At 70.0% G+C, this 115,343-nt stretch carries 91 protein-coding genes, 1 pseudogene and 1 riboswitch (2 of these 93 running past the window's edge); of the genes and pseudogenes, 56 read left to right on the top strand and 36 right to left on the bottom strand.

Annotation, left to right across the window (positions count from 1 at the left end):
- The 6 genes from ACLJQE_RS22545 to metG all read right to left on the bottom strand — a co-directional run.
- Window positions 1-831: the 5' portion of a 4-(cytidine 5'-diphospho)-2-C-methyl-D-erythritol kinase gene (locus ACLJQE_RS22545; RefSeq protein WP_410641294.1), read on the bottom strand. It extends 132 nt beyond the left edge of the window; only the first 831 of its 963 coding nucleotides appear in the window; the start codon lies at window positions 829-831; its stop codon lies off the left edge, out of view.
- A 181-nt stretch (window positions 832-1,012) separates the two neighbouring features.
- On the bottom strand, window positions 1,013-2,026 hold the full coding sequence (locus ACLJQE_RS22540; protein WP_410641293.1) for a methionine ABC transporter ATP-binding protein: 1,014 nt from the start codon (window positions 2,024-2,026) through the stop codon (window positions 1,013-1,015).
- A 210-nt stretch (window positions 2,027-2,236) separates the two neighbouring features.
- Window positions 2,237-2,327: riboswitch (SAM riboswitch) on the bottom strand.
- Between the two features lie 126 nt (window positions 2,328-2,453).
- Window positions 2,454-3,290 (bottom strand): 16S rRNA (adenine(1518)-N(6)/adenine(1519)-N(6))-dimethyltransferase RsmA, encoded by an 837-nt coding sequence (rsmA, locus tag ACLJQE_RS22535; RefSeq protein ID WP_410641292.1) that lies wholly within the window; start codon window positions 3,288-3,290, stop codon window positions 2,454-2,456.
- Window positions 3,291-3,415: 125 nt separating this feature from the next.
- Window positions 3,416-4,840, bottom strand: coding sequence for a transglycosylase family protein (locus ACLJQE_RS22530; protein WP_410641291.1), 1,425 nt, complete (start codon window positions 4,838-4,840; stop codon window positions 3,416-3,418).
- Window positions 4,841-5,128: 288 nt separating this feature from the next.
- Window positions 5,129-5,965 carry a TatD family hydrolase gene (locus ACLJQE_RS22525; RefSeq protein ID WP_410641290.1) on the bottom strand — a complete coding sequence of 279 codons (837 nt, stop codon included), beginning with the start codon at window positions 5,963-5,965 and terminating at the stop codon, window positions 5,129-5,131.
- A 9-nt stretch (window positions 5,966-5,974) separates the two neighbouring features.
- Entirely contained in the window at window positions 5,975-7,771 is a 1,797-nt protein-coding gene (metG, locus tag ACLJQE_RS22520) for a methionine--tRNA ligase (protein ID WP_410641289.1), read from the bottom strand.
- Window positions 7,772-7,823: 52 nt separating this feature from the next.
- Between metG and ACLJQE_RS22515 the strand changes: the two genes are divergently transcribed.
- The 5 genes from ACLJQE_RS22515 to ACLJQE_RS22495 all read left to right on the top strand — a co-directional run bounded on the left by ACLJQE_RS22515 (window position 7,824) and on the right by ACLJQE_RS22495 (window position 12,200).
- Entirely contained in the window at window positions 7,824-8,411 is a 588-nt protein-coding gene (locus ACLJQE_RS22515; protein WP_410641288.1) for a PadR family transcriptional regulator, read from the top strand.
- Between the two features lie 81 nt (window positions 8,412-8,492).
- On the top strand, window positions 8,493-9,470 hold the full coding sequence (locus ACLJQE_RS22510) for an ATP-binding cassette domain-containing protein (protein ID WP_410641287.1): 978 nt from the start codon (window positions 8,493-8,495) through the stop codon (window positions 9,468-9,470).
- The gene (locus ACLJQE_RS22505; protein ID WP_410641286.1) at window positions 9,460-10,224 is read left to right on the top strand and encodes an ABC transporter permease; all 765 of its coding nucleotides are present in this window, start codon (window positions 9,460-9,462) and stop codon (window positions 10,222-10,224) included. The genes ACLJQE_RS22510 and ACLJQE_RS22505 overlap by 11 nt, the downstream gene beginning before the upstream one ends.
- Before the next feature lie 94 nt (window positions 10,225-10,318).
- The gene (locus ACLJQE_RS22500) at window positions 10,319-10,933 is read left to right on the top strand and encodes a glycoside hydrolase family 25 protein (RefSeq protein ID WP_410641285.1); all 615 of its coding nucleotides are present in this window, start codon (window positions 10,319-10,321) and stop codon (window positions 10,931-10,933) included.
- 19 nt (window positions 10,934-10,952) lie between these two features.
- Window positions 10,953-12,200 (top strand): aminodeoxychorismate synthase component I, encoded by a 1,248-nt coding sequence (locus tag ACLJQE_RS22495; RefSeq protein WP_410641284.1) that lies wholly within the window; start codon window positions 10,953-10,955, stop codon window positions 12,198-12,200.
- Window positions 12,201-12,239: 39 nt separating this feature from the next.
- Here the strand turns inward: ACLJQE_RS22495 and ACLJQE_RS22490 are convergent, their stop codons facing one another.
- Window positions 12,240-13,196, bottom strand: a complete 957-nt coding sequence (locus ACLJQE_RS22490) for a quinone oxidoreductase family protein (RefSeq protein WP_410641283.1) — start codon at window positions 13,194-13,196, stop codon at window positions 12,240-12,242.
- Between the two features lie 49 nt (window positions 13,197-13,245).
- Here ACLJQE_RS22490 and ACLJQE_RS22485 point away from each other — a divergent pair, with 49 nt between their 5' ends.
- Window positions 13,246-13,785: a QsdR family transcriptional regulator gene (locus tag ACLJQE_RS22485; protein ID WP_410641282.1), complete on the top strand. Its 540-nt coding sequence runs from the start codon at window positions 13,246-13,248 to the stop codon at window positions 13,783-13,785.
- Here ACLJQE_RS22485 and rsmI read toward each other — a convergent pair.
- Window positions 13,778-14,614: a 16S rRNA (cytidine(1402)-2'-O)-methyltransferase gene (rsmI, locus tag ACLJQE_RS22480; RefSeq protein ID WP_410641281.1), complete on the bottom strand. Its 837-nt coding sequence runs from the start codon at window positions 14,612-14,614 to the stop codon at window positions 13,778-13,780. The two genes, ACLJQE_RS22485 and rsmI, sit on opposite strands and share 8 nt — an antisense overlap.
- 67 nt (window positions 14,615-14,681) lie before the next feature.
- Here rsmI and ACLJQE_RS22475 point away from each other — a divergent pair, with 67 nt between their 5' ends.
- Together ACLJQE_RS22475 and ACLJQE_RS22470 are read left to right on the top strand one after the other, a co-directional pair.
- Window positions 14,682-16,250 (top strand): dolichyl-phosphate-mannose--protein mannosyltransferase, encoded by a 1,569-nt coding sequence (locus ACLJQE_RS22475; RefSeq protein ID WP_410641280.1) that lies wholly within the window; start codon window positions 14,682-14,684, stop codon window positions 16,248-16,250.
- Window positions 16,251-16,273: 23 nt separating this feature from the next.
- Window positions 16,274-16,540, top strand: coding sequence for a hypothetical protein (locus ACLJQE_RS22470; RefSeq protein ID WP_410641279.1), 267 nt, complete (start codon window positions 16,274-16,276; stop codon window positions 16,538-16,540).
- On the opposite strand, the gene ACLJQE_RS22465 is transcribed toward ACLJQE_RS22470, so the two are convergent.
- Window positions 16,525-17,238 carry an AraC family transcriptional regulator gene (locus ACLJQE_RS22465; RefSeq protein ID WP_410641520.1) on the bottom strand — a complete coding sequence of 238 codons (714 nt, stop codon included), beginning with the start codon at window positions 17,236-17,238 and terminating at the stop codon, window positions 16,525-16,527. The genes ACLJQE_RS22470 and ACLJQE_RS22465 overlap by 16 nt on opposite strands.
- Before the next feature lie 76 nt (window positions 17,239-17,314).
- On the opposite strand from ACLJQE_RS22465, the gene ACLJQE_RS22460 reads away from it, so the two are divergent.
- Window positions 17,315-17,884: a class I SAM-dependent methyltransferase gene (locus ACLJQE_RS22460; protein WP_410641278.1), complete on the top strand. Its 570-nt coding sequence runs from the start codon at window positions 17,315-17,317 to the stop codon at window positions 17,882-17,884.
- Here ACLJQE_RS22460 and ACLJQE_RS22455 read toward each other — a convergent pair.
- Window positions 17,881-19,638, bottom strand: coding sequence for a serine/threonine-protein kinase (locus ACLJQE_RS22455; RefSeq protein WP_410641277.1), 1,758 nt, complete (start codon window positions 19,636-19,638; stop codon window positions 17,881-17,883). The two genes, ACLJQE_RS22460 and ACLJQE_RS22455, sit on opposite strands and share 4 nt — an antisense overlap.
- A 184-nt stretch (window positions 19,639-19,822) precedes the next feature.
- Here ACLJQE_RS22455 and ACLJQE_RS22450 point away from each other — a divergent pair, with 184 nt between their 5' ends.
- Window positions 19,823-21,694 carry a propionyl-CoA synthetase gene (locus ACLJQE_RS22450; RefSeq protein ID WP_410641519.1) on the top strand — a complete coding sequence of 624 codons (1,872 nt, stop codon included), beginning with the start codon at window positions 19,823-19,825 and terminating at the stop codon, window positions 21,692-21,694.
- Between the two features lie 65 nt (window positions 21,695-21,759).
- Window positions 21,760-23,325 carry a beta-N-acetylhexosaminidase gene (locus ACLJQE_RS22445; protein WP_410641276.1) on the top strand — a complete coding sequence of 522 codons (1,566 nt, stop codon included), beginning with the start codon at window positions 21,760-21,762 and terminating at the stop codon, window positions 23,323-23,325.
- Between the two features lie 65 nt (window positions 23,326-23,390).
- Here the strand turns inward: ACLJQE_RS22445 and ACLJQE_RS22440 are convergent, their stop codons facing one another.
- Window positions 23,391-23,987 carry a TetR/AcrR family transcriptional regulator gene (locus ACLJQE_RS22440; RefSeq protein ID WP_410641275.1) on the bottom strand — a complete coding sequence of 199 codons (597 nt, stop codon included), beginning with the start codon at window positions 23,985-23,987 and terminating at the stop codon, window positions 23,391-23,393.
- On the bottom strand, window positions 23,977-24,660 hold the full coding sequence (locus ACLJQE_RS22435; protein WP_410641274.1) for an MOSC domain-containing protein: 684 nt from the start codon (window positions 24,658-24,660) through the stop codon (window positions 23,977-23,979). Before ACLJQE_RS22435 ends, ACLJQE_RS22440 begins: the two co-directional genes overlap by 11 nt.
- A 54-nt stretch (window positions 24,661-24,714) precedes the next feature.
- On the opposite strand from ACLJQE_RS22435, the gene ACLJQE_RS22430 reads away from it, so the two are divergent.
- The gene (locus ACLJQE_RS22430; RefSeq protein WP_410641273.1) at window positions 24,715-26,103 is read left to right on the top strand and encodes a M20 family metallopeptidase; all 1,389 of its coding nucleotides are present in this window, start codon (window positions 24,715-24,717) and stop codon (window positions 26,101-26,103) included.
- Window positions 26,104-26,107: 4 nt separating this feature from the next.
- Here ACLJQE_RS22430 and ACLJQE_RS22425 read toward each other — a convergent pair whose 3' ends face one another.
- Window positions 26,108-27,082 carry an NAD(P)H-dependent oxidoreductase gene (locus ACLJQE_RS22425; protein WP_410641272.1) on the bottom strand — a complete coding sequence of 325 codons (975 nt, stop codon included), beginning with the start codon at window positions 27,080-27,082 and terminating at the stop codon, window positions 26,108-26,110.
- 101 nt (window positions 27,083-27,183) lie between these two features.
- Between ACLJQE_RS22425 and sigJ the strand changes: the two genes are divergently transcribed.
- The 9 genes from sigJ to ACLJQE_RS22380 all read left to right on the top strand — a co-directional run bounded on the left by sigJ (window position 27,184) and on the right by ACLJQE_RS22380 (window position 35,018).
- Entirely contained in the window at window positions 27,184-28,041 is an 858-nt protein-coding gene (gene sigJ, locus ACLJQE_RS22420) for an RNA polymerase sigma factor SigJ (protein ID WP_410641271.1), read from the top strand.
- Window positions 28,042-28,117: 76 nt separating this feature from the next.
- A complete protein-coding gene (locus ACLJQE_RS22415) occupies window positions 28,118-28,915 on the top strand; it encodes an SGNH/GDSL hydrolase family protein (protein ID WP_410641270.1) in 798 nt (265 codons plus the stop codon).
- Window positions 28,894-29,439, top strand: a complete 546-nt coding sequence (locus ACLJQE_RS22410) for a TetR/AcrR family transcriptional regulator (RefSeq protein ID WP_410641269.1) — start codon at window positions 28,894-28,896, stop codon at window positions 29,437-29,439. The genes ACLJQE_RS22415 and ACLJQE_RS22410 overlap by 22 nt, the downstream gene beginning before the upstream one ends.
- Before the next feature lie 183 nt (window positions 29,440-29,622).
- Window positions 29,623-30,342, top strand: coding sequence for a DUF2786 domain-containing protein (locus ACLJQE_RS22405; protein WP_410641268.1), 720 nt, complete (start codon window positions 29,623-29,625; stop codon window positions 30,340-30,342).
- Window positions 30,343-30,394: 52 nt separating this feature from the next.
- The gene (locus ACLJQE_RS22400) at window positions 30,395-31,132 is read left to right on the top strand and encodes a Long-chain-fatty-acid--CoA ligase (protein ID WP_410641267.1); all 738 of its coding nucleotides are present in this window, start codon (window positions 30,395-30,397) and stop codon (window positions 31,130-31,132) included.
- A 55-nt stretch (window positions 31,133-31,187) separates the two neighbouring features.
- On the top strand, window positions 31,188-31,529 hold the full coding sequence (locus ACLJQE_RS22395) for an ArsR/SmtB family transcription factor (protein ID WP_410641266.1): 342 nt from the start codon (window positions 31,188-31,190) through the stop codon (window positions 31,527-31,529).
- Window positions 31,526-31,774, top strand: coding sequence for a hypothetical protein (locus tag ACLJQE_RS22390; RefSeq protein WP_410641265.1), 249 nt, complete (start codon window positions 31,526-31,528; stop codon window positions 31,772-31,774). Before ACLJQE_RS22395 ends, ACLJQE_RS22390 begins: the two co-directional genes overlap by 4 nt.
- A gap of 175 nt (window positions 31,775-31,949) precedes the next feature.
- A complete protein-coding gene (locus ACLJQE_RS22385; RefSeq protein ID WP_410641264.1) occupies window positions 31,950-34,070 on the top strand; it encodes an MMPL family transporter in 2,121 nt (706 codons plus the stop codon).
- 27 nt (window positions 34,071-34,097) lie between these two features.
- Window positions 34,098-35,018: a DMT family transporter gene (locus ACLJQE_RS22380; RefSeq protein ID WP_410641263.1), complete on the top strand. Its 921-nt coding sequence runs from the start codon at window positions 34,098-34,100 to the stop codon at window positions 35,016-35,018.
- Here the strand turns inward: ACLJQE_RS22380 and ACLJQE_RS22375 are convergent.
- Both ACLJQE_RS22375 and ACLJQE_RS22370 read right to left on the bottom strand, forming a co-directional pair.
- A complete protein-coding gene (locus tag ACLJQE_RS22375) occupies window positions 34,961-37,078 on the bottom strand; it encodes a putative bifunctional diguanylate cyclase/phosphodiesterase (RefSeq protein WP_410641262.1) in 2,118 nt (705 codons plus the stop codon). The genes ACLJQE_RS22380 and ACLJQE_RS22375 overlap by 58 nt on opposite strands.
- The gene (locus tag ACLJQE_RS22370) at window positions 37,075-37,332 is read right to left on the bottom strand and encodes a hypothetical protein (protein WP_410641261.1); all 258 of its coding nucleotides are present in this window, start codon (window positions 37,330-37,332) and stop codon (window positions 37,075-37,077) included. Before ACLJQE_RS22370 ends, ACLJQE_RS22375 begins: the two co-directional genes overlap by 4 nt.
- A gap of 225 nt (window positions 37,333-37,557) precedes the next feature.
- Between ACLJQE_RS22370 and ACLJQE_RS22365 the strand changes: the two genes are divergently transcribed.
- The 4 genes from ACLJQE_RS22365 (at window position 37,558) to ACLJQE_RS22350 (ending at window position 41,834) form a co-directional block, all read left to right on the top strand.
- Window positions 37,558-38,898: a cytochrome P450 gene (locus tag ACLJQE_RS22365; RefSeq protein WP_410641260.1), complete on the top strand. Its 1,341-nt coding sequence runs from the start codon at window positions 37,558-37,560 to the stop codon at window positions 38,896-38,898.
- Window positions 38,899-38,965: 67 nt separating this feature from the next.
- On the top strand, window positions 38,966-39,907 hold the full coding sequence (locus ACLJQE_RS22360) for a ParA family protein (protein WP_410641259.1): 942 nt from the start codon (window positions 38,966-38,968) through the stop codon (window positions 39,905-39,907).
- On the top strand, window positions 39,904-40,485 hold the full coding sequence (locus tag ACLJQE_RS22355; RefSeq protein WP_410641258.1) for a hypothetical protein: 582 nt from the start codon (window positions 39,904-39,906) through the stop codon (window positions 40,483-40,485). Before ACLJQE_RS22360 ends, ACLJQE_RS22355 begins: the two co-directional genes overlap by 4 nt.
- Window positions 40,482-41,834, top strand: a complete 1,353-nt coding sequence (locus ACLJQE_RS22350) for a CBS domain-containing protein (protein ID WP_410641518.1) — start codon at window positions 40,482-40,484, stop codon at window positions 41,832-41,834. The genes ACLJQE_RS22355 and ACLJQE_RS22350 overlap by 4 nt, the downstream gene beginning before the upstream one ends.
- On the opposite strand, the gene ACLJQE_RS22345 is transcribed toward ACLJQE_RS22350, so the two are convergent.
- A complete protein-coding gene (locus ACLJQE_RS22345) occupies window positions 41,835-42,320 on the bottom strand; it encodes a D-alanyl-D-alanine carboxypeptidase family protein (RefSeq protein ID WP_410641257.1) in 486 nt (161 codons plus the stop codon).
- Between the two features lie 88 nt (window positions 42,321-42,408).
- Between ACLJQE_RS22345 and ACLJQE_RS22340 the strand changes: the two genes are divergently transcribed.
- Together ACLJQE_RS22340 and ACLJQE_RS22335 are read left to right on the top strand one after the other, a co-directional pair.
- Entirely contained in the window at window positions 42,409-43,086 is a 678-nt protein-coding gene (locus tag ACLJQE_RS22340; protein WP_410641256.1) for a response regulator transcription factor, read from the top strand.
- A gap of 10 nt (window positions 43,087-43,096) precedes the next feature.
- Window positions 43,097-44,185 (top strand): sensor histidine kinase, encoded by a 1,089-nt coding sequence (locus ACLJQE_RS22335; RefSeq protein WP_410641255.1) that lies wholly within the window; start codon window positions 43,097-43,099, stop codon window positions 44,183-44,185.
- A gap of 17 nt (window positions 44,186-44,202) precedes the next feature.
- Here ACLJQE_RS22335 and vanX read toward each other — a convergent pair whose 3' ends face one another.
- The 12 genes and pseudogenes from vanX to ACLJQE_RS22275 form a co-directional block, all read right to left on the bottom strand.
- Complete coding sequence (gene vanX, locus ACLJQE_RS22330; RefSeq protein ID WP_410641254.1) at window positions 44,203-44,811, bottom strand: D-Ala-D-Ala dipeptidase VanX; 609 nt, start codon at window positions 44,809-44,811, stop codon at window positions 44,203-44,205.
- Window positions 44,808-45,836 carry a D-alanine--(R)-lactate ligase gene (gene vanA, locus ACLJQE_RS22325; protein WP_410641253.1) on the bottom strand — a complete coding sequence of 343 codons (1,029 nt, stop codon included), beginning with the start codon at window positions 45,834-45,836 and terminating at the stop codon, window positions 44,808-44,810. Before vanA ends, vanX begins: the two co-directional genes overlap by 4 nt.
- Window positions 45,829-46,803, bottom strand: coding sequence for a D-isomer specific 2-hydroxyacid dehydrogenase family protein (locus ACLJQE_RS22320; RefSeq protein ID WP_410641252.1), 975 nt, complete (start codon window positions 46,801-46,803; stop codon window positions 45,829-45,831). Before ACLJQE_RS22320 ends, vanA begins: the two co-directional genes overlap by 8 nt.
- A gap of 85 nt (window positions 46,804-46,888) precedes the next feature.
- Window positions 46,889-58,096: pseudogene (locus ACLJQE_RS22315) on the bottom strand (SDR family NAD(P)-dependent oxidoreductase); the annotation flags it as partial.
- A 5-nt stretch (window positions 58,097-58,101) separates the two neighbouring features.
- Window positions 58,102-76,560: an SDR family NAD(P)-dependent oxidoreductase gene (locus ACLJQE_RS22310; RefSeq protein ID WP_410641251.1), complete on the bottom strand. Its 18,459-nt coding sequence runs from the start codon at window positions 76,558-76,560 to the stop codon at window positions 58,102-58,104.
- A gap of 95 nt (window positions 76,561-76,655) precedes the next feature.
- Window positions 76,656-78,197 (bottom strand): long-chain-fatty-acid--CoA ligase, encoded by a 1,542-nt coding sequence (locus ACLJQE_RS22305; RefSeq protein WP_410641250.1) that lies wholly within the window; start codon window positions 78,195-78,197, stop codon window positions 76,656-76,658.
- Window positions 78,194-79,483 (bottom strand): 5-aminolevulinate synthase, encoded by a 1,290-nt coding sequence (gene hemA, locus ACLJQE_RS22300; RefSeq protein ID WP_410641249.1) that lies wholly within the window; start codon window positions 79,481-79,483, stop codon window positions 78,194-78,196. The genes ACLJQE_RS22305 and hemA overlap by 4 nt, the downstream gene beginning before the upstream one ends.
- A gap of 49 nt (window positions 79,484-79,532) precedes the next feature.
- Window positions 79,533-81,101 (bottom strand): class I adenylate-forming enzyme family protein, encoded by a 1,569-nt coding sequence (locus ACLJQE_RS22295; protein WP_410641248.1) that lies wholly within the window; start codon window positions 81,099-81,101, stop codon window positions 79,533-79,535.
- 216 nt (window positions 81,102-81,317) lie between these two features.
- The gene (locus ACLJQE_RS22290; RefSeq protein WP_410641247.1) at window positions 81,318-82,112 is read right to left on the bottom strand and encodes a response regulator transcription factor; all 795 of its coding nucleotides are present in this window, start codon (window positions 82,110-82,112) and stop codon (window positions 81,318-81,320) included.
- A 167-nt stretch (window positions 82,113-82,279) separates the two neighbouring features.
- The gene (locus ACLJQE_RS22285) at window positions 82,280-82,840 is read right to left on the bottom strand and encodes a hypothetical protein (protein WP_410641246.1); all 561 of its coding nucleotides are present in this window, start codon (window positions 82,838-82,840) and stop codon (window positions 82,280-82,282) included.
- A 1-nt stretch (window position 82,841) separates the two neighbouring features.
- Window positions 82,842-84,686 (bottom strand): DEAD/DEAH box helicase, encoded by a 1,845-nt coding sequence (locus tag ACLJQE_RS22280; protein ID WP_410641245.1) that lies wholly within the window; start codon window positions 84,684-84,686, stop codon window positions 82,842-82,844.
- Window positions 84,683-86,257: an MFS transporter gene (locus ACLJQE_RS22275; protein WP_410641517.1), complete on the bottom strand. Its 1,575-nt coding sequence runs from the start codon at window positions 86,255-86,257 to the stop codon at window positions 84,683-84,685. The genes ACLJQE_RS22280 and ACLJQE_RS22275 overlap by 4 nt, the downstream gene beginning before the upstream one ends.
- A gap of 911 nt (window positions 86,258-87,168) precedes the next feature.
- On the opposite strand from ACLJQE_RS22275, the gene ACLJQE_RS22270 reads away from it, so the two are divergent.
- From ACLJQE_RS22270 to ACLJQE_RS22250, 5 genes are all read left to right on the top strand, one after another.
- Complete coding sequence (locus ACLJQE_RS22270; RefSeq protein ID WP_410641244.1) at window positions 87,169-88,254, top strand: DNA-methyltransferase; 1,086 nt, start codon at window positions 87,169-87,171, stop codon at window positions 88,252-88,254.
- A 53-nt stretch (window positions 88,255-88,307) separates the two neighbouring features.
- Window positions 88,308-88,658: a hypothetical protein gene (locus ACLJQE_RS22265; RefSeq protein WP_410641243.1), complete on the top strand. Its 351-nt coding sequence runs from the start codon at window positions 88,308-88,310 to the stop codon at window positions 88,656-88,658.
- A gap of 128 nt (window positions 88,659-88,786) precedes the next feature.
- Window positions 88,787-89,680, top strand: a complete 894-nt coding sequence (locus ACLJQE_RS22260; protein ID WP_410641242.1) for a DUF3846 domain-containing protein — start codon at window positions 88,787-88,789, stop codon at window positions 89,678-89,680.
- A 347-nt stretch (window positions 89,681-90,027) separates the two neighbouring features.
- Window positions 90,028-91,605, top strand: coding sequence for an FG-GAP-like repeat-containing protein (locus ACLJQE_RS22255; RefSeq protein ID WP_410641241.1), 1,578 nt, complete (start codon window positions 90,028-90,030; stop codon window positions 91,603-91,605).
- A gap of 281 nt (window positions 91,606-91,886) precedes the next feature.
- Window positions 91,887-92,915, top strand: coding sequence for a hypothetical protein (locus ACLJQE_RS22250; RefSeq protein ID WP_410641240.1), 1,029 nt, complete (start codon window positions 91,887-91,889; stop codon window positions 92,913-92,915).
- A gap of 167 nt (window positions 92,916-93,082) precedes the next feature.
- On the opposite strand, the gene ACLJQE_RS22245 is transcribed toward ACLJQE_RS22250, so the two are convergent.
- From ACLJQE_RS22245 to ACLJQE_RS22220, 6 genes are all read right to left on the bottom strand, one after another.
- Window positions 93,083-93,850 (bottom strand): TatD family hydrolase, encoded by a 768-nt coding sequence (locus tag ACLJQE_RS22245; protein WP_410641239.1) that lies wholly within the window; start codon window positions 93,848-93,850, stop codon window positions 93,083-93,085.
- A complete protein-coding gene (locus ACLJQE_RS22240) occupies window positions 93,847-95,142 on the bottom strand; it encodes a hypothetical protein (protein WP_410641238.1) in 1,296 nt (431 codons plus the stop codon). Before ACLJQE_RS22240 ends, ACLJQE_RS22245 begins: the two co-directional genes overlap by 4 nt.
- The gene (locus ACLJQE_RS22235) at window positions 95,142-95,921 is read right to left on the bottom strand and encodes a hypothetical protein (protein WP_410641237.1); all 780 of its coding nucleotides are present in this window, start codon (window positions 95,919-95,921) and stop codon (window positions 95,142-95,144) included. The genes ACLJQE_RS22240 and ACLJQE_RS22235 overlap by 1 nt, the downstream gene beginning before the upstream one ends.
- Window positions 95,921-97,816: a P-loop NTPase fold protein gene (locus ACLJQE_RS22230; RefSeq protein WP_410641236.1), complete on the bottom strand. Its 1,896-nt coding sequence runs from the start codon at window positions 97,814-97,816 to the stop codon at window positions 95,921-95,923. Before ACLJQE_RS22230 ends, ACLJQE_RS22235 begins: the two co-directional genes overlap by 1 nt.
- A gap of 141 nt (window positions 97,817-97,957) precedes the next feature.
- The gene (locus ACLJQE_RS22225) at window positions 97,958-99,187 is read right to left on the bottom strand and encodes a helix-turn-helix domain-containing protein (RefSeq protein WP_410641235.1); all 1,230 of its coding nucleotides are present in this window, start codon (window positions 99,185-99,187) and stop codon (window positions 97,958-97,960) included.
- Entirely contained in the window at window positions 99,184-99,984 is an 801-nt protein-coding gene (locus tag ACLJQE_RS22220; protein ID WP_410641234.1) for a hypothetical protein, read from the bottom strand. The genes ACLJQE_RS22225 and ACLJQE_RS22220 overlap by 4 nt, the downstream gene beginning before the upstream one ends.
- A gap of 106 nt (window positions 99,985-100,090) precedes the next feature.
- Between ACLJQE_RS22220 and ACLJQE_RS22215 the strand changes: the two genes are divergently transcribed.
- From ACLJQE_RS22215 to ACLJQE_RS22155, 13 genes are all read left to right on the top strand, one after another.
- Window positions 100,091-100,987, top strand: a complete 897-nt coding sequence (locus ACLJQE_RS22215) for a hypothetical protein (protein ID WP_410641233.1) — start codon at window positions 100,091-100,093, stop codon at window positions 100,985-100,987.
- A 191-nt stretch (window positions 100,988-101,178) separates the two neighbouring features.
- The gene (locus ACLJQE_RS22210; protein ID WP_410641232.1) at window positions 101,179-101,415 is read left to right on the top strand and encodes a hypothetical protein; all 237 of its coding nucleotides are present in this window, start codon (window positions 101,179-101,181) and stop codon (window positions 101,413-101,415) included.
- On the top strand, window positions 101,412-101,933 hold the full coding sequence (locus ACLJQE_RS22205; RefSeq protein WP_410641516.1) for a DUF6879 family protein: 522 nt from the start codon (window positions 101,412-101,414) through the stop codon (window positions 101,931-101,933). The genes ACLJQE_RS22210 and ACLJQE_RS22205 overlap by 4 nt, the downstream gene beginning before the upstream one ends.
- Window positions 101,934-101,946: 13 nt before the next feature.
- Window positions 101,947-102,789: a helix-turn-helix domain-containing protein gene (locus ACLJQE_RS22200; RefSeq protein WP_410641231.1), complete on the top strand. Its 843-nt coding sequence runs from the start codon at window positions 101,947-101,949 to the stop codon at window positions 102,787-102,789.
- 227 nt (window positions 102,790-103,016) lie between these two features.
- Window positions 103,017-104,108, top strand: coding sequence for a radical SAM protein (locus tag ACLJQE_RS22195; RefSeq protein ID WP_410641230.1), 1,092 nt, complete (start codon window positions 103,017-103,019; stop codon window positions 104,106-104,108).
- Complete coding sequence (locus tag ACLJQE_RS22190) at window positions 104,101-104,676, top strand: exonuclease domain-containing protein (RefSeq protein WP_410641229.1); 576 nt, start codon at window positions 104,101-104,103, stop codon at window positions 104,674-104,676. Before ACLJQE_RS22195 ends, ACLJQE_RS22190 begins: the two co-directional genes overlap by 8 nt.
- On the top strand, window positions 104,663-105,556 hold the full coding sequence (locus ACLJQE_RS22185; RefSeq protein WP_410641515.1) for an aldo/keto reductase: 894 nt from the start codon (window positions 104,663-104,665) through the stop codon (window positions 105,554-105,556). The genes ACLJQE_RS22190 and ACLJQE_RS22185 overlap by 14 nt, the downstream gene beginning before the upstream one ends.
- A complete protein-coding gene (gene tmk, locus ACLJQE_RS22180; RefSeq protein ID WP_410641228.1) occupies window positions 105,534-106,175 on the top strand; it encodes a dTMP kinase in 642 nt (213 codons plus the stop codon). The genes ACLJQE_RS22185 and tmk overlap by 23 nt, the downstream gene beginning before the upstream one ends.
- Before the next feature lie 6 nt (window positions 106,176-106,181).
- Window positions 106,182-106,352 carry a hypothetical protein gene (locus ACLJQE_RS22175; RefSeq protein ID WP_410641227.1) on the top strand — a complete coding sequence of 57 codons (171 nt, stop codon included), beginning with the start codon at window positions 106,182-106,184 and terminating at the stop codon, window positions 106,350-106,352.
- A gap of 44 nt (window positions 106,353-106,396) precedes the next feature.
- A complete protein-coding gene (locus ACLJQE_RS22170) occupies window positions 106,397-106,753 on the top strand; it encodes a recombinase family protein (RefSeq protein ID WP_410641226.1) in 357 nt (118 codons plus the stop codon).
- A 20-nt stretch (window positions 106,754-106,773) separates the two neighbouring features.
- Complete coding sequence (locus ACLJQE_RS22165; RefSeq protein ID WP_410641225.1) at window positions 106,774-107,043, top strand: hypothetical protein; 270 nt, start codon at window positions 106,774-106,776, stop codon at window positions 107,041-107,043.
- Window positions 107,036-107,563 (top strand): hypothetical protein, encoded by a 528-nt coding sequence (locus ACLJQE_RS22160; RefSeq protein WP_410641224.1) that lies wholly within the window; start codon window positions 107,036-107,038, stop codon window positions 107,561-107,563. The genes ACLJQE_RS22165 and ACLJQE_RS22160 overlap by 8 nt, the downstream gene beginning before the upstream one ends.
- A gap of 411 nt (window positions 107,564-107,974) precedes the next feature.
- The gene (locus ACLJQE_RS22155; RefSeq protein WP_410641223.1) at window positions 107,975-108,439 is read left to right on the top strand and encodes a hypothetical protein; all 465 of its coding nucleotides are present in this window, start codon (window positions 107,975-107,977) and stop codon (window positions 108,437-108,439) included.
- A gap of 119 nt (window positions 108,440-108,558) precedes the next feature.
- On the opposite strand, the gene ACLJQE_RS22150 is transcribed toward ACLJQE_RS22155, so the two are convergent.
- The gene (locus ACLJQE_RS22150; RefSeq protein WP_410641222.1) at window positions 108,559-109,011 is read right to left on the bottom strand and encodes a TetR/AcrR family transcriptional regulator; all 453 of its coding nucleotides are present in this window, start codon (window positions 109,009-109,011) and stop codon (window positions 108,559-108,561) included.
- A gap of 138 nt (window positions 109,012-109,149) precedes the next feature.
- Window positions 109,150-109,776: a TetR/AcrR family transcriptional regulator gene (locus ACLJQE_RS22145; protein ID WP_410641221.1), complete on the bottom strand. Its 627-nt coding sequence runs from the start codon at window positions 109,774-109,776 to the stop codon at window positions 109,150-109,152.
- A gap of 124 nt (window positions 109,777-109,900) precedes the next feature.
- Here ACLJQE_RS22145 and ACLJQE_RS22140 point away from each other — a divergent pair, with 124 nt between their 5' ends.
- From ACLJQE_RS22140 to ACLJQE_RS22090, 11 genes are all read left to right on the top strand, one after another.
- A complete protein-coding gene (locus ACLJQE_RS22140; protein WP_175298397.1) occupies window positions 109,901-110,194 on the top strand; it encodes a hypothetical protein in 294 nt (97 codons plus the stop codon).
- A complete protein-coding gene (locus ACLJQE_RS22135) occupies window positions 110,195-110,353 on the top strand; it encodes a hypothetical protein (RefSeq protein WP_410641220.1) in 159 nt (52 codons plus the stop codon).
- Window positions 110,353-110,628, top strand: coding sequence for a hypothetical protein (locus ACLJQE_RS22130; RefSeq protein ID WP_410641219.1), 276 nt, complete (start codon window positions 110,353-110,355; stop codon window positions 110,626-110,628). Before ACLJQE_RS22135 ends, ACLJQE_RS22130 begins: the two co-directional genes overlap by 1 nt.
- Window positions 110,625-110,837: a hypothetical protein gene (locus ACLJQE_RS22125; protein WP_410641218.1), complete on the top strand. Its 213-nt coding sequence runs from the start codon at window positions 110,625-110,627 to the stop codon at window positions 110,835-110,837. The genes ACLJQE_RS22130 and ACLJQE_RS22125 overlap by 4 nt, the downstream gene beginning before the upstream one ends.
- Window positions 110,834-111,022: a hypothetical protein gene (locus ACLJQE_RS22120; protein WP_410641217.1), complete on the top strand. Its 189-nt coding sequence runs from the start codon at window positions 110,834-110,836 to the stop codon at window positions 111,020-111,022. Before ACLJQE_RS22125 ends, ACLJQE_RS22120 begins: the two co-directional genes overlap by 4 nt.
- On the top strand, window positions 111,019-111,195 hold the full coding sequence (locus tag ACLJQE_RS22115; RefSeq protein ID WP_410641216.1) for a hypothetical protein: 177 nt from the start codon (window positions 111,019-111,021) through the stop codon (window positions 111,193-111,195). Before ACLJQE_RS22120 ends, ACLJQE_RS22115 begins: the two co-directional genes overlap by 4 nt.
- A gap of 9 nt (window positions 111,196-111,204) precedes the next feature.
- Window positions 111,205-111,390: a hypothetical protein gene (locus ACLJQE_RS22110; RefSeq protein WP_410641215.1), complete on the top strand. Its 186-nt coding sequence runs from the start codon at window positions 111,205-111,207 to the stop codon at window positions 111,388-111,390.
- A 173-nt stretch (window positions 111,391-111,563) separates the two neighbouring features.
- Entirely contained in the window at window positions 111,564-111,734 is a 171-nt protein-coding gene (locus tag ACLJQE_RS22105; protein WP_410641214.1) for a hypothetical protein, read from the top strand.
- The gene (locus ACLJQE_RS22100; protein WP_410641213.1) at window positions 111,731-113,947 is read left to right on the top strand and encodes a type IV secretory system conjugative DNA transfer family protein; all 2,217 of its coding nucleotides are present in this window, start codon (window positions 111,731-111,733) and stop codon (window positions 113,945-113,947) included. The genes ACLJQE_RS22105 and ACLJQE_RS22100 overlap by 4 nt, the downstream gene beginning before the upstream one ends.
- Before the next feature lie 133 nt (window positions 113,948-114,080).
- Complete coding sequence (locus tag ACLJQE_RS22095) at window positions 114,081-114,929, top strand: replication-relaxation family protein (RefSeq protein WP_410641212.1); 849 nt, start codon at window positions 114,081-114,083, stop codon at window positions 114,927-114,929.
- A 31-nt stretch (window positions 114,930-114,960) separates the two neighbouring features.
- On the top strand, window positions 114,961-115,343 hold the 5' portion of the coding sequence (locus tag ACLJQE_RS22090) for a DUF2637 domain-containing protein (protein ID WP_410641211.1). It continues 193 nt past the right edge of the window; the window shows 383 of its 576 coding nt (coding positions 1-383); it begins with the start codon at window positions 114,961-114,963; its stop codon lies beyond the right edge, outside the window.

Below are 115,343 nucleotides of genomic sequence, written 5' to 3'. Positions count from 1 at the left end.
CACCGCCGAATGCGCGTCTTCGCAGAGGAACGCGCACGTCGGGCCGGAACCGGACACCGTGCCCGCGAGCGCGCCCGCGTTCACGCCCGCCCGGAGCGTGCGGCGCAGGTCCGGGCGCAGCGAGACCGCCGCCGCCTGCAGGTCGTTGCCCAGCAGCAGGGCCAGCTGGCGCGGGTCGCCGGAGGCCAGCGCCTCGACGACCGGCGTGTGCGAGCCGATCCGGGGCGGGTTGCCCGCCGCGCGCAGGCGGTCGAGTTCGCCGAACACCTTCGGCGTCGACAGCCCTTCGGTGTCGAAGGCCAGCACCCAGTGGAACGTGTGCCGCGACAGCACCGGGACCAGCTGCTCGCCGCGGCCGGTGCCCAGCGCGGTGCCGCCGTAGAGCGCGAACGGGACGTCGCTGCCCAGGCCGGCGGCGATCTCGGCCAGCTCGTCGCGGGTGACGTCGAGGTTCCACAGGCTCGCCAGCCCGACCAGCGTCGCCGCCGCGTCGGCGCTGCCGCCCGCCATGCCGCCGGCGACCGGGATGCCCTTGCGCAGCACCAGCCGGACCTTCGGCTCTTCGGTGCGCCCGACGTGCGCGGCCAGCGCTTCGACGGCCCGCCAGGCCAGGTTCTCGGGGCCGGTCGGGACCGAGCCCTCCCCCTCGCCGTAGACCTCGATGCCGGGTTCTTCGGTGACCGCGACGGTCACTTCGTCGGTCAGCGACAGCGCCTGGAACACGGTCACCAGCTCGTGGTAACCGTCTTCGCGCAGGTCGTCGACCGAAAGGTGCAGGTTGACCTTGGCCGGGACCCGGACGGTGACTGGGGGCGGAACTACGGCGAGCACCCGACCAGCCTACGTGCCCGCCCCAGCGCCCCAATGTGGCCTTCGGTGCTCCATCCATGCCCCCGCCACCACCCTCAACGGAGACGCTGCGCGCCGCAGTGCTGATTCAACGCACCGAAGGCCGCCTTGGGTGCGTTCAACGCAACCAAGGCCACATTGGGGCGCTTGGGGCGGGGGCGGGTCAGGCGGCCGCGACACCCTGGGGGCCGCGGGCGGTGTGCGTGACGTGGCCGCCGCGCTCGGCGACCCAGGCCAGCGCCGCGTCGGCCCGCTCGCCGCGGACGCCGAGGCGGAAGCGGCCGACCGGGGTGTCGCCGATGCGGGTCAGGCCGCCGCCGATGGTGGCGAACTCGACGTCGAAGCGGCCGGCGGCCTCGGGCAGCAGCGCACCCACCGAGGCGAAGCCGACCAGCACGACGTCGGCCGAGCGGTCGTAGCGGGCCGTCTGCGCGCGGGTGGTCTCGATGGACGGCAGCAGCGCCTGCGCGGTGCGGCTCGACGGGTCGGCGATCAGGTCGAGCACCGTGCCGCGCTCGACGATCGTGCCGTCCTCCAGCACCGCGACGTCGTCGCAGACCCGGCGGACCACGCCCGCGTCCGGCGTCGTGACGACGACGGTGACGCCCAGCTCGGAGCGCGCCCGGTCGAGGACGGCGAGCACCGCGCCGGCCTCCGCCGCGTCGACGCCGGCGGTCGGGTCGTCGGCGAGCAGCACGGCGGGAGCCGCCGCCAGCGCCTTCGCGACCGCGACGCGGCGGAGCTGACCGGCGGTCAGCTCGCCGGGACGCTGCGTGGCGCGCGGGGTCAGGCCGACGAGGTCGAGCAGCGAGCCGACCCGGCTGCGGCGCTGCGGGCCGTCGACGCCGAGCTGCTCGAGCGGCGAGGCGATGTTGCCGGCGATGGTGCGCTCGGCGATCAGCTCCGGCTTCGTGGAGACGACGCCGAGCTGACGGCGGATCTCGCGCAGGCGGCGGCCGTCGAGGGTGCCGGTGTTGAGGCCGTCGAGGCGGACGACGCCGCGGTCGGGACGCTCCTGCAGCGCGATGCAACGGGCGAGAACGGACTTGCCGGACCCGGCGGGACCGACCACGCCGAACAGCGAGCCCGCCTGGACGTCCACGCTCACGTCCCGCAGCGCGATGACGGAGTTTCCGTTGGTGGCAAAGGTTTTGGACAGATTTTCGACGGTGATCACGAAGGCTCCAGAAAACGGGGCGCCGCCACAGGAGGGCGCGCCCGGCCGCAAGCGAAGTCCGTCCGTTGTGGACGGTGCGTGAAGAAGGGTGGACCGGGTCGGACTAGCTCAGTTGGAGCGTCGACATGCGGTCACGGAGCGGCGGCCTTCGTCGACAACGCGACGCTTGGTCAGGAGCAGGGGGCGAGCTACCCTCTTCATCGAAAACGGCCTCCATCGGTCCTGGCGGTAGCACCTGCCCTGCGGAGGGTGGTTGCTGCGACTTCGGCGAGCCAGGTCTCTCAGTCGCTCGGGATGGACGTACTGAGTAAAACCGATCCCGAGGAGCGAAAGCAAGCCCATTGGCCCAGATCACACGAGTGGAGGTGTCCGAATCGCGGGATCACGGGTCGCGGGGCGTATTTTTCACCGCTTCCACTGTGGAGTACTACCGGGCGGCGGCGATCCGGGCGAAGGCGTGGACGTCCAGCTGCTCGCCCCGGGTCCGGGGGTCGATCCCGGCGGCCGTCAGCAGCTCGCCGGCCCGGTCGGCCGAGCCCGCCCAGCCCGCGAGCGCGGCCCGGAGCGTCTTCCTGCGTTGTGAGAAGGCGGCGTCCACCAGGCGGAAGAGCTGCTCGCGGTCGGCGGACGCCGTCGTCTCGCCGCGTTCGAAGGCGACCAGCGCGGAATCGACGTTCGGCACCGGCCAGAACACCGAGCGTGGCACGGCGGCGACCTTGCGTGCGGAGCCGTACCAGGCCAGCTTGACGCTGGGCACGCCGTAGGTCCGGCTGCCGGGGCCGGCGGCCATCCGGTCGGCGACCTCGGTCTGCACCATGACGAGGCCCTTTTGGAGCGAGGGCACCTCGGCCAGCAGGTGCAGCACGACGGGCACGGCGACGTTGTAGGGCAGGTTGGCGACGAGGGCGGTGGGCTCGCCCAGTTCGCCGCGGGTGACGCGCAGGGCGTCGGCTCCGACGACGGTCAGCCGCTCCGCGGCCTCGGGGCCCCGCTCGGCGACGGTCGCGGGCAGCCGCTCGGCCAGCTTGGGGTCGATCTCGACGGCGACGACCCGCGCCCCGGTGGCGAGCAGGCCAAGGGTCAGCGACCCGAGCCCGGGCCCGACCTCGAGGACGACGTCGTCCGGGCTGATCCCGGCGAGTTCGACGATCCGGCGGACGGTGTTGGGATCGTGCACGAAGTTCTGCCCGAGCTTCTTGGTCGGCCGCACGTCGAGTTCGGCCGCCAGCCCGCGGATTTCGGCCGGTCCCAGCAGTTCAACCACCGGACGAGCCTACCCAGGGGGTCGGTTCGCGTACCCGGACGGTCGGTTCACGTACCTGGAGGGTCGGTTCGGCCTCACGAAAACGGCCCCCGTCCGGGGTGGACGGGGGCCGCTCGAGGGAGCTGTCAGGCCTTCTTGCCGCAGACCGGCCAGGCGCCGTAGCCGCCGCGGGCGTCGCGGACCTTCTCGGCGACCGCGATCTGCTGCTCGCGGGAGGCCTGGTGCGGCAGGCTCGCGTACTCGTCGCCGCCGTAGGCGTCCCACGTGCGCTTGTCGAACTGGAGGCCGCCGTAGTAGCCGTTGCCGGTGTTGATGGCCCAGTTGCCGCCCGACTCGCACTGCGCGATGCGGTCCCACGAGGAGGCGTCGCCGATGGCCGGCGCCGGGGCTTCCTTGGTGCCGACGTGGATGATCTTCGGCTTCGGCTGGGTCAGGACCTTCTCGGAGATGCTCTCCCGGCCGACCTCTTTGCCGTTCTTCTGCGTGACCTTGTAGGTCACTTCCTTCTCGCCGGGCGTGCCGGGGTCCTCGACCTGCGTCTTGCCCTTGGCCAGGTTCGGGTCGTCGACGCGCTGCTCGGGCGGGTCGATGCTCTCCTTCTGGACGACCGTCGAGACGCCGGTGCGGCTGATGTGCACCTCGGCGCCGTCGGTCAGCTTGACGTCCAGACCGCCCTCGGCCTTGTCCTCCGGGCCCAGGGTGAGCTTGTACTCGCCCAGGAACTCCTGCGTCGTCACGGCGGTGGTCTTGACCTGCTTCGGCGCGTTCCCGCCGTCGTACAGGGTGATGTTCTTGAGCGTCTTGATCTCGACGGTCGCGCCCTCGAGCGGCAGCTCGCCGCTCTTCGGCATCGACATCCACGTGCCGTCCTTCTCGGCTTCGGTCATGCCGAGCTGGTTCAGCGCGTCGCCGAGGTGGGTCGCGCGGACCCAGGAGGTGCGCTCGGTGCCGTCGACGATCAGCTTCAGCTGGCGACCGCGCTCGAGCTTGATGACGCCGCCGTCGCCGACCTCCGCCTGCGGGGAGGGCGAGAGCGAGTCGTGCTCGCCGACGGACAGGCCCGCGTCTTCGAGCACCTCGCCGACGGTGTCGCCGAAGGAGTGCACGGTCTGCTGGTGGCCGTCGACGTCGACGGTGATGCTCTTGTTCATCGCCAGCGCGGCCGCGCCGCCGCCGGCGACGCTGATCATGACGCTGAGGACGGCGCCCTTGAGGAACCGGCGCTTCCAGACCTTGGTGGTCTGCCGGAGGCCCTCGTCCAGGGCCGCGCGACGCGCTTCGGGGGAAGCGGTGCGGTCCTCGTCGAGGCCGTCCGGGATGACGATCGGCGGCAGGTAGGTCGTCTCCGCGTTGATGAGGCGGATCAGTTCGTCGACGTCGACGTCGATCTCGGCCATCATCGCTTCGGCATCGGGGCCGAGAGCGGCGAGGATGTCCTGCTGCGTGATGTTCGGGTCGTCGGAGAAGTCGAGCTGGCCGTACGCAGTGTCCTCGAATTCGCGGTCGAGGACGGCCGCGGAGCGCGCTCCAGCCTGTCTGCTACGTGTCACCGGGTCGTTCCCTTTCCCAAGGCGCCGTTCGGGGCAGCACCTTTACGTCTGGGCCCTCAGCCGGCGCCATCGTCACGGTTCCGGCTCGTACCTGCTCCGGTTCCGCTTCCCCGACGTGCACTGACGTGACTGTGGGCGTAACAGCCGGCAACTGCATGGTGCAGTACCGACCGGCACGATCACGGGACAGTAACGGGTCGCGGCGGGTTGCGCAAACACCCCCCGGAGTGTCGTGATCCCCGTCACCCATCAGGTGGACGAGCCGGGAACCCTGTTGTCGCAATGCGTTCAACCCGTTGTGACGCTGGGGAGTCGGTACACCCGCTCGGCGGTGGTCCGGACCGCTTCGGCGACTTCGTGGACACCTTCGCCTCTGAGCGTCGCCAGGTGACGGACGGTGTAGGCGGCGCCGAACGGCTCGTTCGGCCGCCCACGGAACGGGTGGGGGGTCAGAAACGGCGCGTCCGTCTCGACGAGGTACTGCCCCGCCGGGCACAGCCGGGCCGCCGCGTGGAGGCCTTTCGCGTTTTTGAACGTGACGGTGCCCGCGAAGGAAAGGACATACCCCGCGTCGACGCACTTGCGGGCCATTTCCGCGTCCCCGGAAAAACAATGGAAAATTACGGCATTCGGCGCACCCTCTTCGGCCAGGATGCGCAACACGTCGTCGTGGGCCTCGCGGTCGTGGATCATCAGCGGCTTGCCGAGCCGCTTCGCGAGGTCGATGTGCCAGCGGAACGCCTCCTGCTGGGCGTCGTGCGGCGAGTAGTCCCAGTAGTAGTCGAGACCGGTCTCCCCCACGGCGACCACGCGGTCGTCCGCCGCCAGCCGCTCGACCTCGGCCCGCTCGGCCTCGCCGAACTCCTTGGTCCGGGTCGGGTGGATCGCGACCGCGGCGAACACGCGCCGGTCCCAGCCCGCCGCCTCGACGACCCAGCGGGCCGAGGCGAGGTCGTCGGCGACCGTGACGACGCGGGCGACGCCGGCGCGCTCGGCGCGGTCGACCATGGCCGTGACATCGGCCGCGGTGACCGCGCCGCACGCGTCGAGATGGGTGTGCGCGTCCACCACCGACACCGGGAGCCGGTCCGGGACCGGCGGCAGTTCGCGCTTCTCGTCACCCATGCACACCTCTTACTCCTTGACGATCGGCGCCCACTCCGGGCCGGTCTCGCCGAGCGCCGGGTCGAGCTTGGTGAACAGCGGCGACGGCTTCTGCAGGGGCTTGCCGACCTCGATCGGCTTCGACTCCCACTTCGCCCGCTCGCCCGCGTAGTCGCCGGTGAGGATCGGGTTGACCCGGCCGGCGATGTCGAGGTCGTCGACCTCCTTGAGCTCCGGCTGGGCCGCCCAGACGCCGGTGCCGCCGAGGGCCTCGTGCACCTTCTGGGCCGAGTGCGGCAGGAACGGCGTCAGCAGCGTGTTGGCGTCGGAGACGACCTGCAGCGCGGTGTGCAGCACGGTGTCGCGCCGCGTGGGGTCGTCCTTGAGCTTCCACGGCTCCTGGTCGGAGATGTACTTGTTCGCCGCGGTGACGACCTTCATCGCCTCGGCTGCGGCCAGCTTGAACCGGGACCGGGCCAGGTGCGCGCCCGCGGTGTCGAACGCCTTGCGCGACAACGCCTTCAGGTCTTCGTCGGCCGCCGTCGGGGCCTCCGGGCGCGGGATGGCGCCGACGTTCTTGTGCGCCATCGAGATGGACCGGTTGACCAGGTTGCCCCACTCGTTGGCCAGCTCGAAGTTGGTCCGGCGGACGAACTCGTCCCAGGTGAAGTCGGTGTCCTGGGTCTCCGGACCGGCGACCGAGATGAAGTACCGCAGCGTGTCCGGGCCGAAGTCGCGCAGGAAGTCCTCGACGTAGATCACGCGCCCGCGCGAGGTCGAGAACTTCGAGCCGCTCATGGTGAGGAACTCGCTGGAGACGATCTCGTCCGGCAGGTGCAGCTTGCCGTACTTGCCGGGCTCGCCACCCTTGTCGCCCTCGCCGTTGTGGCCGAACAGCAGCGCGGGCCAGATCTGGGCGTGGAAGGTGATGTTGTCCTTGCCCATGAAGTAGTAGGACCGCGCGTCGGCGTTGTTCCACCACTCCTGCCACGCGTCCGGGTTCCCGGAGCGGCGGGCCCACTCGACGCTGGCCGAGAAGTACCCGATCACGGCGTCGAACCAGACGTAGAACCGCTTCAGCGGCTGGTCGCGCCAGCCGTCGAGGGGGATCTTGACGCCCCAGTCGAGGTCGCGGGTGATCGGCCGGGGCCGCATGTCGTCGATCAGGTTCTTGGTGAAGTTGAGGACGTTCGGGCGCCAGTCGGTCTTGGTGCCCAGCCAGTCGCCGAGGGTCTTGGTGAACGCCGGCAGGTCGAGGAAGTAGTGCTCGGTCTCGACGAACTTCGGCGTCTCGCCGTTGATCCGCGACTTCGGGTTGATCAGCTCCGCGGCGTCGAGCTGGTTGCCGCAGTTGTCGCACTGGTCGCCGCGCGCGCCGTCGTACCCGCAGATCGGGCAGGTGCCCTCGACGTAGCGGTCGGGCAGCGTGCGGCCGGTGGACGGGCTGATCGCCCCGCGCGTGGTCTTCGGCACGACGTAGCCGTTGCGGTGCAGCGCGAGGAAGATCTGCTGCGTCACCTCGGCGTGGTTGCCGGTGGTGGTCCGGGTGAACAGGTCGTAGGACAGGCCGAGGCCCTGCAGGTCGTTGCCGATCTGGCGGGTGTACTTGTCCGCCGTCTGCTGCGGGGTCGAGTCTTCCTTGTCCGCCTGGACGGTGATCGGGGTGCCGTGTTCGTCGGTCCCGGAGACCATGAGCACCCGGTTGCCGGCCATTCGCTGGTAGCGGGAGAAGACGTCGGAGGGGACGCCGAATCCGGACACGTGGCCGATGTGGCGGGGGCCGTTGGCGTAGGGCCAGGCCACCGCGGTCAACACAGGGGTGCTCATACCTTATTAGCCTACGGAGGGCGTCACGCGCTTTGTCGAGAGGGAGGCCCGGTTGTCGGCGACACGGCTGCTCGTGCTCGGGGTGGTGCGGATGTACGGCCGCGCGCACGGCTACCAGGTGCGGCGCGAGCTGCTGACCTGGTCGGCGGACAAGTGGGCCAGCGTCCAGCCCGGGTCGATCTACCACGCGCTGAAGAAGATGACCGCCGAGGACCTGCTGGAACAGGTCGACGTCGAGCGGGGCGAAGGCGGCCCGGACCGGGTCGCCTACCGCATCACGCGAGAAGGCGACCAGGAGTTCCACCTGCTGCTGGCGAAGGCGCTGTCCGAACCCACCGCCGCGGCGGCCGAGGTGGCCGCCGGCGTCTCGTTCCTGACCGCCCTGCCCCGGCGGCGCGCGATCAGCCTGCTCGAACACCGGCTCGTCATCCTCGAGTCCGAGGAGCGCAGCGCGAGCCTGATGATGAAGGACACCGCGCACTGGGGCCAGGCCGGGCACGTCGCCGAGCTGTTCCGGCTGTGGTCGGCCCAGGCGCACACCGGTCTGGAGTGGACGCGGTCGCTGATCTCGCGACTGGAGGCGGGCGAGTACGAAATGGCCGACGACGCCGGCCGGGCCTTCGGCGATCCGCCCGCGTAATCAAATTTGACTAGTGAACGATGCATCGGGCAAGGTGTCGATCTCAACTAGTCAAGTTTGACTACAGGGAAAGGGGTGCTCATGATCACGGCACGCGGTCTCGAGCGGCGGTTCCGCCGCAAGGGCCGCACTGGGGGCGAAGTACACGCGGTGAAGGGCGTCGACCTCGACGTCGAAGCGGGCGAGCTGGTCGGCTTCCTCGGGCCCAACGGCGCCGGGAAGACGACCACGCTGCGCATGCTGACCACACTGCTGAAGCCGACCGCGGGCACCGCGACCGTCGGCGGCTGCGACCTGCTTTCCGACCCGCTCGGCGTGCGCAAGCGCATCGGCTACGTCGCACAGGGCGGCGGAAGCGCGCCGGAGACCAAGGTCGCCGACGAACTGGAGCTGCAGGGCAGGCTCTACCGGATGAGCAAGGCCGACGCGATCGCGCGCGGCGCCGAGCTCGCCGAACAGCTCGACCTGACCGGGCTCGGCCAGCGGCTGACCAAGACGCTGTCGGGCGGGCAGCGGCGGCGGCTCGACATCGCGCTCGGGCTGATCCACTCGCCGAGCCTGGTGTTCCTCGACGAGCCGTCGACCGGGCTCGACCCGCAGAGCCGCGCCAACCTGTGGGAGCACATCCGCCGGCTGCGCGCCGAACAGGGCGTCACGGTGTTCCTGACGACCCACTACCTCGACGAGGCGGACGCGCTGTCGGACCGGCTGATCGTGATCGACGACGGCCGGATCGTCGCCGAAGGGACGCCGGACGCGCTCAAGGCGCGGGTCAACGGCGACCGCGTCGAGGTCGGGGTCGATCCCGGGCAGGCCACGGACGCCGCGGAGATCGCGGGACGGCTCGAGGGCGCACAGGAGCTGTCCATCGACGGCGGGGAGGTCCGGTTCCGGGTGCCGCGCGGCGACGTCGCGCTGCCGGAGCTGCTGCGCGCCCTGGACGCCAAGGGCATCGCGATGCTGTCGGTCCAGGTCCACCGGCCGACGCTCGACGACGTTTTCCTGACCCTGACCGGGCGTTCGCTGCGGGAAGCGGAGGAGGCCGGCCGTGCTGCGTGACACCTGGCTGATCTTCCGCCGCGAAATGACGGCGGCACTGCGCAACCCGACCTGGGTGCTGATCGGGATCATGCAGCCGCTGCTGTACCTGTTCCTGTTCGGGCCGCTGATGGTCAAGGCCATGCAGGCGCAGGGCCTGTCCGAAGTGGACGGCTGGATGCTGCTGACCCCGGCCCTGATCGCCCAGCTGGCGTTGTTCGGCAGCTCGTTCGTCGGCTTCGGGCTGCTGGCCGAGTACCGCTCCGGCGTCGTCGAGCGGTTCCGGGTGACGCCGGTCAGCCGGGTCGCGCTGCTGCTGGGCAAGGTCCTGGCCAGCGCACTGCAGGCGGTGGTGCAGGCACTGCTGATCATCGCGCTGGCGTACCTGGCGTTCGACCTGGACGCCCCGGTCGGCGGCGTGCTGCTGAGCCTGCTGATCGTGTTCCTGCTGGCGGTGTCGCTGGCGTCGTGCTCCTACGCGCTGGCGCTGACGCTCAAGAGCGAGGAGACGTTCCCGGCCCTGCTCAACGCGGTGCTCATCCCGCTGCTGCTGCTCTCCGGGATCCTGCTGCCGATCACGTCCGGGACCGCGCCGGAGTGGCTGTACACGATTTCGCAGATCAACCCGTTCCGGCACGTGGTGGACGTCGAGCGGAACACCTTCCGCGGCGACTTCACGATGGACGCCCTGTTCACGGGCGGTGTCGTGGTGCTGGTGATGGCGGTGCTGTCCATCTGGTGGGGTACGCGCACCTTCCAGAAGGAAAGTGCCTGATCACAAAAGGCCTGATCAACGGCGCGTTTGTCACTGCGGGTCCGCCTCCGGCGACGTATGGTGTGCTCTCCACCGACGCGCCGGGGGCGGGACCGTGACAGAGCCGGAGAGTGAGCTCGGCATCTCGCTGTCGCACCGCGAGCACGTGGCCGACTGGCAGGCCGTGCGCGCCGCGCAGACGCGGTTCGTGTCGGTGACGATCAGCGAGAACGTCAACTGGAGCAACCCCGCCGCGGAGCGCAACCTGGCCGGCGCGCAGGAAGCCGGGCTGCACGCCGGCGGGCGGCACTACGCCCGGCCCGGCGCGGTGCACGACCAGGCGGACTTCTTCGTGCGGACGGCGAGCCGGCTCGGCGCGTTCGCCCCGGGGTCGCTGGCGCCGGCGCTGGAGGTGGCGGCACCGAGCGTCGACGACCGGTTCGTCAAGGCGTGGATCAAGCACGTCCGGCACGCGGCGCGCATCGAGCGGGTGCTGGTCTACGCCGACCACGACTGCTGGCAGCACCGCCTGCACCCGGACCGCTGGGCCGACAGCGAAGTCGTGCTGTGGCTGGTCCGGCACAACGGCATCCCCGGGCGGGCGGGCTGGTTCCACTCGCGGCTCGGGGTGCACCAGCACGCGTACGCCCCGGACGTCCCCGGCATCGCGGCGCCGGTGGAGCAGAACGCCGTCGTGTACCCGTTCACATTGGGCGACCTGCTGCTCTGACGTGTGGTGGTATGTCGCCATGCGCGTGACGAGCAGGCCACTCCGGACGGACGTGACGCCGGCCCGCGCGCTTTCGGTGCTGGCGCACCACGCCGCTTCGCGGGGGCTGCCGCCGCCCGCGATGCTGTCCGGTGAGTGGTTTTCCGCCCAGGCCGTGATCGCGCCATCGCTGCACGTGTCGCCGGGCGCCTTTCCGGCGCTCACCGCGCAGGCCGACGCCGAACCGGGCGTGATCGGCGGCGGCTGGTTCGGGTACCTGGCCTACGACCTGGCCGACCCCTCGCACCGGCGGGGTGCGCTGCCCGCGTCCGCGTGGGGCTGGGCGGACCACGTGCTGCGCTGGTCCGCCTCGGGCACCTGCTACCTGGAGTCCCTCGACGGTGCCGGTCCCTCGATGTCCACAATGGAATCGCTGCTGGCCGGTCCGCCTTCGCCGCTTTCGTGGACGGCGGGGCCGCTGCGGCGTCCGCTGCCGTCGGAGCACCGGGACGCGGTGAAGGCGTGCGTGCACGCGATCGAAGCGGGCGAGCTGTTCCAGGCCAACATCTGCGGCCGCTTCACCGGGTCGTTCACCGGCTCGCCCGAGGCCCTGTTCGCGGCGGGTGTGTCCCGCCTGGCGCCACGGCGCGCGGCCTTCCTGTCCGGCCCGTGGGGGTCGGTGGTGTCGTTCTCGCCGGAGCTGTTCCTCGCCCGCCACGGGCGTTCGGTGCGGTCGACGCCGATCAAGGGGACGCTCCCCCGCCGCGGGCCGGAGGACGACGGGAACGCCGCGCTGCTGCGTCAGTCCACGAAGGACGTCGCGGAGAACGTGATGATCACCGACCTGGTGCGCAACGACCTCGGCCGGGTGTGCGAAGTGGGCTCGGTGACGGTGCCGTCGCTGCTGGAGGTCCGCCCGGCGCCGGGGGTGTGGCACCTGGACTCGACGGTGACCGGGGTGTTGCGGCCTCGGGTGTCGGACGCGGACCTGCTGGCCGCGACGTTCCCGCCGGGGTCGGTGACGGGCGCGCCGAAGATCCGCGCGCTGGACCTGATCGCCGCGCTGGAGAGCCGCGGCCGCGGGGTGTACACCGGCGCGATCGGGCTGCTGTCGCCGGTGGCGGGGCTGGAGCTGAACGTCGCGATCCGGACGTTCGAGATCGACGGCGGCACGATCGCACTGGGCGTCGGCGGCGGCATCACGGCGGATTCGGACCCGGAGGCGGAGTGGCAGGAGTGCCTCCACAAGGCGGCACCCCTCGAACACCTCCTGGCCACCCCGTCGTGAGCGGCCAGGCGGGTCTTCCCTCCTGGCCACTCAGGAGCGCTACTTGCCGGGGTTGAGCAGCAGCTTGCCGACGGTCTTGCGGGAGCGCAGGGCTTCGTGCGCGCTGCGGGCGTCCGACAGCCCGTACTCGCCGCCCGGGACCGCCTTGAGCTCGCCCGCCAGTACCAGGTCGAACAGCTCGGTGAGGGCGGTCCCGAAGACGTTGCCCGGCAGCCGGAAGACGTGCGGCAGCCACATGCCGCTGATGGTGGTGCTGTGGCCGAGGACGTTGCGCAGCTCGACCGGCTTCGGGCTCTCCCGCCCGGCCATGCCGTAGAACGCCAGCCGCCCGAACGGCGCGAGCGCGGCGATGCTCTGGTCGGTGGTGGTCCCGCCGACCATGTCGAGCACGACGTCGACGCGCCGGCCGTTGTTCGCCTCGACGAGCGCGGCGGTCATGTCCTCGGCGCGGGAGTCGATGGCGACGTCGGCACCGAGCTCGAGGGCGAGCGCGCGCTTCTCGTCGCTGCTCGCGGTGGCGATGACGCGGCCCGCGCCCCACGCCTTGGCGAGCTGCACGGCAATGGTCCCGACCCCGCCGGCCGCGGCGTGCACGACGACCGACTCGCCCGGCTCGAGGTGGGCGTTCCGGCGGAGCAGCACCCAGGCGGTCGCGCCCTGGACCAGCATGGACAGCGCGGTGAGGTCGTCGATGCCGTCGGGAACGGGGAAGGTCGTGGCCGCCGGGGCGACGGCTTTCTCGGCGTACCCGCCGCCGCCGTTGAGCAAGGCGACGACGCGCTTGCCGTCGTGGGTGCCCACGACTTCACCGCCGGGGACGAGCGGCAGTTTGCTCGGCGCCAGGTAGGAGTTCTCCGCCTGGTGGGTATCGGCGTAGTTCACGCCCACGCGGTCGACGTCGATGAGGACCTCGCCGGGCCCGGCCACCGGATCGGGCAGCTCGACGGGGGTGAGCACCTCGGGCCCGCCGAACTCGGTCACCTGCACTGCGCGCATGTCGCTGTCCCTCTCGCTGTCGGCCACTCGATGTGAGACATTCTGGCATATGTCTCACACCGCTGCGTTCGACGTGGCCCGCGAGTGGTTCCTGGCCGGCCGCCGGGTGGACATGGGTGAACTGGCGGAGGCGCTGTCGATCAGCCGGGCGACGCTGCACCGCCGGGTCGGGTCCCGCGACCTGCTGCTGGGCGAGATCCTGTGGTCGCTGTCCTCGGCTTCGATCGCCCGGCTGTGGCCGTCCTGCGCCGGACGCGGGGCCGCCGGGATCGCGGACTTCGTGAGCGGGTACGTCCGGTTCGCGAACGAGTCGCCGCCGTTCCGGGACTTCTTGAGACGCGAGCCGGAGCGGGCCTTGCGCCTGCTGACCACGCGCGCAAGCGTTTGCCAGCAGCGGACGACGGCGAAGCTGGAGTCACTGCTGGCGGGCGAGGTTTCCGCCGGGCGGCTGGTGCCGCCGTTGCCGGTGCCGGACCTGGCCTACCTGCTGGTGCGGATCGGCGAGTCGTTCGTGTACACGGACGTGATCACCGGGGATGCGCCGGACGCGGCGAAGGCGCACGCCGCGGTGACCGCGTTGCTCACTTGACCCGCGCCGCCAGCACGGCGTCGTAAAGCTCCTTTTTGGACACGCCGGTCGCCTCGGCGACCTCCGCCGCCGCGGACTTCAGCCGCTCGCCGGCGGCCACGCGGTCCGCCACTTCGGCCACCAGGTCCGCCACCGAAACCTGCCTCGGCGACGCCCCGGACAGCACCACCGTGATCTCCCCGCGCACGCCCTCCGCAGCCCACGAAGCCAGCTCCGAAAGCGGACCCCGCTTCACCTCTTCGTACGTCTTCGTCAGCTCCCGGCACACCGCCGCCTGCCGGGAACCGCCCAGCACGGACACCGCGTCGGCCAGCAGTGCGCCGAGGCGGTGCGGGGACTCGAAGAACACCGCCGTCCGGGGCTCGTCGCGCAACGCCGTCAGCCAGCGCGTGCGCTCGCCCGGCTTGCGCGGGGCGAAGCCCTCGAAGCAGAACCGGTCACACGGCAGACCGGACAACGCGAGGGCCGTCGTCACCGCGGACGGGCCCGGCAGGCACGTCACCGGCAGGTCCTCCGCCACGCACGCCGCCACCAGGCGGAAGCCCGGGTCGGACACGCTCGGCATGCCGGCGTCGGTCACCAGGACCACCGTCTCGCCCGCGTGCAGCGCTTCGAGCAGCTTCGGCAGGCGCGCCGCCTCGACGTCTTCGTAGAAGCTCACCACCCGGCCGCGCGGGGTCACGCCCAGCGCCGTCGCCAGCGACCGGAACCGGCGCGTGTCCTCGGCCGCGACCACGTCCGCTTCGGCCAGCGCCGCCGCCAGGCGCGGGGAAGCGTCGCGGACGTCGCCGAGCGGGGTGGCGGCGAGGATGAGACGACCCTGAGTCACCCCGCCAGCCTAGGCTGATCAGCGGATCCGGACGACGCACGCCCCGTCCCGCCCGTAGGATCGCCCCGTGACCGCCGTGCTGACCCGTCCCGACGACGAAAGCGTCCGGCCGGACCCGGTCGAGGCGCTCCGGCCGCCCACCGACCGCGAGCTGACCCTGCTCGGCCGTGGCATGCCGGCGGACCGGCTCCGCGGCTGGGTCGTCACCCTGGTGCTGACCGTGATCGGCGGCATCGTCCGCCTGCAGAACCTCGGCGTGCCGACCGACAAGGGCAGCCCCGTCTTCGACGAGAAGCACTACGTGCCGCAGGCGTGGCAGGTGCTGCGCAACGGCGGTTACGAGGACAACTACGGCTACGAGCTGGTCGTCCACCCGCCGCTGGCGAAGCAGCTGATCGCGATCGGCGAATGGCTGCTGGGCTACAACGGCTGGGGCTGGCGCATCATGCCCGCGCTGGCCGGCACGCTGATGGTGCTGCTGACCATCCGCATCGCCCGCCGCCTGACCCGCTCGACGCTGCTCGGCGCCATCGCGGGCATCCTGGTGATCAGCGACGGCGTCCTGCACCTGCAGTCGCGCATGGGCATGCTCGACATCTTCATCGCGCTGTTCGTGCTCGCCGCGTTCGCCTGCGTGCTCGCCGACCGCGACCAGGTGCGCGAGCGGCTCGCGACGGCGGTCCGCGAAGGCTGGGTCAACGAGTCCGTCTGGGGCCCCAAGCTCGGCTTCCGCTGGTGGCGGTTCGCGGCCGGGCTGATGATCGGGCTCACCTTCGGCGTCAAGTGGTCGGCGCTGTACTACATCGTCGCGTTCGGGCTGCTGACCGTGTTCTTCGACGTCGCGGCGCGGCGCGCGGCCGGCGTCGAACGGCCCTGGCTGGGCACCATCCGCCGGGACGTGCTGCCCGCGCTGTGGGCCATCCTGATCATCCCGTTCCTGATGTACTTCGCCGCGTACTGGGCCTGGTTCGCCAGCGAAACCGCCACCGACCGGCACTACACCGAGATCAAGGACATCGACCCGGGCTCCTGGGCGTGGATGCCGCCGGCGCTGCGTTCGCTCGGCGACTACACGGCGAACGTCCTGCACTTCCACGAAACCCTGGTGACGCCCAAGGACAGCCCGCACCCGTGGGAGTCGAAGCCGTGGACGTGGCCGATGGGGCTGCGCCCGATGCTGTACAGCTACAACGGCGAAGTCACCGGCTGCGGCGAGGCCCGCTGCATCAGCGCGACGATGCTGATCGGCACCCCGGCCATGTGGTGGCTGGCGATCCCGATGCTCGGCTGGGCGGCGTGGCGCTCGATCTTCCGCGCGGACTGGCGCTACGCGGCCGTGCTGGTGGGCTACCTCGGCGGGTACGCCTTCTGGTTCACCAACCTCGACCGCCAGATGTACTTCTTCTACGCCACCCCGCTGGCGGCGTTCCTGGTGCTGGGGCTGACGTTGTGCCTGGGTCAGATCCTGGGCAGCGCCCGGCGTGGCTTCGAGAGACGCGGCACGGGCCTGCTGGTCGTGTCGCTGTACGTCGGGCTGGTGGTGGCGAACTTCGCCTGGCTGTGGCCGATCCTGAACGGCATCGCGATCACCAACGGCCAGTGGGAGGCCGAGCGCTGGCTGCCGTCCTGGCGATAGTCAGCCCGCGAAAGCGCCCCAAGGTGGCCTTCGGTGCGTCCAACGCACCCAATGTGGCCTTCGATGCGCTCAACGCACCCAATGTGGCCTTCGGTGCGCCCAACGCACCCAATGTGGCCTTCGGTGCGCCCAACGCACCCAATGTGGCCTTCGGTGCGCCCAACGCACCCAATGTGGCCTTCGGTGCGCCCAACGCACCCAATGTGGCCTTCGGTGCGTTGAACGCAACCAAGGCCACATTGGGGCGGTTGGGGTGGGGGCGGCCGGGCGGGGGTCAGCTCGAGAAGTAGGCGCGCGGCGTGATGCCGACCGCCCGGCGGAAGGCCGCCACGAACGCGCTCGCCGAGCTGTAGCCGATGCGGTAGGCCACCGTCTCCAGCGGTGTTGCCTGGGCCAGCAGGGGCAGGGCCGCCCGCAGCCGGACCTGGGTGCGCCAGGTCCCGAACGGCATGCGGCACTCGCGGACGAAGATCCGCGCGAGGGTGCGTTCCGCGGCCCCGACGTCCCTCCCGAACTCGGCGAGGGTGCGGGGGTCCGCCGGGTTCGCGAGCACCGCCGTCGCGACGTCGAGGGCGCGGGGGTCGGAGGGTGACGGCACCACGATCGGCACCACGTCCAGGGGTTCCAGCAGGTCGAAGGCCACGGCTTCGGCACGCAGCCGGGCCGCGGGCGCCACCCCGTCGCCGGTCAGGTACTCCAGGAGCTCCCGCAGCAGCGGCCGGACGGCGACCAGCCGCGGCTCCGGCCACGAAACCGGCGACCGCGCCGGGTCGGCGTAGATGCCCCGCAGTGCCGCCCGCCCGAGCGCGCCGGTGCGGTGCCGGACGCCGGCGGGCATCCACAGGGCCCGCGTCGGCGGCAGCACCCAGCCGGCGTCGCCCGCCTTGACCGCGACGACGCCGCGGGCCGACCAGACCAGCTGGTGCGCCGGGTGCTCGTGCCACGGGAACCAGGTGCCCGCGGGCAGGTCGAAGGCGCCGAGCAGCATGGCCTGTCCGTTTTGCGACATTGGTTGGCAGCGTATCGGCTACCGGTCACCCCCGCGTCGCCATAGCGTCGGACGCATGCCGATGAACCTCATCCACCGCAAGATCTGCAGCTCCGCCAAGTGGGCGGACACGGTCGAAGAGCGCCTGACGCCGTGGCTGGCCCGCCACGACCTCGGCGACGACGTCCTCGAGGTCGGCCCCGGCTTCGGCGCGACGACGAAGGTGCTGCTCGACGTGGTGCCGAAGCTGACGGTCCTGGAGATCGACCCGGCCTCGACCGAGCTGCTGCGCGCGAAGTTCGGCGACCGCGCCGACGTCGTGCAGGGCAGCGGCGCGGAGATGCCGTTCGAGGCCGGGCGCTTCTCGGCGGTGGTCTGCTTCACGATGCTGCACCACGTCCCGACGGCGGCGTTGCAGGACGCGATCTTCGCCGAGGCCGCCAGGGTGCTCCGCCCGGGCGGCCGGTTCTGCGGCACGGACAGCCAGCTCAGCTTCCGGTTCCGGCTGCTGCACATCGGCGACACGATGAACGTCGTCGACGCGTCGACACTGCCGGGCCGGCTGACGAAAGCCGGCTTCGAGCAGGTCGAGGTGAAGGCACGGCCCAAGGAGATCGTGACCTTCTCGGCGATCAAGCCCGGCTAGCGGCGGGGCAGCCCGGTCCCCGGCTGCCGCGGCACCACGCGCGTCACCGGGCCGTCCGCGGACTTGCCCGCCCGGGACAACCAGCCCTCCACCTCGCGCCGGACCGCGTTCAACGTCGGACGCCGCCGTGGTTCCGGGTCAAGGGAAGCCGCCAGCAGGCGGGCGTGGGCGCTGCGCTGCGGCAACCGCGAGACCGGCTCGGCCCGGGCCGCCGCCATCAACGCCGCCATCGGTGTCTCGCGGGTTCCGCGTGGCGGCTGGCCGGACAGCGCGTAACTGATCGTCGCCGCCAGCTGCCAGGCGTCCGACGCCGGGGAGGCGGCCGCGCCCATCGCCTGCTCCGGGGCCACGAAGTCGGGCGTGCCGATCATCATCCCCGTTGCCGTCATCTTCGAGTCGCCCTGGCTGCGGGCGATGCCGAAGTCGATCAGGTGGGCCAGGCCGCTCCGGTCGAGGACGATGTTCGACGGCTTGATGTCGCGGTGCAGGACGCCCTTCTCGTGGGCCGCCGCCAGCGCGCCCGCCATCGTCGCCCACAGGCGGCCCGCCGCGACGTCGTCGAGGGGACCCTGGCCGTCGACCAGCTCGGCCAGCGGACGGCCCTCGAGGTACTCCATCACCAGCGCCAGGCCGTCCGGCTCCTCGGCCAGGTCGTACACCTTGACGCAGTTCGGGTGGCTGACCACGGCCAGCGCACGGGCCTCGCGCTGCATGCGCTCGGCCGTGTCGCGGTCCGGCGCGTGCGCGATCTTCAGCGCGACCGTGCGGTTCAGCTGGGTGTCGACGGCCTGCCAGACCGTGCCGAAGCCACCCGCGCCGAGCTGCTTGACGCGGCGGTAGCGGCTGCCGCCGGCGTTGCGGGAACCGGGCGGCGGCGGGACCGGGCCCGGCGCCGCGGCCAGTGCGCCGCCCGGCGGGGACGGCGGCTCGGGCGCGGCGGCCAGCGCCGTCTTCGGGTACGGCCGGTTCGCCGGGGGCGGCGGCGGAGGCGGCGGGGTCGGGCGCGGCTGGACCTGCGACGGCGGCTCCTGCTGGCGGCGCGGCGGCTCGTCCGGCCGGTCGGGCCGGTTGATCACCGACCACGGCGGCGGGCCGACCATCGCGACCGGGATCAGGCCCAGCACGCTGAACGGCAGGAAGCCCAGCAAGAAGTGCAGCGCGGTGTTCGCCTCCATGCCGACGCTGAACACGAGCATCGCGGCGAACGGGATCCAGAAGAACCGCGACGGCCACTTCGGGCCGCGGCGGAAGGCCGTGCGGCCCTGCAGGATCACGAAGAACAGCGAGCCCGCGCCCAGCACGGCGAAGGCCAGCAGGTAGACGAAGAACGGGAGGTCACTGCCGTTCTTGGCGAACAGCACGTCGTAGACGGTCTGGCCGCCGCCCAGGTAGTCCTTCTGGCTGCCCACCCAGCAGCCGCCCTCGCTGCCGAGCGAGCTCAGTTCCTGCCCGCTCAGGCCGGTCTTCTCGCCCGCGAACGCCGCCCGGTAGACCCCCGACACGCCGTTCGACAGCAGCCACGGCATCACCAGGGCGCTGAACAGGCCGATCGCGCCGAACACCGACAGCGTCGTGGCGTCGTACCGGTTGCCCGTGCCCTTCCGGATGATCGACACGGCAACCGCGCCGATCGGCGGAAACAGCGCGACGAGCGCGCCGGCCGCACTCGTGGCCCAAACCCATTCGCCGGGGCAGAAACCCGGGCCGAACAAGGAATGGGCTAGCGAGAGCAACGCGCTCGCGAGTCCGTTCACCGCCGGGCTCCCCTCACTGTCCGTGTTCACTTCGTGGCCGTCACGCGGCGTTTTCCCGCGGTCCAGCTTAGGACGCTCCCGGGCTCCGTGAGGTTGCCGGGTCTTTCCGCGGGGAATCCGGCGCGCCCGCCGCTCCCGCGCCATGATGGGGATCGGCGGAATGTCCGACGCGAAGGAGCGGAGCATGGGCGCGTACTCCGAAGCCTACCGGCTCAGCCTGGCCGAGCGGGACGCGTTCTGGCTGGCCGCGGCCCAGTCGATCAGCTGGACCAGAGCGCCGGAGCGGGCGCTGGACGACGCGAACCCGCCCTTCTACCGGTGGTTCCCGGACGCCGAGCTGAACACCTCGTACAACGCGCTCGACCGCCACGTCGAGGCCGGCCGCGGCGGCCAGGCCGCGCTGATCTGGGACTCTCCCGTGACCGGACGGCAACGCAGTTACACGTACGAGGAGCTGCGGGACACGGTCGCGCGCTTCGCCGGCGCCTTGAGCTCGCTCGGCGTCACCAAGGGTGACCGGGTGATCGTCTACCTGCCGATGGTCCCGGAGGCCGCGATCGCCATGCTGGCCTGCGCGCGGATCGGGGCCGTGCACTCGGTGGTCTTCGGCGGGTTCGCGCCGAAGGAGCTGGCCGCGCGGATCGAGGACGCGAAACCCAAGCTCATCCTGGCCGCGTCCTGCGGCATCGAGCCGACGCGGGTGGTCGAGTACCAGCCGATCATCGAAGCCGCGCTCGCGATGACCGAGCACCAGCCCGACCACGTCGTCGTGCTGCAGCGCGAGCAGGCGCCGGCCGTGCTGACCGGACGCGACCTCGACTGGCGGGAGCTGGCGGTGGGCGCCGCCCCGGCCGATCCGGTGCCGGTCGCGGCGACCGATCCGCTGTACATCCTCTACACGTCCGGGACGACCGGGAAACCGAAGGGCGTCGTGCGCGACACCGGCGGCCACGCCGTCGCGCTCGCCTATTCGATGGAGGCCGTCTACGACGTCCACGCCGGTGACGTCTGGTGGACGGCGTCCGACGTCGGCTGGGTCGTCGGGCACTCCTACATCGTGTACGCGCCGCTGCTCGTCGGAGCGACGACAGTCATGTACGAAGGCAAGCCCGTCGGCACGCCCGACGCGGGCGCGTTCTGGCGGGTCATCGCCGAGCACGGCGTCCAGGCGCTGTTCACCGCGCCGACCGCGCTGCGGGCCGTCAAGAAGGCCGACCCGGAGGCCCGCGAGCTGGCGAAGTACGAGCTGAAGCAGTTCCGGACGTTGTTCATGGCCGGCGAGCGGCTCGACCCGGAGACCTACCACTGGGCGCACGGGAAGCTCGGGGTGCCGGTCGTCGACCACTGGTGGCAGACCGAGACCGGCTGGCCGATCGCCGCGAACCCGCGTGGCCTGGAGCCGATGGACGTCAAGCCGGGGTCCGCGACCAAGCCCGTCCCCGGCTGGGACGTCCGGATCCTCGACCAGGCGGGCGAGGAGCTGCCCGCCGGGCACGAAGGCGCCATCACGGTGAAGCTGCCGCTGCCGCCGGGCGCGCTGCCGACGCTCTGGGATGCCGACGAGCGGTACCGCGAGGCCTACCTCTCGCGCTACGAAGGCCACTACCTGACCGGCGACTCCGGTTACTTCGACGAAGACGGCTACCTGTTCGTCATGGGCCGGACCGACGACGTCATCAACGTCGCCGGGCACCGGCTGTCCACCGGGTCGATGGAGGCGGTACTGGCCGCGCACCCGGCGGTCGCCGAGTGCGCCGTGATCGGCGTGGCCGACCAGCTCAAGGGCCAGCTGCCGCGGGGGTTCGTGGTGCTGAAGGCGGGCGCGGACATCGACGCCACCCGGCTGCGGGACGAACTCGTGGCGATGGTCCGGCGGGACATCGGCCCGGTCGCCGCGTTCCGCGACGTGTCCATTGTGGACGCACTGCCGAAGACGCGGTCGGGGAAGATCCTCCGCAAGACGATGCGCGCGATCGCCGACGGCCGCGACGAGGCGGTGCCCTCCACCATCGAGGACCCGAGTGTCCTGGAGGCCATCCGGTCCGCTCTTCGTTAAGAGCTGTTCCAAATACTCCGGCTGGTCTGTACCTTTGCCAGGGAGTCCCCACCGGAGGTGCTTCGATGCGCTTGTCCAGAGCCGTCCTGACCGCAGCCGTCGTGAGTCTCACGGCCGCCGGCCTGCCCGCTTCCGCCGCGGCCGCCCCGGCCACCCCCGAACGGAGCGTGACCGACGTCGTCCCGGCGCCCGTCTCCGCGAAGGCCGAGCCTCGCGACGGCTTCCGGCTCACGCCGCGCACCGTGATCGCCGCCGGCCGCGGGGCCGGCCAGGTCGCGGGCTACCTGCGCGGCCTGCTCCGCCCGGCCACCGGCTACCCGCTGCCGGTCGTGCCGCACGCCGCCGGCCTGCCGTCGATCTCGCTGAAGCTGGGCCACGACCCGCGGATCGGCACCGAGGGTTACGAGCTGAAGGTCGCCCGCGACGGCGTCACGTTGAACGCCAACACCCCGGACGGGCTCTTCGAAGGCGTGCAGTCGCTGCGGCAGCTGCTGCCGTCGGCGATCGAGGCGAAGCGCGTCCAGCACCGGACGTGGACCGTCGCCGGCGGCACGATCCTCGACTACCCGCGCTTCGCCGAACGCAGCGCGATGCTCGACGTCGCCCGGCACTTCTTCACGCCCGACCAGGTGAAGCGGTACATCGACCAGATCGTCCAGTACAAGGTCAACACGCTGCACCTGCACCTGGCCGACGACCAGGGCTGGCGGATCGAGATCAAGAGCTGGCCGAAGCTGGCGACGGTCGGCGGGCGGACCGCGGTCGGCGGCGACCCGGGCGGCTACTACACGCAGGCGCAGTACCGGGACCTCGTCGCGTACGCGGCTTCCCGGCACATCACGGTGATCCCGGAGATCGACATGCCGGGCCACACGAACGCGGCGCAGTCGACGTACGCGGAACTGAACTGTGACGGGAAGGCCGTCCCGCCGCGCACGGACATCGAGGTCGGCTACAGCTCGCTGTGCATCTCCTCGCCGATCACCTACCGGTTCGTCGAGGACGTCGTGCGCGAACTGGCGGCCCTCACCCCCGGGGAGTACCTGCACATCGGCGGCGACGAAGCGCACTCGACGCCGCCCGCGGACTACCTCGCCTTCGAGCGGAAGGTGCAGCCGATCGTCGCCAAGTACGGCAAGAAGGTCACCGGCTGGCACGAGATCGCCAAGTCGGTCCCGCCGGTGTCGGCGGTCCCGCAGTACTGGGGCTTCGGCGGGGCCGACCCGGACGTCGCGGCGGCCGCGGCGCGCGGCAACAAGATCCTCATGTCGCCGGCGAACCACGCCTACCTGGACATGAAGTACAACCCGCAGACGCCGCTCGGCCAGGACTGGGCCGCGCTCATCGAGGTCAAGGACGGCTACGACTGGGACCCCGCGACGCTGGTCGACGGCGTCGGCGAAGACCGGATTGCGGGTGTCGAAGCGCCGTTGTGGACCGAGACGATCCGGACCAGCGACGACATCGAGTACATGGCGTTCCCGCGGCTGCCGGGCATCGCGGAGATCGGCTGGTCCCCGCGGTCGACGCACAACTGGGACGCCTACCGCGCACGGCTGGCGAAGCAGGCTCCGCGCTGGGTGGCGCAGGGCATCGGCTTCTACCGCTCCCCGCAGGTCGACTGGAAGTGAGCGCCCGGTCGTGAGTGATAAGGCGGGTTCTAACCCGCCTTATCACTCACGACCTCAGCCCAGGGTCACGCTGCGCCGAGCCGTGCCCGGATCGCCCGCCGGGCGAGTGCGTAGGGCCGGGTCCCGCCGTCGAGGACGGCGTCGGCGTTGGCCGCGCGGCCCAGCGCGTGGAGCTCGAACGCCAGCACCTCGGCGTCCGCGCCGAGGTGCCCGAGCGCGACCGCCTCCGCCGCGGTTTCCCGCAGGAAGGCGGCGAACGAGCCGCTCGCCGCCGCCACCGCGTCGTGCACCCGGCCCGGGCGCGCGTCGAACTCCGCGCCCACGTTGAAGAAGAAGCACCCGCCCGGGAACACCCGCCGTTCCGAGTAGTCCAGCCACTTCTCGCACACCGCACGCAGCCGCGGCAGGCCGGGCGCCACCGCCCGCGCCGGCGTCACGACGTGCGAACGGAAGATCTCCAACGCGGCGTCGATCGTCGCGAGCTGCAGTTCCTCCTTGGAGCCGAACAGCGCGAACACCCCGCTCTTGCTCAGCTCCAGCTCGCTGGCCAGCCGGCCGAGGGACAGACCCGCCAGTCCGTCGACCGAAGCGACGTCCACGGCCCGGCGCAGCACCAGGCGCCGGGTCGCGTCGCCGCGGGCGATCCGGCCGTCACCCGGCACGCCGCGCCCGCCAGCGGTCCACAGTGGACTGGACGCCGTCGCGGCAGGACGCCGAGAGCGCCGGCGTGGCCAGCACGCGGTCGGCGAGGTCCAGCGCCGCTTCGACCTGGTCTTCCGGCAGCTGCCCGTAGTTGGCGAAGGAGACCAGGTGCACCTCGGTGATCGTCGGGCCGTTCGCGCGCTCGGCCAGCTCGATCGGGCCGGCAGCCGGGACCGTGCCGGGCCGCAGCACGCGCAGGTACCAGCCGCTGCGCCCGCTGTCGATCATCAGCGGCGTGACGTCCTTGCGGCCGGTCTTCATCGCCAGCTTGAAGCACGGCTGCCGCGGCTGCGAGACCTGGACCAGCGCGTCACCCCAGGCCCAGACGTCCCCGATCCGGACGTCGTCCTCGGTGGCGCCGGTCAGCGAGACGTTCTCGCCGAAGCCGCCCGGCCCGGCGTCGAGGCCGTCGGCCGCCCAGGCCGGGTAGTGCTCGGCCGGGTAGACGTAGACCGCTTTGTCGACCCCGCCGTGCACGGTGAGGTCGGCCTGCCGGTCACCGTCGAGGTTCAGCTCGGTCAGGGTCAGCTCCGGTGCGGTGACCCGCGCCTTCGTGATCGCGCTCAGCACCGGCCGGTCCCGCCGGTACCCCAGGACGCTCGGTTCCCCCACAAACACGCCGTCGACGTTCATGGACCGAAGATAGCACGACCGTTCGTATACTTCGCCGCCTTTAGGCTGGCGGGCATGGAACTGCCCGGCAAGGCCCGCGCCCACGTCGACTCCGGCGCCCTCTTCGCCGAACTGGCCGGGCTGGTCGCCTACCCCACGGTCAGCGACGCCCCCGAAGGCCGCGCCGCGATCCAGGCGTACCTCGACGAGGTCCTGACACCGGCGCTGACCGTGCTCGGCTGCGAAGTCACCCAGCACGCCAACCCCGATCCGGCGGGCGGCCCGTTCCTCGTCGGCGTCCGCACCGAGTCGGCCGAGCTGCCGACGTTGCTCTGCTACGGCCACGCCGACGTCGTCGGGGAAGCCGGGCCGTGGGGCAAAGGCCGGGATCCGTGGACGCTGACCGCGGACGGCGATCGCTGGTACGGCCGCGGCACCGCGGACAACAAGGGCCAGCACCTGATCAACCTGACCGCGTTGCGGCTGGTGCTGGCCGAGCGCGGGCGGCTGGGCTTCAACCTCAAGTTCCTGTTCGAGACCGGCGAGGAGATCGGTTCCCCGGGGCTCGGGGAGTTCGCCGCGCAGGAGCGGGAACTGCTGGCGGCGGACGTCCTGATCGCCTCCGACGGCCCGCGCCTCGACGCGGCGACACCGACGTTGTTCCTCGGCGCGCGCGGCGGCGTCCGGATCGACCTGGACGTCGACCTGCGACCGGGCGGCCACCACTCCGGCAACTGGGGCGGCATCCTGCGCAACCCGGCCACGACGCTGGCCGGCGCGATCGCCGGCCTGGTCGACGGCCACGGCCGCGTCCAGGCCCCGGAACTGCTGCCGCCCGAGCTGCCGGAGTCCGTGCGCGCGGCCTTGGCGGACGTCGTCGTCGGGACGGCGCCCGGCGACCCGGACCTCGACGAGACGTGGGGCGACCCGCGGCTGACGCCCGCCGAGCGCCTCTACGGCTGGAACACCCTGGAAGTGCTCTCGCTCGGCGCGGCGGACGTCGACCGCCCGGTCAACGCCATCCCCGGCCGCGCGCGAGCGGTGCTGCAGCTGCGGTACGTGGCGGGAACGGACGTCGACGGCATCGCGCCCGCCATCCGGAAACACCTTGCCGCACAAGGATTTCCGATGGTGTCGGTGCGCACCGAAGCCAGTTTCCGGGCCAGCCGCACCCCGGTCGGCGACCCGTGGGTGAGCTGGGCACTGGCCACGCTGAACGCCGTCGCGGACCGCCCGGTCGCGCTGCTGCCGAACTTCGGCGGCGGCCTGCCGAACCACGTCTTCACCGACGTCCTCGGGCTGGCGACGCTGTGGCTGCCGCACTCGTATCCGGGCTGCCGTCAACACGCGCCGGACGAGCACCTGCTCGCCCCCGTCGCCCGGGAGGGCCTGGTGCTCGCCACGGCGCTGTTCGACGCACTCGGGTCGGCGCCGCCGGTTCACCGGGAGCACCCGGGCGGCTGAGACGTCACGGCTCGAGGTCCGCCACGCCCCGGCCGGTCGCCATGTCGAACGGCACGGACGCCTGGTCGTGGGCGATCACCCACTCGTCGCCCACGTACCGGAAGACGAAGGTGGCCCGGACCCACATGCCGGTCACGGCCTCCCCGGTCGGCAGCGTGCCGCTGACCCGGCCGAAGCCGTGGCCGACGGCCAGGCCCGCGCTGACGGCGACGGTCAGGTCGCGCAGCTCGTAGTCCACCTTCTCGAAGATGGTGAACACCCTCGTCCAGTTCTCCAGCTTCGCGTCGACCCCGACGTGCTGCAGCGGCGGTTCGACGTCGAAGGACACGACGTCCGGCGCGTAGACCCGCCGCAGCGCGTCGAGGTCCTTGGCCCGCAACGCGTCGATGACCTCGTCGAGCCGGCCCCGGATCGCGGCTTCCGCCGCCCCGCCCCGCAGCGGCGCCATGGCGGCGCTCCAGGCGACGACGTGGTCGAGCAGCGTGTCCAGGGCGGCGAGCTGGTGCTCGCCCGGCGCGAAGACCGTGCGGTTCTCGAACTCCGTCGCCAGCGGGAGCGTGACCTGCGGGGACACGTCGGCGAGCTGCAGCGCCCCGCAGACGAGCCGCAGCTGCTCGACCGAGCGGGCGCCGCCCACGCCGCCGTACGAGACGAAGCCGGCCGCCTTGGTGTTCCATTCGACGTGGACGTGGTCCATGGCGTTCTTGAGCACGCCGGGAACGGAGTGGTTGTACTCCGGCGTGACGAAGACGAACCCGTCGCACGACGCGATGACGGCGGCGAAGGCGCGGGTGCGCTCGTCCTGGTACTGCCCTGAGAAGCCCGGCGGCTCCTCGAGGTGGGGCAGCGGGTGGTCGCGCAGGTCGATCAGCCGGAACCCGGCGTCACCCCGGCGCGCGGCCCGCTCGTGGACCCAGCGGGCCACCTGGTCTCCGACGCGGCCCGGGCGGGTGCTGCCGAGCACGATTCCGATCTTCATCGTCGTTCTCCCCTGTTCGGTTGCCTTCGAGCAGTACGACGAAGCAGCCCGCGGGAATGTCAGGCCCTGACGTTCCGGCAGGCTGTGCCGTCGGAGGAGACATGACAACGCCAGCGGAACCGGTCGTCGCCGAACGACGTCACCTGGTCAACCTCGCCTACCGGCTGCTCGGCTCGCTGACCGAAGCCGAGGACGCCGTCCAGGAGACCTACGCCCGGTGGTACGCCCTGTCGCCGGCGCAGCAGGAGGCGATCTCCTCGCCCGGCGCCTGGCTGACCACGGTGGCCGGCCGCATCTGCCTGGACGTCCTGGGCTCGGCGCGGGTGCGCCGCGAGCGGTACGTGGGCGAATGGCTGCCCGAGCCGCTGCCGGACCAGCCCGACCCGGCCGACCGGATCACCCTGGACGAGTCGGTGAGCATGGCCTTCCTCGTCACGCTCGAAGCGATGACCCCGGCGCAGCGGGTCGCCCTCGTCCTGCACGACGTCTTCGGGTACGCCTTCGCCGAAGTCGCCGAGATCACCGGCCGGACCCCGGCGGCGTGCCGGGAACTGGCCTCCGCGGCCCGCCGCCGGATCCGCGCCGCCCGGCCCGCGGCCCCGGCCGCCCGGCAGGCCGGGCTGGTGCGGGACTTCAAGGAAGCCTGGGCCGCCGGCGACATCGGCGCCTTGATCGGGCTCCTCGACCCGGACGCGACGTTGACCGCGGACGGCGGCGGCCGGGTCCGCGCCACGATCGCGCCGATCGAAGGCGGCGAGCTCGTCGCCCGGTACGTGGCCGAGCTCGCCGCCTTCGGCGCGCTGACGTTCGAGGAGCGCCTGGTCAACGGTCTCCCCGGTCTGGTGCTGCGTCGCGGGGACGAGCTCGCTGCCGTGTACGCGTTCGCCGTCGCGGACGACCGGATCACGCACATCTGGGCCGTCCGGAACCCGGACAAGCTCCGCCCCTGGCTCGGGTGAACCCCGAAGTAGACACCGTCTACACAAGTTTGATAGACAGTGTCTGCAAGGTGAACCACGGGTTACGGAGATCGGGATGAGCTACCACCGTTTCGTCGTCCTCGGCGACAGCTGCGCCGAAGGCCTCGACGACCCGTACCCGGATCAGCGCCACTACCGCGGCTGGGCCGACTTCGTCGCCGCCCGGCTGGCGGAGGACACGCCTGGTTTCCGGTACGCCAACCTCGCCGTCCGCGGGCGGCGGCTCGACCAGATCGTGCCCGAGCAGCTTCCGGCGGCCACCCGGCTGGCACCCGACCTGGTCGCCCTCTTCGGCGGCGGCAACGACGTCATGAGCCGGGGCTGGGACGCGCGCACGGTCGCCCGGCGGGTCGACGCCGCCATCCGCGCCTGCACCGAAATTTCGCCCGTCGTCGTCACCTTCACGCTCAGCGACGTCTCACGGCGGATGCCGCTGGGCAGCCGGATGCGGCCGCGGATCGTCGCGCTCAACGAAGCCATCCGCGAAGCGTCCGTCAGCTACGGGGCGCAGCTCATCGACCTGTGGCCGGACCAGGCCGCCGCCGATTCACGCTACTTCGGCGCCGACCGGCTCCACCTGTCCGCGCACGGCCACCGCCGGCTCGCCGCCTACGTCCTCGCCCGGCTCGGCCTCGACCACGACCCCGCCTGGCTCGCGCCGCTGCCCGGCCCCGCCGCGCCCGGCAGCCGGCGTGCCGACCTGCAGTGGCTGCTGCGCGAGGTCCTGCCGGTCGCGGTGACCCGCACGCGCAACCGGCTGATCGGCCGCCAGCCCGGCGACGGCTTCTTCCCCAAGCGCCCCGACCTGCTCCCGATGGCACTGGACGAGGCGTGGGCACCCGGCAACGCCTGATCACGACGGCGTCGGAACTCCTCGCCCTCGACGGCGTCGGCGCCGTCACCCTGCGCGGGATCGCCAAGGCGGCCGGCGTTTCGCACGGCGCGCCGCTGCGGCACTTCTCGGGCCGCGCCGAGCTCCTCTCGGCCGTGGCCACCCAGGGGTTCGCCGAGCTCCTGGACCGCCGCGCGCGCCTGCCGGAGGGCGGCCCGCGCGAGCGTCTCACGGCGGCGTGCCACAGCTACGTCGACTTCGCGCTGCAGAACCCGGCGATGTTCGAGCTGATGTTCCGCCGCGACCTGATCGACCCGGACGAACCGGCGCTCGCGGCGGCGTCCAGCGCGGTGTTCGACGAGTTCGCGGCACTGGTCACGGCGGCCGGCGACCACCGCGCCGACCCGCGGCTGGTCGCCGCGTCACTGTGGGCGGCCCTGCACGGCCTCGCCCAGCTGTGGCTGTGGGGCGGCCTGGCCGGAGCCAGCTTCGCACCGTCCCCCGAAGCAGCGCTGGCCGTCACGCTCGACGCCTACCTCCGCTAACGCTCCGCCCCGCTTCGCTAACGCTTCGCCCCGGCCCCAGCGCCCCAAGGCCACATTGGGTGCGTCCAACGCACCGAAGGCCACATTGGGTGCGTCCAACGCACCGAAGGCCACCTTGGGGCGCTGGGGCGACACGCCGACCCGGTCCCCGCGTCCGAACACCTGGTCGAATACCCTCTCCGCATGACCGAGTCAGACCCGCAGCTCGAGCGCATCCGCAAGCTGCTGGCCAAGGCCGAAGACCCGGCGGTCACCGAGGCGGAAGCCGAGGCGTACAACGAGAAGGCCGCCGAGCTCGTCGCGCGGTACGGCATCGACCAGGCGATGCTCGCCGACTCGGGAGCGCGCTCCGACGAGATCGGCACGCTGAAGATCCCGATGGACGACCCGTACAGCCGGGACAAGGCGAGCCTGCTCACCTCGGTCGCGTACCCGCTGCGCTGCCGGACGCTGCTGCACCGCCTCGGCCAGAAGGTCGAGAGCGTCACGGTCTTCGGGTTCCGCTCCGACCTCGGCCGGGTGGAACTGCTGTTCACCAGCCTGCTGCTGCAGGCGAGCACGCAGCTGACCCGCGTCCGGCCGGGTGGTTTCTTCCCCGGCGAATCCCTGGCCGCGTACCGGCGCACGTGGCTGCACGGCTTCGCCCGCGCGGTCCACGAACGGTTATCCCACGCCGAACAGGAAGCCGTCCGCACGGCGATGGCCGGCGCGCGCTCGGCGGAACTGGTGGTCCGCGACCGCGCCCAGCTGGTCCAGCACGCGTTCGACACCGAGTACGGCGACCTGCGCGCCGCCTCGCCCCGGCGGCTGTCCGGCAGCGGCTACCTCGACGGCCACGACGCCGGCGCCCGGGCGAACCTCGACCCGGCCACGCTGACCCGCCGCCGGAAAGCCCTGCGCTGAGTCGCCCGGTTGCCGCTGTCGAAGCGGTGATCGGTTCCGCTTCGATGAGCGCATGCGCGTTGTCGATCTTGCCGGCCGCCCCGACCTCCTCGACGCCGCACTGAGCCTCGGCGACGTCGGCGGCCAGTTCATCTACCAGGGCACCAGCGGCCGGATGATCACCGGCGAGCGGTTCCGGCGCCTCTGGGCGCGGTACTTCCTGATCGCACTGGACGACGACGGCACGCCGATGGCCCGCGCCCTGTCGGTCCCGCTGGCGTACCCGGCACCGGACCGCCCGGAACTGCCGGACCACGGCTGGGACCAGGCGATCGAGTGGGCGGCCCACGACGTCATGGACGGCCGCGCGCCGAACGCGTTGTGCGCACTGGAAGTCGTGATCGCCCCGCACCTGCGGGGCACCGGCCTGTCGGCCCCGATGCTGAAGGCGTTGAAGGCACGGGCGGCGGAAACGGGCCTGCGCAAGCTGATCGTCTCGGTCCGCCCGATCGGCAAGGAGGCCGAACCGTCGGTCCCGATGCCGGAGTACGCGGCCCGCCGCCGTCCCGACGGCCTCCTGGCCGACCGCTGGCTGCGCACCCACGAGCGCCTGGGCGCCCGCGTGGTGAAGGTCTGCCCGTTCGCGGTGACGCTGTCGGGTTCCCTGGCCGACTGGCACGACTGGACGGGCGTGAAGCTCCAGGACGGCGAGAACTTCATCCCGGGCGGCATCGCCCCCGTCCACGCCTCGACCACCTACGACACGGCGACGTACGTCGAACCGAACGTGTGGCTGGAACACCCGATGTGAGCTCGGGGATCACCCCGATGGCCACGCCGCCATCCACCTGCTAACTTTTGTTGGCATGTGGACGACGGGTGACGAGCTCCTGCGGCAGCTGGGCGCCCTCGGCAACCCGCACCGGCTGCGGATCGTCGCGGCCCTGCACGCCGAACGCACCTACGTCAGCAAGCTGGCCCGCGAGCTGCGGATCAGCCGCGCGCTGCTGCAGGTCCACCTGCGCAAGCTCGAAACCGCCGGCCTGGTCACCGCCAGCTTCGAGGTCGGCGAGGACGGCAAGACGCTGCGGTTCTACGAGCTCACCGCGTTCGCCGTCGTGCTGACGCCGGAGGCGATCGCGGCCGCCGCGCCCACGCTGACCACACCGGAGTCCGTCCAGGGGGACGGCGAGGAGGGACGGACATGAACTGGCACCAGTGGCAGGAGATCATCGGCGTCGTCGGGATCTTCGTCCTGATCACCGTCGTGCTCTCGATCGCGATCGTGCAGCTGGCCTCGACCTGGCGCGCCAAGGCGAAGCTGGCGCGGGAGCACGAATACCGCTCGCTGGCCGAGAAAGCCGTCCGGACGCAGGAAGAAACCGAACGGCGGCTGCAGGACGTCCAGGACCGGCTGCGGTCCATCGAACGCGTGCTCAAGGAGGTCGACTGAGCTGTGACAACCGGGGCTCCGCCCCGGGCCGGGGGCTCCGCCACCCGGAACCCCCGAAACGCAGCTGAGACCCTGGACCGCCGAGCGGCAACTCGGCGGCCCAGGAGAAGAAGCAACCACCTCGCCCGAGGGCGAGCTCTCATCGGATCACTCCTTCAGGGAAGGACCTTAGTTCATGCTGCCTGCAGGCACCCCGGCTCACCGGCGGGGGCCGGTGGTCGAACGCGTCACGAACTGGTCGCTGCGGCACCGCGCCGCCGCGATCCTCGGCTGGCTGGCGCTCGTCGCGCTGGCCTGGGCCCTCGGCACGTTCGTCCCCGGCACCGACGCGCGATCCAGCCCCGCCGGCGACGCCGGCACCGGCTCGGCCGTCCTCGACCGCCAGCACACCCGCGAACCCTTCTGGGAGAACGTCCTGGTCCAACCTTTGTCCCCAGCCGCCACGGCGGACCTCGTGACCACGTTGACGACGTCGGGCGCGGCGGCGGACATCCGCTCCCAGGTCTCCGCCGACGGCCGATCGGAACTGGTCACCTTCCGGCTCACCGGTACCGGCGCCGAACTCCGGCCGCGCCTGGCGACGGCGACGGCGGCGGTCGAGGCGGTCGCCGCCCGGCACGCGGACGTCCGGCTGGCCCAGGCCGGCGACCTCAGCGTGTCCGGTGCGGTCGACAAGAGCATCAAGGAGGACATCGGGCGGTCGGAAGCCCGGTCGCTGCCGATCACCGTGCTGATCCTGCTGGTCGTGTTCGGTTCGCTGGTCGCGGCCGCCGTCCCGGTCCTGCTGGCGGGCACCGCGGTGTTCGCGACCTTCGGCTTCCTGTCCGTTGTGGACAACTGGATCCCGGTCAACAGCGCGACTTCCGCGATCACGCTGCTGATCGGCATGGCCGTCGGCGTCGACTATTCGCTGTTCTTCCTGCGCCGGGCCCGTGAAGAACGCGCCCACGGCGTCGACGAGTCCCTCCGGATCGCGGCGCGGACGTCGGGGCACGTGATCGTCGTGTCGGGGCTGACCGTCGTGCTGTGCGTGACCGGCCTGCTGTTCACCGGCCTCGACAACCTCCGCGGCCTGACCGCGGGCACGATCCTCGTCGTCGGCTTGGCCGTGCTCGCCGCGGTGACGGTGCTGCCCGCGACGCTCTCCCTGCTCGGCACGCGCGTCGACCGCGGCCGCGTCCCGTGGCTGGGACGGCGCCGGACCCGTTCCCGGTTCTGGGCCGCCGTGGCGACCGCCGTCACGCGGCGGCCCGCGTTGTGGAGCGGGCTCGCCGCCGCGCTGCTCGTGCTGCTCACGCTGCCCGCGCTGGGCATGCGGCTGCAGGACCCGGTGCCGACCGAGAGCCTGCCGCGCAGCATCCCGGTGATCGACGCGGCCGTGCGCGTGGAGGAAGCGTTTCCCGGCGTCACGATGCCGGCGCACGTCGTCCTCTGGAACACCCGTGGCGGCCCGGTCGACTCGCCGGCGCTGCGCCGGGCGATCGCGGAGCTCACCGCGGAACTACCGCGCCCGGCCGTGGTCGTCCCGGTGGACCAGGCGCTCGTCGTCCGGGTCCCGCTCGGCGGGACCGGCAACGACGAAGCGGCGAGCCGCGCGCTCACGACGTTGCGCGAAACCCTGTTGCCGCAAACGATCGGGCGGGTCGACGGAGCCGGCTACGCGGTGACGGGCCGGACCGCCGAAGCGCACGACTTCACTACGCAGGTCCTCGCCCGGGCGCCGTACACCTTCGGGTTCATCCTGCTGCTCGCGTTCGTGCTGCTGCTCGTGGTGTTCCGGTCGGTCGCGGTGCCGGTGGTGTCGATCGTGCTCAACCTGCTCTCGGCCGGCGCGGCCTACGGCGTGCTCACCCTCGTGTTCCAGGGCGGCTTTCTCGCGCCACTGCTGGGTTTCACGCCCTACGGCGGGGTGCTCGGCTGGCTGCCGATGTTCCTCTTCGTGCTGCTGTTCGGCCTGAGCACCGACTACCACGTGTTCATCCTCAGCCGGATCCGCGAACGGCGGTTGTCCGGCGTGCCGGCCCGGCAGGCGATCGTCGAGGGCACCGCGCGCAGTTCCGGCGTGGTGACCAGCGCCGCGCTGATCATGACCGGGGTGTTCAGCGTCTTCCTCAGCCTCGCCGCGATCGAGTACAAGATGCTCGGCCTCGGCATGGCGTTCGCGATCCTGCTCGACGCGACGATCGTCCGGGGTGTCCTGCTGCCCGCGGCGCTGGCGGTGTTCGGCGACCGCCTTTGGCGCGCCCACACTGTAGAAACCCTTAAGGATCCATCCAGAACTCTTCACTTGTCCTGATAGATCTTCTTCGGCACCGTGGGTGACATGAACGGTGGACGGGGCGCCTTGGCGCGCATGGTGGTCTTGGCCCTGCTGTGGGGCTCGGGCTTCCTCTGGATCAAGCTGGCCCTGACCGGGCTGAGCCCCATCCACCTCACCCTCGTCCGGTGCGCACTCGGCGCCCTGACGCTGCTGGGCCTGGCGTTCGCGGCCCGGCAGCGGCTGCCGCGGGACCGGGGGACCTGGGCGCGGCTGGTCGTCGCCGCGTTCTTCTGCAACGCGCTGCCGTTCGCGCTGTTCGGCATCGGGGAACGCACCGTCGACTCCGGGATCGCCGGCGTGATGAACGCCACCACCCCGCTGTGGTCGCTGCTGATCGGCGTCGCGCTCGGGACGGAACGGCGGCTCAACCCCGCGCGGCTGCTCGGGCTGGCCCTCGGCTTCGGCGGCATCGTCGTGATCTTCGCGCCCTGGCGGCAATCGGGGCTGTTGAGCACGGGCGGGCTGGCCCTGCTCGCCGCCGGTCTCAGCTACGCCATCGCGTTCGCTTACATGGCACGGAAACTGCCGCCGGACGGCGCTCCGCTCGCGCTGTCGGCCGCGCAGCTGCTGACCGCCACCGGGCTGACCGCCCTCGCGCTGCCGATCTCTACCACGGCACCGCACCTGACGCTCACCGCCGTCGTCGCGGTGACGATCCTCGGCATCTTCGGCACCGGGATCACCTTCTACCTCAACTACCGGATCCTCTCCGAGGAAGGCCCGACCGCCGCCGCGACGGTCGGCTACCTGCTGCCCGTGGTGTCGGTCGGGCTCGGTGCGCTCTTCCTCGGCGAACCGCTGACGCCCCGGATCCTCGGCGGCATGGCGATCGTGCTGGTCGCCGTCGGCCTGACCCGGTGGCAGCCTCAGGTACCGGCGAACTGCCCGGCCAGCTCGGCAGGCGGCCTGGCCACCCCGAAGTAGTCGCCCGTCGCCAGGTCCGCACCGGCCTGGTGCCACCAGTTCGCCTGGTCTTCGGTGTGGATCCCGTCGACGACGAGCGTCGCGCCGACCTGCCGGACCAGCGGCACCAGTGCGCCGAGGAACGTCGAGTCCGTCCACGCCTGCCACTCCGCGAGCCGCCGGTCGACCCGCACGATGTCGACCGGCAGGTCCTCGATCGCCCGGAGGTCGTCGGGCCCCAGCCCGAACTCGTCGAGCATGACGTGCACCCCGAGGTCGGTCAGCGCGATGACGTTGTCGATGACGCCGGCCACCGGGAGCGCCCCGGCCGGGACGCCGAGCAGCAGCTGCTCGGGCGGCAGGCCGCAGTCCCGCAGCAGTCGCGTCACGCGCGTGCCGAGCGCGTCGTCCGACGCCTGGTTCCCGGTCAGCGCGGCGACCATCGGGAGGTCGAACGCCGCACGCTGCCGCCACCACGCGCCCTGACGGCCGGCCGCGCGCAGCAGCCAGTCGCCGAGCGGGAGCGTGAGCCCGGTCGGCTCGGCGAGCTCGACGCAGCACTCGTGCGAAAGCGCCGTGTCGTCCGGGCGGCTCCAGTGCAGGCGGGCTTCGAGGCCGGCGACTGTGCCGTCCGCCAGCCGCGCCATCGGCCGGTACCGCACGTCGATCTCGCCGTGTTCCCAGGCCCCGGCCATGCCGACGGCCACCGCCTGCGTCCGCCGGTCGTGGGCGTCGGCCTCCCGGTCGAACATCCGCCACTGGCCGCGCCGCCGCTCCTTGGCGCGCCGCAGCGTCTGGTCCGCCTGGCGCAGCAGCTCCACCGGATCGATGCCCTTCGCCGGCCGGTGCACCACCCCGGCGCTGGCCGACAGCGCGAGCCCGTGGCCGTCGACGAAGAACGGCTCGGCGAGTTCGTCGTTGATCGCGCGCACGATGGTGTCGATGGCGGGCGTCGACGCCGTGTTCTCCACCAGGATGCCGAACTCGTCGCTGTGGAACCGCGCGATCATGGCGTTTTCGCGGGCCATCACCGCCTTCAGCCGCTGCGCGAAGTGCACCAGCAGCTGCTCGCCGACCCGGCGGCCGAGGCTGTTGCAGACCATGCCGAACGCGTCGAGGTCGACGTGGAACAGCGTGACGCCGTAAGCCGGGTCGGCGCGCCGCAGCACTGTCTCCAGGTGGGTGCCGAAGTACTGGCGGTTCGGCAGCCCGGTGAGGACGTCGTGCAGTGCCTGGCGGCTCAGCTCGCCCTGCAGCAGCATCAGCTCGGTGCCGTCCTCGATCACGACGACGAAGTGGGACGGCCGGTCTTCGGCGTCGCGCAGCAGCGACGCGGTGAGCGAGATGCGGACGACGTCGCCGTCCTTGCGCAGCAGCCGCTCCGACTGCCGGATCCGCTCCTTGCCGCCGCCCAGGAGCGCGATCATCGCGTCGCGGAGCACTTCGACGGAGTCGGGGTGGACGACGTCGTACAGCACCGAGCCGGCCAGCTCGCCCGCCGGGTGCCCGAGCATCTCGGCCAGCGCCGCGTTGGCCCGCACGATCCGGCCGTCGAGCGCGACGACGGCGATGCCGCTCGCCGACGACGTCACCACCTCGTCGAACCGGGCTTCGCTCTGCCTGAGGTTCCACTGGGCATCCCGCACCGCCTTGAGCAGCGACAGGTGCATGATCTCCTGCTGGTCGAGGACGCTGCGCTCGTGCGCGAGCAGGAAGCCGCAGGACAGCGCGCTCAGCGCCGCCACCACCCGGTCGGCGGCGCCGTCGACGTCGCGGAGCTCGGGCAGCGCGGGCAGGCCCTTCCCGAGGACCTCGAGCGTGCACCGCAGCCCGGGCTCGCCGAGGTAGCCGAGCGAGACCAGCCGCGCGCCGATCCGCTCGGCCGGGATCAGGTCCGGGGACGCGCGGTGCAGGGAGTCGCAGAGCGTGCCGAGCAGGTCGTGCAGCTCCACGTCGAGCTCCTCCCGGCTCAGCGACACGACCGTCACGCCGCTGAGCCGGTACGCCCATTTCCGGGCGAGCACGGTCCGGCCGCGGTCCGCATCGGGGGCGGCGGGCTGGTCCGGCTGGGGTTCGATCATCGGCATGGGGATATCCGCATCAGATCTCGCGGGCGATTCCGGCGGGCAGGTTCGGCGCGGCCCGCCAATCCGGGTTCGACGATATCGAATCCGGCGGAAAGCGCGGAAACCCCGGCCCGCACCGGATCGGGACTGCGGATTTCCTTGATCACCGCTTCTTCGGCGGCGCCACCGCGCACGAAGCCGCGAGACCAGGCGCAGCCGGGCATGGCGATACCGGAACCCGGTGGCAACCATTCCGGTGATCGTGTCACGGAGAACACCTTCTCGGTAAGACTTGTCGAGTCGTCGGCAGGCCGAGCCGGAACAAGCCTCAGTCAGTCGGACCGGAAAGAGCTTAGCGATTCCCCGCGGCTCGGCTACTGGGCCATCCGCGTGAGCCCACACCACCCGATCGGGCACTGTCCGGTTCGACCGGACGCGCCTACCGTGGGCCGTCTCCCCGGGAAATCCACACAATGGCGCAACGAGGACTACGCATGAGCGTGCCGGTCGCACCGGGCCGGTGGCCTTTTCTCGGGCACACGCCGGCACTCCTCCGGCAGCGTTTCGCATTCACCGACGCATTGCCCGCGCACGGCGAGATCGTGAAGCTCTCTCTCGGCCCGGCGCCCGTCTACTTCGTCACGAGTCCGCGATTGACGCACGAAGTGCTGGTCAACGAGGGATCGAAGTTCCGCAAGGGGGCCATGTTCGACAAGTTCCGGCCGTTCATCGGAAATGGCTTGGTGCTTTCGAACGGGGACTTCCACTTGCAGCAACGCCGGCTGATGCAACCGGCGTTCCACCGCGACCGCTTGGCCGAGTACGCGGCGATCATGCGGCGCGCGGCGGCGGACCTGAGCGGCTCGTGGCGAGCGGGCGAAGTGCGCAAGATCGACGACGACATGCAGAGCCTCGCGGTGACGATCGTCGGCGAGGCCCTGTTTTCCACCGAGCTGGGAAAAGCGGCGGTCGACGAAGCCCGCCGGTCGATTTACGTGATCATCCAGCAGGGAATGATTCGCGCGTTGTCGCCCAAGTTCGTCGAGAAGCTCCCGGTGCCCGGGAACCGGCGGTTCGACGAGGCGATCGCCCGGATGCAGGCGATCGTCGTGGAGGTGATCCGCGACTGGCGGCGCGCCGGCACCGACCACGGCGACCTGCTTTCGACGTTGCTGCTGGCGGGCATGACCGACGAGCAGGCGCGGGACGAGGCACTGACCCTGCTCACCGCCGGCATCGAGACGACGGCACTGGCGCTGGCCTGGACGTTCCACGAGCTCGGACGGCACCCGGGCATCGAGGCCCGGGTGCACGCCGAGCTCGACGAGGTGCTCGGCGGCCGCCCGGTCACCATCGACGACCTCCCCCGGCTGACGTACGTCCGGCAGGTGGTCGACGAGGTTCTGCGGCAGTACCCGCTCTGGATGCTGATGCGGCGCACGCTCACCGAAGTCGACCTCGGCGGAGTCCGCCTGCCGGAGGGCGCCGAGGTGATCGTCAGCCCGCACGCACTCCACCACGACCCCGCATCGTTCCCCGACCCGGACCGGTTCGACCCGGACCGCTGGGCCCCGGACCGGGCGGCCGCGATCCCGAAGGGCGCGTTCGTCCCGTTCGGCGCGGGCACCCGGCAGTGCATCGGGAACCGCTTCGCGCAGAACGAAATCGTCATCACGGTGGCCACCGTGGCAGCGCAGTGGCGGCTGGTCCCGGTGCCGGGCAAGCCGGTCCGGGTGAAGTTCACCTCCGCCGCGTACCCCGAAAGCCTGCCGATGACGGTGGTCCCCCGCCGGCACCGGCCAGTTCCTGGACAGTTCCCGGACAGTTGCCGGTGATTCGTGCCGGGCCGGCCGCCCGCGTAATACAAACGGGCCCCAGGTACGAGACCACCGGGGAGTGCGCATGCGGGTCGTGGCGGTCATGAACTACAAGGGTGGCGTGGGGAAGACGACGCTGACCGCGAACCTCGGGGCGGTGGCGGCGAGCCGCGGTCTGCGGGTCCTCCTGCTCGACCTCGACCCGCAGACCAACCTCACCTTCTCGTTCTTCTCGATCGACGACTGGCACGAACGCCTGGCGGACCACCGGACGATCAAGCAGTGGTACGGCGCCGAGCTGCCCGGCCGGGACATCCCGCTGCCCCGCCTCGTCGTGTCGCCGGAACGGGTGAACGACGTCCTCGCCGGGACCGGCGGGCGGCTCGACCTGATCTCCTCCCACCTCGGCCTCATCGACATCGACCTCGAGCTCGCCGCGCTGCTCGGCGGGACCACCACCCTCGACGGGTCGAAGCGGCGGTTCCTGGACCTGCACGGGTGCCTGCGGCAGGCCCTTGCCGACAGCTTCTTCGCCGAGTACGACCTGGTCCTCATCGACTGCGCCCCGAACTTCGGCCTCGTCACCAAGACGGCGATCGTGGCGAGCGAGCGGATCCTCGTCCCGGCCAAGGCGGACTACCTGTCCACCCTGGGGCTGGACTACCTGGTCGGCAACTGCACCGGCCTGGTGCAGCAGTTCAACGACTTCGTCCACCACAAGGGCGGCGACCGGGAGCACGAGCCGATCGAACCCGAGTTCCTCGGCGTGGTGTTCACCATGGTGCAGATCTACTCCCAGCAGGTGACGGCCGCCCAGCAGGGCTACATCCAGGAAGTGCTGGTGAACTCCCAGGTTCCGGTGCTGAAGAGCCACATCCGCAACAGCCCCCGCCACTTCGGGGACGCCGGCGAGACCGGCGTCCCCGCCATGCTGCGCGCCACCGGGCGGGACGAGGTCGTGCGGGAGTTCGACGAGCTCGCCGACGAAGTCCTCGGCGCCCTTTCGCCGGCCGGTGGCCGTCCGTGAACGACCTGAAGCGGCTCGCCGCCCTGCAGGCCCGGGTGTACGAGTTCCTGGGGCACCAGGACGAGGCCACGCTGGAAGCGATCCTCGACGGCACGGCGCAGCTGACCGTGGCCGGCGCGGCCGAGGCTCCCCCGGCGCCACCGGATCTTCGGGCGCTGACGGTGGACAAACTGAAAGGGCTGGCCAGGCAACGCCGCTTGGGCCCGTACAGCAAGCTCACCAAGCCCCAGCTCATCGAACTGCTCACCGGCCACGGCTCCGCCGCACCTCCGGCCGAGCCGCCACCGCCACCGGCACCCGCTGCTCCGCGGCCGGTCGCCGGTCCGCCGCCCCCGGTCACCGCGAGGCCGGACGTCGACGCCGCCGCCATCGCCACGCACCTGCGGGAAACCGAAACCGAGGCCGAAGGCGCCGCCTACCTGGAGGCCCAGCGGCTCGATCGGGACAGCCTGCTCGCCGTCGCCGCCGCGCTGCAGCTCACGCGGGTGGAGCGGCTGAGCCAGAAGGAACTGAAGAGGCGGGTGCTCAAACAGGCCATCGGTGCCCGGCGCAAGTTCGCCGGGCTGCGGAAGTGGTGACCGGCGAGGGCCGTTCGATGCACCTGATCGGCGGCCGCCGCGTCACGGTGCCGGACCTGCTGGAAGCCGGCCTGCTCAAGGCCGGCGCGAAGCTCCGGTTCGAGCGCAAGCGCATCGGCGACACCTTCGACGCGACGGTCACCGCCGCGGGCCGGATCCGGCTGGAACCCGACGGAGAGGAGTTCCGGTCGCCCTCCCGCGCGGCGATGGTGGCCGCCGGGATGCGCGCGGTCGACGGGTGGCGGGCCTGGGTGGTGGTGGACGAGCGACGCCTGCTGGATGCGGTGCGCCAGGAGTTCCTCGACCGGGCGATCACGACCGCCGGCCGGCAGCCCGAAGACCGCGCGCCGCAGCGCGTCCACGAGCGCTTGCGGCAGGCCCGCACCCGCGCCGACCAGGAGGATCCCGAGCGCATCACCGTCCGCGAGCTCCTCAAGCTGTGGGGCGCGACCGACCGCGGGGACCAGGTCAACCAGATCGAAGCGGACCTCGCCAACCACGGGCTGGTGACGTCCCCCGGCTTCCGCGCGGTCACCCTCGACACCCTCGTCTCCCTGACGACGCCGCCGGACGAGCCCGAGGAGACGGCGACCGCCGACGTCCTGCCGGCCACCGAAGACGACGAAGGCGGCGGCGACCTGGACGTCCGCCTGACGGTGGGCAACCTGACCCCGCTCGACGGCGTGGCGTCCGTCGGGCCCAACAGCTCGCTCGAGGAAGCGATCACCGAAATGCTCCTCAACGACTTCTCGCAGCTCGCCGTGCTGAGCGGCCCGCGCAACCCCCGCGGCGCCGTGACGTGGCGCTCCATCGCGCAGGCCATGCACCGGAAACCCGACGCTACCGTCGCCGACGCGATCGTCCGCGCCGAGGTCGTCGCCTACGACCGCGACCTGTTCGACGTCCTGCCCACCCTGCAGCAGCGCGAGTTCGTGCTCGTCACGAACGAAGGCCGGGCCGTGATGGGCATCGTCACGACCGCCGACGTGGCCCGGCGCTACGGCGAGATGGCCACCCCGTTCTTCCAGCTGGGCGAGCTGGACCAGACGCTCCGCTGGATCCTGCGGTGCGCGCTGGACATCCCGACCGTCCAGCCGCTGTGCGGCCGGACGATCGAGAACTTCGACCAGCTGGCCTTCGGCGACTACCAGCGGATCCTGGAGAACAAGGACGTCTGGGACCGGCTCGGCTGGCCGCTGGACCGGCAGCGGTTCATCTTCCGCCTGGACCGGATCCGGCAGATCCGCAACAGCGTGATGCACTTCCACCCGGACCCGGTGTCCGAAGACGCGGTCGAGAAGCTGCGGAACTTCACCATGCTGCTGCACCGCTACCGCGGCCCGGCCTGACTACCGCATCCTCGGGTCCTGCGACGGGTCGGCGTACATCGGCGGGCACCCGTGTTCGACGGCTTCGGGCCGCAGTTCGTAGTGCCACGGTTCGTTGCGGTAGATCTGGCACAGCCCGTACCGGGCGCCGTGTTCGGCCAGCCATTCCCGGGCCGCGGGCGGGCCGATGTCGACCGCCTGCCCGCGCACGTGCGCGGACTTGTCCGCGGTGGTCACCCAGCGGGCCGCTGCCGCTTCCGAGCCGTGCTTCGCGATGCCCTGACGCCGTAGCTGCTCCTGGTACGCCCAGGAGCGCCAGCCGCCGTTGACGACGAACGCCACCCCGTCGGCCGCGGCGTCCGCCGCGGCCCGGCGCAGGGCGTCGAGCAGGTCGGGATCGAGGTTGGCCACGGCCGGGGACTCGTCGTCGAAGACCGGCAGGCCGTCCGGGACGGCGCCGTGTCCCGTGCCGAGGGTGCGCCGTGACGTGCGTTGGCTGGAGGTCATGGCCGCCAGTCAAGGCCGCGCGGTGTTGCCGGCACGTACGCGCTTTCCGATATGCGCCCGATATGCCCCCGCTCGTAGCATCGGCGGGGTGCGTGTCTTGATCGTCGAGGACGAGCCCTACCTGGCCGACGCCATCCGCGACGGCCTCCGGCTGGAAGCCATCGCGGCGGACACCGCCGGCGACGGCGACACCGCGCTGGAACTGCTGAGCGTCAACACCTACGACATCGCCGTGCTGGACCGCGACATCCCCGGCCCGTCCGGCGACGAGATCGCCCGGCACATCGTCGCCTCCGGCAGCGGCCTGCCGATCCTCATGCTGACCGCGGCCGACCGGCTCGACGACAAGGCCACCGGCTTCGGCCTCGGCGCCGACGACTACCTCACGAAGCCGTTCGAGCTGCGGGAACTCGTGCTCCGGCTCCGCGCCCTCGACCGCCGGCGCGCGCACAACCGGCCACCGGTGCACGAAATCGCCGGGCTGCGCCTCGATCCGTTCCGCCGCGAGGTCTACCGCGACGGCCGGTACGTGGCGCTGACGCGCAAGCAGTTCGCCGTGCTCGAAGTCCTCGTCGCGGCCGGCGGCGGCGTGATCAGCGCCGAAGAACTGCTGGAGCGGGCCTGGGACGAGAACGCGGACCCGTTCACCAACGCCGTGCGCATCACGGTTTCCGTGCTGCGCAAGCGGCTCGGCGAACCCGGGATCATCGCCACCGTGCCCGGCGTCGGCTACCGCATCGACACCGGGGACGAGCACCGTGGATAGGGAACCCGGCTTGAGCGCCCGCCTCAAGCTCACCCTCAGCTACGCCGGGTTCGTCATGCTCGCCGGCAGCCTGCTGCTCGCGGCCGTGCTCGTGTTCTACCTGTACTTCCTGCCCAAGGGCTGGATCATCACCGAGGGCAACTTCTGGATCAACCGGTCGCTCCTCGTCCGCGGCTTCGCGCCGTTCATGGCCGGGGTGCTGGTCGCCCTGCTGGTGTTCGGGCTCCTGGGCGGCTGGCTCCTCGCGGGCCGGATGCTCGACCCGCTGACGCGCATCACCGACGCCACGCGCGTCGCCGCGACCGGCTCGCTCTCCCACCGCATCCGGCTGCCCGGCCGCACCGACGAGTTCCGCGAGCTCGCCGACGCCTTCGACACCATGCTCGCGCGGCTCGAGGCGCACGTCGCCGAACAACGCCGGTTCGCCGCCAACGCGTCCCACGAACTGCGCACCCCGCTGGCGATCACGCAGAGCCTGCTCGACGTCGCCCTCAACGACCCCGAGCGCCCCACCGGCGAACTCGACGAACGGCTCCGGGTGGTCAACACCCGGGCGATCGAACTGACCGAAGCCCTGCTGCTGCTCAGCCGCGCCGAACAACGGGCCTTCCACCGCGACCACGTCGACCTGTCCCTGCTCGCGGAGGAAGCCGCCGAAACGCTGCTGCCACTGGCCGAGAAGCGGGATGTCACCATCGAGACGTCCGGCGACGCCGCCTCCGCACTCGGCTCACCGGCACTCCTGCTGCAGCTGACGACGAACCTGGTGCACAACGCGATCGTCCACAACCTGCCTGCGCAGGGCGCGGTCTGGGTCACGACCGGCGGCCGGGCCGGGACCGTGGCGCTCACCGTCGAGAACACCGGCGAGCACCTCCCGCCGCCCCTGGTCGCCACCCTCGCCGAGCCGTTCCAGCGCGGCACCGAGCGCATCCGCACCGACCAGGCGGGCGTCGGCCTCGGCCTGGCCATCGTCAAGAGCATCACCCACGCCCACGACGGAACACTCACCCTCACCCCACGACCGGCCGGCGGCCTCCGCGTCACCGTCCGGCTGCCCGCCGCACCGGCCCACCGCGCCGCGCGGCGATCGCACTGAGCCGGAACCTCCCGTCGCTACGCGATGGGGAAGTCGAAGTACGTGTCCGGGTAGGGCTCGTCCTTCAGGCCGTAGTGCCACCATTCGCGTTCGTACGCGGCGAATCCGCACCCCTCCATGACGGACCGGAGGCAGCTGCGGTTGACGGCGGCGGCTTGCGGGATGCCGCGGGCGTCGTGGTGGGAGCTCGGGTCCATCAGGTCGTGGCCGCCGCCCATGGCGGCCAGTTCGCCGGTGTCCAGGTGGTAGAGGGTCAGGTCGACGGTGCTGCCGCGGGTGTGGCCCGACCTCGCCGCCACGTAGCCCTTGGCGAACATCGCGGCCCGGTCGATGTTCGGGTAGTGCCACAGCTTCGTCCGGCCGTCCTCCGGCTGGTCGATCCAGCGCAGGAAGCAGTCGACGGCGCGTTGCGGGCGGTAGCCGTCCCAGAGCAGCAGGCCGAAGCCGAGGGACGCGGCCTTCTCCTGCGCCTCTCCCAGTGCCGCGCACAAGGTCTTCGTGCCGGCGATCCGGTTGACCAGGTACCCGTCCACCGGTTTGCCGGTGAAGTTGTCCCAGGTGGCGTACTTGGCGTCCCAGCGGATGCCCGGCACCAGCTCGTCCACGAAGGCGAAGTCGTCGTTCATCGGGATTTTCCGGTCAGGGCCAGCGAAACCAGCCGGTCGAGCAACTCCGGCAGCGGTACCCCGGCGGCCGCCATCATCCGGGGGTAGCGGCTGTACGACGTCAGGCCGGGCAGGGTGTTGACCTCGTTGAGGACCACCGTGCCGTCCTCCTTCAGGAACATGTCGACGCGGGCCAGCCCCCGGCACCCGAGAGCGCGGTAGATGGCCTTCGCCGTCTCCTGGACGCGCGCACGGGTTTCCGCCGGGACGTCGGCGGGCACGATGGGCGTCGAGTTCTCGGAACCGCTCTCGGGGGCGTCTTCCTGGTGGATCCGGAAAAAGCCGTGGGAGAGGGCGATCCGGTCGACCTCACCGGCGAACAGCTCCGCACCGTTCCCCAGTACGGCGCACCCGACCTCGCTGCCGGCGACGGCCTCTTCGATCAGCACCTTCGAGTCGTACTGCGCCGCGGCCCCGATCGCCGCCGCCAGTTCGTCCTCAGTGGACACTTTGCCGACGCCGAAGGACGAACCGGACCGGGCCGGCTTCACGAAGACGGGGTAAGTGAGCCCGCCGACGTCCTCGCCCGCCGACGCGGTCCGGAAGTTCGGCGTGGCGATGCCCGCACTCCCGGCGACGACGTAGGCGAGCGACTTGTCCATGCACAGAGCCGAACTCGGGACGTCACAGCCGGCGTACGGGATTCCGGAGAGCTCCAGGAGGCCCTGCATCGCGCCGTCTTCGCCGAGCTTGCCGTGCAGCACGGGCAGCACGACGTCCAGGCCGATCGTCTCGTACTTCCCGTCTTCGAGGACCAGCAACCCGGGGACGCTCCGGTCCGGGGACAGCACGACCGTCCGCCCGGTTTCCCAGTTCTCTTCCGGGCCGTCGCAGAGTTTCCAGGCGCCGCTCTTCGTGATCCCGATCCAGAACGGCTCGTACTTCCCGGCGTCGAGGTGCCGCGCGACCTCCCGCGCGGACTTCACGGAGACGGGGTGTTCTTCCGAACAGCCCCCGAAGACGATCCCGACCTTGAGCCTATCCATGCCGTTCCCCGCTTTCGAACTTCAGGCAGTTGATGATGGAGTTTTCGACGGTGTCGCCGAGCGCGTGGTCCGTGTAGTAGGCGGTGTGCGGGCTGACGAGCACGTTCGGCAGCTTCTGCAGCCGCACCAGCAGGTCGCTTTCGACGGGCCGCCCCCGGCAGTCCGCGTAGAAGATGCCCTCTTCCCCTTCGAGAACGTCCAGCGCGGCGCCGCCCAGCCTGCCGTTTTCCAGCGCCGAAACGAGTGCCTCGGTATCGAGAAGGGGCCCGCGCCCGGTGTTGACGACGAACGCACCGGGCTTCATCAGCTCGAGCCGCCGCCGGTCCAGGAGGTGGTGCGTCCCGGCGTCGAGCGGCGTGTGCAACGTGACGATGTCGCTCAGCCGCAGCAACTCGTCAAGGGAGACGTGGTCGACGCCGGCCCGGGGGCAGCTGTCGAACGCCACCACGCGAGAGCCGAAACCGCGCAGCCGGCCGACGACCGCGGTGCCGATCCGGCCGGTTCCGACCACCCCGACGGTGAGGTCACGCAGTTCTTTCCCGCGCACGTCGTTCAGCCGGTAGTCGTGTTCGTCCGCCCGGCGGATGACGGACTTGGCGTCCCGCACGAGCATCAACATCAGCATGACCGTGTAGTCGGCCACGCTGTCCGGCGAATAGCCGACGTTCCCGACGGTGATGCCGACACTCGCGGCGTATTCGACGTCGATGTGGTCGTAGCCGACGCTCCTCGTGGAGACGTAGGCGACGCCGGCCCGGCTGAGCGCGAGAAGAGCCGCGTTCGCGAGCGGCGTTTTGTGACCGACGCTGACGCACCGGTTGCCGGCCGCCAGTCCGGCGTTGGCCTCGGACGCCGGCGCGTCCGTGATGGTCGGTGTCACGCCGAAGCGCGGCGCCAGCTCCCGGAACAGCGCGGCCTCGTCGGGTTCACACCCGTAGATGGTCATTCCGGGTGCCGGTTCGCTCATGCCACCCAGTCAAGGGCGCGCGGCGTTGCCGGCACGTATGGGTTTTCCGATACACCGAGGATAAGTTACCGACCAGTAGCTCTCCTCAAGAGGCATGCCCCCCGAGCGAATCGAGCCAGCGCCGGAGGTGCGCGGCGGTCTCCGCCGCCTGTTCCTCGATGATCGAGAAGTGATCGGCCTCGATGCGCTCGGCCGGTCCACCGTGCTGCCAGGCGGGGACCGGGTCGACGTCGCCGAAGCTGCTCAGCGTGACGGCGGCCCGCAGGTTCAGCGTCGGCGCGGCGATCGGCTCGGCCTCCCGCTCGGGGAAGATCCGCACGTAGCCGCCCATCGCGACCAGGCCGTGGTCGTCGACGGGGATCAGGGCGTTGTCCCGGGCCAGGATCTGCCCCAGCGCGTCGGTGAGCACGACGCGGTTGAGTTCGAGGTCTTCCGGGGCGTAGGTGTCGATCATCGCGACCCCGGTGAGCTCGGCGCCGTCGGCTTCGAGCCGCCGGGCGACCGCGTGGGCGAGCGCACCACCGGCCGAATAGCCGACGAGGGCCACCGGGCTGTGCCCGAGTTCCGCCGCGACGGCCGCGGCGAGGCTCTCGATCGCCGCCGCCCAGGTCTGGGGCAGGTCGTCGCCGGCCCGCATGCCGGGCAGCCGCACCGCGCTGACCTGCCGCTCGCCGCCCAGTTCGCGGGCCAGGCGGGCGAACTGGTGCGGTCCCGAGCCCGCCAGGAACGAGGGGATGCAGACCAGGGCCGGTGCCGTGGCACCGCGCGCCAGGAGCTGCGCGGCCGGGCGCTGCGCGGCGGCCTCACCGGCGGAGTACGTGGTCATCAGCGCCGAACTCGCGATCAGCAGGGGCATTGCCCCGGCCAGCTCACCGCGGCGGTGCGCCGCCGACACGAGGTCGGTGATCGTGCCGCGCACGCCGGGCGGTGCCTGCTCGGCCACGCCGGTCCCGGCTTCCTCGAGCCGCGAGCGCACCAGTTTCGCCACATCGGCGGCGGTCGGGTGGTCGAAGATCAACGTCGACGGCAAGGTCAGCCCGGTCAGCTGCGCGAGCCGGTTCCGGAATTCGACGGCACCGAGGGAGTCGAACCCGAGCTCGGTGAACGGCGCTCCCGGGTCGATCGCGTCGCCGGACAGGTGGCCGAGGACCGCCGAAGCGACGTTGCGCACCTCCCGCACGATCACGCCGTCGCGGTCGGCGTCGGGCAGGGCGGCCAGCCGCCGCACCAGGCTGACCTCGGTGCTCGCGGCGGTCGCGGGCACCCGGATCATGCCGCGCAGCACCGCGGGCAGGGTGCCGCCGCGGGCCAGCGCGGTGAGCGCCGCCGTGTCCAGCAGTGCCGTCGTCAGCGTCGCCCGATCGGTCGCGACCGCGTTGTCGAACAACGCCATCCCGGACTCCGGGTCGATCGGCAGCAGGCCCAGCCGGGCCCGGATCTGGCGGGCGTACTGCTCGCCGCCGTCCCCGCCGAGCAGCCCGGCCATGCCGACGGTCCACAGTCCCCAGGCCAGCGAGTGCGCGGGCAGGCCCGCAGTGCGCCGCCCGCGGGCCAGCGCGTCCAGCACGCTGTTCGCGGCGGCGTAGTTGCCCTGGCCCTGCCCGCCGAGCAACGGCGCCGCGGACGAGAACAGCACGAACGCCGACAGCTCCAGGTCGCGGGTCAGCTCGTGCAGGTGCAGGGCCGCATCGACCTTCGGTGCCAGCACCCGGGTCGTCTGCTCGGGGGTGAGGGTGTCGAGCGTGCCGTCGGCCAGGACGCCCGCCGCGTGGACGACGGCGGTCAGCGGAGCGTCGGGGTCGATGCCGGCCAGCAGGGCCTCGACCGCGGTGCGTTCGGTGACGTCGCACGCCGCGACCCGGACGTGGGCGCCGAGCCCGGTCAGCTCGGCGGCCAGTTCGGCGGCGCCGTCCGCGGCTTCACCGCGCCGCGAGGCCAGCAGCAGCCGTCGTGCGCCGTGCGCGGTGACCAGGTGCCGGGCGACGATCGCGCCGATGCCGCCGGTCCCGCCGGTGACGAGCACCGTGCCCCTGTCGAACGACGGTGGCACGTCCGGTTCGGTGGCGGGCAGCGGCTGCAACCGCGGGGCCAGCAGCCGGCCCTCGCGAACGGCCGTGTGCGGCTCGTCCTGGGCCACGGCGTCAGTGAGCCACTTGACCGGCAGGGCGTCGCCGTCGTGGTCGACGAGCAGGAACCGGCCCGGGTGCTCGGACTGGGCGCTGCGCACCAGGCCCGCCACGGCGGCTCCGACGAGATCGGGTTCCTCGCCGGGCAGTCCGGCGGCCAGGCGCGTCACGATCGCGAGCCGTCCGGGGTGTTCGGCGGCGAGCCAGCCCTGCAGCAGGGTGAGCGTCGTCAGCACACCGGCGTGGATTTCCGCCGCGCCGGTGCCGCGGGGCGCCGACCACACCACTGTGCCGGGAACATCCCGCAGCGCGGCGAGTTCCGCCGGGTCGCCGAGCACCACGATGCGCTCTGTGTCCACTTTGGATACTGAAGGCACGTCGACCCACTCGAGGTCGTACAACGGTGCCGCGCCGCGCAGCCGGGCCAGCGCCTGCCGGTCGATCGGCCGGACCCGCACCGAATCCACGCTCAGCACCAGGGAACCGGTCGCGTCGACCGCGTCCACGCGCAGGGTGTCCGGGGCGATGCGGGCAATGCGGACGCGCAAGGCCCCCATGCCGGACTGGGCCAGCTGGACACCGTCGAAGGCGAACGGCAGCGACACCCCGTCCTCGGTGAGCCGGCCGGCCGCCGCGTGGAACACCGCGTCCAGCAGGGCCGGATGCAGTCCGAAGGCGGTGGCGCGCGCGGCGGCGCCGGGGTCGAGCGCCAGGTCGGCGAACACTTCCTCGCCACGCGACCACACGGCGCGGACCCCCTGGAACACCGGGCCGTACCCGAAGCCGAGGTCACCGAGCGCGCGGTACACCTGCGGCCCGTCGACCGGAACACCCGCGGCCGGGGGCCACTCCCGGGCCCAGTCCGGCGCCGCGACCGGTGCGGCGGGCGTGAGCAGGCCACGGGCGTGCAGCACCCAGGCATCGGCCTCGCGGGCGTGGACGGTCACGGTCCGGTGCCCGTCGGCGTCGGGTTCGCCCACGGCGAGCTGGATGTCCGCGGTGCCATCGGCCGTGAGGGCCAGCGGTGCCGCGAGCTCCAGTTCCGCCAGGCGCGGCACGCCGAGCCGGGCCCCGGCGGCCAGTGCCAGTTCCACGAATCCGGTACCCGGCACCACGACCGTGCCGAGGACGGTGTGGTCGGCGAGCCAGGGGTGCGTGCGCAGGGAGAGCCTGCCGGTGAACAGCCACTCGTCCGTGCCGGCGAGCTGCACCCGGGCGTGCAGCAGCGGGTGGTCGGCGGAGTCGGCACCGGCGAGCGGCGCGGCGGGCTCCGCGGGCAGCAGCCAGAACCGTTCGTGCTGGAACGGATAGGCCGGCAGCGGGATCCGGGGCTGCGGCCGGGATCCGAAGTAGGCCGCCCACCGCACCGGCACGCCCGCGCAGTGCGCGGTGGCGAGCGCGGTGACCAGCTGCTCGGGTTCGGCGACGGTGCGACGGGCTCCCGCGACGACCGTTGCGCGCGCTGCCGGGCCGGCCGCCAGCGTGGCGCGGGTCATGGCCGTCAGCACCGCGTCCGGGCCCAGCTCGACGAACAGGCCCACCCCCGAATCGAGCAGTGACCGCACCGCCGGGGCGAAGCGCACGGCCTCACGCACCTGCCGGACCCAGTACCCGGGCGTGTCCACCGCGTCGAAGGCGCCGGAAACCGTGGAGCACAACGGTATCCGTGGCTCGCGGTAGGTCAGGCCGTCGGCGATCTCCGCGAACCCGGCCAGCATCGGATCCATCAAGGCGGAGTGGAAGGCGTGGCTCACCCGCAGCCTGCTGGTCTTGACGCCCTCGGCCGCCAGCTTCGACTCCAGCGCCGCCACCGCCTCGGTGCTTCCGGAGAAGACCACCGCGTCGGGCGCGTTCACCGCGGCGAGCGAAACCGCCGGATCGGCCAGCAGCTCCACGGCCCGCGCCTCCGGCACCGCGGCGGCCAGCATGCTCCCGCCGGCCGGCAGCGCGCCCATCAACCGGCCGCGGGCCGCGACGAGCCGGCACGCATCAGGCAACGACCACACGCCGGCCACGTACGCCGCGGCCAGCTCGCCGATCGAGTGCCCGGCCACCACGTCCGGCGTCACGCCCAGCGACTCGACCAGGCGGTACATCGCCACCTCGAACGCGAACAACGCTGGCTGGGCGTACTCGGTGCGGTCCAGCAGCGTCTCGTCCGTCGCGCCGAACATCAGCTCCCGCAGCGAACGCCCCAGGTGGGTGTCGAATTCCGCGCACACCTCGTCGAGCGCGGCCGCGAAAGCCGGGAACGCCCGGTACAGCCCGGCGCCCATGCCGATCCGCTGGGTGCCCTGACCGGTGAACAGGAACGCGGTCGTGCCCGGCCGGCCGGGCACGACCGGCTCATCGGCGGCCAAGCGCGCCAAGCCGGCCAGCAGCGTCTCCCGGTCCGAACCCACGACGGCGGCGCGCTGCTCGAACCGCGCGCGGTGCAGTGCCAGCGTCACCGCGACATCGGTCAGGTCGAGCTCCGGACGTTCGTGCAGCACGTCGTGCAGCCGGCGTGCTTGGGTCCGCAGCGCGGCCGCCGTCCGCGCGGACAGCAGCAACGGCGTGACCGCCGGGCGCGGTGGCTCGACCGGCCGCGGCGGGACCGCGGGCGCCTCTTCGAGGATCACGTGCGCGTTGGTCCCGCTGATCCCGAACGACGACACCCCCGCCCGGCGCGGACGCTCCCCGGCCGGCCACGGCTCGGCCTCGGTCAGGATCCGGACCGCGCCCGCGGACCACTCCACGTGCGGCGACGGCGCGTCGACGTGCAGGGTGGGCGGCAGCACCTCGTGCCGCAGCGCCTGCACCATCTTGATCACCCCGCCGACCCCGGCCGCCGCCTGCGCGTGCCCGATGTTCGACTTCAGCGACCCGATCCGCAGCGGCTCGGGCCGATCCTGTCCGTAGGCGTTGATCAGCGCCTGCGCCTCGATCGGGTCGCCCAGCGTGGTGCCGGTGCCGTGCGCCTCCACCGCGTCCACCTCGGCCGCGGTCACTCGTGCGTTGGCCAGTGCGTGCGCGATCACCCGCTCCTGGGACGGGCCGTTCGGTGCGGTCAAGCCGTTGCTCGCACCGTCCTGGTTGATCGCGCTGCCGCGGATCACGGCCAGCACCGGACGCCCGTTGCGCTGCGCGTCGGACAACCGCTCGAGGGCGAGCACGCCGACGCCCTCGGCCCACGAAACACCGTCCGCGGCACTCGAGAACGGCTTGCAGCGCCCGTCCGGTGACAGCGCCCGCTGCCGGGAGAACTCCTGGAACAGCAGCGGAGTCGCCATCACCGTCACCCCGCCGGCCAGTACCAGCGACGCCTCCCCGGCCCGCAGGGCCTGCACCGCCAGATGCAGCGCCACCAGCGACGACGAACACGCCGTGTCCACCGTCACCGCGGGTCCCTCCAGGCCGAGGGCGTAGGACACCCGGCCGGAGACGACGCTGCCCGCCGAGCCGGTCGCCAGGTAGCCGTCCGCGGCACCGTCGGCAGCCGCGCGCGCCGAGTAGCCGTAGTCCTGGTACATGACGCCCGCGTACACGCCGGTATCGCTGCCCCGCAGCGAGCCCGGGTCGATACCGGCGTCTTCGAGCGCTTCCCAGGACGTCTCGAGCAGCAACCGCTGCTGCGGGTCCATCGCCGCCGCCTCACGGGGGCCGATCCCGAAGAACGCGGCGTCGAAATCGCCGGCGGCACGCAGGAACCCGCCTTCGCGGGTGTAGATCTTGCCGGGTTTGCCGGGGTCGGCGTCGTAGAGGTGCTCGACATCCCAGCCGCGGTCGCCCGGGATCGGGGTGATCGCGTCGACGCGGCCGGCGATCAGTTCCCAGAGCTGGTCCGGGTTCTCGACGCCGCCGGGGTACCGGCAGCTCATGCCGACGATCGCGATCGGCTCGCCGGCCCCGGCCTTGGTCCTCGTCGAAGCGGGGCCCGGCCGGGCCGGCGCGGAACCGTCGACGCGGGTGCGGAGGAAGCCCGCGACCGCGGCGGTGGTCGGGTAGTCGAACACCAGCGTGGACGGCAGCCGGACACCGGTCGCGGCGGTCACCTTGTTGCGGAACTCGACGCCGCCGAGCGAGTCGAAACCCAGTTCGGTGAACGGTGTTCCGGGGTCGATGGCGTCGGCCGACTCGTGGCCGAGGACCGCGGCGGCGATCGCGCGGACCTCGGTGCGGATCAGCGCTTCCCGCTGCTCGGCGGGGGCGTCGAGCAGCCGCTGCCGCAACGGGCTGTCGGCGATCCGGCCGCGTGCCGGCACGTGGATCAGGCCGCGCAGCACCGCGGGCAGCGTGCCGAGCCGGCCCAGCGCGGTGAGGGCGGGGGTGTCGAGCAGCGCGGTCAGCAGCATCGGTTCGCCGGTGGCCAGCGCGTGGTCGAACAGCTGCATGCCGGTGTCCGGCTCGATCGGGGCCAGCCCGAGCCGCGTGCGGATCTGCCGCACCAGCTGTTCGCCACCCGGGTCGTTCAGTGCCTCGGCCATGCCGAGCTTCCACAGCCCCCAGGCCAGCGAATGCGCGGGCAGACCGGCACTGCGGCGGGCCTGGGCGAGCGCGTCCAGGCCCGCGTTCGCGGCCGCGTAGTTGCCCTGGCCCGGCCCGCCGAGCAGCGGCCCGGCGGAGGAGAACAGCACGAACGCCGACAGGTCCAGGTCACGGGTCAGCTCGTGCAGGTGCCAGGCGGCATCGACCTTCGGGGCGAGCACCCGGTCCACCTGCTCGGCGGTCAGGGTTTCGACGGTGCCGTCGTCGACCACGCCCGCGGTGTGCACGACGGCGGTCAGCGGTGCGTCCGCCGGTACGGATTCCAGCAGCGCGGCGACCGCGGCGCGATCGCTGACGTCGCACGCGGCGACGCGGACGTCGGCGCCCAGCGCGGTCAACTCGGTGACCAGCTCCTCGACGCCCGGCGCGGCGGGCCCGCGGCGCGAGACGAGCAGCAGCCGGCGCACCCCGTGCCGGGTGACCAGGTGGCGTGCGGTGACGGCGGCCAGGCCGCCCGCACCGCCGGTGATCAGGACCGTGCCGTCGCCGAATGGCTCGCCGGTCGATTCGCCGGTGGTCGTCCGGATCAGCCGTGGTACCAACGTGGCATCGCCGCGGATCGCGAGCTGGGGTTCGTCCGTGGCGGCCGCGGCGGCGATCCGCCGGGGCAGGTCTGCATCGTCGAGGACGTCGACGTTCACGATGCGCCCCGGGTGTTCCGACTGCGCACTGCGGACCAGGCCGCGGACGGCCGCGGCCGCGGGGTCCGGCGTCTCGCCGGGCAGGCCCGCGCCGTTGCGGGTCAGCACGATCAACGTCGAGCCGGCGCAGCCCGGTCCGGCGAGCCAGTCGCGCAGCACCGCGAGGGCGTTGTGCACGGCGGTGCGGATGGCCGCGGGGACGGCGTCCGACGGCGTCGTTTCGGGCGCCCAGAAGACAATCGCGCCTGCGTGGTCCCCCGCCGCGAGCGCCGCGACATCCTCGAACGTCTCGTTGCACCCCGCGACGGGCCGGCCCAAGGCGACCAGGTGCCGATCCGGCACCGCGGGTGCCGTCACCGGCGTCCAGTCGAGGACGTAGAGCGGGCTGCGGGCACCGGCGAGAGCGCGCGCGTCCGCGGGCCGGGCGAGCACGGCGTCGATCGACAGCACCGCAGCGCCGGTGGCGTCGCAGGCGTCGATCCGTACCTTCCCGGAACCCAGCCGGCTGATGCGGGCGCGGACCGCCGTGGCGCCGTACCGGAACACCCGGACACCGGTGAAGGAGAACGGAAGCGGCAGCTGGCCGTCAGGCAGGTCGGCGGCAAGGCCGTCGATGGCGGCGTGGAAGATCGCGTCCAGCAGCGCCGGGTGCACGCCGAAACCCGCGGCCCGGCCCGCGGTCGTCTCGTCCAGGGTCACCTCGGTGAACACGTCGTCACCACTGGTCCAGGCGGCGCGCACGCCCTGGAAACCCGGGCCGTAGCCGAAGCCGAGGTCGGCGAGCCGGTCGTACAGCCGCGTGCCGTCGATCGGCGTGCCGTCGGACGGCGGCCAGTCGGGGTCGGTCCAGACCGGAGTCACGTCGTCGGCGGGGGCGAGGACGCCGGTGGCGTGCAGCGTCCACTCGGGCTCGTCGGTGGCGGCCCGCGAGTGGATCGACAGGCGCCGACGGCCGGTGTGGTCGGGCTCGGTCACCGAGACCTGGACGTCCACGGCGGCGGCACCGTCGAACAGCAGCGGCGTCGACAGCACGAGTTCGTCCACGACGGGCAGGTCCAGGCGGCGGCCCGCGGCCACCGCGAGGTCCACGAACCCGGTGCCGGGCAGCAGCACCGCTCCGAAGGCCGTGTGGTCGGCGATCCACGGCTGGTCGCCGGTGGAAAGCCGGCCGCTGAACAGCCATTCGTCGCGACCGGCGAGCGGCGCGGCGACCCGCAGCATCGGGTGCTCGAGCGTGGCGAGCCCGGCGCGACCCAGGTCACCGAGCGCGCCGTCGTCGGGCTGCACCCAGTAGCGGCGGTGCTGGAAGGCGTAGCCGGGCAGGTCGAGGTGGGTGACCGGTCGTCCCGGTGACAGCGGCGTCCAGTCGACGGCGACGCCCGAGCAGTGGGCGGCTGCGAGCAACTGCAGGAACTGGCCAGCTTCGTCGACGTTACGCCGTGACGCGGCCGCGACCAGCGAGCGGGACGCCACCTCGTCGGTCAGCGTGTGGCGGGTCAGCGCGGCCAGCACCGCGTCCGGACCGACCTCGACGAACCGGCGCACGCCCGCGTCGGCGAGCGACTGCACCGCCGGGCCGAACCGCACGGCCTCGCGCACCTGCCGCACCCAATACCCGGGCGTGTCCACCGCGTCGAAGGCGCCGGAAACCGTGGAGCACAAAGCGATTCGTGGTTTGTGGTACGTCAAGCCCGCGGCGACCTCCGCGAACTCGGCCAGCATCGGCTCCATCAACGCCGAGTGGAAGGCGTGGCTGACCGACAGCCGGGTCGTCTTCACCCCCTCCGACTTCAGCCGGTCCTCCAGTGCGGTGATCGCCGCCGTCTCACCGGAAAAGACCGTGGCCGCGGGTGCGTTCACGGCCGCCAGCGAGACCGTCCCGGCCGCGGCCAGTTCCAGCGCCCGCTCCTCCGGCACCGCGGCGGCGAGCATCGCTCCCCCGCTCGGCAGCGCGCCCATCAACCGGCCACGGGCCGCCACGAGCCGGCACGCGTCGGCCGTCGACCACACTCCGGCCACATAAGCCGCGGCCAGCTCGCCGATCGAATGCCCGGCCACCACGTCCGGCGTCACGCCGAACGACGCCAAGAGGCGGTACAGCGCCACTTCGAACGCGAACAGCGCGGGCTGCGTGAATTCCGTCCGGTCGAGCCGGTCACCGGCCTCGCCGGACATCACCTCGCGCAGCGAAACCCCGAGCAGGGCATCGAATTCCCGGCACAGCTCGTCGAGGGCCGCGGCGAACACCGGGAACGCGGCCGCCAGCCCGGCGCCCATCCCGGCCCGTTGCGCGCCCTGGCCGGTGAACAGGAAGGCCGTCTCGCCGGGGGTGGCGACCCCGGACACCACGTGCGGGGACGCCGAGCCCGCGGCCAGCGCGGTGAGGCCGGCCAGCAGACCGGCCCGGTCGGCGCCGAGCACCGCGCCGCGCCGGTTCAGCTGAGCGCGTCCAGTCGTGAGGAAGGCGGCGACATCGGCGTCCGCGGCCTCGGGGTGGTCGGCGAGCCACGCCAGCAGCCGGCCCGCCTGGGCCCGGAGCGCGGGCTCCGACTTGGCCGACAGCAACCACGGCGCCCGCAACTCCGGCTGCCGGGCAACCACCTCCGGGTCGGCCGCGGGGCCGGGCGGGGCCTCTTCGAGGATCACGTGCGCGTTGGTCCCGCTGATCCCGAAGGACGACACACCTGTCCTTCGTGGACGGTCGAGCGCCGGCCACGGCCGGGCCTGCGTCAGCAGTTCCACCGTGCCCGCCGACCAGTCGACCTCGGGGGTCGGCTCGGCCACGTGCAACGTCGAGGGCAGGACGCCGTTGCGCATCGCCATGACCATCTTGATCACGCCCGCGACCCCCGCCGCGGCCTGCGTGTGCCCGATGTTCGACTTCAGCGACCCGAGCCGAAGCGGCTCTTCGCGATCCTTGCCGTAGGTGGCCAGCAGCGCGTGCGCCTCGATCGGGTCACCCAGCCGCGTACCCGTACCGTGCGCCTCCACGGCGTCCACTTCGGACGCCGACAGCCGCGCACTGGCCAGCGCGGCCCGGATGACCCGCTCCTGCGCGGGCCCGTTCGGCGCGGTCAGCTGGCTGCTCGCCCCGTCCTGGTTCACCGCGGAGCCACGAACCACGGCCAGCACCCGGTGCCCGCCGCGCTCGGCGTCCGACAGCCGCTCCAGCACCAGCACACCCACGCCCTCGGCCCAGCCCGTGCCGTCCGCCGACGAGGAGAACGCCTTGCACCGCCCGTCCGGCGCCAGCCCGCGCTGCCGGGAGAACTCCACGAACGTGCCCGGGGTCGCCATCACCGTCACGCCACCGGCGAGCGCCATCGAGCACTCACCCTGACGCAGCGACTGCGCGGCGAGGTGCAGCGCGACCAAAGAGGACGAACACGCGGTGTCGACCGTCACCGCCGGCCCTTCCAGCCCGAACGTGTAGGCCACCCGGCCCGACGCGATGCTGCCCGCGCTCCCGGTCAGCAGGTAGCCCTCGAAGTCCTCGGGTGCTTGGGGGGTCCGGGTACCGTAGTCGTCGTACATGACGCCCGCGTACACCCCGGTGCGGGTGCCCCGCAGCGCCGTCGGGTCGATGCCCGCGTGCTCGAACGCCTCCCACGCCGTCTCCAGCAGCAACCGCTGCTGGGGATCCATCGCCGCCGCCTCGCGCGGGCTGATCCCGAAGAACTCGGCGTCGAACCGGTCCGCCTCGTACAGGAAGCCGCCTTCGCGGGCGTACGAGGTCCCGAGCTGGGCGGGGTCGGGGTGGTAGAGCTTTTCCAGGTCCCAGCCGCGGCCCTCCGGGAAGGGGCCGACCGCGTCACGTCCGGCGCTCAGCAGCTCCCAGAGGTCTTCCGGGGAGGCGATACCGCCCGGGAGCCGGCAGGCCATGCCCACGATCGCGATCGGCTCGTGGGCACGTTCTTCCAGCTCCTGCACCCGCTGACGGCTCTCCCGCAGGTCGACCGTGGCCCGCTTGAGGTAGTCGCGAAGTTTCTGCTCGTTGTCCATGCCTACCTGCCGAGTTCGTTGTCAAGGGCCGCGAAGAGGTCGTCGTCGGTTTCCAGATCGAGGGTCGCGACGGCGGGCGCTCCGTCCACGGTCCGGAGCAGGCCGCGCAGCCGCGCGGCGTACGTCGCTGCCGGTCCGTCGCCGTCCGGCGGGCCGGCGGCCGTGAGCGCGGCCTCGAGGACGTCCAGGGCGGCCTGGACCGGGTCCGCCACTTCGCCGGCCAGCTCGCCCCGCAGGTATTCCGCGACGGCCTGGGTGGTCGGGTGGTCGAAGACGAGCGTGCTGGGCAACCGCAGCCCGGTGGCGTTGCCGAGCCGGTTGCGGAGCTCGACCGCGGTGAGCGAGTCGAGGCCGAGGTCCAGCAGGCCACGCTGGACGTCGATCGTCCGTGGTGCCGGGTGGGCCAGGACGACGCCGACCTGTTCGGTGACGAAGTCGAGCAGCAGCTGCCGCTGTTCCGCGACGTCCAGGCCCGTGAGCCGCTGCGCCAGCGGGACCTCCGCCGGAGCGGAGGGACGCCGGGCGGCTCGGCGCTCGGTGCGCACCAGGCCCCGGTACAGCTCGGGCAGGGCGTCCCCGAGGCCCCGCAGGGCCGCGAGGTCGAGGGCCACCGGCGCGAGCACCGGCGGGGTCCCCGCCTCGCCCGCCTTCGCTCCGGCCAGGGCCAGGTCGAGTGCCGCGAGGGCCCGGTCGGCCGGCATCGGCAGGATCCCGTTGCGGGCGAGCCTGGCCCGGTCGGCGCGGTCGAGGTCGCTCGCCATGCCGTCCTGCCACATGCCCCAGGCCAGCGACACGGCGGGCAGGCCCGCGGCGCGCCGGTGTTCGGCGAGCGCGTCCAGGAAGGTGTTGCCGGCGGCGTAGTTCGCCTGTCCCGCGTTGCCGACCAGGCCGGCGACGGACGAGAAGAGGACGAAGTCCGTCAGCTCCAGCCCGGCGGTCAGCTCGTGCAGGTTCCAGGCGGCGGCCACCTTCGGCCGCAGCACCCGGGCGAGGCTCTCCGGGCTCGTGGCCGCCAGCGTGGCGTCCTCGACGACTCCGGCCGCGTGCACGACCGCGGTGAGCGGGTGCTCCTCCGGGATCGAGGCGAGCAGCCCGGCCAGCGCGTCGCGGTCGGCCACGTCGCACGCCGCGACCCGGACGTCCGCGCCGAGCGCCGCCAGTTCGGCGACCAGGTCCGCCGCCCCGCCGCGCCGGCTGGTGAGCAGCAGACGGCGGGCGCCGCGGCCGGTCACCAGGTGCCGGGCGACCCGGGCGCCGAGTGCGCCCGTGCCACCGGCGATCAGCACCGTGCGTTCCGGGTCGAACGCTTCGGCGGCGTCCGGGGCCGGGACCTTGGCGAGCCGGGTCACGCAGGCCCGTCCCTCGCGCAGTTCGAGCTGCGGCCGGGGGTCGGCCAGTGCCGCGGCCAGCAGCTCGCCGCCGGCCGGCAGGCCGTCGGTGACCACGTGCTGGAACCGGCCCGGGTGTTCCGACTCGGCGGTCCGGAGCAGCCCGGACAGTGCGCTGTGCGCCAGTTCCCCGGTGCTGACCACGGCGAGCCGCGCGCCGGCCGTCGCGTCGGTGGCGAGCCACTGCCGCAGGACCGCCAGCACCTCCGCCGTGATCCGGCCGGTCTCCTGCGGAGTGGCCGGGCGAACCGGAAGGACGACCACGTCGGGCACGCCCGAGGCCACCAGGCCGTCGAGGTCGGCGTGGTGCTCGGCGACGAGTCCCAGGTCGGCCTCGCCGAGGACCGCGATGGCCGGGTCGGTACCGGCGGACAGGTCCACAACGGCTCGCTCCACCGCGTACACGTGCTGGTCGGCGGTTCGGGTCAGCTCGGTCCCCGCCGGCAGGGCCCGCAGTGCCAGCGAGGCGACGGTGGCGACCGGCGCACCCGTCTCGTCGGCGATGCCGACCGCGACCGTTCCGTCCGGGCCTGCCGACAGCTTGACGCGCAGGGTGCCGGCCGGGGACCCGGTCAGCTGGACGCCGCCGAAGGAGAAGGGCAGCCGCAATTCGGCCGCCTCCTCCACGAGCAGGGCGTGCAGCGCGGCGTCGAACAGGGCCGGGTGCAGGGCGAATCCGCCGGGGTCGACGGACGGCCGGACTTCGGCGTAGAGGTCGTCGCCCACCCGCCAGGCCGCCTGAAGGCCCTGGAAAGCGGGGCCGTAGCCGTAGCCCCGGTCGGCGAGGCGGTCGTACAGGTCCTCGACCGGCAGGGCTTCGGCGCCGGCCGGCGGCCAGGACGCGAGGCCGGGTTCAGGGCCGTCGGGGACGGCGGCCACCACGGTTCCGGTGGCGTGCCGGCGCCAGCCGTCGTCGTCCCCGCGCGAGTGGACGGCGACGGGCCTGCGGCCGTCTCCGCCGGGGCCGCCGACCGTGATCTGGAGCTGGAGCGCACCCTCGCCGGGCAGCACCAGGGGTTCCTGGAGGACCAGCTCCTCCAGCCGCGCGCAGCCGAGCGCGGTGCCCGCGTGGAGCGCGAGCTCCACCAGGGCCGTGCCCGGGACCAGCACGGTGCCGGCGACGGCGTGGTCGGCGAACCAGGGGTGGCTGCGGGCCGAGATCCGGCCGGTGAACAGGACACCGTCGGAGTCGGCGAGCGGAACCGCGGCCCCGAGCAGCGGGTGCCGCGCGGAGTCGAGCCCGGCCGAGGTGACATCGCCGCCGCCGGGCCCTTCCGTGAGCCAGTAGCGCCGGCGCTGGAAGGGGTAGGTCGGCAGGTCCGCGGCCGGTCCGGCGTGCTCGCCGAACAGGGCGCGCCAGTCCACCGGCACGCCCCGCACGTGGGCGTGGGCCACGGCGGTGACGGCGGTGTGCGGCTCGGGGCGCCCGCCGCGCAGCACCGGGACCAGGAGCGAGCCCGCGTCGAGGCAGTCCTGCCCCAGCGCGCTGAGCACGCCGTCCGGGCCGAGCTCCAGGAAGGTCCGCACGCCTTCGGCCGCCAGAGCGCGGACCGCGTCCAGGAAGCGCACGGGACGGCGGACGTGCCGGACCCAGTACTCGGGCGTGCTCAGTTCTTCGGCGCCGACCGGCTGCCCGGTCAGGGTGGAGACGATCGGGATGGCCGGCGCGGCGAAGGTGAGTCCCTTCGCGACCGTTTGGAACTCGTCCAGCATCCCGTCCATGTGCGGGGAGTGGAAGGCGTGGCTGACACGCAGCCGCTTGGTCTTGCGCCCTTGTGCCGCGAGTTCGGCTCCGACGGCTTCGACGGCTTCCGCGTCGCCCGAGAGGACCACGGCGGTGGGACCGTTGACGGCGGCGATGCCGAGCAGGTCCTCCCGGCCGGCGAGCAGCGGCAGCACCTCCTGCTCCGCGGCCTGCACGGCGAGCATCGCGCCGCCGCCGGGCAGGGCCTGCATCAGCCGGCCGCGGGCCGCGACGAGCTGCGCCGCGTCCGGCAGCGAAAGGACGCCGGCAACGTGCGCGGCGGCCAGCTCGCCGATGGAGTGGCCCGCGAGGAAGTCCGGCCGGACACCCCAGCTTTCGAGGAGCCGGAAGAGCGCGACCTCGGTGGCGAACAGGGCGGCCTGGGTGAAGCCGGTCTGGTCCAGCGGCGCCGGGTCCGCACCGAAGAGGACGTCGAGCAGCGGCGTTTCCAGCCACTGGTCGAGCTCTTCGCACACGGCGTCCAGAGCCTCGGCGTAGGCGAGGTAAGCGGTGTACAGCTCCCGGCCCATGCCGAGCCGCTGGCTGCCCTGCCCGGTGAAGAGGAAGGCCGTCCGGCCGTCCACGGGGGTACCCCGCACGGTCGGTGCCGCGAGTCCGCCGACCGCTTCGCCGGCGGTGGCGGCCACCACCACGGCGCGGTGCGGCAGCCCGGCCCGGCCGACGGCCAGTGTCCGGCCCGTCGAGGCCAGGTCCTGCGGCCCGATGCCGTCGACGGCCGCACCCACCTGGCCGGCCTGCGCCAGCAGGGCCGCGTCGGTGTGCGCGGACAGCAGCAGCGGCACGACCGGCATCGGCGAGGCCGGCGGGACCGCCCGCTCGGCCGGCGGCTGCTCCACGATGACGTGGGCGTTGGTGCCGCTGATGCCGAAGGAGGACACGCCCGCCCGGCGCGGCCGCCCGGACTCGGGCCACGGCAGCGCCTCGGTGAGCAGTTCCACGTCGCCGGCGGACCAGTCCACGTGCGGGCTGGGCTCGTCGATGTGCAGGCTCTTGGGCAGCACCCCGTGCTGCATCGCCATGACCATCTTGATGACGCCGGCCACCCCGGCGGCGGCCTGTGCGTGGCCGATGTTGGACTTCAGGGAGCCCATCAGGAGGGGTGACGGGCGCTCCTGCCCGTAGGTGGCGAGCACGGCCTGGGCCTCGATCGGGTCGCCCAGCGTGGTGCCGGTGCCGTGGGCCTCCAGCGCGTCGACGTCCGCGGTGCGCAGGCCCGCGTTGGTCAGTGCCTGGCGGATCACCCGCTCCTGGGAGGGGCCGTTGGGGGCGGTGAGGCCGTTGCTCGCCCCGTCCTGGTTGACGGCGGTTCCGCGGATGACGCCGAGGATCCGGCGGCCGTTGCGCCGGGCGTCGGAAAGCCGTTCCAGCAGCAGGATCCCGGCGCCTTCGGCCCAGGCCGCCCCGTCCGCCCGTGCGGAGAAGGACTTGCACCGGCCGTCCGGGGCCAGGCCGCGTTGCCGGCTGAACTCGACGAACAGGGTCGGCGCGGCCAGCACGGTCACGCCACCGGCCAGTGCCAGCCCGCACTCGCCGTTCCGGAGGGCCTGCGCGGCGAGGTGGATCGAGACGAGCGAGGAGGAGCAGGCGGTGTCGACGGTGATCGCCGGTCCCTGCAGGCCGAAGGTGTAGGCGACGCGGCCGGAAGCGACGCTGACCGTGCTGCCGACCGACAGGTAGCCCTCCAGCGCCTCGGGGGCGTCCTTGAGGCGGGCCGCGTAGTCGTTGGCCATCACACCGGCGAACACCCCGGTCTGGCTGCCCTTGAGCGACGTCGGGTCGATGCCCGCGCGTTCGAAGGCCTCCCAGCAGATTTCCAGCAGCAGACGCTGCTGCGGGTCGATGGCGGTGGCCTCCCGGGCACTCACCCCGAAGAGCTCGGGGTCGAACTGCGGTGCCTCGTAGAGGAAACCGCCGTGCCGGGTGTACGAGGTGCCCGCGTGGCCGGGGTCGGCGTCGTACAGGCCGTCGAGGTCCCAGCCGCGGTCGTCCGGGAACGGGCCGATGGCGTCCCGCTCGTCGGACAGCAGCGCCCACAGCTGCTCCGGGGAGCCGACCTCGCCCGGGTAGCGGCAGGCCATCGCGACGATCGCGATCGGCTCGTCGGCGGCGACGGCGACCGGTTCGGCCACGGCCGGCGCGGCGGCCGAGCCGAGCAGTTCGGTCCGCAGGAAACCGGCCAGCTCGACCGTGCTCGGGTGGTCGAACACCAGCGTCGCGGGCAGCTTCAGACCCGCGGCCGCGTTCAGCCGGTTGCGCAGTTCGACGGCCTTGAGCGAGTCGAAGCCCAGCTCGGTGAAGGCCCGCTCGGGCGCGACCTGGCCGGCGTCGGTGTGCCCCAGCACGGAAGCCACCACGCCGCGGACCAGTTCCAGCAGCGCACGTTCCTGGTCCGGGCGGGCCAGGGGCGCCAGGCGTTCCCGGAGGGAGTTCCCGCCCGCCTGCTCGACGGCGGCGGCACGCCGGGCCGGGCGCACCAGGCCGTGGAAGAGCGCGGGCAGCGTGCCGTCGTCGCGCTGCGCCCGCAGTCCCGTGTGGTCCAGCAGGGCCGGGACGAGCACCGGACGGCGGGTCGCGAGGGCCGCGTCGAACAGCGCCAGTCCCTGCTCGGTGCCGATCGGGGCGATGCCGCCCCGGGACAGGCGGGCGAGGTCGGCGCCGGTCAGGTGCCCGGTCATCCCGCTGCCCTCGGCCCACAGGCCCCAGGCCAGCGACGTCCCGGGCAGGCCCAGCGCCTGGCGGTGCCGGGCGAGCGCGTCCAGGTAGGTGTTGGCCGCCGCGTAGTTGGCCTGCCCCGCGGTGCCGACCGTGCCGGCCAGCGAGGAGAACAGGACGAACGCGGCCAGCTCCAGATCGGCCGTCAGCTCGTGCAGGTGCCCGGCGGCGTCGACCTTGGGCCGCAGCACGGTGTCGAGCTGCTCGGCCGTGAGGGCGGGCAGCGTGCCGTCGTCGAGGACGCCGGCGGTGTGCAGGACCGCGGTGAGCGGGTGCTCCGCGGGGATCGCGGCCAGCATCGCGGCGACCGCCGCGCGGTCGGCCGTGTCGCAGGCGACCACGGACACGTCGGCGCCGTGGGCCGTGAGTTCGGCCTCCAGCTCCAGCATGCCCGCCGCGTCCCGGCCGCGGCGGCTCGCCAGCAGCAGGTGCCGGACACCGTGCTCGGCGACGAGGTGGCGGGCGAACAGCCGGCCCAGGGTGCCGGTGGCGCCCGTGACGAGCACGGTGCCCCCGGGGTTCAGCGCGGGCCCGGTGCCGTCCGCCGGGGGCGACTTGACCAGCCGCGGGACGAGCAGTGCGCCGTCCCGCAGGCTCACCTGGGCGTCCGGTACGGCCAGTGCACGGCCGAGCTCGGCCTCGGAGACGTCCCAGTCGGTCAGGTCCAGCAGGCCGAACCGGCCGGGGTTCTCGGCCATGGCGGTCCGCACCAGCCCCCAGACGGGAGCCGAGCCGAGACTGGCCTCCGTGCGCGCGGTGGTCGCGTCCCGGGTCGCGAAGACCAGGCGAGAATCGGCGAACCGCTCGTCGGCGAGCCACTCCTGGGCCAGCCGCAGGGCCCGGTGGGCCACCGGGCCGGGGCCGTCCTCGCCGGGGAAGGGGACCACGACGAGCGGCGGGGTTCCGGCGATGCCGTCGAGGTCCGGGTAGCGGCCCAGCGGGGCGGGCAGGCCGTGGCCCAGCTCGTCGAGGACGGCCCACCCGGCGGCCGGGGCGGCCGCCGGGGCGGGCGTCCACTCCACCTGGAGCAGCGGCTGACGCGGGGTGCCCGAGCCGGCCAGCTGCGCGGGGTCCACGGCTCGCAGGCTGAGCGTCTCCACCGACGCGATCGGCGCACCGCCCGCGTCGGCGATGGCCAGGGCGGCCCCCGAGCCGTCCGGGGTGATCCGGACCCGCAGCACGCCGGCGTCGACCGCGTGCAGCCGGACGCCGGTCCAGGCGAACGGCAGCACCAGGCGGCCGTCCTCCGCGAGCGCCAGCGGGTGCAGGGCGGCGTCGAGCAGGGCCGGGTGGATCCCGAACTCGCCCGGCGGGACGTCGTCCGGGAGCGCGACCTCGGCGAACATTTCCGTTCCGGCGCGCCACAGCGCCCGCAGGCCCCGGAACGCGGGGCCGTACTGGAAACCCCGCTCGGCGAGCGTGTCGTACGCCGACGTCAGGTCGACCGGCTCGGCGCCGGCCGGGGGCCAGGCGGTGCCGGCCGGTACGCCCGCAGTTCCGTCCGCGTGCCCCAGTACGCCGGTGGCGTGCAGGGTCCACGGGTGGACCGCGGCGTCGCCGGACCCGGGCTCCGGGCGGGAGTGGACCGACAGCGCGCGCCGGCCCTCCTCGTCCGGCGCCTCGACCACGACCTGGAGCTGCACCCCGCCGCGGCCGGCCAGCACCAGCGGCGCCTGGAGGGTCAGCTCGTCGAGCTGGTCGAGGTCCGTGTGGTCGCCCGCCCGGATGGCGAGGTCCACGAACGCGGTACCGGGGAGCAGCACGGTGCCGGCCACGGCGTGGTCCGCCAGCCAGGGCTGCGCGTCCAGGGCGATCCTGCCGCTCAGGACCAGCTTCTCCTCGTCGGCCAGCCAGAGCGCGGCACCGATGAGCGGGTGCCGCTCGGCGGCCATGCCGAGCCCGCCCGCGTCCCCGGCCCGCGCCGGGCCCTCCAGCCAGTGGCGACGGCGCTGGAAGGGGTAGGTCGGCAGGTCGACGCCCGCACCGCGGCCGACGGCCACGGCCGCCCAGTCGAGCGGGGCGCCCGAAACGTGGGCCCGCGCCGCGGAGGCGAGGAAGTCGTCGAGCCCACCTTCGCCGCGGTGGAGCGAGGGCACGGTGACGGCACTGTCGTACGCCGTGTCGTCGATCGTCTCCTGGAGCGCGATGGTCAGCACCGGGTGGGCGCTGGCTTCGATGAAGACGCGGTGACCCTGCTCGAGCAGGGCCCGGGTGGCCGCCTCCAGCCGGACGGTCTGGCGGAGGTTGCGGAACCAGTACGCGCCGTCGAGCTCCGTGCCGTCCAGCGGCTGCCCGGTGACGGTGGAGAGGAAGGGCACCTCGACCGCCCGCGGGGTGATCGAAGACAGGGCGTCGAGAAGCTCGTCCCGCAGGCTTTCGACGTGCGCGGAGTGGGAGGCGTAGTCGACCGGGATGCGCTTGGCCCGCACCTTGGTCTCCTTGCAGTGGGCGACCAGCTCCTCGAGCGCGGTCACCTCCCCGGCGACCACCACGGAACGCGGGCCGTTGTGCGCGGCGACGTCGATGGCGCCGTCCCAGCGGGTGATGAGCTCGCGGACCTCGCCGGCCGGCAGGGCCACCGAGACCATCCCGCCGGTACCCGCCAGCTTCACGATCGCCCGGCTGCGCAACGCCACGACCTTCGCCGCGTCGTCCAGCGACAGCGCACCCGACACCACGGCCGCCGCGATCTCACCCTGCGAATGCCCGATCACCGCGTCCGGCTCGATGCCCACCGAACGCCACAACGCGGCCAGGGACACCATCACCGCCCACAGCGCCGGCTGCACCACCTCGACCAGGTCGAACCCGGGCGCACCCGGCACCCCGCGCAGGACGTCCAGCAACGACCAGTCCGTGAACGGCGCCAGCGCCCGCTCGCACTCCGCCAGCCGGGCAGCGAACACCGGGGACGAGTCGAAGAGCTCCAAAGCCATGCCCGGCCACTGCGAACCCTGCCCCGGGAACACGAAGACCGTCTTGCCCGGGCCCGTGACCGCACCCTGCACCAGGTTCGGCGCGGACCCGCCCGAGGCCAGCGCGTCGAGGCCCGCCAGCAGCTCATCCCGGCCGTCGCCGGAAACCGCCGCCCGGAACGGGAGGTGCGGGACCCGGGTCGCGAGCGCCGAAGCCACCCGCGCCGGATCGGCGTTGCCCGCGGCCAGCAGCGCACGCACCTGGACGGCCCGCGCCGCCAAGGCCGCCTCGCTCTTCGCCGAGACCACCAGCGGAAGCCCCGCCACCGGGGCACCGGCCACGACCGGCTCCGGGCCCTGCTCCAGGACCACGTGCGCGTTCGTGCCACTGATGCCGAACGAGGACACGGCCGCGCGCCGCGGACGCGGCACCTCCGGCCACGCCCGGCGCTCGGTGACCAGCTCCACCGCACCCGCCGACCAGTCGACGTGCGGGGTCGGCTCGTCCACGTGCAGCGTCGCCGGGAGCTCCCCGTGACGCATCGCCATCAGCATCTTGATGATCCCCGCGACCCCCGCGGCCGCCTGCGTGTGCCCGATGTTCGACTTGATCGAGCCCAGCCGCAGCGGCTCTTCGCGGTCCTGGCCGTAGGTGGCCAGCAGCGCGTTGGCCTCGATCGGGTCACCGAGCCGGGTACCGGTGCCGTGCGCCTCGACCGCGTCCACCTCGTGCGGAGCGAGACGGGCGTTGGCGAGGGCCTGGCGGATGACGCGTTCCTGCGAGGGCCCGTTGGGGGCGGTGAGGCCGTTGCTCGCTCCGTCCTGGTTGACCGCGGAACCGCGGATCACGCCGAGGACGTCGTGCCCGAGCCGCCGGGCGTCCGACAGGCGCTCCAGCACCAGCACGCCCGCACCCTCGGCCCAGCCCGTCCCGTCCGCCGAAGCCGCGAACGACTTGCAGGTCCCGTCCGGCGACAGGCCACGCTGACGCGAGAACTCGACGAAGGTCGTCGGCGTGGACATCACGGTGACCCCACCGGCGAGGGCCATCGAGCACTCGCCCTGGCGCAGTGCCTGAGCGGCCAGGTGCACCGCCACCAGCGACGAGGAGCACGCCGTGTCCAGCGTGACCGCCGGCCCTTCGAGGCCGAACGTGTAAGCCACCCGGCCCGACAGGACACTCGAGATCGTGCCGGTCAGCAGGTGCCCCTCGAAGCCCTCCGGAGCACTCCCCAGCCGCGACCCGTAGTCGTTGTACATCACCCCCGCGTAGACCCCGGTCGGGGAACCGTGCAGCGAGGCGGGGTCGATCCCGGCCCGCTCCAGCGCCTCCCACGCGACCTCCAGCAGCACCCGCTGCTGCGGGTCGGTCGCGATCGCCTCACGCGGGCTCAGCCCGAAGAAGCCGGCGTCGAATTCCGCGGCTTCGTAAAGGAATCCGCCCTTGCGCGTGGACGACTTGCCGATCTTCTCGGGGTCCGGGTCGAAGAGGTCGTCGACGTTCCAGCCGCGGTCGGCCGGGAACTCGCCGATCGCGTCCCGGCCCTCGGCCACGAGCCGCCACAGGTCCTCCGGCGAGGAAACGCCGCCCGGGTAACGGCACCCCATCCCGACCACGGCGATCGGCTCGTCCAGTCCCGTGGCGTTGGCGGTCACCGACGCGACGACGGCCGTTCCGGTCGCGTCGAGCCGGTCCAGCAGGAAGTCCGCCACCGCCCGGGGCGACGGGTGGTCGAACACGAGGGTGGTGGGCAGGCGCAGCCCGGTCACCGAGTTGAGCCGGTTGCGCAGTTCGACACCCGTGAGGGAGTCGAAGCCGGTGTCCTTGAAGGACTTGGCCGGGTCGACGTCGGCGTCGGCTCCGTGCCCGAGAACCAGTCCCACGGTCTCCCGCACGGTCTTGAGCACGGCCTGCGCCCGCTCCTGCGCGGCCAGCGCGAGCAGCCGCTCGGCCCACGACGAGTCCGGGCCGCGGGCGGCGCCTGCCGCTTGACGGCGGACGCGGACCAGGCCGGTGAACAGCGAGGGGAGCGCGTTCTCCCCGGCACGGGCGCGCAGGGCGCCCAGGTCGAGTTCGGCGGGCACCAGCAGCGGCTCCGCCGAGGCGAGCGCCGCGTCGAACAGCTCGAGCCCCAGTTCCGGGGTCAGCGGGACGATCCCGTTCCGCTTCCACCGCGCGACATCGGCGTCGGCGAGCGTTCCGGCCATGCCACCGGTGCTGTCCCACAGGCTCCACGCGAGGGAGGTGGCGGGCAGGTTCCGGGCGCGGCGGTGCTGCGCGAGCGCGTCGAGGAAGGTGTTCGCGGCCGCGTAACCGGCCTGGCCGGCGTTGCCCATGAGACCGGCGATGGAGGAGAACACGACGAACGAGGCGAGGCCGAGTGACTCGGTGAGGCGGTGGAGGTGCCAGGCCGCGTCCACCTTCGGGCGCATCACCCGCTCCAGCTGACCGGCCGACAGCGACGCGACCGTCGCATCGTCCAGGACACCCGCCGTGTGCACCACGGCGGTCAGCGGGCGCTCGGCCGCGACGTCGTCCAGCAGACTGGCCAGCGCGGCGAAGTCCGACACGTCACACGCCGCGACCCGGGCCTGCGCACCCGACTCCGCCAGCTCCGCCACGAACTCGGCCGCACCCGGCGTCTCGCCACCACGACGTGACACCAGCAGCAGGTGCCGGGCACCGTGGTGCGTCACCAGCCGGCGGGCCACCAGCCGGCCCAACGTCCCCAGCGCACCGGTCACCAGGACCGTGCCCGCCGGATCCAGCCCCGCCACCGCACCCGCCACGGCACCCGCGGCCCGTGCCAGGCGCGGCACGAACAACCGGCCACCTCGCACCGCCACCTCGGGCTCGCCCGAAGCCAGCACGGCAGGCAGCAGCTCCAGGCCACCCTCGTCCAGGTGGGCGAGGACCAGCCGGCCGGGCTGCTCGGTCTGCGCGGTCCGGATCAGGCCTGCGAGCGGGGCCGTGGGCAGGGTGCCGTCCGGCACGACCACGACGAGACGGCTCTCCGCGAACTGTGGCGCGGCCAGCCAGTCCTGCACCGCCGCCAGCCCGCGTGCCGCCGTGGCGTGGGCCTGGTCGAGCAGGTCACCGCCGGTGCCGAGCTCCCGCTCGCCGAGCACGACGAACTCCGGTACGTCGGCTCCGGCGTCGATCGCGGCGGCGAGCGCGGCGAGGTCGGCGTAGGGCGCCTCGCCCAGCCGGACCCACCGCTCGCCGGCCACCGGCTCGGGCGCCGGGACGGCCTCCCAAGCCACCCGGTACAGGGATTCCACGGCCGGGCCGGCCACGGCGAGCCGGTCGCGGGCGATCGGCCGCAGGGCGACCGACTCGATCGCCGCGACCGGAGCGCCGGCACCGTCGGCGACCGCGAGGCGAGCGGTGTCCTTGCCGGTGTGGGTCCAGCGGACCCGCAGCACGGTGGCACCGACGGCGTGCACGACGAAGCCCGAGAACGAGAACGGCAGGTGGATCGTGCTGTCGTCGTGCGCCGCTTCGAGCACGAGGACCAGGGGGTGCAGGGCGGCGTCGAGGAGGGCGGGGTGGAGACCGAACCGCCCGGCTTCGTCGTGCAGCTGCCCGGGCAGCACGACCTCGGCGAAGAGATCGTCCCCGGCGCGCCAGGCCGCGCGGAGACCGGAGAAGGCGGGCCCGTACCCGTAACCCAGCTCGTCGAGGCGGTCGTAGACGCCGTCGAGCGGGATGGGGGTGCCACCGGCCGGGGGCCACTGGTCCAGGGAAACGCCCGGCGCGGGAACGGCGGACGTGAGCAGGCCGGTCGCGTGGGCGGTCCACTGCGCTTCGCCGGTCCGCGAGTACACCGTGAACCGGCGGTCGCCGCGCGGATCGCCCCGGTCGACGGTCAGCCGGATCGAGACGGCGGCGGTTCCGGTCAGCGCCAGCGGTGACTGGAGGGTGAGCTCTTCGACGGTGGCGAAGCCGAGCTGCTCGGCAGCATGGCTCGCCAGCTCCAGGAACATCGTCCCCGGCACCAGGACCGTCCCGCCGATCGCGTGATCGGCCAGCCACGGGTGCGAGGACAACGACACCGACGCCGAGAACTGCACCGCGTCACCATCGGGCTCGGTGATCACCGCGGCCAGCAACGGGTGGTCCACCGCCGTCAGCCCCAGCCCCGCCGCGTCACCGGACCGCGGCGCGGCCAGCCAGAACCGCTCACGCTGGAACGCATAAGTCGGCAGCTCCACCACGCCGGAACCCGGCAGGAACCCCGCCCAGTCCACGTCCACGCCGTGCGCGTGCACCGCACCCAAGGCGGTGAGCAGGGAACGCTTCTCGGCACGGTCCTTGCGCAGCACCGGAACCACGACGCTGCCCTCGGTGCCGGCCAGGCACTCGCCCGTCAGGCCGGCCAGCGTCCCGTCGGGGCCCAGCTCCACGAACGCCGTCACCCCCAGGCCGGCCAGCGTGGCGATGCCGTCGGCGAACCGGACCGCCGACCGGGCCTGCACCGCCCAGTACTCGGCGGTGAACTCCTCGATCACCGCACCGGTGACGTTCGAAACGACCGGGATCCGGGGCGCCGAATGGGTCAGCGTCCGGGCGACCTCGGTGAGCTCCGCGAGCATTCCGTCCAGGTGCGCGGAGTGGAAAGCGTGGCTGACCTTCAGCCGCGTCGCCTGCACCCCTTCGCCGCGAGCCAGCTCCAGGACTTCGAGCACGGCCGTCTCGGCACCCGAAATCACCGTGCTGACCGGGCTGTTGAACCCGGCCACATCCACATTGGACCGACCGGCGAGCCACCCCGCAACGCGCGCTTCACCCGCGTTCAGGGCCACCATCGCCCCGCCCTCGGCCACGCCCTCCATCAGCCGCGCCCGCGCACACACCAACCGCGCGGCGTCCTCGAGGGACAGCACACCCGCCACGTGGGCCGCGGCCAGCTCACCGACCGAATGACCCACCAGGTAATCCGGGGTCACGCGGTAGTGGGACAGCAGGCGGAACAGGGCGACCTCGATCGCGAACAACGCCGGCTGCGTGAACACCGTCCGCTGCAGCAGTTCCGGTTCACCCTCGAGCACGCCGGCGAGCGGACGGTCCAGGTGGACGTCCACCGCCCCGGCCACTTCGTCGAACGCCGCCGCGAACACCGGTTCGGCCGCGTACAGCTCACGGCCCATGCCCACCCGCTGGCTGCCCTGCCCGGAGAACAGGAACGCCACCGAACCCGCCGGGCCGGCCTCGCCCGGGGTCATCGCTCGCAGCGCGTCCAGGAGTTCCGCACGGGTTTCCCCCACGACGACCGCACGGTGCTCGAACCGGGCGCGCGACACGGCCAGCGAACGGCCCACCGCCACGACGTCCAGCTCCGGCCGCTCATCCAGGAACGCCGCCAGCCGGTTCGCCTGCTCCGCCAGCGCGGCCGCCGACTTGGCCGACACCACCCACGGCACCGGACCCGGCAGGTCCGCCGCCGGCGCATCGGTTTCCGTGACCTGCTCGACGATGAGGTGGGCGTTGGTCCCGCTGATGCCGAAGGACGAGATGCCCGCCCGGCGCGGACGGTCGAGCTCCGGCCACTCCTCGGCCTGCGTCAGCAGGTTCACCGCGCCGGACGGCCAATCGACGTGCGAGGTCGGCTCGGCCACGTGCAGCGTCTTGGGCAGGACGCCGTGCCGCATGGCCATGACCATCTTGATCACGCCCGCGACCCCGGCCGCGGCCTGCGTGTGCCCGATGTTCGACTTCAGCGACCCGAGCCGAAGCGGCTCTTCGCGATCCTTGCCGTAGGTGGCCAGCAGCGCGTGCGCCTCGATCGGGTCGCCGAGCTTGGTGCCCGTGCCGTGCGCCTCCACGGCGTCCACTTCGGACGCCGAGAGCCGCGCATTGGCCAGCGCGGCCCGGATGACCCGCTCCTGCGAAGGCCCGTTCGGGGCCGTCAGGCCGTTGCTCGCGCCGTCCTGGTTCACCGCGGAGCCACGGATCACCGCGAGCACCCGGTGCCCGTTGCGCTCGGCGTCCGACAGCCGTTCCAGCACCAGGAGGCCGGCGCCTTCGGCCCAGCCCGTGCCGTCCGCCGACGAGGAGAACGCCTTGCACCGCCCGTCCGGCGACAGGCCGCGCTGCCGGGCGAACTCCACGAACATGCCGGGCGTGGCCATGACGGAAACACCGCCCGCGACGGCCATGGCGGACTCGCCCTGGCGCAGCGACTGCGCGGCGAGGTGGAGCGCGACGAGCGAGGACGAGCACGCGGTGTCGACCGTCACCGCCGGGCCCTCCAGCCCGAAGGTGTAGGCCAGCCGGCCCGAGGCCACGCTGGCGGTGTTGCCGGTCAGCAGGTAGCCGTCGTACCCGCCGGACGGCTCGTGCAGCCGCGGCCCGTACTCCTGTGCGGTCGCGCCGACGTACACGCCGGTGCGGGTGCCGCGCAGCGCGGCCGGGTCGATGCCCGCCTGCTCGAAGGCCTCCCAGGCCGTCTCCAGCAGCAGACGCTGCTGGGGGTCCATCGCCGCCGCTTCGCGCGGGCTGATCCCGAAGAACCCGGCGTCGAACCGGTCCGCGTCGTGCAGGAAACCGCCTTGGGTGGCGTAGGTCCTGCCGGGGCTGTCCGGATCGGTGGCGAAGAGCGCATCGAGGTCCCAGCCCCGGTTGGCCGGAAACCCGCCGACCGCGTCGACTTCGCCGCTGACCAACCGCCAGAGGTCGTCCGGAGAGGCGACCCCGCCCGGCAGCCGGCAGGCCATGCCCACGATCGCGATCGGCTCGTCGGCGGCGATGGCCTGGTAAGCCTCGACGTCCTGGTCCAGGCCGAGGAGCTGATCGCCGAGGTGTTCGGCGAGCGCGGCCGGGGTCGGGTAGTTGAAGAGCAGGCCGGAGGGCAGCGAGAGTCCGGTGGCCGTGTTCAGCGCGTTCCGGAGCTCGACGGCCGAGAGGGAGTCGAAGCCCAGGTCCTTGAACGTCGTGTCGATGTCCACGGCACGCGCCGATCCGTGGCCGAGCACCGCGGCCACGTGCGCACGCACCAGCGCCAGCTCGTCGCCTCGCGGCGCGGACCGCTTCGGCCTTGCCGCATCGGTCCGGACCCGGACCGGCTCGCTCGCCGGGCCGGCCAGCCAGAACCGCGCACGCTGGAAGGCATACGTGGGCAGGTCCACCAACCCCGCACCGGGCAGGACCCGCTCCCACGCCACGTTCACACCGCGCACGTGCACCGCGGACAAAGCCGCCAGCAAAGAACGCCGCTCCGGACGTCCCCGGCGCAACACGGGAACCACCACGGCGTCCCCGGCACCCGCCAGGCACTCACCCGCCAGGCCGGCCAACGTCGCATCCGGGCCCAGCTCCACGAAAGCCGTCACCCCAAAGCGGGCCAGCGTCGCGACACCGTCGGCGAACCGCACCGCCGACCGAGCCTGGACCGCCCAATACTCGGCCGTGAACTCCTCGACCAGCTCACCGGTCACGTTCGACACCACCGGAATCCGCGGAGCCGAATACGTCAGTTCCCGCGCAACCTCGGTGAGCTCCGCCAGCATCCCGTCCAGGTGCGCGGAATGGAACGCATGACTCACCTTCAGCCGAGTGCCCTTCACGCCCTCGGCACGAGCCAGCTCCAGCACTGCCGACACCGCAGCTTCGTCACCCGAAACCACCGTGCTCACCGGGCTGTTGAACCCCGCGACCCCCACACCCGAACGGCCCTCGAGCCACCCCGAGACCCGCTCCTCACCCGCGTTCAGGGCCACCATCGCCCCACCTGCGGCCACGCCGTCCATCAAGCGCGCCCGCGCGCACACCAGCCGTGCCGCGTCCTCGAGCGACAGCACACCCGACACGTGCGCCGCAACCAGCTCGCCCACCGAGTGGCCCACCAGGTAATCCGGCACCACGCCGTGATGAGCCAGCAGCCGGAACAACGCCACCTCGACCGCGAACAACGCCGGCTGCGTGAACACCGTCCGGTCCAGCAGTTCCGGCTCGCCCTCGATCACCGCGACGAGAGAACGATCCAAGTACTCGTCAAGGGCCGCAACAACCTCGTCGAAAGCGGCCGCGAACACCGGCTCGCTCTCGTACAGCTCACGCCCCATCCCCAGCCGCTGGCTGCCCTGTCCCGGGAACAGGAACGCCACCGCACCACCCGGCACCGCGCGGCCCGGCACCACACCGGCCGCGGGCAATCCCGCAGCCAGCGCACCAAGACCCGTCAGGAACTCGTCACGAGTCTCCCCCACCACCACCGCACGGTGCTCGAACCGAGCCCGTGACACCGCAAGCGAACGGCCCACCGCCGCGACGTCGAGCTCCGGCCGCTCCGCCAGGAACGACACCAGCCGCTCCGCCTGACCGGCCACCGCCTCGGCCGACTTGCCCGACACCACCCACGGAACCACACCCGCCGGCGGAGCTCCGGTTTCCGCGGCCCGCTCGGTGCGCCAGTCCGACAGCACGACGTGGCAGTTGGTGCCGCCCATCCCGAACGAGCTGACCCCGGCGTAGAGCGGCTCGTCCGGTCGCGGCCACGGCCCGGCGTCCCGCTGGACGGCGAGCTTCAGCTCGTCGAACGGGATGTCCGGGTTGGGGGTTTCGAAGTTCAGGCTCGGCACGAGTTCGCGGTGGCGGATGCAGAGCGCCGCCTTCAGCAAGCCGACGATGCCGGCCGCGCCCTCGAGGTGCCCGACGTTGGTCTTCACCGAACCGACCCGCAGCTCGGCTCCGTCCACGCGGCCGTCACCGAGCACCGCGCCCAGCGCCGACGCTTCGATCGGGTCGCCCAGCTTGGTGCCCGTGCCGTGCAGTTCGACGTACTGCACCTGCTCCGCGGACACCTCGGCCCGCTCGTACGCCTGCCGCAGGACATCCTGCTGGCCGGCCGGGCTCGGTACGGTGAGGCCCTCGGTCGTTCCGTCGTTGTTCATCGCGCTGCCGTGCAGCACGCAGTAGACCGGGTCGCCATCGGCCAGGGCGGCGTGCAGCGGCTTGAGCACCACGAACGCGCCGCCTTCACCGCGGACGTAGCCGTTCGCCCGAGCGTCGAAGGTGAAGCTGAGGCCGTCGGGGGAAAGGGCGCCGAACCGCTCCGCGCCGATGGTGCTGTCCGGCACCAGGTTGAGGTTGACGCCGCCGGCGATGGCCGTGCCGGACTCGCCGCGGCGCAGGCTCTCGACGGCCAGGTGCACCGCGACCAGCGAGGACGACTGGCCGGTGTCCACCGCCGCACTGGGGCCGTGCAGCCCCAGGGTGTAGGAGATCCGGTTGGCGAGGACGCCGCGGTTGAGGCCGGTCAGGGTGTGGCGGGTGATGCCGTCGACCCCGTGCTGGTGCGTGAGGGCGGCGTAGTCGTCGGCGATGACGCCGACGAAGACCCCGGTCCGGCTGCCGGCGAGGTCGGCCGGGACGATCCGGGCGTCTTCCAAAGCCTCCCAGGCGAGCTCGAGCATCAGCCGCTGCTGCGGATCCATCGACGTCGCCTCACGCGGGCTGACGCCGAAGAAGCCGGCATCGAAACCGCTGACGTCCTCGAGGTAGCCCCCGGGCCGGGAGGGCAGCTCGGGGCGGCTTGCCGGGGGCGCGCCGATCGCACTGCGGCCGTCACGCAGCAGCTGCCACAGCCGAGCGGGGTTTTCCGCGTGGGGCAGCCGGCAGGATATGCCGACGATGGCGATCGCTTCGGTCGATGTCGACGTGTCCGCTTGGAATTCAACCATGGTCGGGCTGCCCTACCTGTTGTCACGTACGATGCTTGAGCGCCGGCCGTAGCACCCGCAGCCGGGCTGCGGGTGCTACGTCGAATTGTTCGCCGCTACGAGCCGGCGGCCGACTCGTATTTCGAGACAAGCATCCGCTTGAGCACTTTTCCGCTCGGCCCCATCGGGAGAGCGTCGGCGAATTCGATCCGGCGAGGATATTTGTAGGCGGCGAGGCGCTGTTTTCCCCATTGGATGATTTCTTCGTCCGATCCGGCGGTGACGTCCTCCGGCCGGGCCGGCACGACCACCGCCCAGACCTCCTCACCGAGCGCGAGGTGCGGAACACCGATGACCGCCACCTGCGCCACGGCCGGGTGCCCGACGAGGACCTCCTCGATTTCGCGCGGGTAGACGTTGTAGCCGCCACGCAGGATCAGGTCCTTCTTCCGGCCGACGACCGACAGGTAGCCGTCGCCGTCCAGCCTGCCGAGATCGCCGGTGAGGAACCAGCCGTCGAGCACGACCTCGGCGGTGAGGTCCGGGCGGCCGAGGTATCCGGCCATGACGTTCGGGCCCCGCACCACGATCTCGCCCACCTCGCCGACGGGCAGGAGTTCGATGCTCTCGGCGTTCGGCCGGGCTATTCCGACATCGATGTCGTTGATCGGAACACCGACCGTCCCGGATCGGAACGGCAGGCCGGGATGGTGGTAGGCCACGCTGCAGGAGGTCTCGGTCGCCCCGTAGCCCTCGTACACCGGACAGCCGAACGTGCTCCGGACGTCGTCGAGGGTCTTGGCCGGGAGCGCCGATCCCCCGCTGAACACGCGGTCGAGCCGAGGGACCGGCCCGCCCTGGGCCACCGCTTCGAGCAATCCGAAATACATCGTCGGCACGCCCATGAACACCGTGCACCGGTGTTCCGCCATCAGTTCGAGGGCCTCCCGTCCGGAGAACCTCGACATCAGGACGATGGAGATACCGGCGCGGAAGCCGGTCAGCATGCCGCAGATCTGGCCGAAGCCGTGCGAAAGCGGCAAACACCCGAGCAATACGTCGTCGTTCCGGAACGCGTACGGGGTCTCGACCATCCTGTCGACGTTGTACAGGATGTTCCGGTGGGTGAGCATCACGCCTTTCGGCGCGCCCGTCGTGCCGGACGTGTAGAACACGACCGCGACATCGTCGGGTGCCGGCACCACCGGATCGTCGATCGGCGCCGTGTCCTGCGCCGCGTGCTCCAGGTCGACCGCGCCCTCGGGGCCCGGGCCGACGGTGAAGACCACGGTGCCACGCCGTGCCGCCGCCTCGCTCGCCTGGGCGAGCAACGAGGCAGCGCACACGAGGAACCGGGCGTCGGCATCGGTCAGCACGTGCTCGATCTCCGACGCGGTCGCCATGACGTTCAGCGGGATCACGACGGCGCCCGCCGCCAGCACGCCGAAGTACGCCACGGGAAACTGCGGGGTGTCGACCAGGAGCAGCGCGACCCGGTCTCCCGGCCGCACCCCGTTGGCCCGCAGCACGGAGGCGTGGTGCCGGGCCTGCTCCCACAGCCACCCGTAGGTGAACTGCCCGGACTCGTGGATCACGGCGGGGTGGCCGGGCCGCCGCGCCGCCGCGTCGGCCAGCACGCCGGCAACTGACGTGGTCATCGCGGCAGCAGTCCGGCTTTCGCGGCGGTGCGGGCGCCGTCACCGCGGAACTCGGACGTGGCCCAGTCCCGGGCACTCGCGGTCGGGATCTCCAGTTCCTTCCAGATGCCGTGCAGCGCCTGGGCGAAGTTCTCCACTTCGTGCTGATCGTGCACGGCGGACGGGGCGATCCGCAGGATCTCCCGGCCCGCGGGCACGCTGGGGGCGTTGATGGACTGGACGTAGATCCCGTGCCGCTCGAACAGCAGCCGGGACGCCTGCTTGCACAGCTCGTCGTCACCGATGAAGGCCGAAACGATGTGCGAGTCCGTCGAAATGAATGGGATGTCGGCTTCGATAAGCAGGCGGTGCAGCAGCTGCGCGTTCTCCGAGAGGGTCTTCCGCTCGACGTCGGAGGACCGCAGGTACCGGACCGACGCCAGCCCACCGGCCGCGATCGCCGGCGGCAGCGAGGTGGTGAAGACGAACGAGCGCGCATAGGTCCGGACCGCGTCCACGAGGGCCGCCGGTCCCGTGATGTAGCCGCCGACGAGGCCGAACCCCTTGGCCAGGGTGCCCATCACGACCGTGAACCGGTCGGCGATGCCTTCCTGCGCGGCAATACCTGCACCCTGCGGGCCGTACATGCCGACCGCGTGGACCTCGTCGATGAAGGTCGAGGCACCGTACTTGTCCGCGATGTCGGCGATCTCGGCGAGCGGCGCGACGTTGCCCGACATGGAATAGACCGTTTCCACGACGATGAGCTTCGGGCAGCCGGCGGGGGCGGCCGCGATCAGCTCTTCCAGGTGGGCGACGTCGTTGTGCCGGAAGACCTGCTTCTTGGCGCCGCTGTGCCGGAGACCGTCGATGATCGAGGCGTGGTTCTTCGCGTCGGAAAACACGATGGTGTCCTTCGGCATGCTCGCCAGCACGGTGAGCGCGCCTTCGTTGGCCGTGTACCCCGACGCGAAGAGGAGTGCGGCCTCCTTGCCGTGCAGATCCGCCAGCTCGTTTTCCAGCAGGACGTGGTAGTGGTTGTTCCCGCCGATGTTCCGGGAACCCCCGGAGCCCACGCCGTGGATGTCGATGGTGGCCTGCACGGCCGCGATCACCTGGCGGTTCTGCCCCATGCCCAGGTAGTCGTTGCTGCACCAGACACTGACTTCCGAATCCACGCCGTCGCGCCGCGCGCTGGCCAGGGGGTAATTACCGGAACGACGGCCGATTTCCAGGAAATCGCGCTTGCTCTCCGCGAGATCGGCCGCGGTTTTCCCGGTCAGGTATGATTCCAGGTGAACGTTCATTCACTCGCCTTCTCGACGTAGCGGCTGGATTGGTGGACTGACCAAGAGGTCAGTGCTGGACTGCGGCCGACCGCAGGACGACCTTGTCGGGCTTGCCGTTCCGGTTCATCGGCAGGACTTCCAGGACGTTGATCGTCTCGGGCACGTGGATCGGGGAGAACGCCTCGGCGATTCCCGCGCGGATTTCTCCCACGTCGACCACCCGGGCCGGATCGCATTCGATGGCGGCGTGGATGTGCTCGCTGCCGTCCTGGTCCCGGACGCCGTAGACGGCGGCGTGCCGGACACCCGGGTGGGACAGGATTTCCGACTCGACGACGATGGGGTGCACCTTGACGCCGTCGACCTTGATCACGTCGGCCACCCGGCCCAGGAGGGTCAGGTACCCCCGCTCGTCGAGACAGCCGATGTCGCCGGTGAAGTACCAGCCGTCCCGCAGCACCCGGGCCGTCAGTTCCGGGTCGCCGTTGTAGCCGTCCATCATCTGCGGCGAGCGGACGCGGACCTCACCGATTTCCCCCGCCGCCAACGGCGCACCCGAATCCGAGTTGCAGACCACGACCTCCACCTCGGGGAAGGGCCGCCCGACCGTGCCCGCAACCTCCGGCTCGCCGTGCTGCACCGGGGTCAGCGTCGTGATCCGGCCGGACTCACTGGTGGCGTACCCCTGCGCCAGCACCGGGCCGAAGAGCTGGAACGCCTGGGCGATCCGGGCGGGTGCCGCGGGGCTGCCGCCGTAGACGATCCGCTTCAGCGACGACAGGCCTGCGGCTTCCACCGCGGCACGGTCGCGGATTCCCCGCTCGAGCAGGTGATCGATGAGCTGGAACACGTGCGTGGTCGCCATGAACGTCCACGTGATGTCCTTCTCCGCGGCGACGGTGTCCACGAATTTCGCGGCGTCGAAGCTCTCCTGGGCGTAGAGCGCCGCGCCCGAGACGAGGACTGCGTCGGCCATCGGGGCAACGCCGTGGCTCAGCGGGGTCGACACCAGCAGCGACGTGCAGCCGGGTTCACGGCCGAGGTCCACCCAGGCGCGGATGGTGGCGTCCCACGCCCGGCCCGACAACCGGATGCCCTTGGGTCGTCCCGTGCTGCCGCTCGTGAAGTTGATGAAGGCCAGCGCCTCCGGGTCCCAGGCCACGGCTTCCGGGACATCGGCACCGTCGCCGGCCTCGGTGCGCCGCGTCACCGGAATTCCACGCCCATCAGCGATCTCGGTCGCCCGCTCCGCACACTCGTCGTCGGCGTAGACGGTCACGGCGTCGGTGTCACGCAGGATCTGGATCTGCTGGTCCAGCGGGAGGACCGTGACCTTGGTGCCGGGATTGGTGGTGCGCAAGTAGCACACGGCGCCGCCGAGCAGCTGTGCCGCGTACCGCACGGTGAGCGTCTCGGGGCTGTTGGGCGCGACCAGGATCGCCACCACGTCACCCTTGCCCACGCCGCGATCGCGCAGCGCGAGGAAGGCTTCCGTGACGGACCGGATCAGGTCGCCACCGGAGAATGCTTCGCCACGCCAATGAACGACATCGCGATCCGGCTCGGCGGCGAGCAGCGAGAGGATCTCCGAGACATAACTTTGGCTGGCACTCCACCAATGCCCGGGCAGGCTCATGGGAACTTCCTTCGATTTCGCCGGTTATAGCGGTGTCGTCCGATGGGGTGGTTCAATCTTCGCCGCACAATGGAAGCCGGCGGTAGATCGTTCGACTGGCTATAACGGAGTGTCGGAAGGCAGCCCGACCGGGGTAGCCGATCGGTGCACCGATCGGCTACCCCGGTGTCTCGGCGTGGCTGGGCAGCACACGTGTCACGCCGATGGCCCGGCAGTTCACATGACGAGGAGGCCCGACTCCATGGCCCGGACGACCGCCAGAGTCCGGTTCGGGCAGTTGAGCTTGGCCAGAATGATGCCGACCGTGCGTTTGACGCCGTGTTCGGAGATGCTCAGCGACCGGGCGACCTGCCGGTTGCTCTGCCCCTCGGCGATCAGGCGCAGCACCTGCTGTTCCCGAGCCGTCAGCGCGATCATCGACGCGCGCTTCGAGGTGGGGTCACCGCCGGTCCGGCCGGGTGTCGTCACGGACCGGCGCACCAGGGTCGCCGACACGTGGAACCGGCCGGCCTCCACGTCGACGATCGCGTCGCGCAGGGTCTCGGGGCGGAGATCCGCCCAGTCCAGGAAACCGTTCGCGTGATCGACCCAGGATTGCGCAACGACGTCGGCCGAATCCACCAGGATCAGCACACGGACGTTGTGGATGCGCAGCTTTTCGGCGATCTCGTCGGGCACCGGATCCAACGCGTTGCTGGAGGAAATCAGCAGCTGGCCGTTGCGGAACGTCGAGAGGTCTTCGACATCCGTGATGAATTGCACCGTCAACCGGATGTCGAGGGAACGGAACATTCCCTCGATACTGTATCGGCGAATGTCGTCCTGGATGACCAGAAAGAGCTGGAGATTGGTGTCGACAGGCGCCGCGACCTCGGCCTGCAACGCGGATCTGCCCACCCGCACAGCAGCGCGCCTGTCACGCATATCAGGTAACAAGTAGTCTATCTGACGGGCGTAGCATTGGTTGTTTCCACTGCTCGAACTCGGTTGCCATGTCAACCGGTCGTTCAAGCTACTCATATTAGTGATCCCCCAGTTGGTCACGTTTAAAATGTCGAAGGTCGACCCCTGCGGACGAGCATGGCACGAGTCGTGGGAACTGTCCACCCCATGTCAGGGTAGTGTGCCAGATATTGACCACATGCGGCTTCTCCTTCGTTCGGTCCTGCTGAACAGGACTACTTCGACACCGTGAAGTAGCCGGCCGGATCGAGGGCATTGAGGGCGATCCACCGCTGCGGCAATGCCGCGGTGGCCGGGCGGGTGCCACCCGATGAGGCGCGGGAGAAGTCCTGGACGTCGAGCGCGATTCGAGGATCGTCATCGACCCGTCGCGCCATTTCGTAATAGACGGCCAGCACGTGGATACAACACCCGGTGTCATCCGAGCAGGAGCACTCGACGCCGGCGAGGACCGGCGCGGGCGAGTGGCCCGTCTCGGTGAGGACGCGGTGCACGTCGTCGGTGAGGATGGGCCGGGCACCGGACAGCTGGCCGGTGATCCCCGCGATCGTCTCGCGGGACATCGGCGCCACTTCGATGCCGACCACCCACGTGTTGCGGCCACGCTGGACAACGCCGCGCACGGTGCGGCCGTCGAGCGTGACCTGCGCTCCGCCGACGCGCGCCAGTTTGCGGGCGCGCGGCAACAGCGGGTTGGGCCGCGTCTGGCGCAACGGCTGGGCGAGCCGGACCCAGTCCCGCCCCCAGGCCGTGTAACCGAAGTCGTCGTCCGGCATGTCACCTGACCCGCTTCCGGCGCAGTGTCGCGATGAGACGGTCGTCATCCAACCGGGCCAGTTCGGCCACCCCCGACATATCGGCGATGTCGGATAGCGCGGATTTGCGCGAATGCATGGCCGCGATGTGCTCCTCGACGGTGGTGTTGGTGGTCAGGGTGGTAACGGTCACGGTGCGGGTCTGACCGATCCGGTGGACCCGATCGGACGCCTGCGCTTCCACGGCCGGATTCCACCACCGGTCGAAGTGGATGACGTCGGCCGCGCGGGTGAGCGTGAGCCCGGTGCCGCCGGCTTTCAGGCTGAGCACCAGCACTTTCGGACCACCGTCGTGCTGGAAGTGCCGGACGATTTCAGCTCGCTGTTCCTGGTTCAAGCCACCGTGGAAGAACGGGACAGCCAGCCGGAACTGCTCGCCGAAGTGCCGCACGAGCAGCTCACCGGTCTTCCGGTACTGGGTGAAGATCAGTGTCGGCGAATCGGTTTCGAGGTTGTTGGCCACGATGTCGGTGCACAGGTCGAGCTTTCCGGACCGTCCCGAAAGCTCGTCGGATTCGTCGTCGGATTCGTCGGTGACCAGTGCCGGGTGGTTGCAGACCTGCTTGAGGGCGGTCAACGCGGCCAGCACCCGGGCCTGGCGCTGCGCGCCGCTGCCGAAGCCGTCGTCGATCGCCTGTTCCAGCAATCGGTCGTACAACTGCTGCTGTTCTTCGGTGAGGTCGCAGATGAGGTTGGCGTGGATCTTGGGCGGAAGCGACCCGGCGACCTGGGACTTCTTCCGCATCAGCACAACCGGCTCGATCACCGCGCGCAGCCGGGCCGCGGCGGCGAGGGAACCGTCCGCGATCGGCCGGATGAAGCGACGGCGGAACTGCGTCTTGTGGCCGAACAGCTGCGGTGCGACCAGGTTGAGCAGGGCCCAGAGTTCCTCGAGGCGATTCTCGACGGGCGTTCCGGTCAAGGCGAGTTTCGCGTCGGCTGTGATGGTTCGCGCGGCCTTCGACACCTGGGTGCGGGAGTTCTTCAGCACCTGCGCCTCGTCGAAAACCGCCGTGGCCCACTGCTGCTCCATCAGGACGGGGCCGTGCAGGCGCAGCGTCGGATAGCCGGTGAGCACCACCGTCCGGTCGTCCATCGGCGCCAGCGGCCCGCCGCGCCAGGTCAGCGTCCGCAGATCGGGCGCGAACCGCGCGATCTCGTGGGCCCAGTTCCCGACCAGCGACGTGGGGCACACCACCACCTGTGGCCCCGCATCGGCGCGTCCGACGAGGTAGCCGATGGCCTGCAGCGTCTTGCCGAGCCCCATCTCGTCGGCCAGCACCGCACCGCCGTGCGCGTCGACCGCCTCGCGCAGCCAGCTCACCCCGCGGACCTGGTACGGCCGCAGCTCGGCGGTCAGCGCGGTGCGCAGTTCGGCGGCAACAGCGGTGGTGTGCCGGAAGACGGCCACGGCGTGCTCCGCCGACGTCACGGCGGCACCGGTGGCATCGGGAACGGCGTGCCCGGCGATCGGCAGGGCCGCGTCGCCGCCCGCGATCCGCGCCCGCCAGGCCTCGACCGACCGGCCGGGGGACTCGAGAAGCGCGTCGGCGAGCTTGTCCGGCTCGATCAGCGCGCAGTCGACGTCGGACACCGTCAACCGGGACAGGTCCGGCGTCGGGACGGCCAAGGCAATCGTCTCGGCGTCACCGACGGGCGGGGCGGCGCCCACCGCACGGTCGGACCAGGTCCAGAGGGCGAACATGTGCCGGTCGAGGAGGTACGTGGCTTGACTGTCGACGCGGACCTCAGCTTCGGGCAGCGTCCCCGGCGCAGGCGGGGCGGGTTGCAGCGATACCGGCGTCACGGGTTCGGCTCCAGCACACTTTGCGGCTCCGGGACGGCCTCTTCGCGGTCCGGCTCCGGTTTCCTTCCGGCGGCGGGAACGGTGACCAGCAGCACGGCCGCGCCGAGGAGGGTGATGACCGCGATCCAGCCCGCGCCGACGTGCATGGCGTGGATGAACGCGTCGTCAGCGGCCTGGGCGAGTGCGGGCTGCTGGGTGGCGGCGGCGACGTGGCGGGCCTGTTCGGCGGAAACGCGGGCCTGGTCCTGCACCGGGCCGGGTGCACCCACCAGCGAGGGTTCGATCGCACTCCGGTACGCGATCGACATGATCGTGCCGCCGACGGCGATGCCGATCACGCTGCCGGTTTGCCGCACGGTGTTGGTGACGGCCGATCCGGCACCGGCCTGTTCCAGCGGCAGCTTGCTGACCAGCGCGGCCGTGACGGGGCCGATCACCATGCCGATCGAGAGACCCTGCACCAGCAGCAGGAGCTCGATCCAGACGAGCGGGGTGTCCAGGCCGAGGACCCCGTACCCGGCCATGGTCAGCGCGGCCACGGTGAACGCCGGCACGGCGACCGGCCGCAGCGACAGGCGGCGGACCAGGCGTGAAGCGAGGGGCGCCCCGGCGATCGCGCCGAGCGCGGTCGGGATGTTGGCCAAACCCGCCTGCATCGGCGAAAACCCGAGCGCGCCCTGCAGGTAGAACGCGTTGTAGAAGGTGATCGCGGCCACCGCGAAGAGCAGCAGCCCGAGCGCCAGGTTCCCGCCGCCGAAGGTGCGCTGCGCGAGCAGCCGCGGATCGAAGCTGGGTACCTTGACACGCAGTTCGACGAGGACGAAGGCGGCCAGCAGCCCCAGACCGACGACGATCGGCACCCAGACATCGGCCCGGCTCCACACGGCCACCTGCCCCGCCCGGATCAGCCCGTAGGCCAGAGCCACGAGCCCGGTGATCGACAGCACCATCCCGGCGGGGTCCAGCGGCCGCACGGTGGGGCTGCGGAAGTTCGGAACGAGCACGGCGAGCCCGGCCAACGCCAGCACCGCGACCGGGACGTTGATCAGAAAGACCGAGCCCCACCAGAAGTGATCGAGCAGGAACCCCGCCAGCACCGGCCCGGCCGCCATCCCAACCCCGGCCGACGTCGAGAAAATGCCGATCGCGGCCGCCCGCGCGGCGCCGGTGAAGGTCCACATGAGGATGGCCAGCATCGCGGGCGTGATCAGGGCACTGCCCACCCCCATCGCAGCCCGGGCGGCAATCAGCTGGTTCGCATCGCTCGCGTAGGCGGCCCACAGCGAGGACCCCGCGAAGATCACCAGCCCCCCGGAAAAAACGGTCCGGTGACCGAACCGGTCACCCAGTGCGCCGGCGGTGAACATCAAGGTGGCGAAGGCCAGGGTGTACGAACCGGTGGCCCATTGCAGTTCGCCGGGATTGGCCCCCAGTCCACGGACCGGGTCCGCGAGGGTCTCCAGCGTGGCGCTCAGAACCGTATTGTCCAGCCAGATAATCAGCGAACACAACATAAGAACGGAAAGAATCAACTGTTGCCGAAACTTCGGCAGCACTGGAGGCGCGGTCATGAACACCTTCGATATCGTCGGCGGGAACCAGGACGACCATAAGCAAACTCCACGACACTGTCAACTTCGGAGTTTCTTGTCAAGACCGCTTGCGGCCGAACGAAATATATGCCCCCAGGCCACACTTGCGGATTGAACTGTTTTGTGCCCTCGAGACGAATTCCAAATTTGAGATTAATGACTTCCAGGGCTTGCGACCGAGCAGCTTCCATGCCCCTGAGGAGACTCGAACAAGGCGACTGACCCACCCAGTCGGGGCACCTGCGAGCCAACAGGTCAACCCGTGGCTCCGCTGCCGGCCATCACCGGTTCACCACCGGTTCCGCCGACGATCGGCGCATAACAACAAGCCGCCGCGCCAGTTCGGCGCGGAAACTGTTCCGGGGCGGCTCGGCCGTTCGCCTGTCGTGGTGCCTTCCGCATGTTGTTGCTCGCCACCCTGGCCCAGGCTGAACGCAAATGGTACGCATTCAGCGCGTTCGCCTCCGGCCGCGACTACTCCACGCTGGCGGCGTCGAAACCGGCGGTGCCGAATGCGTTACCGGCCGGGGCAGCGTGCTCGCCGAACCACCCGACACCCGCGACCTGGACGCCTTGCGGGCGATCATGGACAGGCCCCGGCAGGCAACACACCAGCGAGCGGATCCGAAAACGCCAAGGGGCGCAGTTCCGAAGAACTGCGCCCCTTGGCGTGAATGAAAGACCTGTTACGTGGCCCTGAGAGGACCCAACTTGAACCCTTCCCTCGTGCGGTACATCCGTAAACACGCTGGTCAGGGCTAGAGCCAAGGTCCGCGACTGCGGCCACCGCACACCCCTAGGTCTGGGCCTCACGGCCCGACTACGCCCCGGCGTCCCTATCGGGGACGTCGGGGCACACCACCAAAGAATCCTAAACAAGAGACCCGACCATGACCCACACCCTCCAAGGAGGTGATCTTCAAAGCGGCCCGCGATCAGCGGACGCAGCGATGCTCCCCCGCAACACCATCCTCATCGGCGATGTCCGCGACCGCCTGGCCGAGCTACCCGCATCGTCCGTTGACACCGTCATCACCAGCCCGCCCTACTTCGGCGTTCGTGACTACGGCCACGACCAGCAGTTGGGCGCAGAGCCCGACGTTGACGGCTGGGTGAACGGCCTCCGCGATGTCAGCCGCGAACTTGCCCGCGTCCTGCGGCCGACCGGTTCCCTGTGGCTGAATCTCGGTGACAGCTTCTCGCGCCGTTCCCCTGAGGGCGCACCCACCAAGAGCCTGCTACTCGGCCCGTCCCGTGTCGCGTTGGCGCTGGTTCGTGACGGCTGGACCCTGCGCAACCAGATCATCTGGGCGAAGTCGAACCCGATGCCGTCCTCCGTAGCCGATCGGCTGACCACGACGCACGAGTTGATCTACTTCTTCACGCGGTCGCCGCACTATTACTTCAACCTCGACCCCATCCGACAACCGCTCCTCACGGCCCAACGCCAGAGCGCCAGCATGTCAGCACGCTCGTACCCACCCGCAGGTATCGGCGCAGCCAACCGCAAGGGCTGGACGCTCAACGACAACCGCGGGCTGACCGGCCTCAAAGCCTCTGGCCTTGCCGGGCATCCCCTGGGCAAGAACCCCGGCGACGTCTGGACGCTGCCGACCGCAGGTTTTCGTGGTGGCCACTTCGCCGCCTTCCCGCTGGCGATAGCCGAACGCCCCCTCCTGGCCGCTTGCCCTGAACGGGCCTGCTCCACCTGCGGCGCCGCGTGGCAACGAGCCCTCACTCGCCAGCACGGCCGCCTACTTGCCCTTGGGGAGTTGGAGCCCACCTGTCGATGCGGCACCGAAGGCGTTCCGGGCGTCGTGCTTGATCCGTTCATGGGCACCGGTACGACCGCGCTGGCTGCTGAAAAGCATGGCCGCGACTGGCTCGGCATCGAGCTGAACCCGGAGTACGCCGCGATGGCCGAGGACCGACTTCGTACCCAACGCGCGAAGCGTGACCGGGGGAAAGCGGCCTGACGCTGACGCCTTGTCGGTGTCATGCGGCCGAAGTCGTCATCCCAGCTCAAGGGATGGCCGGTCGCACCAACACCGAGGAGGCGTTCGTCATGTCGGAACCCCGTAACGGCGGCAGTGTGAAGACCCTGGGCATCAAGGTGCCCGACTCCCTCCACGCTCAGTTCGCCCTCGTCGCGCAGCTCGACGGCATCTCCCTGGGAGACGCAGCGATTCGAGCGGTCGAGCTGTACGTCACCACCAAGAGGGCCGAGCCCGACTTCGCGGCCCGCGCCAAGGCGGCGCTGGACGAGATCGAGCGCGAGGCCGCAGCCAGGCGCGGTGCCATCGAAGGGCTGTTCGGGTCGGAAGGCCCGACGCCCGGCACCGCCGAGCAGACCACGGGTTCAACTCGTCGGCGTAGCTGAGGCTTCCACGTAACACCGGAAGCCCGCACCAACCCGGAGCGGAGCGGCGGTCACTTCGACCGCCCTCCGCTCCACAAAACACCTGCACACCAGACCGTTCCCCGGCTCGCAACGGGGAGCGGCCTGGTGTGGAACGGACCGCCCACCAGGCACAAGCCCAACGGTCCAGAAGCGAGCGATGCGCAGTGATTACCGCCATCGTCATACCCCTTGATCCGGGTCAGCCGATCCGGCTCCAGCAGATCGAGCGCCACGATGTGAACGCCTACCGGCAGATTGTCGGAGGCAACCTCGAAGTCGCCACCCTCGACCGGCCGCTGGCCGCGATGTACCTCAACGAGGAGGGCAAGCTCAACCGGATGCGCGTCAACCACCGAGCGACCACGCTCGCGTGGGTGCACAACTCGGCTTTCCGAGGCACCGACGTCATCGTCGGCTCAGCGCTCATCGTCGGGCCGCCCAATCGGCACGGCGACGACACGTCAGCCCCCGAAGACCTGGTCGACCTGCTCACGAACACCAGCCGCTACCGCGTCCAGATGTGGACCCGCAGTGAGCCACGGTGGGGCAGCGACAACCAGACGTTCACGGACTGGCTGGAGGCGTACCGCTACGCCCTCCAACTGGCCGAAACGTGGGACCTCATCGAAGAGGTACGCGTCGTACCCGAGCTGGACGACGAACTGCGCGAGCAGTGGTACAAGCTCGGTATTGAGAACCAGTGGATCAGCTCCGCGGACGACCCGCCGTTCACCCGTGACAGCTTCGTCGGCTGCTACAGCGTCGAGGAGCTGGCCGACCGGATCGGACACGGCAACTGGGCCATCGGCACCGCCTTCTACTACCGAGACCTGTGCTTCATCAATCAGGTTGATGGCGGTGACGAGTGGCTGACCATCCGGCATGGCATCGCGTTCGAGTCCATGACGTTGGAATCGAGCATCGAGGAAGGCAAGTTCACCCGCCTCATTCGTAGGCTACTGACCGCCACCAAGGCGCAGTGTCAGGCGCTTACGTACTGAGCGTCGCTCAACAACAAGGCCTCGTCCCGACCCCCATTTGAGCGGTTGGGACGAGGCCACTTCCTATTACTAGGTCTTCCTCGCACTGCGTCCAAGTCACCCCTGATGCATCCAAGTTATTCAGAGTGCCTAAATACAACATTAGAAATTGCCTATTGAATTCTTTATTGATTTATGTTTTATAAATAGTTAAGGTGCGCGCAATTTACCTCAGCGCATTCTCGCACCTCGATTAGGCGGATCGCCTAATCACGCATTCGACCCTCTCGTAAGGAGTTGACGTGCGTACTACGCACACAGCCGCGCACAGACGCGGAGTGAGAACGTTGGTTCACAGCGTCGTCGCAGTGCTAACCCTTCTCGCCGCGATGGTGGTGGCCGCCCCGGCAGCTCATGCCGCTGGCGACGACTACCCGTCGAAGTGGAAGGACTACGCGCTCGGCGCGAAGGTGGACGACTGGGGCTACTACTCCCGGTACTGCACCTCGTGGGTCGCCTGGGCGCTTCACGACCGCAACGGTTTCGAGATGCCCAGGGCCATCGGCAATGCCGAGAACTGGGGCGTCTGGGCCAAGCCGACCTACGCGGTCGACAGCAACCCGAAGAAGGGGTCGGTCGCATGGTGGGGCGCGAGTCCCGGCAACCAGTACGGTCACGTCGCCTGGGTCGAGTCCGTCGGTGAAACGACGGTCACCATCCAGGAGTACAACTACGACCTGGTCGGGCACTACAACCGGCGAACCATCAACAAGAACAGTCCTACCGGCTACATCCACTTCAGGGACATCGAGGACACGCCCGCTCCGCCACCGCCGGACACAGACGGCGACGGTGTGGACGACAGTCACGATCGCTGCCCGACCGTCTTCGGACGATCCGCGGATGGCTGCCCGGTCAAGGGCGACTACAACCGCGACGGCCGTGCTGATGTAGCGGGTTTCTACCGCTACGACGGCAATCAGACAACCATGTGGGAATGGTTCGGCAACGGAAATGGCTACACCACCGACTCATTCGGCCCATGGTCGGGTAGCGGATGGGACGGAAGTCGGATCATCCCAGCGGGGCGAGACGACTTCAACGGCGACGGCAAGGATGACGTCGCAGCCTTCTACCGGCACGACGGCGACATCGTCGACCTCAACATCTGGTACGGAAACGGACTGGGTGACTTCAACCAGGTCAGGGCGTGGACAGCCAACGGATGGGATGGCAGTCGTCTGATTCCGGCTGGCTCGGGTGACTTCAACCGGGACGGCCGCGCTGACATCGCCGCTTTCTTCCGTCACGACGGCAACCTCGTTGACCTGAGGGTCTGGTACGGAAACGGCAATGGTTACACCACCGAGCCCACCGGACCGTGGACAGGCCCCGGATGGGACGGAAATCGGATCATCCCCGCCGGTGTCGGTGACATGGACGGAGACGGCAAGCTGGACATCAGCACCTTCTACCGCCACGACGGCGGCATGGTCGACCACAACGTGTGGTACGGAAACGGCGTCGGTGACTTCACCCTCGACCGCCCGTGGCACGTGGACACCGGATGGGACGGCAGTCGTCTCATCCCCGCTGGTGTGGCCGACTACAACCGGGACGGGAAGGCGGATACCGCCATGTTCTTCCGTCACGACAACAACCTGGTGGACCTGCGCATCTGGTACGGCACGTCCAACAGGGTGTCGGGGACACCGAGCGGCCCGTGGTCAGCGAGTGGCTGGGACGGAAGCCGGATCATCTCCGCCGGAGCCTCCGACTTCAACGGTGACGGCAAGCCCGACATCGCCATCTTCTACGACCATGATGGCGACGTGCTGGACCTGGACATCTGGTACGGCAACGGAGTCGGTGACTTCAACCAGGTTCGGGCCTGGCACGCCGGTTCCGCCTGGGACGGCAGCCGACTGAACACGGTCAAGAGGTAACAACGAGCGTCGGGGGCGGGTCTGCGACATGCGACCTGCCCCCGACCTCGCAATCAAAGCATTAGCATTCACAGCCGCAGACTATTCAACTATACTTATTACAAATCACTATGGTTCGGACTCAACTCACAAGATGGTGGCCACTGGCTACACTAATACTGCTCTTTGGCCTTTCCGTTCTCATTCGGCTGCCGTCTTTCGGTATAGACCCAGACAAGGATCAGGGTCTTACGACTTTCGACAATTTCAACAACACCGAGGTTTGGCTGCACAATAAAGCCGTGCTTGACGTATACGCCGAGTATCCGGCCAGTGTCCACAAGTTTGCAGCATACATCGGAGCTGACCCGAAGTTCCTCGTCAACAAGGCCGCGCCCGAACTGACTGTCTACACCTCATTTCCACCAACGCACTTTGTCGCACTCTACGGCACGCTGAAGGTCCTCGGAGCGCCCTTCACATACCTCAACCAGCAGCTATTCAGCCTCGCCATTCACCTGATGTGCGCAATTCTGATGTACTACCTCTGCCGCCTGCTGACACGGGACAAAGTGATCGCCGTCCTCGGTGCGGCTATGTATATTTTCGCCACGGGCACTATGTGGTATCACATGAACGTCTACTGGGCGCATCAGCTACTCATGCCCGTGTTCCTCGTGGCTCTCATTGTGTTTGTCCGGCGGAAAGGGCTAATGAAGTGGTGGGAGAGCGCGGGGATTGGATTTGCGATGAGCATCATCGCTTGGACTGGCGCTCTCGCCGCCGTTGGCTTTACGGCGTACGGTATTTACAAGTTCTTGACTACGAAGAATCGAGCTTACCTGAATTATCTGTTCATGTTGGCGGGCATGGCCGCAGCCATCGCGCTCGCGATACTTCAGGTATTACTGACGACCGGCGCAAGCCCCGGCGAGTATATAGACAGGGTATTGCACCGAGTACAGGCACGCTCGCTCGGATCGACGACCTTGCCTCTAGCAGTGAAGGCGTGGCGGGTTTTCTCTGGCCTGCTTATCGAGTACGGCGGATTCATACTGATCGCGTATACGCTCGCGCTAAAGCGCAAGCTTCAGGGTTTCGCCTGGGGCGTACTGTTTGTTTCCGCGTTCCCTCTACTTGAGTCGTTCATCATCATGGAACATGACGCAGTATACGGTTTCGGTCGCTTGAAGTGGATCGTCCCAGTAATTCTGACAATATGCCTTCTCGGCGCGAAATATGCGACCGACAAAAAGAGGCGTATCGTCCTCATCGCCGCCGTGGCAACTGCATGTTTCCTGCACGCAATTCTGTATCTTGTTACATACTAAGCTGTATTTAGCCGACTATCCGAAAGTGGACCTGTTCAACTTCTCCAGAAGCATGGTCGCCCCTTCGATCAGTTCTGCAAATGCTCGCGATAGGCCTTTTTCGTCCAGGTCGAAATGCTGCGCCGCTCGTTGGTAATCCGTGATCGAATTGCGTTCATAACTCGTGCCTACGTCGCCGCCACAAGCGCCACCCGCACGGGTCGGGGCAACAGCGCACCACACTTAGTGGAGCGGACCAACTCTGCGAAGTTTCGCCACATCGCCTTGCGCACATCGTCAGAGTCAATCCCATGGACACGGGCTAGAGCCCGCTCGACATCCTCAACCTTGCCCGGCCGGCGGCCCTGACCGCCGGACCTGTCGCCAAATGGATGATCAGTCTCGGCAAGAACCCGGTCGAGCGGCAGGCTCGCCAGCAACTCGGGCTTCCGCAGCATCGAAGCGTTGACCGAGAAGTAGCAACCAAGCTCGACCGCCCGCTCGGTCTGCGCTTGGTTGCCAAGCCACCAGTGAAGCACCGCACCGTGGATCGATCGGGTCGTCAGGCACTCCAAGGTGGCATCGGTGGCACCGAAGCTGTGGATGCTTGTAAGCCGAGGATTCTCTTGCAGCGTCGCGAAAATCGCGTCCAGGGTTGCCCGCTGCGTGTCCATGGGCACACGGGATTTGCCGTCCAGACCGACCTCGCTGACGTAGGGCGTTCGAGCGATCAGCTCGGCAAACCGAGCTGCGTCGAAGGCCTTCTGCACGCCGACGAGGCCGGGGTGGCAGCCCACACCCCAGACCGTCCACGGGTCAGATCGTTGGAGCGCACGCTCGGCTTCATCGAGCGAACGGGTCGCGGCGAAGATGAGCGAACCAAGCTCCAGCAGATCGCCAGGCGAGATGTCCGGCTCGATGTGGGCGTGCATGTCGATCGGCGGCAGGCGTCTCATGGATAGAGGCTCCGTAGCTCCTGGATCCCACGCTGGCAAAGATCAAGCGCATCGCGCAATGGGTAGGCATCCGGAACGCTCAGTGCGGCGAGATCCCGCGTCCTCACGCCCCGGCGGATGAAGTTGCGAACCGGCTGCTCAACCGACTTGCTGTCGAGCCACTTCTGCACGGCAGGATCGCTGCTTGGCGCGATGTAATCGGTAAGGTCGGAAACACCAGACGCGGTGAAGGATGCCCGCCGCAGCACGCACCCGAAACAGACGCCACAGGGCCGGTCAGCTGAAATGCCGTGGGCTCGCTGGCCAGTCAGCGCGCACGAGTGGGTGGCACTCAGAAACGAGGAGGCTTCTTCTGCGCCGACCAGGTCCACGACCCGCCTGTACATCTCGCCCTTGGTGGTATGCGCGAAGGGGTTCTCGATGACCGCGTGGGCACCCACCTTGATAAGCACAGCCGCCAGGTCCTGCAGGAACTTGGGATGCGTGGTGCGCGTCGACAGGCTGCCGAGGCGTTCCGGGCCTAGCGGCGGATTGATCGAGGCGAAGCCGTTCTCGGGTATCCACAGCGGCACTTGGTGGATGGAGGCCACCGCCAGGCCAAGAGCCAGGAAGAGCAGCGAACGCGATCGAGTAGTTGACTCGGACGGGTACGGCATGCCGTCGATGCGCTCGCTGCGGCGTCCCAAGTGCACGACCATGTGTTCCTGGCTTGGGCCGGGGATAAGTCGCTCGAGTTCGACAGCGATATGGCGCTGGATGGGTGCCAACATCGTGTTGTTGTAGTGCGACAGCAGGACGTGATGCTGGTCCGCGGCAAGCAACGAGCGGGAGTACAGCCCGCCGATCGCCGAGTCGGCACCGCCGCTGAGTAGGACAACCCTCTGGGGCGTGACGCCGATTTCGTCGGGTGCCTGGGCCTCGGCCGGTTCCGGCTGCTGCGTGAACGACAAACTCCAACGGTCGCCGCTGAGGAACCCGAGCACACCCGCAAGTTCATCTGCCACGCCGTTCCAGGCTGCCGCATCGGAAACCGGGATCTCAAGATCAAGCGGGCGCTGATTCCAGTTTGCCCCACGGCCTTCGCGCAGCACAGAGCGGTCGGCAGCAAAGGCGGTCAGCGCAACCCGAACCACATCAACATTCAGGGGCGGAACCGGGCCGAGTGTGGCCAGGCTGGGGCTGAAGCCTCTGGTGAATGTCGACCGCTCGTCCGGCAGCCAGTAGAAGGATGAGGCGGCCTCGTCTGCCGGTATATCGTCGGTTGCACTCAGGCGCAACGTGAAGCGGGACATCAGCTGCCACCTCCGACGATGCCACGGATGGTCTCTAGACCCGCCTCGACAGCGCGGCTGACTTCATCCTCGGTCGCGCCGTCGACCGACAGATCGGCCTGAGCGGCAATCGCTTCCGCGGCGTCCCGGATATCGCTCTCGGCAACGTCGGCCAGGTCATGGTTGTTGACCAGATCACCCGACTCAACCAACAAGGTCTCGGCGATGATGACGGCGATGGTCTGACGGACCATCTCTTCTGGAGTCAGCCGGTAGCCATCCCGTTCCTGCTCCATCACCCACTCTGCTACCTCGGCGGCCACGAACCGCTGTTCGTGGTCTTCGATGCTGCTGTCCGGCGTGCTGCAGGCCATGTCAACGATGCGGCGCACCACTTCGATGTCGTCCCCGAGGCCGCGCAGCTCGTTGTAGTCCAGACCCAGACGTTGCAGGGTCGCCGCGTCACCCGTGCTGTACGCATGAGCCGCTGCCGCCGCGCGGCCGGCCGTGCGAGCTGAGCCAGCGGCCGTGCGTTGCGGACCGCCGCTGCTACGCGATCCACCCCCACCGCCAGAACCGCCTCCTCCGCCACCAGGGCCATCTCCGCCCCCACCGCTCGCCACGCGGGGGCGGATCAGGTTGATGACGCGCCCGAGTGCAGCCGGATCGAGCGGCGGACGCTGCCCCTCGGGACCCGACCCGTCCGAACCCGACAAACCATCCAGGTAATCGCTGATGCCATCGCGAACCGTTTTGCCGTCCTTGCCACCGCTGCCGGAGTAGGCGCCACTGGTGCCCATCAGGCAGTCCCTCGGTTGCCCAGCGCGCTGTCGACTGCCCGCTTGACCTGGCCGTCCGGCAGCTTGCCCTTCCAGGTGGTGAGCACACCACGAATCGGCGCGGAATCGTCCGCCTTGAACTGCATCGGTGTCGCGATGGTGATCTCGCTGGGCGGCAGCATCAGGAGGGCATCCCGAGCCGAGCCTGCCACGCTGGGACGGCGACGGGCGATGCGCAGGATGGCGTTGACCCCACCCTTCTGCTTGGTCGGCTGGTCGCGCATCGTTCGCCCGATGTGGCGCAGCAGGTCGGTGGCATCGCCGTCACCCAGCTCATCCAATTCGGCATCGGTGACCGACGCCTGTTCGCGTCGGGATTCCGACAGCAGGTTGGCGGCAATGTCACGAAGTCGCTCGGGCAAGCTGTCGTCGATCAGGGTGACGCCGGCGAAGGTGGCAGCCAGCGTCAGGTAGGGCGACAGGTCGAGCCCACGCAGCGGCGGTGCCAGTTTGGCCCACCGCACCATGGCCTGAGAGAACTGACCCGAGGCGGCTGGCGTGGCGGCGCGAGAACGACGGGCGGACGCGCTGCGCCGTGGTTGTGCGGCTGACCCGGCCGCGCCATTGGGCTCGTCTTGCCGCTGGGCGTCGGCCGTGTCGCTCTGCGCGGGCCGCCCGGCTTCCTCCTCCAGCCGCTCCAGGTGGTCACGCATCTCGCCCTTGGCAAACCAGTCCAGCAGCAGCTTGAACTCGGGCTTCATCAGCGCTTCGAGGGTCATGAGCTTGGCGACCACCGCAGGGTCCAGACTGATGCCCCGGCGCGAGGCCACGGACTGACGGACGTGCAGGTCGTTGAGGAAGCGCTTGATGTAGCGCGGGTTGCCACGCAACTTCTCGTAGAGCAGCGGCGTCAGGCGGGCGGCGAAAGCCAACTGGTCATCCATCGCCAGCCCACTGATCTCCCCGATGTTATCGACACTGCCGCCGTCTCGTCGAATCTGAGCGCAGCGTTCGATGAGCGTGGCGAGCTGCTCGGGCTTGGCGGTTGCCTGCAACTGGAGAAGCAGCAGATATGCCTGGGTGTCGAAGTGGCTCAGAGCCGGAAGCGGGATAGTGGTCTGCACGATCTTGTGCAGGTAGAGCGTGGCCGGGTCCTGCCGTTCGTCGTCGCTCTCATCAGGCCGCCCGGTGGCCTTGAACCGGGTACGGATCGCATCCGCCACCCGATCCTCGTCGGCAGCGATCACGAACGACATCTTCGGAACAGCCAGGAAAAGGCGCATCGCTTCCAGGCTCTCCACGACCGTCTCCGGCAAGCAACGGTCAAGATCGTCCACCAGGACGGCGACCGCCCGGATGTGCTTGAGATCGTCGGAGGCGATCAGCTCCGCGAACTCGTCTCGGAACTCCTCCAGGCCACGCACCGACTCCTTGTCGCCCTCCTTAGGCTTCACCAGCTCGACGAGCTTGTCGAAGTCGGGGATCTGCAAGGTCAGCGACGATTTGGCGGCCAGCTTGATCGCCTTGGCCCAATCAACGCGCTTGCCGAGTCGGACCAGAAGATTCTTGGCCTTGTCGGTCTTGGTCTCCGAACGGTCGACCTCAGCGGCAAGCGCGCCCAAGACCTCCGCGATAAGGCTCTCCTTGGCGCCCGTCGAGGGGTCGTACCGCCATGGGTCGGTCTGGATAACCAGCACCTTCTGCTCGTCCGCCCTACGGCGGTCGAGCTCCTGGGCAACCAGGCCGAGCACGGTCGTCTTGCCGCTGCCCCAGCTCCCGGACAGCCCGAGGGCCACCGGATCGAGCGCCTCATCGAGCAGCGCGTCGGCGACTGTCTGAGCGACAGCATCGAACGACAGCAGATCCACACCCGACGGATCGTCCGACCACAGGCCGGAAGGCTGGGCGGCGGTCATGCCTGTCGCCCGATCCCGGACATTGTGGGAGTTCCCTGGAAACTGATAATTGAATAGCTCATATGAAAGTCTCGCTTGCGCTCATTATATCAATTGAATACGTTATGCAGAAATGCCGGACGACACGTCATCGGCAATTCATCAACCACCAGGTTCCCCACCAATTTGCGCTTCGCGGGGTTTGAGCTGGCGCCATTCCAGCAGCGACACGACCCGACCGCTGGTTCGCTGCTCGCTGTCCGATGACGTGGGCAGCTCGGCTGGGTCGCTGCCTGGGGTACGGGCCGTGACAGTCCGGAACAGGTCAGGCGGCACGCGACACTGCTCGATCAGCTGCGCGTCGTCGATGCCCTCCTGCGTCAGCAGCTCCACCGCCCTTGAGAGGAGCGACGGCTGCTCAATGGCGCTGATCAGGCCTGGTTCATTCCGGCGCCAGCCTCGGGCCGAGATGGTCGTCATAGCGTTGCGGTAGGACACGTCACTGAGTCGCCCGAGCCAGCGGGCGCGATACAGCAACGCCTGGATGCTGACGCCCCACTGTTCCTTCAAGCGGGCGAGGGTCCGCCAGACATTGCCGCCCATGGTGGCTGGCAGCAAGTCTCGGATCTGATCCGCAGGCATCAGCAGCTCGGCGGCAAAGCGGTGCGCTTGGTCCTCGACGATCCGGCCGCCCGGCTCGGCGTCGCCATGCATGATCAAGTGGCCCAGCTCATGCGCGACGTCGAAGCGTTGACGGTAGTAGTCGCGCTTGATCGGATTGAGGATTACGACCGGCCGTAGTTTGCTGTCGAAGGAGTAGGCGTCGACCGAGGCTGTCTGCGGCGGGCTGAAGACCACCAACATGCCATGGTTCTCCAGCAACCGGACGAGGTGGCTGGCCGGTCCAGCCTCGATGCCCCACTCCTTGCGGACGAGTTGGGCGGCCCGCTCCGGACCGTCGCCATTCCGGTCATCTGCAAACACCGGAAGGCTAGGCACGTCGGGGGCTGGGAACTCAACATGCCGTTCCAAGCTGCTCGCGATGTCCACGGCCAACTGTCCGTAGGCATACGCCTGGTCACGGGCGCGTTGGCTGGTCGAACGCAGGGAGCGGAAGTGTGGTGTGGCACTGATGGCCGCAACGTCTTCCGGACGGACCGCGAAGAACCCCGGATCGACCGACAAGCTCAACGCCAACTGCGCCACCGTCGCGGCGGTCGGATGCTTAGCCCCGGACTCCCACGCCGCCACGGCGGTCGCACTCTTGTCTACCAACACAGCGAGTTCGCTCTTGCGTAGGCCCGCCAGGTGCCTGGCCAGTGTCAGGCGGGCTCCATCGAAGATCGCGGCGACTTCCGCCGCTCGGTCGGAGCTGGACGTGCGAGGGCTCACTGCTCACCACTGGCGCGGTCGTCACGCCGTTCTTCTGCGGGCCGACGAAGGCGGACAGGCGCATCCGGCACAGTGTCCGGACCAGTGGGCAGCTGCGTATCGCCGCTGCGGCGTCCGCCGTCAGCTGGCGGGGTCCCTAGGAGGTTCTGCCACCAACGCCACGCCTGACCGCCGCCAGAGTTCAGCCGAGCGCGGCCGAAGATCAGCTCGACCTGCTGACTAAGCGGGTCGAGGCTGTGAGCGACGACGTACGTCTTGAGGTCGAGTTCTTGTCCAGTGGCCAGCATCTCCAGGCCGCCGGTCTCCTCCAGCTCCAACCCCTCGAACAAAGAAGGTTGCGGCGGTTCGGGGTCGCGTTGGCCGGCCACGCGCTGCTTGGTCGGGCTCTTCTGGGGCCAGGGCAGCTGGCCCAGCTTGCCGAACTCGCAGGAGGCGAGCAGAAACCGCAGGTCTGCGCACGCCCAGCCGGGGCTGCCGTTGAGGTTGGAGCGACGCACCAGACCGGCGTCCAACCGCGGCATGCGCTGGATGTCTTGCTCGGACAGCTGGTCATACAACAGGTCAAGGTCGGCATCGTCGTTGCCGGAGCGCACGGCGTAACGCTCGCAGGCGAACACGCGGTCCAGGCGATCACGGAACAGCGTGTACCTGATGCTGCCCAGCAAGGCCACGTCGTGACCGTCGGCCTCGGAGTACATATCCAACGCCCGCGTGGTGGCCGACAGGTAGGCCCACCGGACGCCAGCCAGGACCCCGGCGTCGCCGAGCTCCGCGATAACATCCTGCTGTTCGCTCACGGCGAGAAAGATACACCATCACCAGTAATCGATGTGTCAGACTCAACCGTCCGGCGTGTCGAGGACCGCAAACCACACCGTACATCCGGAGGGGGAGACTGCCGAGGTGCGCACAACCAAGCGTGAAACGGACGCCATCCGCGCCTACGTCGAGGACCAGGCCCACGAGGACGTCATCCACCTGGAGAAGGCGGCTTCGGAGCTGGTCGGCCCGGTGCGGCACGACATCTGGGACGTGCACTGCACGGATAGCCGCTGGTGGGTGGTGACCAACCCGACCAACCTCTACGACCAGACCGACTTCAAGAGCCGGGACGTGGTGCTGACCTTCCACATCGGTCTGATGCTGCGCGTGGAGTACGCCCAGGAGCGTGAGGTGCCGGTCGCACCACAGCAGGCTGACCTGTTGCCGGGCTCATGGCGACGGTGGCAGCAGGCGTTCGAGGCGTACGAGAGCGGCGATGAAGCTGAGAACTTCCAGGCGGTCGGCGTGCGGCTGCGGGAGTGCCTTGTGTCGTTCGTCGGAGAGACCAGGAACGACGAGCTGGTGCCAGCGGGCGTAGAGCGGCCGAAGAACGCCGACTTCAAGGGCTGGACGGAGCTGTTGGCGAACTACCTGGCCGCTGGCGACTCGTCGGCGAAGCTGCGCTCGTACCTGAAGTCCATCGCCGTGGAGACTTGGACGTACGTCAACTGGCTGACGCACGCCAAGAACGCCGTCCGGATGGACGCGGAGATCGGACTGAAGACGGTGGAGCACTTGCTCGGGATGTTCACGGCCGCGCGGCTGCGGCTCGGCCGGACGAGTACGCGCTGCGAGGAGTGCGGGTCGTATCGCGTCATTGGTGGGGTGTGCGAACACTGCGAGTGGGCTGACCCGTCGTACGAGCAACCCAAGGTGCGGGAGTGGTCCGAGGAAGAGCGCGCCCGGCGTCTCGCTGAGCCATGCACGCTCACCTCAGAAATCTCAACGTTCATGAGTCCGGACGATCTTCGATCGTGAGAGCTGAGTCGTCGGTGCAGTGGCCGCCGAATCAGACAACACCGATGTAGCGCGTCGGACCGCCAGCGAATCACATTTCCGCAAGTCAGACGCTGGATCACGTGCCCGCGCGCCGTCATCGTTGACGTCCCACTCCCCTTGCGCCACGATGTGAAGCAAGTTTCTCCAACTTGGAGCAAGGAGCCAGGCCCATGCGCGCTCACTTCCTCGGTAAGGACCCCGAGTCCATCGAAGGGGAGTCCCCCACCCTGTTCGCGACCGACCGCACCGACCGCGTGACCTACATTGCGCAGGGCTGGAAGGTCACCGACCCCCAGGTGCTGGCCGACGTCGGTCCGGTGCCCGACCATGAGGCCTTGATCGAGATCCCGGAAGACGTGCTCAAGATGTACGCCCGTCGCTACCTGGACGAGGGAGGGACGCTCTGAGCCTGCTCATCGGAGACGACTTTCAGCAGTTGTTCCGTACCTTCGAGCACACGGCGTTCCGCCTGGAAGTGCGGGAGAGCTACAACGCGCCGCGCGAGGTCGAGTCGTTTCGACGGTTCAAGGCTGGCGAGCCGGTTGACCTGTCGTGGGCCGAGACCTGGTTCAGCATGATCCGCCAGGCGACCGCGGAAGGCCGGCGCTTCGCACGGGTGCGAGTTGTCAGCTTGCCGCTCAGCGAGTACAGCCGGTTCGGCTTCTGGGCAGCTCAACGCACCAGCGATGCAGGTGAGGACATCCGCTATCTTCCTCGGGACGTTGCCGCGGAGCTTGACCTACCCGATCACGACTACTGGCTGTTCGACTCGCGCAAGCTGGTACGGATGCACTTCGGCGAACAAGACAAGTTCCAGGGCGGCGAGATCGTCGAGGACGCCGAGCAGATCGTAAAGCACAACTACTGGCGTGATGTGGCCCAGCATCACGCCGTTAGACGGGAAGATTTTGAGGCCAAGGTCTAGTGGTTCGGGTGGCGTGGAGGAAGCACGCAACGCCCTTGGTCAACGACTCCGCGAGCTCCGCCGCCAAGCGCAAATAAGCGGCAAGGAGCTCGCGGAGTCGTTGTCATGGCAGCCGTCCAAGGTCAGCAAGATCGAGAACGGCAAGCAGACGCCGACCGATGATGACGTCAAAGCGTGGACGCGGGCGACGAACACCGAGGGCGAGACCGAAGCCCTGCTTGCGTCGTTGCACACCCTTGAAGTGCAGCACGCCGAGTGGCAACGGGTGCTCAAGGCTGGGATGGTCGGCCACCAGCTTGAGTTGAGCGAACAAGACGCTAAGACCAAGCTGTATCGGTCGTTCGAGCCGGCCGTGGTGCCGGGACTCCTTCAGACTCCCGAGTACGCCCGTGCGCTCTTTTCGCGGGCTGTCACGGTGCACCGAGTGCCCAACGATGTCAGCGACGCCGTAGCGAAGCGGATGCAGCGGCAAGAGATGCTGTACCGCACGGACAAGGCGTTTCACTTTGTCATCACCGAGGGGACGCTTCGCAACCGGGTTTGCTCCGTCGACATCTTGCTTGGGCAGCTCGACCGCTTGGTCTCGCTAACCTCGCTGCGCAACGTGCGGCTTGGTGTCATCGGGTACGAGACGCAATACGTTGTCGATCCCCGTCATGGCTTCATGATGTACAACGCCGACCTCGTGCGTGTCGAGACGTACTCGGCCGAGCTGAACCTTAGGCAGCCGCACGAGATTGAGCTGTACGCCTCCACGTTCGAGAAGCTCGCCAAGGTCGCAAGTTACGGCGCGGCTGCAAGGGCGATCATCAACCGCGCTATCCGTGATCTGACGCCAGACGAGCAATCGGACTGATCGCAAGCGCTGGCTAGATCTTGCTTTCGGATTCATACCATTGAGGACTTGCGAGCAATAGTGAGCAATTTGCTTCTCAACTCCGCTCGTTCTACCTACTCTCCCAATAAGAACGCCGGTCGCGGCGTCCGTCCTCAAAGGACTTGGGAGTTAGCCAGGTGGCCACTCGTGTTGCTCTGCTGAACAGAGATCAGATCGAACGACTACCGGAGCGTGCCCGCGAAGTCGTGGAGTACCGCAAGTCAGGGCTGAGCCTCAATCACATCCAAGGCTGTCCGCTGGACTGCGCGTACTGCATTCGGCACACCTACGGCCTGTGGGATCAGCGGGTACCGCGGGCGCTCATGTCCGACGCTGAGGCCGTCGCGGAGCTGGTGAATCACCGCTACTTCCAGCCGCACGTGACCCCGGTGCAGGTGTTCAACCGCGCGACCGACCCGTTCTTGCCGGTCGTGAGGCCGCACACCTTCGCCGTGCTGGAGGATCTGGACGAGCGCGGCCTGACCAATCATGTCCTGGTCATCACGCGGCACCAGATGAAGCCGGAAGACATCGAGCGGCTGAACCAGCTACGCCACATCAAGCTCACGCTGCTGTTCACGTTCAGCGGCATCGACAACAAAGACGTCGAGCCGTACCCGTCGCACGTCGCGGCTGAGTCGCTGAAGCTCATGAGCGCACCGGAGCGGCGGAAGTACCGCACCATCCTCTACTGGCGTCCGCTGGTGCCCGGCCTCAACGATACCCCGGAACACCTCGACCAGGCACACCAGCTCGCCGCGCACGCCGACGCCACGGTGTTCACCGGCCTGTTCTACCGGGGTGAGATCGCGGACTACTACAAGGCCAACGGCCTGCCCGAACCGTACGAGGACACCGCCCGGCGCAAGATCGTGCCTGAGACGTTGGAACAGCGAGTGCTGGCCACGTTCGACAAGTCCACGCCGTTGTTCCGCAAGACCTCCTGTGCCGTCGCTTACGCGCATGGCCTGCCGGACTACAACGGCCACTTCGGCATCGGGCGCGAACTGTGCGACATCTGCCCGCTGAGTCAGCTCGAACTCTGCCGGAGCGCCCACCGCGTGCCGTCACCCGACCGACTGCGGGAGGTCGCCAGCACCCTGCCCGAGGCTCGTGGTCTTGTGGTCGTGGACATCACCGAGCGGGCGGCCGTGGTGTCCGGCCTGGAAGCCGAACAGCCGCGCTACTACCTGCAACACGCTCTCGGCTTCCAGGTCCACGACGTGCGCCACCCGCACGCCGAGCGGCGGCACGGTCGTGCCGACATTGGATGGAAGGGCGAGAAACAAGATGACTGACTGGACAAGCCTCAGCTTCGTGGTCGTGGACGTCGAGGGCAACGGCCAGCAGCCGCCCGACCTGGTGGAGCTGGCCGCCGTGCCGATCGTCGGCGGGGTCATCGGGGAGCCGATGAGCTGGCTGGTCAAGCCGGACACTTCGATTAAGCACTTCGCCACGCGCATTCACGGCCTGACCAACAAGGACGTGGCCGACTGCCCGCCGTTCGAGGACATCACCGGCAACGTGTTGGCGGCCTTGAACGCTGACGCTCTCGTCGCGCACAACGCCCACGTTGACCTTGGTGTGTTGCGTCGCAAGCTCACCGGCTGGGAGTCGCCCGAGGTGTTCGACACCTTGAAGCTGGCGCGGCGGTTGGTGCCAGGGATGAACGGCTATCGGCTCGGCAACTTGGTCGAGGCGTTCAGCTTGGCCGAGGGCCTGCCGGAAGACCTCACGCCTCACCGCGCCACCTATGACGCGCTGGTGGCGGCCAGGCTGTTCGTGCTGCTCGCCACCAAGGCCGCGAGCCTGGAAGAACTGCGCGGCCAACCTCCCAAGGGGGTCGATGAAGATGCTCTCTTCTAGCGGCAGGCGCATCGGCTTCGGCTCCATGCAGCTCACCGGCCCTGGTCACTGGGCCGCACCCGACGACCCGGAACAGGCCATGCAGGTGCTCCGCGACGCTGTCGACGCGGGCGTGACACACATCGACACCGCCGACGCCTACGGCCCGTTCACTGCGGAGAAGTACATTCGCAAGGCGTTGCATCCTTACCCCGACGGCTTGGTCATCGCCACCAAGGGCGGTCTCACTCGCCAAGGTCCCGACCGGTGGGCACCGTGTGGGCGGCCGGAGTACCTGCGCCAGTGCGTTGAGATGAGTCTCCGGCGACTCCAGGTCGAACGGATCGACCTGTACTACCTCCACCGCATCGACCCCGCCGTTCCCCTGGAAGACCAGCTCGGCGTGCTGCGGGACATGCAGGCTGAAGGAAAGATCCGCCACATCGGACTGTCCAAGGTGGACCTCAGTCAGGTCCGCAAGGCCAGCGAGCTGGTTGACGTCGCGGCCGTGCAGAACAAGTACAACGTCACCGACCGGACGTCAGAAGAAGTGCTCCGGCACTGCGAGGTAGCTGACATCTCCTTCGTGCCGTACGCGCCGCTCGCATCAGGTCGGCTGGCAGAACCTCACGGCGTGCTTCACGAGCTGGCTACCCGGTACAGCGCAACACCCGCCCAGCTCGCGCTTGCCTGGCTCCTGCATCGGTCCCCGGTCGCCACGCCGATCCCCGGAACCAGTTGCAGTGCACGTCTTCACGAGAACCTTGCCGCCCAACAGATCAACCTCACCCGCGAAGACATGACCGTCATCGAGCTGGCGGCCACCAAGGCGCACAGCTTGCAGGAGTCGCGCGGCCAGAAGTCGGGAGGGGGCGAGGATGAGCCTCAGGCCCTTCTCTGACCACCAGCGCGGCCTGTTCGTCAGCGTCGACGGGCCGAGCGGCGCCGGGAAGTCCACGATCGTCCAGCACCTCGCGCAACTCCTGGTGGCTGCTGGCGAAGAGGTGCACGTCACCGCCGAGCCGAGCACTGGCCCCATCGGCGCACTCTGCCGCGAGATGACCGAGACGACCACTGGTCATGCGCTGGCCTGCTTGTACGCGGCCGACCGCTATCACCACCTTGAGGCGGAAGTCCGGCCGAACACCGAGGCTGGCCGCGTGGTGTTGAGCGACCGCTACATCCCATCCGGCCTAGTGATGCAGCGCTTCGACGGTATCGACCCGGTGTTCCTCTGGCGGCTGAACGCCGAGGCTGACCGGCCCGACCTCGCCGTGATCCTGGAGGCCGACCCCGAGGTCATCTCCGAACGGCTCCAGGAGCGCGGGCCGCACAACCGCTTCCAGCTCTCGCCAGGCAGTAGCCACGCCGAGGTTCACTTCTACCGCCAGGCCACCGAGCGGCTGATTCAGTCGGGCTTTGACGTGCTGCGGGTGGATGTGAACCGCCAACCTCCCGAGCAATCCGCGGCACTGATCCGCGATCGGCTGCTGACCTTCTTCGCTCCGGCTGCGGGGTGAACGGGCATGGTCGAGACGATCACGCCGACCGAGGCGAGTAGCGCGGTTGAGGCGCTTCACCAGCTCGCCACCGTCGTTCTGAACGAGCACACCAACGACCTCGGCCTGTGCGCCGTGTGCGGCTGTGCCTTCCCATGTGAGCGAGCAGCGCTCGCGGAACACAACCTCACCCTCTGAGGAGTTGCCACCCCAGTCGGCCAGACCGGTGACGGTGAGCCTGCGTGCCCGTCGCCGGTCTGGTCCCCAACCGTGCGGAGAACACCGTGAAACCCTTGATGTACGGCTACATGCGCGCACCTGATGACGTGTCGGACGGCGAGCTAGACCGCGCGGTCAGTGAGATGCAGCGCTTCGCCGAGACCGAGGGTTATTGCTACGCAACGACGTTCTTCGAGCACCAGCACGGCTCACGTGCGGCATTCGACGAGCTGATCCAGGAACTCAAACGGGCTGAAGCACGGCACGTGGTGGTGCCGTCCTTCGAGCACCTGTCGAGTCACCGACTTCTGTGCTCCAGCATGGTTGAACGCCTGGAGACTCACGCCAACGCCTTCGTGCTGACATCGAGCGGCACGTAATGGATCGGCACGACCTCGACATGAGCATCGCCCGGCAACTCAAGGACATCAACAACGATGCCGGAGCGTTCGTCGCGGACGTGTTGAGCGACGACATCAGCCGGGATGACCAGATCGTCTTTGCCCTGCGGCTCGTGCGGTTGGCCGAGCGCATCAAACAGCGTGCGGACAGCACGGCCGGAATGGTCATTGAAGGAGGCGTTGTCGATGTCGGTGGTAGCGGACAACCTGCACTCTCGGCCGGAGCAGTTGAACCGGCCGACCATCCCGGCCCCGCGGTCGATGACTGAGCAGCCCCGCCCCAAGGCGATAGCCGACCTCACCTTGGCGGCCACCTCCACGGCGGTGAACGTCGGCATCCTCTTGCTTCACCACACCTTGCAGGAGTGGAAGCGCACCGAACTGGAAGACAGCGGCGAAGCCGTGCTCTCCGAACTGATCGGCCAGGCCGTGAAGCTGACGGGCGTGCCCAATCCTTCCCCGCGCTGGGTGGAGCTGGACCACCTGGCCTTGATCCGCGTGCGCCTGGTGCTGCTCGACAAGGGCGTCATTGTCGAAGTGGCCGACTGTCACGACCAACCGCCGAGCCTGCCCGACGCTGTGACTTCTCTGTGCTCGCGGTGGAACTCCTACCCGACCAGCGTCGGCCGCGTGGTGTGGTGCGAGTTGGAGCCGCCCGTTTACGAGCTGACCGAGCACGGTCTACCGAAGCGAGTGCGGTCGAAGACTGGCGGCATCGACCCGAGGCCGGCGGCGGGGGTTGATCGGGAGTTTCTACAACGCGTACTTGAGGGGCTGGAAGGGCTGTAAACACGGCAAGGCTGAGTACGAGATGTGGGGTTCTGCTATGGCAAAAGAACACGTGGAAGACCGAGCAGTCTTCCTGTTGTCGGCGCTGCTATCTGCGGCACTTCCGATGGCTCGCTATGTCCAGAAGTACGGCAACGCTCAGGATCGCGAGAAGCTACGCAGACTTACCGGCACTCGCGAGTATGAGGAGTTGACCAATGCCCTAGTGCAGTTGCGGAGGTAGCAAGCATGGAAAGTCTGGGCTACACCCCTGGCTCCGACACCCCTTGTAAATCCCCTCGGAATCTCATTTAATAAGGTTATCAGTAAATATTCAGCAGTAAAGCAACTGACTGCAAGCGGAGGCATATGGATAAAATCAGCAAACCTAAGAAACCTTGGCACAAGCGTGCGTGGGTATGGATACTAGCCGTGATCGTAATCCTCTATGCAATCGGAAGCTCATCCGGTAGTCAGAATAAGACTGCCAACAGTAGTAGCTCGAATCAGTCGGCTCAATCAACGCCGATCGACACCTCAGGCACGAACTTTGGAGCCAACGATAAGTTGCCGACCGAGCAGAAAGAAGAGGCTCCCAAGACATGGCAGAAGGCTATCGAGCTGTCAGGTAGCTCGGCCAAACGCTCCGAGAACTTCAAGTTGAATGGTGGCCAAACTCGCTTGAAGTACACGGTGAACGGTGGTGACAGCATCATAGCGTCCTTCTATGTCATGAATGAAGGAAAAAGCCTTCAAGAAGACGGCGGCTTTGCCGAAGTAACGGCCACGAAGAGTGGCAGCGACGAAACTCGGCTTACGAAGCCAGCCGGAAACTACTACCTCGATGTCAGTGCGGCCAACGCCGAGTGGACTGTGGCTATCGAAGAGCTGAAGTAGTTTTCGCCCAGAATTGAAGTACCCCGCTCATCTGCGGCGCACTTCAAGTGCTACACGCGGAGCGGGGTGTGGGGATTGCATGTTCAAGACGCGCGGCCAGGCCGGTCAGAGCCTGTCGATCAGTTCCCTTCGCCTATCGGGTTGAGGATGGGCTGAACGAGGCGGTCGTACACCGCCCAGAGCAGTTCATCTTTGGTGCTGAAATGGAACCTGAGAGTGGCAACGCCGACCTTGGCGAGTTCCGCCAAATCTTGAAGGCGGAATGATTCGCGCTGCACGACCAGCTCTGTTGCGGCAGAGATTATGCGCTCGCGGGTTCTCACCCGTTTTGTTCTGGCACCCCGTTGCCGGTATTCCAGTCCGTTAGCGCACTCGTCTCGCCCTACTCGTTCGGTGTGGTCGTGCCCGTCAGTAGAGTCCAACACGCTGCCGTATTCCCGCACCATCGCCTCAATTGGCAGTGTGGGGTCTTGACTGAAGAGCTGAAGCAGTGCGTCGATTCGCCTGTTCTTCTCTTGCAGGAAGCAGCGAAGCTCTTGTAGACGTTCAGTCGCTTGATTGTCGGAATTCATCGCGCCTCCGAGAGGTCGAGTGAATCCCGCTTGCGCGTGTGAGCAGGTAAAGCAGATCGCGTCTTGAACACGTGGAAGCCGTTTAGGCAACCAATACGCTACTTATAACATATTTAAGCCATTAAAACAACGACTGAGTCAGTCGTTTACCTTTAGCGTAGGAAGCAACTGGCCTTGCGCAAGCGCAACGGCTTCGTCGCCAGTCAGTTCCGAGTTCATCGAAACGACATACATTAGAGCCATCACGTGATACGTGGCGACCTCAAAGGCCGGAAGCTGTGAGTCGATCAATCCGTCTTCTTGCCCGATCTCGATGAGATCGGCAAAGCATTGGATGACCGCGTACAAGCCGTAGTCTTCCGGCAGATCGTCCTCGGTTAGCTCGGGCCATTCGAGGCTTTGATCCTGCATCGCAACCAGGACAGCAGCGGTAAGGTTTCGATGCTCGACGGCATAGCGCGCCAGGACCGCGATTTGCAGCTTGAGGATATCCGGAGCTTGCACGTTTTGATTCAGAAGCCGCTTAGCTTCCTCAACGACCATCATCGCGACGGTGCCATAGACATGCATGATGAGCATTTGCTTCGTTTTGAAGTGGTTGCGGAGCGTGGCAACACTGACGCCCGCCTCTTTCGCAACGTCCTCCAGGCGCGTGCCCTGCCATCCTCGCTGCTCGAACAGGACTCGGGCGACCTTGAAGATCGACGAGCGGGTGCGAAAACGCTTCGTCGCGGCCGTGCGCTGGTAGTGATCTTCGACTGCCACGAACAGCACATTAGCACTCCAGGCAAGTTGTGGTTGACGACAACTTGCCTTCGGGGTTAGTTTCTTCGCACGGGCTGGACCGGCCGACCCTCGGCCGACCTCCAGTCCGGCGAAGGAGACAGCGATGACTCAACTCGACCCCTACGGCAGCAACCTGCCGTCGATGCTCACGCCGGGAGGCCGCGCGCTCGTCCGCGACCTCGCCACGGTCCGGCGAGCAACCAGTGTCGGCCTGGCCAAGGGTGACGGCCTGGCGGCCTTCACCGAGCAGACGATGGGCAACCTGACGGCTCTCGACCGTCAGCGCCGCATCCTCGCCCGCGGTGACGAGACGCTGAACAACCTCCTCATGGAGGTCGAAATCGGCTACGTGCTGAACGTCTGCAATGAGCAGCGCGGCATGTATCGGCGGTACTAGATGGACGCCGTCGACCCCGCCGAGATCCTGGATCAGCACGTCGCTGATCTGGACGACAAGCTCAGTGGCCTTCTGGCCGAGATGGAAGCCACGGCGATCGAGTGGGCGGCGACCGTCCTCCGGTCGGTCGAGACGCCTCGAACAACCGAGGAGCCGTGATGCAACTCCTCGTCGTCTTCCTTCTCTGTCTCGTCGTCAGCAGCGCTCTCTACTGGCTCATCGTCAACTTCTGGGTCTGGCTGCTGCTCGCGGTCGGCCTGGTGCTTCTCGTGCGCTTCGCATGGCCGCGCTTCTGCGCCTGGCTGGAACTCCGACAAGTCCGGGCGCAGACCCGGCAGTCCATCCAGCGCCAAGAAGTCGCGTACGACGAAGCCCAGAACCAGATGAACCAACTCGCCCAGCAACACCGTCTCCGAAAGGGAATCACCCGATGACGCTCACCGACTATTACACCCTGCTCGCGCTCGCCCTGGTGACACTCGCGTTCCTGACCGTACCGCCGGTCATCGCTGTCATCCGCGAGGACAACGAGGCGACCAAAGAGCGTGAAGCCGCCAGGCGGCGCATTGCCGCCCGCCAGCTCGCGTCCGCCAACCTGCCCGTCCTTCCCGACATCGGGGCTGATCCCGAGGAGCAGACATGAACAGTCAGATCACCCCGGAGCAGGCCGAGATTCTGCTCACGCTCTATTCGCTCATTCTCGTGGCCGTCGTAACGCGCTTGGTCGCGTTGGTCGCCTGGCGAAAGTGGTTCCGCGACGCTGCGCCGGACAACCTGACGCAGGAGGAGCGCGACCTGCGCCGAGTGCAGCGCAGGGGGCGCAGATGAGCCACTACCAGCCCTACCGAGGCGTTCACGGGCGCCGCTACCAGGTCGTCATGAAGTCCTGGCGCAGGCTGCGCCTCAGTGAGGACGGGGCCACAGTTCGCCACCGGTCCCGCCGCCGGCATCTCCTTGAGGAGCTGCGCGTGCTGGACCTCGAAACCTACGACTACCGCTAGGGACACGTCATGCACCCAGGAAAGTTCAGCAAGGCGCTAACCGCCGTGTTCGGTGCGCTGCTGCTCGTGCTCCTGGTGGCCGGGGTGGCGCGGGCAGCCTATGAACTGCTCGCGCCGCTCGTCCCCATCCTCATCACGGCCGTGGCTCTCGGAGTCATCTACTGGTTCATCTTCCGCGGCATCCGTCGCCGCTGACTGCAACCTCAAGCGCTGCGGAATCGACAGCCGTCTCTCTGGCGGCGCGGCAGCTGTAATTTCTACGGCTCGACCGCGCCGCCAGTCAGCTCCATAACAACAAGAAGGGAGTGCATCCGTGTTTTCGCAAGCTCGGCTGCTTTTCGCAGCCATAACCAACGGAAAGGCTCCCTATGGACAAACCCACCAAGAAAGTTCGCGTTGTCGGCGAGCGGCGTCCCGAACTCGACCTCGCACGCTTCGCTGACGCGCTCATCGCCTTCGCCCTGCACCGCTTGAGCGAGGACACCCCGAAGCCCGATCGTCCGGCCCCGCAGCCGGAACCCGGTCAGGAGGCGTCATGACCCTGGCGCTGCTCACCGCCGCTGGCGGCCTGCTCATCCTCTCGCTCATCCTCACCGCCCGCTGGTTGGAGTCCCGCTACTGGCGCGGCCGACTGGTCGCCTACCGGCTGCAACTGCCCAGCGGCCTCAGCGCTAACCAGATCGCCGCGTGGCTCGGCGTCCTCGCCGCCGACACCCGCCGGTGGCCGGTCAGCTTCGAGGTACAGGCGACCCACCGAGGCATCCGCTACTACCTGCTCACCCCACTCGGCCACGAGGCCAGCACGCTCGCCCGGCTGCGCTCCGCACTGCCGGGACTACGGGCAGAAGAGGCCCCCGACTACCTCACAGACCGCCCCGCGGTTCGCCTGGCGAGCGAGTACAAGCTGACCAACTTGCAACGCCCCCTCGGACACGACCGAGCGGAATCCGCCGTCACCGCCCTACTGTCCGGGCTGCACCCGCTCGCGTCGAGCGAGGTCGTGCGCATTCAGTGGATTCTCTCGGGCTCGCGGACCTTCTTGCCCAGCAAGGAAGACGCGGCCGAGCTGGCCCGCGCAGTACGCGCCAAGAACGCCGTACCGGTCTTCAACGCGGTGGCACGTATCGCTATCAGCGCACCGAGCAGAGCGCGGGCGATCAGCCTGCTCAACCGGGTCAGCAACGCCTTCAAGATGCTGGACGCGCCCGGTGTGTCCGTCCTGCCACGGGCGTTCCTCAGTGCCTCGGTCGTGGCCGAGCGGCTCTACGGGCGTGCGCTGCCGCTGACGGTCTGGCCGATGCGGCTCAACACCAACGAAGCTGCCGGACTGCTCGGCATCCCCCTCGGCAACGTGTACCTGCCTGGGCTCGAACTCGGCCGGTCGCGACAACTTCCGCCCCCAGAAGGCATGGCGCGCAACGGACTCGTGCTAGCCGACAGCAACTTCCCCGGCGCCCTCAACCGGCCACTCACCCTCACGACCGAAGACCGCTTGAGGCATCTGCACCTCATCGGGCCGACCGGCGTCGGCAAGTCCACGCTCATCGCCAACGCCGCACTCCAGGACATCGGGCGCGGTGACGGCCTGGTGTTGCTCGACCCCAAGAGCGACCTCGTGGCTGACGTCCTGGCCCGCGTACCGAAGGACAGGACGGAGGACGTCATCGTCCTCGACCCGTCCGCGACAGACTTCCCTGTCGGCTTCAACGTCCTGCAAGTCGGTCGCAGCGAGCACGAGCGTGAGCTTGTCGTGGATCACGTCGTGCACGTCTTCTCGGAGTTGTGGCGTTCGTCCTGGGGACCGAGGACGAGTGACGTGCTCCGTACCTGTCTGTTGACGCTCACCCACACTCGCGCCCACGACGGTTCGGCCTTCGCGCTGACCGAAGTTCCCGAGCTGCTGCTCAACCCGACCTTCCGCAAGTTCGTGACCGCGCAGGCCGGCGTGCCGGACACGGTGCGTTCCTTCTGGTCGGCCTACGAGCACATGAGCGAAGGCGAACGCGCACAGGTCATCGGCCCCAGCCTCAACAAGCTGCGCACGTTGACCACCAGGACGTCGCTGCGGCTGATGCTCGGCCAGAGCAAGGGCATCGACCTGGCCGACGTGTTCCGCAAGCGGCGCATCGTGCTCGTGCCGCTCAGCAAGGGCGTCGTCGGCACCGAAACGGCGCACCTCCTCGGTTCCCTCCTCATGGCCGCACTCTGGCAAGCCACCCTCGGGCGGGCGGCCGTCCCTGCCGAGAAACGCCGACCGGCGTGGGCCTACCTCGATGAGTTCCAGGACGTACTGAGGCTGGGATCGGACAACGAGCTGGCCGACATGCTTGCCCAAGCTCGCGGACTCGGCCTGGGGCTGACACTGGCGCACCAGTACCTCGACCAGCTACCCCGCCAGGTGCAGTCAGCCGTCCTCGGCACCGCGCGTTCACAGGTGACCTTCCAGCTCGACCACGACGACGCCCGCACACTGGAGAAGCGCTTCGCGCCCGCCATGACCGCAGCCGACCTAAAGGGGCTGCCGGTGTACGAGGTCGCCGTTCGTGCAAGCGTCGGCGGACAGACTCGCCTGCCCGCAACCGGCACGACTCGACCACTCGGCCCGCCGCGTCATGACGTCGCCGTGCTCTCCGAGCAGAGCCGCCAGCGCTACGGCACGCCTCGCGCGGACGTCGAAGCTGCGTTGCGCTCCCGCATTGAGACGCCAGCTGGTGCGCGCATCGGCCGGTCGAAGCGTGGAGGCTCGTCATGAGCCGCGCCATCCGACGTGTTGGTTTCGGCGTTGGGATCGCCTGGCACCTCATTTCGTGGCCACCGATGTCAGACGGCGCGGCCAGGCCGATAGCGCCAACGAAATGCCTCCTCCTCTTCATGGAGGACTCGCCATGACGCCTCACGCCTCCCCGTCCACGCCGTCCTCCGGCCGTCGTGTCCGGTCGGCGCTCGCCGTCGCGCTGGCCGAGACGCTGACCGAACGTGAATGGTCGATCCTCACGACGGTCAATCGCCTGCGGCTGGCGACCGGTCTCCAGCTCGAACGGCTGCACTTCGCGGACCTCACGGGCAAGAGCAAGTCGGTCGTGCGGTGGCGAGTGCTCAAGCGGTTGGTCGATGCCCAGGCGCTCATGCCTCTTACTCGTCGCGTGGGCGGCAGCCTCCGCGGTTCCGCCCAGCTCACCTACGCGCTCGACGTCACTGGCGAACGACTGCTCCGTCTCCGTCGCAACCTGAGCGCGGGGAAGGAACGCATCCGTCGACCGGCACCGATCGGGGAACGCTTCGTCGCTCACACGCTGGCGACGAGCGAGCTGTACGTGCAACTGACGGAACGCTCGCAGGCTGAAGACTTCACGGTGGACACGTTCCTTGCCGAACCCGCAGCCTGGTGGCCCAACGGTGCTGGCGGCTGGATGAAGCCCGACGCCTATCTGTCGGTCTCGTCAGGCGAGATCACCGATCACTGGTGGGTGGAAGTCGATCTAGCCACCGAAGCCGCACCTACGCTGCGCGGCAAGTTCCTCGCCTACATCGACTTCGTGCAGCAAGGGCAACTCGGCCCCGGCGATGTCGTGCCGCGTGTGCTGGTGACGGTGCCGACCGACGCTCGCCGTGACGTGATGGCGACTGTCGTCGCCAAGCTGCCAGCACCGGCCGATGAGCTGTTCGCCGTGGTGCTGCACGACGAGGCCGTGGGTTGGCTCACTGCGGAACTCAGCGTGGCCGCCGATGAGTAGCCGCCCGCGAGACTGGTGGGTCGTGGGCGGCATGACCGTCACCGCCCTGGCTGCGGCCGTCAGCAGCTTCTCGGGCCTGCACTCGCTAGCAGCGGCGACCGGGTGGCCGGAAGCTCTGGCGCCGCTGTTGCCGTTCACCGTCGACGCCTACGCGATGACTGCCACCCGCGTGTGGCTGTCCAAGGCGACCGGCTCAGCGGCGGCCCGGAGGTTCGCGCGCTGGAACGCGATCGGGGCTATCGGGCTGTCGCTGGTCGGCAACGCCGCCTGGCACCTGATCGCGGCCCAGGTGCTCACCGTGACGTGGCCGATCGTCGTGCTCGTCGGTGCCGTACCGCCTGCCGTCCTCGGACTGCTCTCGCACCTGGCCGTCCTGCACGGCCAGGACGACGAGGACGAAGCCCCGTCACCCGG

The sequence above is a fragment of the Amycolatopsis sp. lyj-346 genome (assembly GCF_046548975.1).
Classification (GTDB): Bacteria; Actinomycetota; Actinomycetes; order Mycobacteriales; family Pseudonocardiaceae; genus Amycolatopsis.
The sequence above is the reverse complement of the archived record's forward strand: the minus strand, read 5'-3'. Positions and strand labels throughout refer to the sequence as shown.

Excerpts from the sequence above, each read along its gene's own strand:
- ACLJQE_RS22525 (WP_410641290.1), bottom strand. The coding sequence starts at position 5,965 with ATGGGTGACGAGAAGCGCGAACTGCCGCCGGTCCCGGACCGGCTCCCG.
- metG (WP_410641289.1), bottom strand. The coding sequence starts at position 7,771 with ATGAGCACCCCTGTGTTGACCGCGGTGGCCTGGCCCTACGCCAACGGC.
- ACLJQE_RS22510 (WP_410641287.1), top strand. The coding sequence starts at position 8,493 with ATGATCACGGCACGCGGTCTCGAGCGGCGGTTCCGCCGCAAGGGCCGC.
- ACLJQE_RS22495 (WP_410641284.1), top strand. The coding sequence starts at position 10,953 with ATGCGCGTGACGAGCAGGCCACTCCGGACGGACGTGACGCCGGCCCGC.
- ACLJQE_RS22490 (WP_410641283.1), bottom strand. The coding sequence starts at position 13,196 with ATGCGCGCAGTGCAGGTGACCGAGTTCGGCGGGCCCGAGGTGCTCACC.
- ACLJQE_RS22485 (WP_410641282.1), top strand. The coding sequence starts at position 13,246 with ATGTCTCACACCGCTGCGTTCGACGTGGCCCGCGAGTGGTTCCTGGCC.
- ACLJQE_RS22465 (WP_410641520.1), bottom strand. The coding sequence starts at position 17,238 with ATGCTGCTCGGCGCCTTCGACCTGCCCGCGGGCACCTGGTTCCCGTGG.
- ACLJQE_RS22460 (WP_410641278.1), top strand. The coding sequence starts at position 17,315 with ATGCCGATGAACCTCATCCACCGCAAGATCTGCAGCTCCGCCAAGTGG.
- ACLJQE_RS22450 (WP_410641519.1), top strand. The coding sequence starts at position 19,823 with ATGGGCGCGTACTCCGAAGCCTACCGGCTCAGCCTGGCCGAGCGGGAC.
- ACLJQE_RS22445 (WP_410641276.1), top strand. The coding sequence starts at position 21,760 with ATGCGCTTGTCCAGAGCCGTCCTGACCGCAGCCGTCGTGAGTCTCACG.
- ACLJQE_RS22435 (WP_410641274.1), bottom strand. The coding sequence starts at position 24,660 with ATGAACGTCGACGGCGTGTTTGTGGGGGAACCGAGCGTCCTGGGGTAC.
- ACLJQE_RS22430 (WP_410641273.1), top strand. The coding sequence starts at position 24,715 with ATGGAACTGCCCGGCAAGGCCCGCGCCCACGTCGACTCCGGCGCCCTC.
- ACLJQE_RS22425 (WP_410641272.1), bottom strand. The coding sequence starts at position 27,082 with ATGAAGATCGGAATCGTGCTCGGCAGCACCCGCCCGGGCCGCGTCGGA.
- sigJ (WP_410641271.1), top strand. The coding sequence starts at position 27,184 with ATGACAACGCCAGCGGAACCGGTCGTCGCCGAACGACGTCACCTGGTC.
- ACLJQE_RS22415 (WP_410641270.1), top strand. The coding sequence starts at position 28,118 with ATGAGCTACCACCGTTTCGTCGTCCTCGGCGACAGCTGCGCCGAAGGC.
- ACLJQE_RS22405 (WP_410641268.1), top strand. The coding sequence starts at position 29,623 with ATGACCGAGTCAGACCCGCAGCTCGAGCGCATCCGCAAGCTGCTGGCC.
- ACLJQE_RS22400 (WP_410641267.1), top strand. The coding sequence starts at position 30,395 with ATGCGCGTTGTCGATCTTGCCGGCCGCCCCGACCTCCTCGACGCCGCA.
- ACLJQE_RS22395 (WP_410641266.1), top strand. The coding sequence starts at position 31,188 with ATGTGGACGACGGGTGACGAGCTCCTGCGGCAGCTGGGCGCCCTCGGC.
- ACLJQE_RS22390 (WP_410641265.1), top strand. The coding sequence starts at position 31,526 with ATGAACTGGCACCAGTGGCAGGAGATCATCGGCGTCGTCGGGATCTTC.
- ACLJQE_RS22385 (WP_410641264.1), top strand. The coding sequence starts at position 31,950 with ATGCTGCCTGCAGGCACCCCGGCTCACCGGCGGGGGCCGGTGGTCGAA.
- ACLJQE_RS22380 (WP_410641263.1), top strand. The coding sequence starts at position 34,098 with ATGAACGGTGGACGGGGCGCCTTGGCGCGCATGGTGGTCTTGGCCCTG.
- ACLJQE_RS22375 (WP_410641262.1), bottom strand. The coding sequence starts at position 37,078 with ATGATCGAACCCCAGCCGGACCAGCCCGCCGCCCCCGATGCGGACCGC.
- ACLJQE_RS22365 (WP_410641260.1), top strand. The coding sequence starts at position 37,558 with ATGAGCGTGCCGGTCGCACCGGGCCGGTGGCCTTTTCTCGGGCACACG.
- ACLJQE_RS22360 (WP_410641259.1), top strand. The coding sequence starts at position 38,966 with ATGCGGGTCGTGGCGGTCATGAACTACAAGGGTGGCGTGGGGAAGACG.
- ACLJQE_RS22345 (WP_410641257.1), bottom strand. The coding sequence starts at position 42,320 with ATGACCTCCAGCCAACGCACGTCACGGCGCACCCTCGGCACGGGACAC.
- vanX (WP_410641254.1), bottom strand. The coding sequence starts at position 44,811 with ATGAACGACGACTTCGCCTTCGTGGACGAGCTGGTGCCGGGCATCCGC.
- vanA (WP_410641253.1), bottom strand. The coding sequence starts at position 45,836 with ATGGATAGGCTCAAGGTCGGGATCGTCTTCGGGGGCTGTTCGGAAGAA.
- ACLJQE_RS22320 (WP_410641252.1), bottom strand. The coding sequence starts at position 46,803 with ATGAGCGAACCGGCACCCGGAATGACCATCTACGGGTGTGAACCCGAC.
- ACLJQE_RS22310 (WP_410641251.1), bottom strand. The coding sequence starts at position 76,560 with ATGGTTGAATTCCAAGCGGACACGTCGACATCGACCGAAGCGATCGCC.
- ACLJQE_RS22305 (WP_410641250.1), bottom strand. The coding sequence starts at position 78,197 with ATGACCACGTCAGTTGCCGGCGTGCTGGCCGACGCGGCGGCGCGGCGG.
- hemA (WP_410641249.1), bottom strand. The coding sequence starts at position 79,483 with ATGAACGTTCACCTGGAATCATACCTGACCGGGAAAACCGCGGCCGAT.
- ACLJQE_RS22295 (WP_410641248.1), bottom strand. The coding sequence starts at position 81,101 with ATGAGCCTGCCCGGGCATTGGTGGAGTGCCAGCCAAAGTTATGTCTCG.
- ACLJQE_RS22285 (WP_410641246.1), bottom strand. The coding sequence starts at position 82,840 with ATGCCGGACGACGACTTCGGTTACACGGCCTGGGGGCGGGACTGGGTC.
- ACLJQE_RS22275 (WP_410641517.1), bottom strand. The coding sequence starts at position 86,257 with ATGACCGCGCCTCCAGTGCTGCCGAAGTTTCGGCAACAGTTGATTCTT.
- ACLJQE_RS22270 (WP_410641244.1), top strand. The coding sequence starts at position 87,169 with ATGACCCACACCCTCCAAGGAGGTGATCTTCAAAGCGGCCCGCGATCA.
- ACLJQE_RS22265 (WP_410641243.1), top strand. The coding sequence starts at position 88,308 with ATGGCCGGTCGCACCAACACCGAGGAGGCGTTCGTCATGTCGGAACCC.
- ACLJQE_RS22245 (WP_410641239.1), bottom strand. The coding sequence starts at position 93,850 with ATGAGACGCCTGCCGCCGATCGACATGCACGCCCACATCGAGCCGGAC.
- ACLJQE_RS22240 (WP_410641238.1), bottom strand. The coding sequence starts at position 95,142 with ATGTCCCGCTTCACGTTGCGCCTGAGTGCAACCGACGATATACCGGCA.
- ACLJQE_RS22235 (WP_410641237.1), bottom strand. The coding sequence starts at position 95,921 with ATGGGCACCAGTGGCGCCTACTCCGGCAGCGGTGGCAAGGACGGCAAA.
- ACLJQE_RS22230 (WP_410641236.1), bottom strand. The coding sequence starts at position 97,816 with ATGACCGCCGCCCAGCCTTCCGGCCTGTGGTCGGACGATCCGTCGGGT.
- ACLJQE_RS22210 (WP_410641232.1), top strand. The coding sequence starts at position 101,179 with ATGCGCGCTCACTTCCTCGGTAAGGACCCCGAGTCCATCGAAGGGGAG.
- ACLJQE_RS22190 (WP_410641229.1), top strand. The coding sequence starts at position 104,101 with ATGACTGACTGGACAAGCCTCAGCTTCGTGGTCGTGGACGTCGAGGGC.
- ACLJQE_RS22185 (WP_410641515.1), top strand. The coding sequence starts at position 104,663 with ATGCTCTCTTCTAGCGGCAGGCGCATCGGCTTCGGCTCCATGCAGCTC.
- tmk (WP_410641228.1), top strand. The coding sequence starts at position 105,534 with ATGAGCCTCAGGCCCTTCTCTGACCACCAGCGCGGCCTGTTCGTCAGC.
- ACLJQE_RS22175 (WP_410641227.1), top strand. The coding sequence starts at position 106,182 with ATGGTCGAGACGATCACGCCGACCGAGGCGAGTAGCGCGGTTGAGGCG.
- ACLJQE_RS22165 (WP_410641225.1), top strand. The coding sequence starts at position 106,774 with ATGAGCATCGCCCGGCAACTCAAGGACATCAACAACGATGCCGGAGCG.
- ACLJQE_RS22160 (WP_410641224.1), top strand. The coding sequence starts at position 107,036 with ATGACTGAGCAGCCCCGCCCCAAGGCGATAGCCGACCTCACCTTGGCG.
- ACLJQE_RS22150 (WP_410641222.1), bottom strand. The coding sequence starts at position 109,011 with ATGAATTCCGACAATCAAGCGACTGAACGTCTACAAGAGCTTCGCTGC.
- ACLJQE_RS22140 (WP_175298397.1), top strand. The coding sequence starts at position 109,901 with ATGACTCAACTCGACCCCTACGGCAGCAACCTGCCGTCGATGCTCACG.
- ACLJQE_RS22135 (WP_410641220.1), top strand. The coding sequence starts at position 110,195 with ATGGACGCCGTCGACCCCGCCGAGATCCTGGATCAGCACGTCGCTGAT.
- ACLJQE_RS22130 (WP_410641219.1), top strand. The coding sequence starts at position 110,353 with ATGCAACTCCTCGTCGTCTTCCTTCTCTGTCTCGTCGTCAGCAGCGCT.
- ACLJQE_RS22125 (WP_410641218.1), top strand. The coding sequence starts at position 110,625 with ATGACGCTCACCGACTATTACACCCTGCTCGCGCTCGCCCTGGTGACA.
- ACLJQE_RS22120 (WP_410641217.1), top strand. The coding sequence starts at position 110,834 with ATGAACAGTCAGATCACCCCGGAGCAGGCCGAGATTCTGCTCACGCTC.
- ACLJQE_RS22115 (WP_410641216.1), top strand. The coding sequence starts at position 111,019 with ATGAGCCACTACCAGCCCTACCGAGGCGTTCACGGGCGCCGCTACCAG.
- ACLJQE_RS22110 (WP_410641215.1), top strand. The coding sequence starts at position 111,205 with ATGCACCCAGGAAAGTTCAGCAAGGCGCTAACCGCCGTGTTCGGTGCG.
- ACLJQE_RS22105 (WP_410641214.1), top strand. The coding sequence starts at position 111,564 with ATGGACAAACCCACCAAGAAAGTTCGCGTTGTCGGCGAGCGGCGTCCC.
- ACLJQE_RS22100 (WP_410641213.1), top strand. The coding sequence starts at position 111,731 with ATGACCCTGGCGCTGCTCACCGCCGCTGGCGGCCTGCTCATCCTCTCG.
- ACLJQE_RS22095 (WP_410641212.1), top strand. The coding sequence starts at position 114,081 with ATGACGCCTCACGCCTCCCCGTCCACGCCGTCCTCCGGCCGTCGTGTC.